113 protein-coding genes (2 of these 113 cut by a window edge) are annotated in these 110,741 nt (G+C 69.9%); 51 read left to right on the top strand and 62 right to left on the bottom strand.

The window, feature by feature from the left end; genetic code table 11:
* A protein-coding gene (locus ABOD76_RS06370) for a sugar-binding transcriptional regulator (protein WP_350243968.1) crosses the window boundary here: on the bottom strand, nt 1-786 show its 5' portion. 240 nt of this gene lie to the left of the window's left edge; 786 of the gene's 1,026 nt are visible here — the first part of the coding sequence; its start codon is at nt 784-786; the stop codon falls past the left edge of the window.
* Between the two features lie 190 nt (nt 787-976).
* Between ABOD76_RS06370 and glpK the strand changes: the two genes are divergently transcribed.
* Together glpK and ABOD76_RS06360 are read left to right on the top strand one after the other, a co-directional pair.
* Complete coding sequence (gene glpK / locus ABOD76_RS06365; protein WP_350243967.1) at nt 977-2,479, top strand: glycerol kinase GlpK; 1,503 nt, start codon at nt 977-979, stop codon at nt 2,477-2,479.
* 123 nt (nt 2,480-2,602) lie between these two features.
* Complete coding sequence (locus tag ABOD76_RS06360; RefSeq protein ID WP_350243966.1) at nt 2,603-4,156, top strand: glycerol-3-phosphate dehydrogenase/oxidase; 1,554 nt, start codon at nt 2,603-2,605, stop codon at nt 4,154-4,156.
* Nucleotides 4,157-4,163: 7 nt separating this feature from the next.
* Here ABOD76_RS06360 and ABOD76_RS06355 read toward each other — a convergent pair whose 3' ends face one another.
* Nucleotides 4,164-4,679: a chromate transporter gene (locus ABOD76_RS06355; RefSeq protein ID WP_350243965.1), complete on the bottom strand. Its 516-nt coding sequence runs from the start codon at nt 4,677-4,679 to the stop codon at nt 4,164-4,166.
* Nucleotides 4,676-5,239 carry a chromate transporter gene (locus ABOD76_RS06350; protein WP_350243964.1) on the bottom strand — a complete coding sequence of 188 codons (564 nt, stop codon included), beginning with the start codon at nt 5,237-5,239 and terminating at the stop codon, nt 4,676-4,678. The genes ABOD76_RS06355 and ABOD76_RS06350 overlap by 4 nt, the downstream gene beginning before the upstream one ends.
* 85 nt (nt 5,240-5,324) lie before the next feature.
* Between ABOD76_RS06350 and ABOD76_RS06345 the strand changes: the two genes are divergently transcribed.
* From ABOD76_RS06345 to ABOD76_RS06330, 4 genes are all read left to right on the top strand, one after another.
* Complete coding sequence (locus tag ABOD76_RS06345; RefSeq protein ID WP_350243963.1) at nt 5,325-5,756, top strand: secondary thiamine-phosphate synthase enzyme YjbQ; 432 nt, start codon at nt 5,325-5,327, stop codon at nt 5,754-5,756.
* 126 nt (nt 5,757-5,882) lie between these two features.
* Nucleotides 5,883-6,185 (top strand): 50S ribosomal protein L21, encoded by a 303-nt coding sequence (rplU, locus tag ABOD76_RS06340; protein WP_350243962.1) that lies wholly within the window; start codon nt 5,883-5,885, stop codon nt 6,183-6,185.
* 92 nt (nt 6,186-6,277) lie between these two features.
* On the top strand, nt 6,278-6,550 hold the full coding sequence (gene rpmA / locus ABOD76_RS06335) for a 50S ribosomal protein L27 (RefSeq protein WP_350243960.1): 273 nt from the start codon (nt 6,278-6,280) through the stop codon (nt 6,548-6,550).
* A gap of 101 nt (nt 6,551-6,651) precedes the next feature.
* The gene (locus tag ABOD76_RS06330) at nt 6,652-7,809 is read left to right on the top strand and encodes a WD40/YVTN/BNR-like repeat-containing protein (protein WP_350243959.1); all 1,158 of its coding nucleotides are present in this window, start codon (nt 6,652-6,654) and stop codon (nt 7,807-7,809) included.
* On the opposite strand, the gene hisA is transcribed toward ABOD76_RS06330, so the two are convergent.
* Nucleotides 7,806-8,507 (bottom strand): 1-(5-phosphoribosyl)-5-[(5-phosphoribosylamino)methylideneamino]imidazole-4-carboxamide isomerase, encoded by a 702-nt coding sequence (gene hisA / locus ABOD76_RS06325; RefSeq protein ID WP_350243958.1) that lies wholly within the window; start codon nt 8,505-8,507, stop codon nt 7,806-7,808. The two genes, ABOD76_RS06330 and hisA, sit on opposite strands and share 4 nt — an antisense overlap.
* A gap of 65 nt (nt 8,508-8,572) precedes the next feature.
* On the opposite strand from hisA, the gene ABOD76_RS06320 reads away from it, so the two are divergent.
* Nucleotides 8,573-9,700, top strand: a complete 1,128-nt coding sequence (locus ABOD76_RS06320; protein ID WP_350243957.1) for a glycosyltransferase — start codon at nt 8,573-8,575, stop codon at nt 9,698-9,700.
* Nucleotides 9,701-9,712: 12 nt separating this feature from the next.
* Here the strand turns inward: ABOD76_RS06320 and ABOD76_RS06315 are convergent, their stop codons facing one another.
* The 7 genes from ABOD76_RS06315 to ABOD76_RS06285 all read right to left on the bottom strand — a co-directional run bounded on the left by ABOD76_RS06315 (nt 9,713) and on the right by ABOD76_RS06285 (nt 15,827).
* Nucleotides 9,713-10,141 carry a hypothetical protein gene (locus tag ABOD76_RS06315; protein WP_350243956.1) on the bottom strand — a complete coding sequence of 143 codons (429 nt, stop codon included), beginning with the start codon at nt 10,139-10,141 and terminating at the stop codon, nt 9,713-9,715.
* Nucleotides 10,142-10,245: 104 nt separating this feature from the next.
* Nucleotides 10,246-10,704, bottom strand: coding sequence for a single-stranded DNA-binding protein (locus tag ABOD76_RS06310; protein WP_350243955.1), 459 nt, complete (start codon nt 10,702-10,704; stop codon nt 10,246-10,248).
* Nucleotides 10,705-10,787: 83 nt separating this feature from the next.
* Nucleotides 10,788-11,252 carry a PaaI family thioesterase gene (locus tag ABOD76_RS06305; RefSeq protein ID WP_350243954.1) on the bottom strand — a complete coding sequence of 155 codons (465 nt, stop codon included), beginning with the start codon at nt 11,250-11,252 and terminating at the stop codon, nt 10,788-10,790.
* A gap of 25 nt (nt 11,253-11,277) precedes the next feature.
* Nucleotides 11,278-12,249: a polysaccharide pyruvyl transferase CsaB gene (gene csaB, locus ABOD76_RS06300; RefSeq protein WP_350243953.1), complete on the bottom strand. Its 972-nt coding sequence runs from the start codon at nt 12,247-12,249 to the stop codon at nt 11,278-11,280.
* Nucleotides 12,246-14,126, bottom strand: a complete 1,881-nt coding sequence (locus ABOD76_RS06295; RefSeq protein ID WP_350243952.1) for a DUF5693 family protein — start codon at nt 14,124-14,126, stop codon at nt 12,246-12,248. The genes csaB and ABOD76_RS06295 overlap by 4 nt, the downstream gene beginning before the upstream one ends.
* A gap of 52 nt (nt 14,127-14,178) precedes the next feature.
* A complete protein-coding gene (gene udk, locus ABOD76_RS06290) occupies nt 14,179-14,790 on the bottom strand; it encodes a uridine kinase (RefSeq protein WP_350243951.1) in 612 nt (203 codons plus the stop codon).
* On the bottom strand, nt 14,787-15,827 hold the full coding sequence (locus ABOD76_RS06285) for a Glu/Leu/Phe/Val dehydrogenase family protein (RefSeq protein WP_350243950.1): 1,041 nt from the start codon (nt 15,825-15,827) through the stop codon (nt 14,787-14,789). The genes udk and ABOD76_RS06285 overlap by 4 nt, the downstream gene beginning before the upstream one ends.
* 253 nt (nt 15,828-16,080) lie before the next feature.
* Here ABOD76_RS06285 and ABOD76_RS06280 point away from each other — a divergent pair, with 253 nt between their 5' ends.
* A complete protein-coding gene (locus ABOD76_RS06280; RefSeq protein ID WP_350243949.1) occupies nt 16,081-17,475 on the top strand; it encodes an E3 binding domain-containing protein in 1,395 nt (464 codons plus the stop codon).
* Between the two features lie 60 nt (nt 17,476-17,535).
* On the opposite strand, the gene xseA is transcribed toward ABOD76_RS06280, so the two are convergent.
* The gene (xseA, locus tag ABOD76_RS06275; RefSeq protein WP_350243948.1) at nt 17,536-18,726 is read right to left on the bottom strand and encodes an exodeoxyribonuclease VII large subunit; all 1,191 of its coding nucleotides are present in this window, start codon (nt 18,724-18,726) and stop codon (nt 17,536-17,538) included.
* A gap of 34 nt (nt 18,727-18,760) precedes the next feature.
* The gene (locus ABOD76_RS06270; protein ID WP_350243947.1) at nt 18,761-19,234 is read right to left on the bottom strand and encodes a hypothetical protein; all 474 of its coding nucleotides are present in this window, start codon (nt 19,232-19,234) and stop codon (nt 18,761-18,763) included.
* 184 nt (nt 19,235-19,418) lie between these two features.
* Between ABOD76_RS06270 and metK the strand changes: the two genes are divergently transcribed.
* Nucleotides 19,419-20,636: a methionine adenosyltransferase gene (gene metK / locus ABOD76_RS06265; RefSeq protein ID WP_350243946.1), complete on the top strand. Its 1,218-nt coding sequence runs from the start codon at nt 19,419-19,421 to the stop codon at nt 20,634-20,636.
* Between the two features lie 60 nt (nt 20,637-20,696).
* Here the strand turns inward: metK and ABOD76_RS06260 are convergent, their stop codons facing one another.
* On the bottom strand, nt 20,697-21,149 hold the full coding sequence (locus tag ABOD76_RS06260) for a hypothetical protein (RefSeq protein ID WP_350243945.1): 453 nt from the start codon (nt 21,147-21,149) through the stop codon (nt 20,697-20,699).
* Between the two features lie 116 nt (nt 21,150-21,265).
* Between ABOD76_RS06260 and galE the strand changes: the two genes are divergently transcribed.
* Complete coding sequence (galE, locus tag ABOD76_RS06255) at nt 21,266-22,267, top strand: UDP-glucose 4-epimerase GalE (protein WP_350243944.1); 1,002 nt, start codon at nt 21,266-21,268, stop codon at nt 22,265-22,267.
* Nucleotides 22,267-23,232 carry a lipocalin family protein gene (locus ABOD76_RS06250; RefSeq protein ID WP_350243943.1) on the top strand — a complete coding sequence of 322 codons (966 nt, stop codon included), beginning with the start codon at nt 22,267-22,269 and terminating at the stop codon, nt 23,230-23,232. Before galE ends, ABOD76_RS06250 begins: the two co-directional genes overlap by 1 nt.
* An 85-nt stretch (nt 23,233-23,317) precedes the next feature.
* Here ABOD76_RS06250 and ABOD76_RS06245 read toward each other — a convergent pair whose 3' ends face one another.
* The 11 genes from ABOD76_RS06245 to ABOD76_RS06195 form a co-directional block, all read right to left on the bottom strand.
* Nucleotides 23,318-23,767, bottom strand: a complete 450-nt coding sequence (locus tag ABOD76_RS06245) for a MaoC family dehydratase (RefSeq protein ID WP_350243942.1) — start codon at nt 23,765-23,767, stop codon at nt 23,318-23,320.
* Nucleotides 23,754-24,206: a PaaI family thioesterase gene (locus tag ABOD76_RS06240; protein WP_350243941.1), complete on the bottom strand. Its 453-nt coding sequence runs from the start codon at nt 24,204-24,206 to the stop codon at nt 23,754-23,756. Before ABOD76_RS06240 ends, ABOD76_RS06245 begins: the two co-directional genes overlap by 14 nt.
* Nucleotides 24,203-24,979 (bottom strand): SDR family oxidoreductase, encoded by a 777-nt coding sequence (locus ABOD76_RS06235; protein ID WP_350243940.1) that lies wholly within the window; start codon nt 24,977-24,979, stop codon nt 24,203-24,205. Before ABOD76_RS06235 ends, ABOD76_RS06240 begins: the two co-directional genes overlap by 4 nt.
* 15 nt (nt 24,980-24,994) lie before the next feature.
* Complete coding sequence (locus ABOD76_RS06230) at nt 24,995-25,420, bottom strand: DUF6636 domain-containing protein (protein ID WP_350243939.1); 426 nt, start codon at nt 25,418-25,420, stop codon at nt 24,995-24,997.
* The gene (locus tag ABOD76_RS06225; protein WP_350243938.1) at nt 25,417-26,235 is read right to left on the bottom strand and encodes an alpha/beta hydrolase; all 819 of its coding nucleotides are present in this window, start codon (nt 26,233-26,235) and stop codon (nt 25,417-25,419) included. The genes ABOD76_RS06230 and ABOD76_RS06225 overlap by 4 nt, the downstream gene beginning before the upstream one ends.
* Nucleotides 26,235-28,031, bottom strand: coding sequence for an acyl-CoA dehydrogenase (locus ABOD76_RS06220; protein WP_350243937.1), 1,797 nt, complete (start codon nt 28,029-28,031; stop codon nt 26,235-26,237). Before ABOD76_RS06220 ends, ABOD76_RS06225 begins: the two co-directional genes overlap by 1 nt.
* A 1-nt stretch (nt 28,032) precedes the next feature.
* On the bottom strand, nt 28,033-28,962 hold the full coding sequence (locus ABOD76_RS06215) for an alpha/beta hydrolase (protein WP_350243936.1): 930 nt from the start codon (nt 28,960-28,962) through the stop codon (nt 28,033-28,035).
* A 46-nt stretch (nt 28,963-29,008) separates the two neighbouring features.
* On the bottom strand, nt 29,009-29,359 hold the full coding sequence (locus tag ABOD76_RS06210) for a VOC family protein (protein ID WP_350243935.1): 351 nt from the start codon (nt 29,357-29,359) through the stop codon (nt 29,009-29,011).
* Entirely contained in the window at nt 29,360-30,541 is a 1,182-nt protein-coding gene (locus tag ABOD76_RS06205; RefSeq protein WP_350243934.1) for an acetyl-CoA C-acyltransferase, read from the bottom strand.
* A 193-nt stretch (nt 30,542-30,734) separates the two neighbouring features.
* The gene (locus tag ABOD76_RS06200) at nt 30,735-31,184 is read right to left on the bottom strand and encodes a GNAT family N-acetyltransferase (protein ID WP_350243933.1); all 450 of its coding nucleotides are present in this window, start codon (nt 31,182-31,184) and stop codon (nt 30,735-30,737) included.
* A gap of 31 nt (nt 31,185-31,215) precedes the next feature.
* Nucleotides 31,216-33,294 carry a 3-hydroxyacyl-CoA dehydrogenase NAD-binding domain-containing protein gene (locus tag ABOD76_RS06195; protein WP_350243932.1) on the bottom strand — a complete coding sequence of 693 codons (2,079 nt, stop codon included), beginning with the start codon at nt 33,292-33,294 and terminating at the stop codon, nt 31,216-31,218.
* 146 nt (nt 33,295-33,440) lie between these two features.
* Here ABOD76_RS06195 and ABOD76_RS06190 point away from each other — a divergent pair, with 146 nt between their 5' ends.
* The 8 genes from ABOD76_RS06190 to ABOD76_RS06155 all read left to right on the top strand — a co-directional run bounded on the left by ABOD76_RS06190 (nt 33,441) and on the right by ABOD76_RS06155 (nt 41,493).
* Entirely contained in the window at nt 33,441-34,427 is a 987-nt protein-coding gene (locus ABOD76_RS06190; RefSeq protein ID WP_350243931.1) for an NADPH:quinone oxidoreductase family protein, read from the top strand.
* 76 nt (nt 34,428-34,503) lie between these two features.
* Nucleotides 34,504-34,872, top strand: coding sequence for a DoxX family membrane protein (locus ABOD76_RS06185; RefSeq protein WP_350243930.1), 369 nt, complete (start codon nt 34,504-34,506; stop codon nt 34,870-34,872).
* Nucleotides 34,873-34,986: 114 nt separating this feature from the next.
* A complete protein-coding gene (locus ABOD76_RS06180; protein ID WP_350243929.1) occupies nt 34,987-36,234 on the top strand; it encodes an acyl-CoA dehydrogenase in 1,248 nt (415 codons plus the stop codon).
* Entirely contained in the window at nt 36,224-37,030 is an 807-nt protein-coding gene (locus tag ABOD76_RS06175) for an SDR family oxidoreductase (protein WP_350243927.1), read from the top strand. The genes ABOD76_RS06180 and ABOD76_RS06175 overlap by 11 nt, the downstream gene beginning before the upstream one ends.
* Complete coding sequence (locus ABOD76_RS06170; RefSeq protein WP_350243926.1) at nt 37,023-38,090, top strand: phosphotransferase family protein; 1,068 nt, start codon at nt 37,023-37,025, stop codon at nt 38,088-38,090. Before ABOD76_RS06175 ends, ABOD76_RS06170 begins: the two co-directional genes overlap by 8 nt.
* Entirely contained in the window at nt 38,087-38,791 is a 705-nt protein-coding gene (locus ABOD76_RS06165) for a histidine phosphatase family protein (RefSeq protein ID WP_350243925.1), read from the top strand. The genes ABOD76_RS06170 and ABOD76_RS06165 overlap by 4 nt, the downstream gene beginning before the upstream one ends.
* Nucleotides 38,792-38,840: 49 nt before the next feature.
* On the top strand, nt 38,841-39,398 hold the full coding sequence (locus ABOD76_RS06160) for a hypothetical protein (RefSeq protein WP_350243924.1): 558 nt from the start codon (nt 38,841-38,843) through the stop codon (nt 39,396-39,398).
* Nucleotide 39,399: 1 nt separating this feature from the next.
* Nucleotides 39,400-41,493, top strand: a complete 2,094-nt coding sequence (locus ABOD76_RS06155) for a molybdopterin-dependent oxidoreductase (protein ID WP_350243923.1) — start codon at nt 39,400-39,402, stop codon at nt 41,491-41,493.
* Between the two features lie 51 nt (nt 41,494-41,544).
* On the opposite strand, the gene dnaJ is transcribed toward ABOD76_RS06155, so the two are convergent.
* Nucleotides 41,545-42,660: a molecular chaperone DnaJ gene (dnaJ, locus tag ABOD76_RS06150; RefSeq protein ID WP_350243922.1), complete on the bottom strand. Its 1,116-nt coding sequence runs from the start codon at nt 42,658-42,660 to the stop codon at nt 41,545-41,547.
* Between the two features lie 194 nt (nt 42,661-42,854).
* Between dnaJ and ABOD76_RS06145 the strand changes: the two genes are divergently transcribed.
* Nucleotides 42,855-43,823, top strand: a complete 969-nt coding sequence (locus ABOD76_RS06145) for a transglutaminase family protein (protein WP_350243921.1) — start codon at nt 42,855-42,857, stop codon at nt 43,821-43,823.
* 256 nt (nt 43,824-44,079) lie between these two features.
* On the opposite strand, the gene ABOD76_RS06140 is transcribed toward ABOD76_RS06145, so the two are convergent.
* From ABOD76_RS06140 to ABOD76_RS06125, 4 genes are all read right to left on the bottom strand, one after another.
* Nucleotides 44,080-45,261, bottom strand: coding sequence for a cysteine desulfurase-like protein (locus ABOD76_RS06140; RefSeq protein ID WP_350243920.1), 1,182 nt, complete (start codon nt 45,259-45,261; stop codon nt 44,080-44,082).
* A 37-nt stretch (nt 45,262-45,298) separates the two neighbouring features.
* On the bottom strand, nt 45,299-47,497 hold the full coding sequence (locus ABOD76_RS06135) for an APC family permease (RefSeq protein ID WP_350243919.1): 2,199 nt from the start codon (nt 47,495-47,497) through the stop codon (nt 45,299-45,301).
* A gap of 160 nt (nt 47,498-47,657) precedes the next feature.
* The gene (locus ABOD76_RS06130) at nt 47,658-48,227 is read right to left on the bottom strand and encodes a hypothetical protein (RefSeq protein WP_350243918.1); all 570 of its coding nucleotides are present in this window, start codon (nt 48,225-48,227) and stop codon (nt 47,658-47,660) included.
* Nucleotides 48,228-48,343: 116 nt separating this feature from the next.
* Nucleotides 48,344-49,912 carry a B12-binding domain-containing radical SAM protein gene (locus ABOD76_RS06125; protein ID WP_350243917.1) on the bottom strand — a complete coding sequence of 523 codons (1,569 nt, stop codon included), beginning with the start codon at nt 49,910-49,912 and terminating at the stop codon, nt 48,344-48,346.
* A gap of 155 nt (nt 49,913-50,067) precedes the next feature.
* On the opposite strand from ABOD76_RS06125, the gene ABOD76_RS06120 reads away from it, so the two are divergent.
* A complete protein-coding gene (locus tag ABOD76_RS06120) occupies nt 50,068-50,391 on the top strand; it encodes a hypothetical protein (protein ID WP_350243916.1) in 324 nt (107 codons plus the stop codon).
* Between the two features lie 16 nt (nt 50,392-50,407).
* On the opposite strand, the gene ABOD76_RS06115 is transcribed toward ABOD76_RS06120, so the two are convergent.
* The 5 genes from ABOD76_RS06115 to ABOD76_RS06095 all read right to left on the bottom strand — a co-directional run bounded on the left by ABOD76_RS06115 (nt 50,408) and on the right by ABOD76_RS06095 (nt 54,455).
* On the bottom strand, nt 50,408-50,623 hold the full coding sequence (locus ABOD76_RS06115; RefSeq protein WP_350243915.1) for a hypothetical protein: 216 nt from the start codon (nt 50,621-50,623) through the stop codon (nt 50,408-50,410).
* A 17-nt stretch (nt 50,624-50,640) separates the two neighbouring features.
* On the bottom strand, nt 50,641-51,870 hold the full coding sequence (locus tag ABOD76_RS06110) for a low temperature requirement protein A (protein WP_350243914.1): 1,230 nt from the start codon (nt 51,868-51,870) through the stop codon (nt 50,641-50,643).
* Nucleotides 51,871-51,875: 5 nt separating this feature from the next.
* Complete coding sequence (gene ruvA / locus ABOD76_RS06105; RefSeq protein ID WP_350243913.1) at nt 51,876-52,472, bottom strand: Holliday junction branch migration protein RuvA; 597 nt, start codon at nt 52,470-52,472, stop codon at nt 51,876-51,878.
* Nucleotides 52,473-52,612: 140 nt separating this feature from the next.
* Complete coding sequence (locus tag ABOD76_RS06100) at nt 52,613-53,128, bottom strand: DinB family protein (RefSeq protein ID WP_350243912.1); 516 nt, start codon at nt 53,126-53,128, stop codon at nt 52,613-52,615.
* A 106-nt stretch (nt 53,129-53,234) separates the two neighbouring features.
* Nucleotides 53,235-54,455 (bottom strand): 2,3-bisphosphoglycerate-independent phosphoglycerate mutase, encoded by a 1,221-nt coding sequence (locus ABOD76_RS06095; RefSeq protein WP_350243911.1) that lies wholly within the window; start codon nt 54,453-54,455, stop codon nt 53,235-53,237.
* 74 nt (nt 54,456-54,529) lie between these two features.
* On the opposite strand from ABOD76_RS06095, the gene ABOD76_RS06090 reads away from it, so the two are divergent.
* A complete protein-coding gene (locus tag ABOD76_RS06090; RefSeq protein WP_350243910.1) occupies nt 54,530-55,126 on the top strand; it encodes a class I SAM-dependent methyltransferase in 597 nt (198 codons plus the stop codon).
* On the opposite strand, the gene trmH is transcribed toward ABOD76_RS06090, so the two are convergent.
* The 3 genes from trmH to fumC all read right to left on the bottom strand — a co-directional run bounded on the left by trmH (nt 55,101) and on the right by fumC (nt 57,782).
* Nucleotides 55,101-55,778, bottom strand: coding sequence for a tRNA (guanosine(18)-2'-O)-methyltransferase TrmH (trmH, locus tag ABOD76_RS06085; RefSeq protein WP_350243909.1), 678 nt, complete (start codon nt 55,776-55,778; stop codon nt 55,101-55,103). The two genes, ABOD76_RS06090 and trmH, sit on opposite strands and share 26 nt — an antisense overlap.
* A 190-nt stretch (nt 55,779-55,968) precedes the next feature.
* Nucleotides 55,969-56,304: a DNA-binding protein gene (locus ABOD76_RS06080; RefSeq protein ID WP_350243908.1), complete on the bottom strand. Its 336-nt coding sequence runs from the start codon at nt 56,302-56,304 to the stop codon at nt 55,969-55,971.
* 83 nt (nt 56,305-56,387) lie between these two features.
* A complete protein-coding gene (gene fumC, locus ABOD76_RS06075) occupies nt 56,388-57,782 on the bottom strand; it encodes a class II fumarate hydratase (RefSeq protein ID WP_350243907.1) in 1,395 nt (464 codons plus the stop codon).
* Nucleotides 57,783-57,912: 130 nt separating this feature from the next.
* Here fumC and ABOD76_RS06070 point away from each other — a divergent pair, with 130 nt between their 5' ends.
* Nucleotides 57,913-58,791: a helix-turn-helix domain-containing protein gene (locus ABOD76_RS06070; RefSeq protein WP_350243906.1), complete on the top strand. Its 879-nt coding sequence runs from the start codon at nt 57,913-57,915 to the stop codon at nt 58,789-58,791.
* Nucleotides 58,792-58,833: 42 nt separating this feature from the next.
* Nucleotides 58,834-60,069: an MFS transporter gene (locus ABOD76_RS06065; RefSeq protein ID WP_350243905.1), complete on the top strand. Its 1,236-nt coding sequence runs from the start codon at nt 58,834-58,836 to the stop codon at nt 60,067-60,069.
* A gap of 51 nt (nt 60,070-60,120) precedes the next feature.
* On the opposite strand, the gene ABOD76_RS06060 is transcribed toward ABOD76_RS06065, so the two are convergent.
* Nucleotides 60,121-61,383, bottom strand: a complete 1,263-nt coding sequence (locus ABOD76_RS06060; RefSeq protein WP_350243904.1) for an MFS transporter — start codon at nt 61,381-61,383, stop codon at nt 60,121-60,123.
* A gap of 62 nt (nt 61,384-61,445) precedes the next feature.
* On the opposite strand from ABOD76_RS06060, the gene ABOD76_RS06055 reads away from it, so the two are divergent.
* Nucleotides 61,446-62,075, top strand: coding sequence for a winged helix-turn-helix domain-containing protein (locus tag ABOD76_RS06055; protein WP_350243903.1), 630 nt, complete (start codon nt 61,446-61,448; stop codon nt 62,073-62,075).
* A 122-nt stretch (nt 62,076-62,197) separates the two neighbouring features.
* Entirely contained in the window at nt 62,198-63,208 is a 1,011-nt protein-coding gene (locus ABOD76_RS06050) for a YpdA family putative bacillithiol disulfide reductase (RefSeq protein WP_350243902.1), read from the top strand.
* 99 nt (nt 63,209-63,307) lie between these two features.
* Here ABOD76_RS06050 and ABOD76_RS06045 read toward each other — a convergent pair whose 3' ends face one another.
* Entirely contained in the window at nt 63,308-64,234 is a 927-nt protein-coding gene (locus ABOD76_RS06045; protein WP_350243901.1) for a pseudouridine-5'-phosphate glycosidase, read from the bottom strand.
* Nucleotides 64,235-64,300: 66 nt separating this feature from the next.
* Complete coding sequence (locus ABOD76_RS06040) at nt 64,301-65,203, bottom strand: carbohydrate kinase family protein (protein ID WP_350243900.1); 903 nt, start codon at nt 65,201-65,203, stop codon at nt 64,301-64,303.
* A gap of 255 nt (nt 65,204-65,458) precedes the next feature.
* Here ABOD76_RS06040 and ABOD76_RS06035 point away from each other — a divergent pair, with 255 nt between their 5' ends.
* Entirely contained in the window at nt 65,459-65,671 is a 213-nt protein-coding gene (locus ABOD76_RS06035; protein WP_350243899.1) for a hypothetical protein, read from the top strand.
* Here the strand turns inward: ABOD76_RS06035 and ABOD76_RS06030 are convergent.
* Nucleotides 65,658-66,839 carry a vWA domain-containing protein gene (locus ABOD76_RS06030; protein WP_350243898.1) on the bottom strand — a complete coding sequence of 394 codons (1,182 nt, stop codon included), beginning with the start codon at nt 66,837-66,839 and terminating at the stop codon, nt 65,658-65,660. The genes ABOD76_RS06035 and ABOD76_RS06030 overlap by 14 nt on opposite strands.
* A 185-nt stretch (nt 66,840-67,024) precedes the next feature.
* On the opposite strand from ABOD76_RS06030, the gene ABOD76_RS06025 reads away from it, so the two are divergent.
* Genes ABOD76_RS06025 through kynU form a run of 7 tightly spaced genes read left to right on the top strand, consistent with a single transcriptional unit; the run spans nt 67,025 to nt 75,160 of the window.
* Nucleotides 67,025-68,125 (top strand): ABC transporter substrate-binding protein, encoded by a 1,101-nt coding sequence (locus ABOD76_RS06025; RefSeq protein ID WP_350243897.1) that lies wholly within the window; start codon nt 67,025-67,027, stop codon nt 68,123-68,125.
* 3 nt (nt 68,126-68,128) lie between these two features.
* A complete protein-coding gene (locus ABOD76_RS06020; RefSeq protein WP_350243896.1) occupies nt 68,129-69,862 on the top strand; it encodes an ABC transporter permease in 1,734 nt (577 codons plus the stop codon).
* Between the two features lie 25 nt (nt 69,863-69,887).
* Nucleotides 69,888-70,994 carry an ABC transporter ATP-binding protein gene (locus ABOD76_RS06015; protein WP_350243895.1) on the top strand — a complete coding sequence of 369 codons (1,107 nt, stop codon included), beginning with the start codon at nt 69,888-69,890 and terminating at the stop codon, nt 70,992-70,994.
* A 53-nt stretch (nt 70,995-71,047) separates the two neighbouring features.
* Nucleotides 71,048-72,628, top strand: a complete 1,581-nt coding sequence (locus ABOD76_RS06010) for a sensor histidine kinase (RefSeq protein WP_350243894.1) — start codon at nt 71,048-71,050, stop codon at nt 72,626-72,628.
* Nucleotides 72,625-73,323, top strand: coding sequence for a response regulator (locus ABOD76_RS06005; RefSeq protein ID WP_350243893.1), 699 nt, complete (start codon nt 72,625-72,627; stop codon nt 73,321-73,323). Before ABOD76_RS06010 ends, ABOD76_RS06005 begins: the two co-directional genes overlap by 4 nt.
* 32 nt (nt 73,324-73,355) lie before the next feature.
* On the top strand, nt 73,356-73,979 hold the full coding sequence (locus ABOD76_RS06000; protein WP_350243892.1) for a cyclase family protein: 624 nt from the start codon (nt 73,356-73,358) through the stop codon (nt 73,977-73,979).
* Nucleotides 73,976-75,160, top strand: coding sequence for a kynureninase (gene kynU, locus ABOD76_RS05995; protein WP_350243891.1), 1,185 nt, complete (start codon nt 73,976-73,978; stop codon nt 75,158-75,160). Before ABOD76_RS06000 ends, kynU begins: the two co-directional genes overlap by 4 nt.
* Nucleotides 75,161-75,164: 4 nt before the next feature.
* Here kynU and ABOD76_RS05990 read toward each other — a convergent pair whose 3' ends face one another.
* The 3 genes from ABOD76_RS05990 to ABOD76_RS05980 form a co-directional block, all read right to left on the bottom strand.
* Complete coding sequence (locus tag ABOD76_RS05990; RefSeq protein ID WP_350243890.1) at nt 75,165-75,656, bottom strand: acyl-CoA thioesterase; 492 nt, start codon at nt 75,654-75,656, stop codon at nt 75,165-75,167.
* 81 nt (nt 75,657-75,737) lie between these two features.
* Nucleotides 75,738-76,025, bottom strand: coding sequence for a 4a-hydroxytetrahydrobiopterin dehydratase (locus tag ABOD76_RS05985; protein WP_350243889.1), 288 nt, complete (start codon nt 76,023-76,025; stop codon nt 75,738-75,740).
* A complete protein-coding gene (locus ABOD76_RS05980; protein WP_350243888.1) occupies nt 76,022-76,471 on the bottom strand; it encodes a hypothetical protein in 450 nt (149 codons plus the stop codon). Before ABOD76_RS05980 ends, ABOD76_RS05985 begins: the two co-directional genes overlap by 4 nt.
* Nucleotides 76,472-76,538: 67 nt before the next feature.
* Here ABOD76_RS05980 and gltX point away from each other — a divergent pair, with 67 nt between their 5' ends.
* The gene (gene gltX, locus ABOD76_RS05975) at nt 76,539-78,002 is read left to right on the top strand and encodes a glutamate--tRNA ligase (protein ID WP_350243887.1); all 1,464 of its coding nucleotides are present in this window, start codon (nt 76,539-76,541) and stop codon (nt 78,000-78,002) included.
* 10 nt (nt 78,003-78,012) lie between these two features.
* Here the strand turns inward: gltX and ABOD76_RS05970 are convergent, their stop codons facing one another.
* Nucleotides 78,013-78,756 (bottom strand): META domain-containing protein, encoded by a 744-nt coding sequence (locus ABOD76_RS05970; RefSeq protein ID WP_350243886.1) that lies wholly within the window; start codon nt 78,754-78,756, stop codon nt 78,013-78,015.
* A gap of 78 nt (nt 78,757-78,834) precedes the next feature.
* On the opposite strand from ABOD76_RS05970, the gene ftsY reads away from it, so the two are divergent.
* A complete protein-coding gene (gene ftsY, locus ABOD76_RS05965; protein ID WP_350243885.1) occupies nt 78,835-79,809 on the top strand; it encodes a signal recognition particle-docking protein FtsY in 975 nt (324 codons plus the stop codon).
* 56 nt (nt 79,810-79,865) lie between these two features.
* Entirely contained in the window at nt 79,866-80,063 is a 198-nt protein-coding gene (locus ABOD76_RS05960; protein WP_350243884.1) for a hypothetical protein, read from the top strand.
* Nucleotides 80,064-80,126: 63 nt separating this feature from the next.
* On the opposite strand, the gene ABOD76_RS05955 is transcribed toward ABOD76_RS05960, so the two are convergent.
* From ABOD76_RS05955 to ABOD76_RS05935, 5 genes are all read right to left on the bottom strand, one after another.
* Complete coding sequence (locus ABOD76_RS05955; RefSeq protein ID WP_350243883.1) at nt 80,127-80,696, bottom strand: DUF2726 domain-containing protein; 570 nt, start codon at nt 80,694-80,696, stop codon at nt 80,127-80,129.
* Between the two features lie 121 nt (nt 80,697-80,817).
* On the bottom strand, nt 80,818-81,108 hold the full coding sequence (locus ABOD76_RS05950) for a hypothetical protein (protein ID WP_350243882.1): 291 nt from the start codon (nt 81,106-81,108) through the stop codon (nt 80,818-80,820).
* Nucleotides 81,105-81,335, bottom strand: a complete 231-nt coding sequence (locus tag ABOD76_RS05945; protein WP_350243881.1) for a hypothetical protein — start codon at nt 81,333-81,335, stop codon at nt 81,105-81,107. Before ABOD76_RS05945 ends, ABOD76_RS05950 begins: the two co-directional genes overlap by 4 nt.
* A gap of 171 nt (nt 81,336-81,506) precedes the next feature.
* Nucleotides 81,507-81,722 (bottom strand): hypothetical protein, encoded by a 216-nt coding sequence (locus ABOD76_RS05940; protein ID WP_350243880.1) that lies wholly within the window; start codon nt 81,720-81,722, stop codon nt 81,507-81,509.
* A gap of 206 nt (nt 81,723-81,928) precedes the next feature.
* Nucleotides 81,929-82,135, bottom strand: coding sequence for a hypothetical protein (locus ABOD76_RS05935; RefSeq protein ID WP_350243879.1), 207 nt, complete (start codon nt 82,133-82,135; stop codon nt 81,929-81,931).
* Nucleotides 82,136-82,399: 264 nt separating this feature from the next.
* Between ABOD76_RS05935 and ABOD76_RS05930 the strand changes: the two genes are divergently transcribed.
* The 5 genes from ABOD76_RS05930 to ABOD76_RS05910 all read left to right on the top strand — a co-directional run bounded on the left by ABOD76_RS05930 (nt 82,400) and on the right by ABOD76_RS05910 (nt 88,622).
* Nucleotides 82,400-83,392 carry a hypothetical protein gene (locus ABOD76_RS05930; protein WP_350243878.1) on the top strand — a complete coding sequence of 331 codons (993 nt, stop codon included), beginning with the start codon at nt 82,400-82,402 and terminating at the stop codon, nt 83,390-83,392.
* A 1-nt stretch (nt 83,393) separates the two neighbouring features.
* Entirely contained in the window at nt 83,394-84,599 is a 1,206-nt protein-coding gene (locus tag ABOD76_RS05925) for an FTR1 family iron permease (protein WP_350243877.1), read from the top strand.
* Nucleotides 84,596-86,665 carry a hydantoinase/oxoprolinase family protein gene (locus ABOD76_RS05920; protein WP_350243876.1) on the top strand — a complete coding sequence of 690 codons (2,070 nt, stop codon included), beginning with the start codon at nt 84,596-84,598 and terminating at the stop codon, nt 86,663-86,665. Before ABOD76_RS05925 ends, ABOD76_RS05920 begins: the two co-directional genes overlap by 4 nt.
* The gene (locus ABOD76_RS05915) at nt 86,666-87,106 is read left to right on the top strand and encodes a hypothetical protein (RefSeq protein ID WP_350243875.1); all 441 of its coding nucleotides are present in this window, start codon (nt 86,666-86,668) and stop codon (nt 87,104-87,106) included. It begins immediately after the preceding gene.
* Nucleotides 87,107-87,308: 202 nt separating this feature from the next.
* Nucleotides 87,309-88,622 carry a glycosyltransferase gene (locus tag ABOD76_RS05910; protein WP_350243874.1) on the top strand — a complete coding sequence of 438 codons (1,314 nt, stop codon included), beginning with the start codon at nt 87,309-87,311 and terminating at the stop codon, nt 88,620-88,622.
* Between the two features lie 52 nt (nt 88,623-88,674).
* Here the strand turns inward: ABOD76_RS05910 and ABOD76_RS05905 are convergent, their stop codons facing one another.
* Complete coding sequence (locus ABOD76_RS05905; protein WP_350243873.1) at nt 88,675-90,213, bottom strand: sensor domain-containing diguanylate cyclase; 1,539 nt, start codon at nt 90,211-90,213, stop codon at nt 88,675-88,677.
* A 336-nt stretch (nt 90,214-90,549) separates the two neighbouring features.
* On the opposite strand from ABOD76_RS05905, the gene ABOD76_RS05900 reads away from it, so the two are divergent.
* Nucleotides 90,550-91,377: a DUF72 domain-containing protein gene (locus ABOD76_RS05900; protein ID WP_350243872.1), complete on the top strand. Its 828-nt coding sequence runs from the start codon at nt 90,550-90,552 to the stop codon at nt 91,375-91,377.
* Between the two features lie 49 nt (nt 91,378-91,426).
* Here ABOD76_RS05900 and ABOD76_RS05895 read toward each other — a convergent pair whose 3' ends face one another.
* A complete protein-coding gene (locus ABOD76_RS05895) occupies nt 91,427-91,858 on the bottom strand; it encodes a response regulator (RefSeq protein WP_350243871.1) in 432 nt (143 codons plus the stop codon).
* A gap of 170 nt (nt 91,859-92,028) precedes the next feature.
* On the opposite strand from ABOD76_RS05895, the gene hisF reads away from it, so the two are divergent.
* Genes hisF through ABOD76_RS05880 form a run of 3 tightly spaced genes read left to right on the top strand, consistent with a single transcriptional unit; the run spans nt 92,029 to nt 93,985 of the window.
* Entirely contained in the window at nt 92,029-92,808 is a 780-nt protein-coding gene (gene hisF, locus ABOD76_RS05890; RefSeq protein WP_350243870.1) for an imidazole glycerol phosphate synthase subunit HisF, read from the top strand.
* Nucleotides 92,805-93,470: a bifunctional phosphoribosyl-AMP cyclohydrolase/phosphoribosyl-ATP diphosphatase HisIE gene (gene hisIE, locus ABOD76_RS05885; RefSeq protein ID WP_350243869.1), complete on the top strand. Its 666-nt coding sequence runs from the start codon at nt 92,805-92,807 to the stop codon at nt 93,468-93,470. Before hisF ends, hisIE begins: the two co-directional genes overlap by 4 nt.
* A 5-nt stretch (nt 93,471-93,475) precedes the next feature.
* Entirely contained in the window at nt 93,476-93,985 is a 510-nt protein-coding gene (locus ABOD76_RS05880) for a kinase (protein WP_350243868.1), read from the top strand.
* 28 nt (nt 93,986-94,013) lie between these two features.
* Here the strand turns inward: ABOD76_RS05880 and ABOD76_RS05875 are convergent, their stop codons facing one another.
* The gene (locus ABOD76_RS05875; protein WP_350243867.1) at nt 94,014-94,457 is read right to left on the bottom strand and encodes a hypothetical protein; all 444 of its coding nucleotides are present in this window, start codon (nt 94,455-94,457) and stop codon (nt 94,014-94,016) included.
* Nucleotides 94,450-96,081, bottom strand: coding sequence for a phosphoglucomutase (alpha-D-glucose-1,6-bisphosphate-dependent) (pgm, locus tag ABOD76_RS05870; RefSeq protein ID WP_350243866.1), 1,632 nt, complete (start codon nt 96,079-96,081; stop codon nt 94,450-94,452). Before pgm ends, ABOD76_RS05875 begins: the two co-directional genes overlap by 8 nt.
* A gap of 331 nt (nt 96,082-96,412) precedes the next feature.
* Here pgm and glpX point away from each other — a divergent pair, with 331 nt between their 5' ends.
* Nucleotides 96,413-97,405: a class II fructose-bisphosphatase gene (gene glpX / locus ABOD76_RS05865; protein ID WP_350243865.1), complete on the top strand. Its 993-nt coding sequence runs from the start codon at nt 96,413-96,415 to the stop codon at nt 97,403-97,405.
* Between the two features lie 503 nt (nt 97,406-97,908).
* The gene (locus tag ABOD76_RS05860; protein ID WP_350243864.1) at nt 97,909-98,880 is read left to right on the top strand and encodes an aldo/keto reductase; all 972 of its coding nucleotides are present in this window, start codon (nt 97,909-97,911) and stop codon (nt 98,878-98,880) included.
* Nucleotide 98,881: 1 nt separating this feature from the next.
* On the opposite strand, the gene ABOD76_RS05855 is transcribed toward ABOD76_RS05860, so the two are convergent.
* Entirely contained in the window at nt 98,882-99,592 is a 711-nt protein-coding gene (locus ABOD76_RS05855) for a HepT-like ribonuclease domain-containing protein (RefSeq protein WP_350243863.1), read from the bottom strand.
* A gap of 84 nt (nt 99,593-99,676) precedes the next feature.
* On the opposite strand from ABOD76_RS05855, the gene ABOD76_RS05850 reads away from it, so the two are divergent.
* The 3 genes from ABOD76_RS05850 to ABOD76_RS05840 are packed head-to-tail and all read left to right on the top strand — an operon-like array spanning nt 99,677 to nt 101,347.
* Nucleotides 99,677-100,153, top strand: coding sequence for a hypothetical protein (locus tag ABOD76_RS05850; protein WP_350243862.1), 477 nt, complete (start codon nt 99,677-99,679; stop codon nt 100,151-100,153).
* A 22-nt stretch (nt 100,154-100,175) separates the two neighbouring features.
* On the top strand, nt 100,176-100,565 hold the full coding sequence (locus ABOD76_RS05845) for a 4'-phosphopantetheinyl transferase superfamily protein (protein ID WP_350243861.1): 390 nt from the start codon (nt 100,176-100,178) through the stop codon (nt 100,563-100,565).
* Complete coding sequence (locus ABOD76_RS05840) at nt 100,556-101,347, top strand: Cof-type HAD-IIB family hydrolase (protein ID WP_350243860.1); 792 nt, start codon at nt 100,556-100,558, stop codon at nt 101,345-101,347. The genes ABOD76_RS05845 and ABOD76_RS05840 overlap by 10 nt, the downstream gene beginning before the upstream one ends.
* On the opposite strand, the gene ABOD76_RS05835 is transcribed toward ABOD76_RS05840, so the two are convergent.
* From ABOD76_RS05835 to speA, 6 genes are all read right to left on the bottom strand, one after another.
* Complete coding sequence (locus tag ABOD76_RS05835) at nt 101,340-102,371, bottom strand: branched-chain amino acid aminotransferase (RefSeq protein WP_350243859.1); 1,032 nt, start codon at nt 102,369-102,371, stop codon at nt 101,340-101,342. The two genes, ABOD76_RS05840 and ABOD76_RS05835, sit on opposite strands and share 8 nt — an antisense overlap.
* Before the next feature lie 103 nt (nt 102,372-102,474).
* Complete coding sequence (locus ABOD76_RS05830) at nt 102,475-102,849, bottom strand: hypothetical protein (RefSeq protein ID WP_350243858.1); 375 nt, start codon at nt 102,847-102,849, stop codon at nt 102,475-102,477.
* Nucleotides 102,850-102,902: 53 nt separating this feature from the next.
* Nucleotides 102,903-104,126 (bottom strand): class I SAM-dependent RNA methyltransferase, encoded by a 1,224-nt coding sequence (locus ABOD76_RS05825; protein ID WP_350245227.1) that lies wholly within the window; start codon nt 104,124-104,126, stop codon nt 102,903-102,905.
* A 90-nt stretch (nt 104,127-104,216) separates the two neighbouring features.
* Nucleotides 104,217-105,815, bottom strand: coding sequence for a phosphoenolpyruvate carboxykinase (ATP) (gene pckA, locus ABOD76_RS05820; protein WP_350243856.1), 1,599 nt, complete (start codon nt 105,813-105,815; stop codon nt 104,217-104,219).
* A gap of 174 nt (nt 105,816-105,989) precedes the next feature.
* Complete coding sequence (locus ABOD76_RS05815) at nt 105,990-108,932, bottom strand: hypothetical protein (RefSeq protein WP_350243855.1); 2,943 nt, start codon at nt 108,930-108,932, stop codon at nt 105,990-105,992.
* 113 nt (nt 108,933-109,045) lie between these two features.
* A protein-coding gene (gene speA / locus ABOD76_RS05810) for a biosynthetic arginine decarboxylase (protein ID WP_350243854.1) crosses the window boundary here: on the bottom strand, nt 109,046-110,741 show its 3' portion. The gene runs 215 nt beyond the window's last position; 1,696 of the gene's 1,911 nt are visible here — the last part of the coding sequence; its start codon lies off the right edge, out of view; it ends in the stop codon at nt 109,046-109,048.

The raw sequence follows: 110,741 nt of genomic DNA, 5'->3' as shown, positions 1-110,741 counted from the left end.
GTTCAGGGCGATGCCGTCGAAGCTGCCGTCGCGGCGATAGAACACCGTGGCAATGTCGCCCACCGCGCCCTCCTGCTGCATGGTTTCCAGATCGTGCGCGTCCAGGTAGCCGGCGGCGTACACGTGGCTGGGCGTCTGGGCGGTGTGGCTGCCGATGCTGTAGAGCAGCGCGTCGGCGCGCGCCTGCAGGTCCAGCACGTGCTGCACGCTGCGCTCGCGCCACATCGCCTGCTTGGTGGCCGGGTCGTCGAAAAAGGTCGGCACCGGAAACAGCTGCGCCCGCGCCCCATAGTTGCGGGCAAATCGCAGGATGGTGTCTGACACAAAGCCGCTCATGAAGTCTGCGGCGTTGGCGCTGCCGTTCAGCTGCACGAACGTCAGGTCCGGAATGGTCTTGGGCGTCAGGACGCGGCTCACCGCGTCCAGGGTGTTGCCCCAGGCCAGGCCCACCACCATGCCCGGCTGCAGCAGGCTGCTCAGCACGCTGGCGGCGGCCACCGCCACCCGCTCGGTCCACAGCGCCTCGCCGCTGCCGCCCGGCACGCCCACCACCAGCACCTTCAGGAACGGGTAACGCGCGTGCAGCTGGGCCTCCAGTGTCTGCGGCTGCTCGGCCGGGTCGTGAATCTGGATCTCCACCAGACCGCTGCGCCGGGCAAACCCCAGCAGCCGGGACACCTTGGGCCGCGACAGCCCCAGCTCGCGGGCGATGGCATCGGTGGTGAGACCCTGGTGGTAGTACAGGCGGGCGACCTGCACCGCCTGAGCCGCTGTGTCCTGACTCATGAACATCCAGTCTACGCCGGGCCGCTCCCCCACCGGCCCGGTCTGCCACAGTGGACAATCGTTCGCGTCGCCTTGACAGATGTTCAGTGGAGATGTGAAAGTGGACCGAGACAGGGCAATGCACAGGGCGGGTCAGCTGCCGGGCCAGTGAGGACGGGCCGGTCGTCACGCGCCGCGAGAAGGAGCATCCATGACGCAGGGTCGCCAATACATCCTCGCGCTCGACCAGGGCACCACCAGCAGCCGCGCCATCGTGTTCGACCACGACGGCAACATCCGGGCCGCCGCACAGAAGGAGTTTCGCCAAATCTATCCGCAGCCGGGGCACGTGGAGCACGACGCGAACGAGATCTGGAGCACTCAGAGCGGCGTGATGCAGGAGGCGCTCAGCAGCGCGGGCCTGCGGGCCAGCGACATCGCGGCCATCGGGATTACCAACCAGCGCGAGACGGTGGTCGTCTGGGACCGCCAGACCGGCCAGCCGATCCACAATGCCATCGTGTGGCAGGACCGCCGCACGGCCGCCTTCTGTGACCAGCTGCGAGAACAGGGCCACGCCGAGCTGGTGCAGGCCCGGACCGGGCTGCTGCTGGACGCCTACTTCAGCGGCACCAAGGTGCGCTGGCTGCTCGACAACGTGGAGGGCGCCCGCGAGCGGGCCGTTCGGGGTGAGCTGGCCTTCGGGACCATCGACAGCTGGCTGATCTACAAGCTGACCGCCGGGCAGCTGCACGTCACCGACGTGACCAACGCCAGCCGCACGCTGCTCTACAACATCCACACCGGGGAGTGGGACGACGAACTGCTCTCGCTGCTGGACGTGCCGCGCGCGCTGCTGCCGGAGGTGCGCAGCAGCAGCGAGGTGTACGGCCAGACCGCCGCCGGCCTGCTGGGCGCCCAGGTCCGGATCGCGGGCATCGCCGGAGACCAGCAGGCGGCCACCTTCGGGCAGGTGTGTCTGGAGGTGGGCATGGCCAAGAACACCTACGGCACCGGCTGCTTCATGCTGCTGCAGACCGGCACCGAGGCGGTGCCGAGCCACCACCGGCTGCTGACCACCGTGGCGTGGCGGCTGGGGGAGCAGCCCACCCACTACGCCCTGGAAGGCGGGGTGTTCGTGGCGGGCGCGGTGGTGCAGTGGCTGCGTGACGGTCTGGGCATCATCCGCAGCAGCGGTGACGTGGAACAGCTGGCCGCGCAGGTGCAGAGCAGCGAGGGCGTCTATCTGGTGCCGGCCTTCGTGGGGCTGGGCGCGCCGTACTGGGACAGCTACGCGCGCGGCACCATCGTGGGCATCACGCGCGGCACCACCAGCGCCCACATCGCGCGCGCCGCGCTGGAGAGCATCGCCTTCCAGAGCGCCGAGCTGCTCACGGCCATGCAGCAGGACTCGGGCGCGTCGCTGCAGCAGCTGCGGGTGGACGGCGGCGCCAGCACCAATGACGCGCTGATGCAGTTCCAGGCCGACATTCTGGGGCTGCCGGTGGTGCGCCCCGACGTCACCGAGACAACCGCGCTGGGCGCCGCCTATCTGGCCGGGCTGGCGGTGGGGTACTGGGAGAGCGAGCAGGAAATCGCCGCGCAGTGGCAGGTGGACCGCCACTTCGAGCCGCAGATGAGCAGTGACGAGCGGCAGGCCCGCATGCACCGCTGGAAACGGGCGGTGGAACGCAGCATGGCCTGGGAGAGCTGAAGAGCGCCAGCTCAGGCGGGCCGGATGGCAATCCGGAGAACACATGAACAGATGTTCTTATGGAATGATCAGGTGTTCAGACGGCAGCGTCCGTCGTCAGGGTTCAGGAGAGGACACAGCGGCATGACCGATACACGGCACGACATTCTGGAACACATCACGCGGACGCCCGAATGGGACGTGCTGGTGATCGGCGGCGGGGCCAGCGGGCTGGGCACCGCCGTGGAGGCGGCCAGCCGCGGCTACCGGACGCTGCTGCTGGAGGCCCACGACTACGCCAAGGGCACCAGCAGCCGCGCCACCAAGCTGGTGCACGGCGGCGTGCGCTACCTCGCTCAGGGCAACATCTCGCTGGTGCGCGAGGCGCTGCACGAGCGCGGGCTGCTCAAGCGCAACGCCCCCCATCTAGTGCATGACCTGGGGTTCGTGATTGCGGGCTACACCTGGTGGTCGGCGCCGTTCTACGGCATCGGCCTCAAGCTGTATGACCTGCTGGCGGGCCGGCTCAACCTGCAGGCCAGCCGCTACGTCAGTGCCGCAGAGGCGCTGCAGCACACCCCGACGCTCAAGCGCGAGGGTCTGCGCGGCGGCATCCTGTACTACGACGGTCAGTTCGACGATTCCCGGCTGGCCATCACGCTGCTGCGCACCCTGGAAGATCACGGCGGGGTGGCGCTCAACCACGCGCCGGTGACGGGGCTGCTCAAGGAAGGGGGCCGGGTGGTGGGGGCCACCCTGCGCGACGCCGAGAGTGGTCAGGCCCTGACGGTACGGGCCAGGAGCGTGGTGAACGCCACCGGCGTCTTCGTGGATGAGATCCGGCGCATGGACACCCCCGACGCCCGCCCGATGCTCAGCCCCAGCCAGGGGGTGCATCTGGTGGTGGACCGGCGCTTCCTGCCGGGCGACAGCGCCATCATGATTCCGCACACCGACGACGGCCGGGTGCTGTTTCTGGTGCCGTGGCACGACCACGTCATCATCGGCACCACCGACACGCCGGTCCCGGAAACCAGCCTGGAGCCGCGCGCGCTGCCGGAGGAGGTGCAGTTCATTCTGGACACCGCCGCGCAATATCTGGAGACCGCCCCCACCCGCGCCGACGTGCGCAGCGTGTACGTGGGCCTCCGCCCGCTGGTCAAGAACGAGAACACCGACGGGGCCGGGTCCACCGCTGCTCTATCGCGCGACCACGTGATCCGGGTGGCCGACTCGGGGCTGATCACGCTGACCGGCGGCAAGTGGACCACCTACCGCCGCATGGGCGAGGACACGGTGGACCGGGCCGCGCGGCTGGCCGGGCTGCCGGAGCGCCTGAGCCTGACGCCGGGGCTGCACCTGCACGGCTGGAGCCAGGAGCCGCAGGCGGACCACTGGCTGGTGTACGGCAGCGACGCCGCCCACATCCAGGCGCTCCCCGGCGCGGACACGCCGCTGCACCCCGCGCTGCCCTACACCGAGGCCGAGGTCCGCTGGGGTGCCCGCACGGAGCAGGCCCGCACCGTGGAGGACGTGCTGAGCCGCCGCACCCGCGCGCTGCTGCTGAATGCGAAGGCCAGCGCCGAGGCCGCGCCCCGGGTGGCGGCGCTGCTGGCCGAGGAACTGGGCCGGGACGAGGCGTGGCAGGCCGCGCAGGTGGCCGAGTACCGGGCGCTGGCGCAGGGCTACCAGCTGTAACTGTAACTCAGGCGGGTGGCCGGGCCAGCAGCAGGCCGGCCGCCACGCCGCCCACCACCACCCACACTGGCGGAACCCGCCGGGTCATCACCAGACCGAAGGCCACCACGGCGATGCCAGCGGTGCCCCAGGTGGTGACGCTGCCGCGCGCCAGGGTCAACAGCCCGGCCAGCAGGAGCCCGGCCCCCACCGGCAGCAGCGCCCGGTAGGCCCGCTGCAGCCAGCCGGTGCCACGCTGGGTCAGGCGGTACACGGCCAGCACCACGGCGGCCGGCGGCACAAAGAAGCCGACCAGGGCGGCCAGCGCGCCTGGAAAGCCGTCGGCGCCGTACCCGTACAGCAGGATGGCGAGCACGTTGGGGCCGGGCAGCAGCTGCCCCAGGGCGTACCCCTGCACGAACTGCGCCTGACTGATCCAGTGATGCTGCTGCACCACGAGGCGTTCCATGCTGGCCAGATTCACCGAGCCGAACGACAGCAGGCCGAGCTGCAGAAAGGCCACCAGCACCTGCAGCGTGGTCATGGCCGGCCCGTGCGGCGGCCCTGCAGCACCATGCCGACCGGCAGCAGCACCAGCAGGGCGATCAGGGTGCCCTGTGGCAGCAGCAGCGTCAGCAGGGCCGTGAGCAGCGCCGTCACGGCGCTCAGGGCGTTGCCGAAGCTGAAGCGCAGAATGTTCAGGCCGGCGGCCACGCTGATGCCCAGGGCAGCGGCAGCGGCCCCCGAGAGGGCCTGTTCTGCCCGCGCCGACATGTGGAAGGCGCCGGAGAAGTACAGCGCCGAGAGCAGCAGCATCAAGGTGGTGCCGGGCAGCAGCAGGCCCGCCAGCGCCGCCGCGGCACCCGGCACCCCGGCCAGCCGGTACCCCAGCAGGGCCGACAGGTTGCCGTTGTTGGAGCCGGGCAGCGTCTGGGCGAAGGTGCTGTTGTCGGCGAACTCCTGGTCGCTGAGCCAGCCTTCCTGGCGCACCAGCCGCAGCAGGTGGGCGTTCAGGCCGCCACCGAACGCGCTCAGGCCCGCCTGGAGAAAGCGCACGAAGATCCTGCGCCGACGCGGTGGCTGCTGGAGGCAGGGAACAGGCATACCTGAGGATAAGTGGCCGCGCGGCCCCACTGTTGTTACTGTGGTGGTACACCTCGGGTAGGCGCTGGCCCGGTACCCTGGAGCCATGTGGCTGTCCCGTGACCTGACCCTGCGCCCGTACCCGCGCGGCTTTCACCTGATCACCCGCGAGGTGATGGCGGCGCTGCCGGAACTGAGCGGCGTGCAGGCCGGCCTGCTGCACCTGCATCTGCAGCACACCAGCGCCAGCCTGACCCTGAACGAGAACGCCTCGCCGGAGGTGCGCCGCGACTTCGAGCGGTACTTCAACCACGCCGTTCCGGACGGCTGGCCCGCCTTCGAGCACACCCTGGAAGGGCCCGACGACATGGCCGCCCACATCAAGGCCGCGCTGCTTGGGCCGTCGCTGACGCTGCCGGTGCGCAGCGGGCGGCTGCAGCTGGGCACCTGGCAGGGCATCTACCTGTGCGAACACCGCGACCAGGGCGGCGCGCGGGGGCTGGTGCTGACGCTGCACGGGGAGGAGCGGCGCGCTTGAGCCGCCTGCAGGGGCGTGCTACAATGCTGCGCTGATCCCCCGCTCACGGCGGGGTATTGTCACGCCTGTATCCGTTAGGTGTCCTGCAGGGCGCCCGGGCAGAGCGATCCTCAGGAGGAACGAACGATGTTTGCAGTCATTACCAGCGGTGGCAAGCAGTACCGCGTCCAGGAAGGCGACGTGATCCGCGTCGAAAAGCTCAAGGGCGAGGCCGGCGACGCGCTCAGCCTGACCCCCCTCTTCGTGGCCGGCGATCAGGTGCTGAGCGGCCAGGACGCCGCCCGCTTCACCGTGAGCGCCGAGGTCGTGGACCACGGCAAGCACAAGAAGATCTACATCCGCAAGTACAAGAGCGGCGTGCAGTACCGCAAGCGCACCGGCCACCGCCAGCAGTTCACCGCGCTGCGCATCACCGGTATCAAGGGCTGAATTCAGCCCCGAACATTGTTCGGCATGATGTGAGGGTCATCCTCACCCATGAACAAGAACCCCAGACCAAGTATTGACCGAGGTAGACTCTCATGGCACACAAAAAAGGCGTAGGCTCGTCCAAGAACGGACGCGACAGCAATCCGAAGTACCTGGGCGTCAAGAAGTTTGGCGGCGAGCGCGTGCTGGCCGGCAACATCCTGGTGCGTCAGCGCGGCACCAAGTTCCAGGCCGGCGCGAACGTGGGCATGGGCCGTGACCATACCCTCTTCGCCCTGGTGGACGGGCAGGTCGTGTTCGCCAACAAGGGCAGCAAGGGCCGTTTCATCAGCGTGCAGGTGCCGGTCGCGGCTGCCGCCGACTGAGTCCAGACGTTCAGGGAGGGGGTGGGCCGCGTGCCCACCCCCTCCTTCTGTTCAGATGCCTTGAGGCGGCCGGGACGCCCGCTTCACGGCCCGCAGGCACTATGGCAGCCATGTGGCACCTGCTGGCCCTGCTCCCACTCCTCAGTCTGGTGGCGCTGTCGCCGGTGTGGGCGCTGCGCACGTCGGCGTCGGTGGCCTTTCACAGCCTGCATCTGGTCAGCGCCCGGGACGCCTGGGGCTACAGCCAGGGCGGCGTGTACCGCACCCACGACGGCGGACGGCACTGGCAGAACCGGACGCCCGCCCTGACCAGCGGCGGACTCCTGGAGGGCGGCGCGCTGGATGCCCGGCATGCCTGGTTCACCGTCTCTCGGGCAGGTGAGGGTCCGAGGCTATACCGCACCCGTGACGGCGGCGTTCACTGGACCTGGACGCGGCTGTTTCGTCAGGGCAGTGCCCGCGTGGCCTTCCGTGACTCGCAGTATGGCACGGCGGTGGTGCAGCTGGACCGGGACCGGACCCACAGCGCCTTCGTGGTGCTGACCAGCCGCGACGCGGGCGCCCACTGGGGGCAGGTGAACAGCGCCCGGCCCGGTCATTTCCGGCAGGCACTGCTCCAGGGGGGTGACCTGCCGGACGTGAGCGGGCTGAACGACCTGCGGATTCAGCCGGGCGGCTTCGGGCTGGCGTGTGGCCTCTCCGGGCCGGACCAGCGGCCGTATGTCTGGCAGACCCGAGACGGGGGCCGGACCTTCCGTGATGTGGCTGGCCAGCTGCCGTATGCGCCGGCCGAACGGCGGCAGTTCAGCAGCACCCGGCTGGCCTGGAGTGCCGGGCCGCTGGCGGTGCTGCTCAGCGACGTGCAGGCGGGCGCGCCGAACGAGCGTCACGTGGCGCGGCTGTTCCGGACGGAGGACGCCGGGCGGCACTGGCACACGCCCGCTCCGCTGGCCCTGCCGGTTCACAGCGGCGCCGCGCTGCCGGCCTTCGCGGACGCGCGGCACGGCTGGGTGTGGGTGCGGGCGGTGCCGGATGACCAGGGCCAGCCGGGCGTCAGCCAGCTGTGGCGCACCGGCAATGGCGGCGAAAACTGGCGGCTGCTGACCCCGCCGTTTGCCGCCACCGCGGCGGAACTGACGGCCCTGAGCTTCGCGGACCCGCAGCACGGACTGGCCGCCCTGCGGCTGGGCGCGGGCGTGTCACAGCTGTGGCGTACCGACGACGCGGGCGAGCACTGGACGCAACTGGACGCGTCCTAGGGCAGCGGATACGGCAGGGTGCCCTCGTAGATGGCCCGGCCCACGATGGCCCCCTCGATGTTCAGCTGCTCCAGCAGCGTCACGTCCTGCAGATTCGCCACGCCGCCGCCCACGATCAGCGTGTTGGTCCACAGCCGCCGGACCTCGGCCATCAGCGCGGCGTCCAGCCCCTTGAGCGTGCCGTCGCGCGTCACGTCGGTGAAGATCAGCGTTTCCAGCCCCGCCAGCCCCAGCCGGCTGGTCAGCTCGGCCACCTGCAGGCCGCTGCCCTCGGCCCAGCCGGAGATGGCCACCTCCAGCCCCCGCGCGTCCACGCTCACCAGCACGCTCTCCGGGCCGTGCGCGTCGAGCAGCTGCGTCACCAGTTCCGGCGTGCGGACCGCCGCCGTGCCGATCACCACCCGCTGCACTCCGCTGGCCAGCAGCTGTTCCGCTCCCTCCCGGTCGCGAATGCCGCCGCCCACCTCCACCGGCACGTCCAGCTCACGCACGATCTCGGCGATCAGGTCGCGGTTCTGGCCGCGTCCGATGGCGGCGTCCAGGTCCACCAGATGCAGCAGCGGGGCACCCAGGCTCGCCCAGTGACGGGCAGCCTCCAGCGGCGACGCGAAGTAGACGGTCTCGCGGTCAGGGTCGCCCTCGTAGAGCCTCACGGCCCGGCCTCCCTGAATATCCACGCACGGAATGATCTGCGGCATGCCAGCGAGTCTAGCAGCGGCCCGCTCACGAACGGCCGGCCGGGCACGCTACACTGCGCCCTGACGTGCGTATCGGATTCGTGACGGCCACCTATCTGCCCTCCCGCAACGGGGTGGCGACCAGCACGGCCCTGTTCGCCCAGGGCCTGCGGGCGCTGGGGCACGAGGTCCGCATCTTCGCGCCGATGCACCCGGTGGGCAGCGCCGGCCCCGATGAGCAGGGCGTGTCGCGGCTGCCTAGCACCACCTGGGGCACCCCGCACGACTACCCGCTGCTGTTGTGGCCGGGGCCACGGGTGGTGGCCCGGCTGCCGCTCACTGACCTGGACATCGTGCACACCATGCACCCGTTCCTGGCGGGTCAGCTGGCGCGGGTCTGGAGCCGGCGGTTCCGGGCACCGCTGGTCTTCACCGCCCACACCCAGTACGAGCAGTACCTGCACTACGCGCGGGCGCACCACCGGGCCGGGCGCTCGCTGATGCGCTCCCACGTGGTGGCGTTTGCCCGCCTGACCGATCAGGTGCTGGTGCCGGGGCAGGCGATGGCCCAGATGCTGCGCCACTACGGCTATGCCGGTGACATCCAGACCCTGCCGAATCCGGTGGACCTGCAGGCGCACCAGGACCGCAACGGGGCGGCCGTGCGCGAGGCCCACGGCATTGCCCCGCACGCCCCGCTGGCCATCTCGCTGGGCCGGCTGGCCCCGGAGAAGAACCTGGAAACCCTGCTGCAGACCTACGCCCTGGCCCGGGAGCGGCAGCCGGACCTGCGGCTGCTGGTGGTGGGCGACGGTCCCTCGCGCCACGCCCTGATGCAGCAGGCCCCGGACGATGTGGTGTTCACCGGCGCGGTGCCGCACGCCCAGGTGCCGGAGTATCTGGCGGCCGCCGACGTGTTTCTCACCGCCAGCGAGAGCGAGGTGCTGCCGATGAGCATGATCGAGGCGCTGGCGTCCGGCGCGCCGCTGGTGGCCGCCCGCAGCCCGGCGGCGCTAGACCTGATCCGGGACGGCGTCAACGGCATGCTCTGCGAGCCTACGGCGGAGGCGCTGGCCACCGGCCTGGAGCGGGCCCTGGACCCGAAGCGGCTGCCGGACCTGCGCCACGCCGCGCGCGCCTCGGCGGAGGGCTACGAGGTGCAGGCGCGGGCCCGGCAGCTGGCCGGCATCTACGAACGGTTATTGGCGCGCTAAGCCGTCACCGCGTTAGTTGGGTGTGGTGACGGTCACGTCCGGCGACACCCTCAGCAGCTGCCGCCCCTGCGAGGTGTTCAGCAGCGCCACCACCTGCAGTTGGGCGCCGTTCGGGAACGCGGTTCGGTCGGCGCGGGTGCGGCTGACCCACTCCTGCATGGCCGCCTGTGGCCCCCGGTTCTGCTCCAGCACGAAGCGGCCCTGGCTCGCCTGAGTGCCGCGCACCAGATAGGCCGTGACCAGCTGCGTTCCGGCCGGCAGCGGCGCGCCGTCCAGCGTCTGCACCCGCACGCTCACGATGAACGGATTCGGGTTGCCCTGAGCGGTGCCGTACCATGCCGACGCCCGGGCTTCCAGCGGCTGCGCGTCCACCGTGATGCGGGTGGGCGCGGCCAGCAGGGTCTGGGCGCTCAGGTCGGCCGGCTGCAGGGGGGTGGGCAAAACGCCGCACCCGCTCAAGAGCAGGGCGGCGAACAGGAGAACTGGGGCAGATGCTCGCATGGCTGAAGCCTACAACGGAGACGCGAGGGTCTGCCCGTGCTTCCTCAGGCGCGGCTCTCGGCCTGCTTGGCCGGGTCCACGTAGCTGTCCATCACACGGCCGCCACCCCGGAAGCTGATGAGCGTCACGTACTGCACGCCGCCCTCCTCGCCCTCCTTGAGGTGAGGCGGATCGGTGGGCCGGGCGCCTCTGCTGTACTTGACGATCTTGGGCAGCTTGAGCTTCTTGGTGTCCACCTCGTCCAGCTCGCGGCGCTTGTAGCTCTGGCCGCGGTACATCACGGCCTGCTCGCCGTCGCTGGTGGTGTAGGCGCGCGCGCCGATCAGGGTCCAGTCGAACAGGTCGGCCATGCTCAGCGGCAGCTGCAGGCCGCCCGGCGGAATCTCGCCGCTGGTCCAGCCGCTCTTGCCGTAGCGGCGCAGGACGGTCAGCATGTCGCGTTCGTCGGGCACTTCGACGCTGAGACTGGTGCCGAGGGGGCCGGTGAGGTGCAGGGTGGGCATACTGTCTCCTTTGCGAGGAACGCTCGGCGTCCCTTATGCAAATAACATAACAGGGCCGGACGCCGGATGCAACGTCTTTCCGCTCAGCGGTTCACCACGTTGCAGGTGCAGCGGCCCACGCTGGTGACCTTGCCGTGCTCGTTGCGGATGGTCACGGTCCAGACCATCACGCTGCGGCCCCGGTAGGTCAGCTCGGCCTCGGCCTGCACCTCGCCGCTGACCGCGCCGCGCACGTGGGTGATGTTCAGGTCCACGCCCACCGCCACCTGCCGGCTCACGTCCAGGTTCAGCCACGAGCCGAGGCTGGCCAGGTCCTCCACCAGCGCGGCGCTGGCACCGCCATGCAGCCGCATGGCCGGCTGGCGGTTGCCCTCCACCGGCATGCGGGCCACCAGCCGCGCTGGGCTGGCTTCCAGCAGCCGGATGCCCAGCCGCTGCTGCAACTCGCCCACCTGCCCGTTCAGCTGCTCGGCCAGTTCGGTGGGGGAGAGGCGCTGCAACACGTCCGGCGTGAGGCGGTTCAGGGCCGGTTCGGGGTCGGTGGTCATGCGGCAGTGTAGAGCAGGGCGCGGTTCAGGCGTTGATGGCCCAGTCGAAGCTGTCGCGGGCTCGGGTCTTCATCGCCTGCACCTGCGCCCAGTCGGGGCTACGCGTCTTCATCACCAGGCCGCAGACCTGGGCCGCCTCGAAGTCGGTGCCCACGCTGGCCGCCCCGGCGTCGGCGCAGAAGCCCGCCACCTTCGGGTCGTAGCTGACTCCGGCAAACGGCACCCCGGCGGCCGCGGCCAGAATCACCGCGTGCAGCCGCACCCCCACCACGTACCCGGCCCCCGCGATCACGTCCAGCGCCCGCGCGGGGTCCGAGGTGCTGATCACCTCGTCGGCCCCCAGCCCCTGGGCCGCCTCGTCATCCACGTGCGGGTGAAAACTCAGCGCCACGGTGCGCCGGCCCTGCGTCCTCAGGTGATTGGCCAGTGCGGCCAGCCCGGCGTTGGCGTCGGTCACGTCGCCGCGCGGAGCCAGCACCACCGTCTCCGGCTGGCGCTGGACCGTGTCGGACGGCGTCAGCAGCAGCGCGGGGTCTCCGCCCAGTCGCGCCTCCACGCCCAGCCGCTTGAGGGTCTCCAGGCTGCCCCGGTCACGCACGATCACGCAGGCGCCCTGCAGGCCGCGCGCCACCCGCGCCCCGCCCTCCAGGCTCAGCGGCCCCACCGACTGGTTGAACACCACCACCCGGCGGCGCAGCAGCTGGGCCAGCCGGATCACGCCCAGGTAGTAGGTGAGGGTGCGGCTGCTGGTCTTGTCCTGCAGCAGGCCGCCGCCGCCGGACCACAGCTGCTGCGAGCTGAGGATGGCCCGCGGCAGCCCCAGCACGCTCATGCGGCCTTCGCTGCGCCCACCGTAGCGGGCGCGGGTCTGGGCCGGGGTGTTGCTGAGCAGCAGGGCCGTGTGTCCGCGCCGCTGCAGCTCCCGCGTGATGGCCAGCGCAATGGCCTCGTCGCCGGTGTTGTCGAAGCCGTAGTAGCCGCTGACCGCGATGTTCACGCCGTCTCCGGGGCCGAGGTGGCGGCGGTGGAGCGGGCCGGGCCGTAGGTGGCCCACAGCCGCAGCGCCAGCCGCACGGCCCACAGGGTAATGAAGCCCAGCACCAGACCCGCGCCCAGCCCGATCAGCGCGCGCTGGAAGCTGATCAGCAGCGGGGTGTGGAAGTGCGAGAAGGTGTTCAGGATGCTCGCCTGACCCACCACGCCGCCCAGCAGCAGCAGCAGCGTGAAGTAGCCGGGCAGGATGCCCGACAGGCCCAGCAGCAGCAGCGGGTGGCCGGCCAGCTCCTTGAAGCGCGGGCGGATGATGCTGTCCTGCAGGCTCTGGCGCACCTTGGCCTCGGCGTCGCTGACCCCGGCCCCGGTGGTGTTGCCGCGGCGCAGGAACACCAGCGCGAAGGCGGCCAGCCCCAGCAGCATCACGATGATGTCGCCCAGCTTGATCGGCGCGTTGTAGACGTTCTGGACGGTTTTGCGGATGTCCTGACGCGGCAGGAAGCTCAGCGCCACCAGCCCGATCGGGGCCAGCAGCGTCAGGCCCACGCCCCGGAACGGGTCCAGGCCCAGCATGCTGTCCCGGTTGGCGCCCAGCGCCGACACGAAGAACACGCCCACCAGACTGAAGCCGGTCGCCACGAACCAGTCCCAGATGCTGTGCCGTCGCAGCACAAGCCCCAGCGCCGGAAAGCTGATGGCCGCCACCAGCGCGAATCCCGGGAACGGCTGGAAGCCGTTCATGCCCAGCGCGAGCAGCAGCCCCAGCGCGGCCACGATCAGGCCCAGCCGGCTCAGCGGATAGCTCAGCCCGATCAGCGCCAGCGCGGCCAACGGCCCCACGATACACAGCCAGCGCAGCAGGCTGCTCGGCTCGAAGGCGGCGGCCACCGGCGTGCCCACCGTGATGCCCCACTTGTTCAGGCCGCTCTTGACCTCCTTGAGGAAGGTCTCGGTGTCGGCCTCGGTGCGGAAGGGGCGCATGTACAGCAGCTTGTGGCTGCGCTCGCGGGCCGCCAGCACGAACTTGCTGCTGGTCTCCTCGGGCGTCAGCAGGTCCTGCCACGCCGCGCTGATGGAGAACAGCCGCACCGCGGACCGGCCCTGGATCAGCTGTTCCATGCCCTTCTGCGGTGTGAACTCGATGATGGCCGGCACCCGCTTGCCCATCCGCTCGCGCACCTTCTCCAGCACGGCCGGATTGCGCGCCCCGATCACCTCCACGTCCGTGAAGGCGATGAACGGCACCTGCGGCCAGTCGAGGGCCGGCTCCTTCACCGCCTGGCTGTCCCACGGACGGTAGACCACCACGTAGCCCTGCTGCTGCAGCCGGTTGATCAGGGCCGTGTTGGGCCCGGCCGGCAGGAAGCCGGGGTCCGCGGCCCAGGCGTCCCAGCGCTGCCCGCCGATCACCACCGACTTCGGCCGGATGGTGTACTTCTTCTCCAGGGCCTCCAGCGCGCCCGGTTTGATGTCGCGGGTGTAGGTGAGCAGGGTATCAACGTTCGCGTCCGGGTAGCGGGCCGCCAGCTCAATGCCCGACATCAGGTAGATCTCCCCGCGCAGCACCCGGGAGGCGAGGGTGTCCTCGTAGAGCGCGACGCCGTTCACGCCCAGCGTGCGGTAATGCGCCAGCAGCTCCATCGGGGTCTGGCCGTTGAGGTTGGCCTGCTGCGTCAGGGTCGAGTAGTCCATCACCATCGCCACGGTGCGCTGCGCCGACTCGAAGCGGACGCGCTGCACCGCCAGAATCAGGGCTGGGATGAAGGACAGCAGCATCAGGCCCAGCAGCAGCGGGGTCAGCCGGTGGCGGGTCGGCATCGGGAGCAGCGGCGGGGTGGCGGGCGTCTTGGTGGTGCGGGGGGCAGGGGGTCTGTTGGTCACGGAAACTCCGGCTTCAGTATCGGGTGAGGCGGTTGAGGGCAGATGAACGCGCTCAGACGGTGCTGCGGATGCGGGCGGCCAGCATGTCGAGCGCCGGCTCGTTCAGGCCGCCGTGCGGAATGATCACGTCGGCGTAGCGTTTGGTGGGCTCCACGAACTGCAGGTGCATCGGACGCACGAACTCCAGGTACTGCGAAATGACGCTCTCGGGGGTGCGGCCCCGCTCCTGGGTGTCGCGCAGCAGCCGGCGGATAAAACGCACGTCCGGGTCGGCGTCCACAAAGACCTTCAGGTGCATCTGCTGCCGCAGCCGCTCCTCGTACAGCGCAAAGAAGCCCTCCAGCACCACCACCGGGGCCGGCAGCACCGCCAGCGTCTGGGCCGCGCGGGTGTGGTGGGTGAAGTCGTAGGTGGGCATCTCGATCGGCACGCCGGCCAGCAGCGCCTCCAGATGCTCGTTCAGCAGCGTCCAGTCGAAGGCCGCCGGATGGTCGTAGTTGGTTTTCAGCCGCGACTCGAAGGGAATGTCGCTCTGGTCGCGGTAGTAGTTGTCCTGCACCAGCACCGCCACGCCCTCGGCGCCCACCGTCTCGATGACGCGCCGGGTCACGGTGGTCTTGCCGCTCCCGCTGCCGCCGGCCACCCCGATCACGAAGGGCTTCATGCCTGCGACCGTCCCAGCGACCCGATCAGCTCAATGCGCCGCTCGGCCAGCTTGCGCGCGACCAGATGCAGCGGCTTGTTGTACTGCTGGGCCAGCGCGCTGATCTGCTGCACGTTGGCGTACACCCGCTCCGCCGCCTGGTCGCCGCTGAGGTTGCTGGCCGCCGCGATCAGGCCCGCCGCGTTGATGGCAAAGTCCGGAACGTAGGCGATGCCCGCCTCCTTGACCGCCTGCTCGCCGCGCCTGGACAGCGGGTGGTGCTCACTGCCGGCAATCAGCCGGCACTGCAGCCGCTGCACGTCGGTGCTGAGAATGCTGTGCCCGAACCCGCAGGGCGCCACGATGTCGCAGGCGGTGTCGAGCAGGTCGCTGGCCGCCACCACCGTCACCCGCTCGCCCAGCTCATCGGCCAGCCGCTCGGCCTTGGCCGGGTTGCGGTCGGCCACCGTCAGCCGCGCACCCTCGCGGTGCAGGTGCTCGCAGAGCGTGGCGCCCACCGAGCCCACGCCCAGCACCGCCACCCGCACCCCGCGCATGCTCTCGCTGCCCAGCACCGTGCGGGCCGCCGCCTTCAGGCCCCGGTAGACCCCGTAGGCGGTCACGGCCGGCGTGTCGGTGGTCATGCCCATGGTGGACTGGGTTTCCTGGGCGGCGAACGCGATGTCCTGGGCCGTCACGCCCACGTCCTCGGTCAGCACCACCCGCCCGCCCAGCGAGCGCACCTGCCGGCCCAAGGAGCGGAACAGCGCCTCGCGCAGGTGCGCCTCGTTGTTGCCGCTGGCTGGCCAGCTCAGCACGCACGCGCCGCCGCCGTAGTTCAGCCCCGCCAGCGCCGCTTTGAGCGTGATGCTCTCGCTGATGGCCAGCGCGTCGCGCAGGGCGCGCTCCTCCTCGTACGGCATCAGCCGGCAGCCGGCGATGGCCGGGCCCAGCACGGTGGAGTGCACCGCCACCACCGCCTTGAGGGTGCTGGGGGCGTGCTGCAGCAGGGTCAGCTGCTCATGGCCCCGGCTTTGCATTTCGTCAAAAATCAGCATGTGTTCAGGACTCTCCCGGTCCGGAGCCGGGCCGTGGACGGCGAGTCGGCGGGGTCAGGCCCGGCCCGCCGGCCGCCGCATACAGCGGGTCGGGGGCCTGGAGCCAGCGCGGCGTTCGTGGTCCGTCCAGGCCCGGCATCGTCGGCCCTACCCTATCATGCCCACACTACCCCCACCGAACCCCTCCACGGCACAAAGAACCTCACGGAATTCCGTGAGGAACCACTTAGAATGGTGCGCTGAGGTGGCACATATGGAGTTAATCTCGCCGTTGGCCAAAGTGTTGGCCGAAGCGAACGGTATCGATTGGCACACCATTCGCGGATCTGGCGATGGTGGCGCCGTGGTGGAACAGGACATCCTGAACTACCTGTCTCGCGTCATGAGTGGGGAAGAGGAGCCGCCGCCCGGTTCGGTGGACGAGCCGCCGCCCGGCTGGACCGGGGAGATGCCGGCCATGCCCAGCATGGACATGCTGAGCGCGGCCGGTGTCGAGAGCGACATCACCGAGTTCGTGAGCCAGCAGCGCGGAGCGCCGATGCAGGCTGCTGCCCCGGCCGTCCCCGCCCCCAGCTTCCCGGACCTGCAGGTGCCGGTGGCGGCTCAGGTCGAGCCGGAGCCGCAGGACGCGCCTGTCGAGCCGGACGAGGCGCTGGAGGCCGACAGCCTGGACTTCGAGCTGGATGACGATCAGCCGGAGCTGGCCGACCAGGAGGCCGACGCGCTGGTGGCTTCGGCCCCCGAGTTCAGCAGCTCGGTTGCGGAGGTGCAGCCGGAGGTCGTGCCGGCCGCCGCCGTGCACGCCGAGCCGGAGCAGCCCGCCGCCGAGGTGGAGATGCCGCCGGTCGCGGCCCTGGCCGAGGCACAGCCGGCCGCCGCTCCCGGATTTGGTCTGGGCGGCTTCCTATCGCGGCTGTACCGCCGCGACGCCGATGCCGCGCCGGAGCCGACCCCGGCTCCCGCCCCCACGCCCGCCCCGGTGGTCCCGGCCGTGAACCCGCCGCAGGAGGTCCAGCCGGCTGCCGTGGTCCCGGAGCCGGTCGTTCCCGAGGTGCAGGCCCCCGCTCCGGCCGCTGTGGTGGAGGAGCCGACCCCGGCCCCGCTGCCGGAGCCGGTCCAGGAGCCGGTGCACGTGGCCCCCGCCGCTGCGGCGCAGCCGGTCCCGGCCGTGGTTCCGGTGCCGCTGCCTGCCGCCTCCGCTCAGGCGGTCACACTGCGCCTGAACAGCGATGTGGGCTCGCTGGTGGCCGCCCAGGGCCAGATCGCTGCCGCGCTGGGTCAGGAGGTGCCGCTGCCGCTGCTGGTTGGCCGCGCCGCCGCCCGCTCGCTGGGCGTGCTGGGCCTGAGCCGCGCCGCGCTGGCGGACCATGCCGGTCAGCCGCAGGCCGCCGATCTGCAGGGCGACTTCCGCGCCTCGCTGGCCGATGTGACGCGCGCCGGTGGTCAGGCCGCCGAGCTGCTGGTGCTGGACGCCGGCAGCCTGGGCCTGGACGAACTGCACCTGGGCGGTCTGAGCCTAAGTGTGGGCCGCGTTCAGGACGGTCAGGTCGCCCTGAGCCTGCGCGGCGACGTGGAGCCACAGGTGGGCGCCCGCTTCCTGCACGAGGTCGCCGCACTGCTCGCCACCCCCATCACCCTGCTGTTCTGAACTGAAGCGCAGGGACTAAAGAGCAGGGCCGCCTCACCGGGCGGCCCTGCTCTTTTCATGTCAGGCGGGGGGGTCGGTCTGCTGGGCAGCCACCCGGCCGTCGGCAAATTCCAGCAGCAGCCGTTCGCCCCTGGGCAGCTGGGCTGCCCGGGTGATCACCTCGCCCCGCCCGTTCCGGACCAGCGCGTAGCCGCGCTCCAGAGTGCGGCGGGGGCTCAGGCCCAGCACCGCGCTCATGGTGGCGTCCAGGGCGGCGGCCTGGGTGTCCAGCCGCTGCCGGGCCGCCTGATGCAGCCGGCTGAAGCGCGCGGTGGCCGCGCTGTCTGCCGCCTGCATCGTGGCCCGGCCTGCGGCCTGGATGGTCCGCAGGTCCGCCTCGGCCTGCGCCGCTCCGGCCATCACGGTGCTGAGGATCAGTGCGGCGGCCTTGCTGGGCGTGTCGGTGCGGATGCAGGCCAGCTCGTCCAGGATGGTGTCGTCCTGGCGGTGGCCGATCCCGGTGATCACCGGCAACGGCAGGCGGGCCACCGCCCGGGCCAGCTCCAGATCGTTGAGCCACGCCAGATCGGCGCTGGCCCCGCCCCCCCGGATGATGCACACGGCGTCAAAGGGGTCGGCGGCGTGCAGCAGCTGCACCTCCGAAAGCGCGGTGAGCAGGCTGCGCGGGGCCTCGCGGCCCTGGAAGGTGGCGAACACGTAGCTGAAGTGCACCACTCCGGCCTGCATCAGCCGGTCGGCCTCGCGCTGGAAGTCACCCAGGCCGGCGGCGCGCAGCGGCGCCACCACCGCGACCCGTGTGTAATCGGTGGGCGCGGGCCGCCGGCGGTTGCGTTCCAGCAGCCCTTCCTGCTCCAGGGTGCGCCGGATCTGATCGAGCTTCAGGCTGGCGTCGCCCACCGTGTACTCCGGCGCGATGTCGAGGATATGCAGCGAGAAGCCGTACTGCGGATGAAACTCAGCTGTCACGTACAGCAGCACCTTCATGCCGGCCGTGAGGCGGCTGCCGGTGGCGCGGCGGAACTTGCCCTCCAGCGAAAAGCGTTCGCGCGCCCACAGGGTGGCGCGCGCTTTGGCCACCTCCTGGCCGTCCTCACCCTGCTGGGTTACGTCCAGGTACAGGTGGCGGCGGTCGGTGACACTGCTGAGTTCGCACCGCACCCACACGGCGCCGGGAATGCCGCGCTCCAGCACCTGCGACACGTAGAACAGCAGGTCCGCGAGTTCCAGAAACTGGGCGGGTGGACGGGTCATGGCCCGCAGCATACGGCTTGCGGGCCGGGGCCGCTCAGCTGTGGCTCAGGGTGCAGGCGTTGGCGTTGCCCAGCACGGCGTACAGGGCAGCGGTATTGCCATAGCGGCGGAACAGCGCGTCCACCTCGCTGGAGGTGCCGCTGATCAGGTAGGCGCCATAGGGGCCGCTGCTGCTGACGGTGCCGTTGTAGGTGATGCAGACGTACATCTTGCGGGTGAGCGGGTCCTGGTACCACGCGCTCAGGTACCCGTTCTCGTTCCACTCCACGAAGCCCTGGTCGGCGTCATAGGTGTAGAGGCCACTCTCGCTGCGGTCAGGGCTGACCTTGTCCAGCGTCAGCTTGTTGCTGAACTTGTCGCCCTGCGGGGTGGTGCCGGTCAGGGTCCACTGCTGTCCCGGCTGCACAGGGCCGCTGGGAGCGTTGACGTAGGTGGAGGCCGAGCCGGAGGTCATGGACGGGGCGCAGGCGGTGGTCAGGATCAGGGCCGACAGCAGAAGATACTTCATGGTGTTCTAATCTACATGACCGCTCTGGGCGGTCCGGCGAACTTGTGGTGCACCCCCCACACGGGGCCCCCGCCGGTGTTAGCCTGGGGTGCTGGCCGGCAGGTCCGGACGGCACGGTGAGGCCGCGAACACTCCTTCGCAGGTCTGTTCTGTGAAACGCCATCCTCACCGCAGAGAGGCAAAAATGCGCAAGTACTACACGTCAGAGTCGGTCAGTGAAGGGCACCCCGACAAGCTCGCGGACTTCATCTCGGACAGCATCCTGGATGAGTTTCTCAGGCAGGAGCCGGCCAGCCGGGTGGCGGTCGAGACGCTGGTGACCACCGGCATGGCCGTGGTGGCCGGCGAGGTCACAGCGACCCAGGCGCACGTGGACGTGCAGAAGGTGGTGCGCGACGCCGTCAAGACGGTCGGCTACACCCGCGCCCACTACGGCTTCGATGCTGAATACAGCGCCGTGCTGGTGGCCATCCACGAGCAGTCGCCGGACATTGCCGGCGGCGTAAACGCGTCTGAGGAATGGCGCGGCATGACCGAGGAGGAGCGCGCCCGTCCAGAGAATGCCCTGTCTCACATCGGGGCCGGCGACCAGGGCCTGATGTTCGGCTACGCCACCGATGAGACGCCGGAACTGATGCCGCTGCCCATCTCGCTGGCGCACCGGCTGACCCGCCGGCTGGCCGAACTGCGCAAGGCCGGCACGCTGTCCTACCTGCGCCCGGACGCCAAGGCCCAGGTGACGGTGGTGCGCGACGGTGAGATCGGGCACGAGCAGGACCTGTGGGTAGACACCGTCGTGATCTCCACCCAGCACGACGAGCAGGTGGACCAGACGCAGATCCGGGCCGACCTGGAGCGTCTGGTCGTGCGTGAGGTGGTGCCGGAGGGGCTGCTGCGTCCCGAGACGAAGCTCTACATCAACCCGAGCGGCAAGTTCGTGATCGGCGGTCCGCACGGCGATACCGGCCTGACCGGCCGCAAGATCATTGTGGACACCTACGGCGGTGCGGTCCCGCACGGCGGCGGCGCCTTCTCCGGCAAGGACCCCACCAAGGTGGACCGCTCGGCGGCCTACTACGCCCGTTACATCGCCAAGAACCTGGTGGCCGCCGGGCTGGCCCGCCGGGCGCTGGTGGAGGTGGCCTACGCCATCGGCCGCGCCAGCCCGGTGTCGCTGCGGGTGGAGAGTTACGGCACCGGTCGCCTCAGTGACGAGCAGCTGGCCGCCCTGGTGCAGCAGCACTTCGACGCCCGGCCGCAGGCGATCATTCAGCAGCTGGACCTGCTGCGGCCGATCTACGCCCAGACCGCCGCCTATGGACACTTCGGCCGGCCGGAGTTTCCCTGGGAGCAGACCGACCGGGTGGCGCAGCTGCAGGCCGCAACCCAGACGCCGGCCTGAGCTGCACACAAAGAAGGGCGCCCCGCAGCTTATGCGGGGCGCCCTTCTTCCATCGGTGGCTTATTGCTCCGGTGCGCTGCCGTCCGACACCACACCGATGCACAGCACGCTGCCGGCCGCGTCGGGGAAGAGATTGACGCGGTACTGGTATCCGGCCGCGTCGGGGTCGGCGTAGCTGCGGTTCAGGGACCCGCTGCCGGTCCAGCTGGTCAGGGCGGTGAACTGATGGTCGCTGGCGTACAGGTCCATCTGGGCCTGCAGCTCAGCCGGCGACTGGCTCAGGCGGTAGCTGTGGGTGCTCAGCACCTTCAGCTGCGGCGCGTCCTGTGCCTGCTTCGCGGCGGCAGCGTCGCAGACCGGCGTGCTCTGCTCGGTCAGGTTCATGGACGACGCGAGCGCGAACAGAAAGTAGGCGGCGTGTGCGTCCTGCGCCAGGGCGGGCGCCGCGCCGAGCATCAGGCCGGCGGCCACCGTGCAGGTGGCCCGGACCAGCCGTGGAGAGTGGAAACGCATGCGAAAGTCTAGCGCTGGGCGCGAGCGGCACATGCTGCCCGTGTGAAGTCCACCTTCACCGTCGTCCCATCTGGACGGCCCTGAAGCGTGGGCAGCGGACCTGTTACCCTGACCGTATGAAGATTCTGGTCACGGGTGGAGCAGGCTACATCGGGTCGCACACGGTGCGCGCCCTGCAGGCGGCGGGGCACGGCGTGGTGGTGTTCGACAACCTGTCGAGCGGCCACCGCGAGGCGCTGCCGGCAGAGGCGACGCTGGTTCAGGGCGACCTGACCGACCTGAGCAGCATTCAGGCGGCGCTGGAAGCGCACAAGCCGGACGCGGTGGTGCATTTCGCCGCGCTGATCGAGGTGGGCGAGAGCATGAGCCAGCCGGGCCGCTACTACCGCAACAACGTGGTGGGTAGCCTGAACCTGCTGACCGCCATGGCCAACACCCGCAAGATTCCGCTGGTGTTCAGCAGCACGGCGGCCGTGTACGGCGACGCCGAGGTGTCCCCGATCCCCGAGGACGCGCCCAAAGGCCCCACCAGCGTGTACGGCGAGACCAAGCTGATGACCGAGCAGATGATCGCGGCGTTCGAGCGGGCACACGGCATCCGCACCATCCGGCTGCGCTACTTCAACGTCTGCGGGGCGCAGCCGGACGGCAGCATCGGTGAGGACCACGTCAACAAGACGCACCTGATCGAACTGGCGCTGCTGACCGCGCTGGGCCAGCGCGAGAAGATGATGATCTTCGGCGACGACTACCCCACCCGCGACGGCACCTGCATCCGCGACTACATCCACGTGCTGGACCTGGCGCAGGCGCATGTGCTGGCGGTGGAGCGGCTGTTCGAGGGCGGCGAGAGCACCGTCTACAACGTGGGGCTGGGGCACGGCTTCACGGTGCGCGAGGTGCTGGACGCGGTGGACCGGGTGGTGGGCACGCCGCTGAAGCGCGAGCTGGCCCCGCGCCGCGCGGGCGATCCGCCGAGCCTGGTGGCCGACAGCCACCGCATTCAGCAGGACCTCGGCTGGGTGCCGCAGTACACCGACCTGGACCGCATCATCCAGACCGCCTGGGCCTGGCATCACAGCCACCCGCACGGCTTCGCCGAACAGGTCCGGAGCTGATGGTGCGCCGCCTGCTGCCGCTGCTGCTGGGGGCCGGCCTGCTGGCGTGCGCGCCGGTCCAGCAAGCCGGCCCAGTCGGCCCGCTCCCGGCGGTTCAGAGCAGCGCCGAGGCGGCGCGCGACCTGGGGCCGCACCGCGCAGGCACCGAGTGGTGGTACGTGTCCTCCAGCCTGCCAGACGCGGGGCTGGCCCTGCACTGGGCGCTGTTCAAGGTGGAGCTGCTGGGCCGCACCCTCTACGTCTCGCACACCGCCATCACCGACCTGAAGACCGGGCAGGTGCAGTTCGTGGAGACCAGTCAGCAGGCCGGGGCGTCGGCAGGGGGGGTGCCGCTGGTGGTCACCCAGGACGGGACCACGCTGCGTCAGACGGCGGACGGCTTCACGCTTCAGGGGCCGCAATTCCAGCTGAATTTAAGCCCGCAGGGGCCGTTCATCCGGCATCCGGACAGTGGCCTGCCTCAGTTCGGGGTGCTGGCCTATCAGTCGCTGCCGAACCTGGCGCTGAGCGGCACCGTGCGGGGCCAGCCCGTGCAGGGCCAGGCGTGGCTGGATCACCAGTGGGGCGGGCAGCAGCCGGGCCAGGGTGTCTACTGGGACTGGATGGGCCTGCATACCTCTGACGGCGGCAGCCTGATGCTCTACCGCCTGCGCGACGCGGCAGGACAGGTCCAGCAGCTGTATGGCACCCGCGTCCGGCCGAACGGTCAGCCGCAGGCCCTGAGCGGGCTGGAGATGACCCCCGGCCGGGTCTGGACCAGCGGCACCGGGCGCACCTACACGCTGGGCTGGCAGCTACGCGCCGAGGGCCTGGACCTGACCGTGGACGCCCCGCACGACGCCCAGGAACTGCAGAGCCGCACCACCCGGGTGAACTACTGGGAGGGTCCGGTGCAGGGCAGCGGCACCCTGGACGGCACAGCCGTGACGGTCAACGGCATGGGTGAATTCCTGAGCAGCCGCTAGGGCAGGGAAGGGAAGCCCCTCAGGCCGCGGACTCGTCCACTCGCCGGGCGGGACCTGCCCGGCGGCCCATACTTTTTGTTGCCCGTTACAGGTACACCCGCATCACGGTCTCGGCCGTCACAGCCGGGCGGTCCTGGCCCTCGATCTCGATGGTGTTCAGCACCGTGAGCTGCACGTAGCCGGCCCCCTGGTCCACCGCCTGCAGGACCGCCCGGTTGCGAATCCGGCTGCCGACCCGGACCGGCGTCACGAAGCGCACCCGGTTCAGGCCGTAGTTCACCACCATCCGCGCTCCACTCAGCTCCGGGCGCCCGCCCGCGTTGCCCAGCTCACCGGCCAGCAGCGACAGGGTCAGGAAGCCGTGGGCGATGGGGCCACCAAACGGGGTCTGGGCGGCGCGCTCCGGGTCCACATGAATGAACTGGTGGTCGCCGGTGGCGTCCGCGAAGGCGTTCACCCGCTTCTGCGTGATGGTGATCCACTCGGACAGCGCAATCTGCTGGCCGAGTTGGGCCTGAAGGTCAGACGGATGCATCGGGCTTTTCCTCTCCCACCGGTGCAATGGTGGCGAGCGCGGTAGCCACGTGGGTGTCGTGGCCGGCCGTGCTGGCGTACACGTCGGCGCGCACCACCACCTGCCGCCGTCCGGCCCGCAGCACCTCGCCGCGGGCCCACAGCCGCTCACCGCGCGCCGCCGTCAGAAAGTTCAGCTTGTACTCGGATGTCACCACGTCGCCCGCCACGCTGGCCGCCGCCCACGCGCTCACCGTGTCGGCGAGGTAGCCGAGCACTGCCCCGTGGGCCTGCCCATGATGCTGCGTCAGGTCCGGGCGCAGATCCAGCTCGATCTCGACGCGTCCCGGCTCGAAATGCCGCAGGCGGGTGCCCAGGCTGCGGGTGTAGGCGCTGCCGTCGATGCCACGCTGCTGGAGCAGCCGGGCGCCCGGCGAGTCCAGGCCGTTCCCGGCGCTCACACGCTGCTCGCGCCGCCGTCCACGGCGATGTTCTGGCCGGTCATGAAGGCGCTGGCGTCGCTGGAGAGCAGCAGCGCCAGCCCTTTCAGGTCCTCGTCGCTGCCCAGCCGGCCCAGCGGAGTGTGCTCCAGAATGCGTTGCTCGCCGTACGCCAGCGTGCCCTTCGTCATCTTGGTGGGGAAGTAGCCGGGGCAGATGCTGTTGACGGTGATGTTGTGCTGCGCCCACTCGCCGGCCAGCGAGCGGGTCAGGTTGACCACGCCGCCCTTGCTGGTGTTGTAGGCCAGGGTGGCGATCATCTTCGGGTCGTTGCCCTGCAGGCCCGCCACGCTGGCGATGTTGACGATGCGGCCGCTGCGGCGCGGAATCATGCAGAGTTTGCCCACGGCCTGCGTCACCAGGAACAGGCCGGTGAGGTTCAGGTTGATGACCTTGTTCCAGGCGTCCAGCGGATGCTCGGCGGTGGGGGCGCCCCAGGTGGTCCCGGCATTGTTGATCAGGATGTCGATCTGGCCGTGGTCCGCCAGGATCTGCTGTACCAGCGGCTCCACCGTGTCGAACTGGGTCAGGTCGTTCTGGTACACCGCCACGGCCACCCCCAGCCGTTCCAGATGCGCCCGGGCCTCGTCCAGCTCGTTCTGCTTGCGGGCCGTCAGGATCACCTTGGCTCCGTATTCGCCCAGCCCTTCGGCAATCTGCAGGCCCAGGCCGCGCGAGCCTCCGGTGATGAGGGCGACCCTGCCGGTGAGATCGAACAGTTGCTTGATGGACATGACTTCTCCTTGAGTTCAGAACAGGCGGTAACGGGCGCGGGACAGCTCGAACCCGTGCCCGTCAATGTTGATGCAGCGCACTCCGGCGGTGCTGGACTGGCAGGTCAGGCCGGCCCGCTGCCAGAAGCGCTGGTAGGCCAGCACCGGACGCTGCGGGTCCACCACGGTGTCGCCGTGGCAGCCGAGCAGCGGACGCCCGGTCACGTTCAGCGTCACCGAATCGCCGTAGTCGAGCGGGCAGCTGGCCGGGCGCGCCACCCGGAAGGTGGGGTTCAGCACGTCACAGCGGATGGACGCGGGGCCGCTGCTGTCGTCGTACATGCACTGCAACCGCCCCGAAGGCAGCGAGAAGCCGGCGGCCAGTGCAGACGCCGGGGCCGGCTGCGCCTGCGCCAGGGCCGGGCCGCCCAGCAGCGCCAGGAGCACCAGAACGGGCCTCATGCCGGCACCTTCAGGAAGCCGTGCAGGTCAGCCAGGAAGGCATCCGGCTGTTCCAGGTGCGGCATGTGGCCGGTGGCGGGGTAGACCTTCAGCTGAGCGCCCGGGATGCCCGAGGCCAGCCGTGACGCGTTGGACAGCGGAATCAGGTCGTCGTGATCGCCGTGCAGCACCAGGGTCGGGACCCGGATGGCCTGCAGCTGCGCCGTGGTGTCGTGGGCGCGGATGGCCCGGAACTGCCGTTTGAAGCTCTCCAGGCCCAAGGGGTGCTGCCGTCCCCGGGCCTCGGCCTGCGCCAGCGCCTCCGGGTGAGCGTCCGCGAAGCCGGGCGCGGTCATCAGGGCCAGCGCCTGCCGCGCCCGCTCGCCCGCTTCCAGCTCCGCCGGCAGGAACAGGGCCGCCCGGCCGCGCTCGGTGGCCGGTTCGCTGTCCGGGCCACCGGGCGTGGTCGCCACCAGCACCAGCCCCTCGACCAGCTCCGGGTGACGCAGCGCCAGATGCTGGGCCACCATGCCGCCCATGCTCAGGCCCACCACCCAGGCGGGAGCGGCTCCCAGCGCGCTCATGAAGGCGGCGGCCTCGTCCGCGAGGTCCGGCAGGGTGTAGGGCTCCTCGCTGGGCGACGAGTCTCCGGTGTCGCGGTAGTCGGGGCTCAGCACCCGGTACGACCGGCCGAGCGCCTGTGCCACCCCGTCCCAGCCGAGCCGCGAGCCGCCCAGCCACGGCAGCAGCAGCACGGTGGGGGCCGTGGATGGGCCGAACGCGCTGTAGGCTACCTGGCGGCCGCCAATCTGAACCGTCTGCACGGTGGGCGCCATCAGAACCACTCGCCCCGCATCTCGTGGGTGGTCGGGTCGGCGCTGGCCAGCAGGTCGGCGTGGGCGCGGACTTTGGGCAGCTCGTACACCGCGAAGAAGCGGGCGGCGTGCAGCTTGCCCTGGTAGAAGGCCACGTCGTCCCCGCGCGCAGCGGGCAGGGCGCGGGCGGCCACCATCGCCTGCCGCAGCCACATCCAGCCCACCACCGTGTGCCCCAGCATCTCCAGGGCGCTGTTGGCGTTGGCCAGGAACAGGTCCGGCCCCAGCTCGGCGGCGCGGCCCAGGATGGCCCGGAAGGCCGCCTGACACTGCGAGATGGCCGTCTGCAGGGCGGCGCGGATCTCGTCGAGCCGCTCCAGCCCCTCCGACGCCGCCAGATCGGCCTGCATCCGCTCCAGCAGCACCTGCAGGCCACGCCCTCCCGCCTGCGTCACCTTGCGGCCCAGCAGATCGTTGCCCTGGATGCCCTCGGTTCCCTCATGGATCGGGTTCAGGCGGTTGTCGCGATAGTACATCTCGATCGGGTAGTCGCGGGTGTAGCCGGCCCCGCCCAGCACCTGAATGGCGTCTGAGAGCGCTTCCTGGCTGTACTTGCTGGGCCAGCTCTTGACGATGGGCGTCAGCAGGTCCAGCAGCAGGGCGGTGTCGGCCCGGCCTTCTTCCGGACCGGTGGCGAGGTCGTCCACCAGGCTGGACGCGTACAGCCCCAGCGCGAGGCCGCCCTCCACGAAACTCTTCTGCCGCAGCAGCAGCCGCTTCACGTCGGCGTGTTCGATGATGCTGACCATCGGTCCGTTCGGGTCCTTGCTGCTGGCGTGGCGGCCCTGCCGGCGCTCGCGGGCGTACTCCAGGCTGGCCAGATACCCGGCGTACCCGAGCATCACGGCCCCCATCCCCACCCCGATGCGCGCCTCGTTCATCATGTGGAACATGGCGCTCAGGCCGCGCCCCGGCTCGCCGATCAGCTCCCCGATGGTCTCGCCGCCCTCGCCGAAGTTCAGCAGGGTGTTGGTGGTGCCGCGGTAGCCCATCTTGTGGTTCAGGCCGGCCAGCACCACATGGTTGCTCTCGCCCACGCTGCCGTCCGCGTTCACCCGGTAGCGCGGCACGATGAACAGAGAAATCCCCTTCACCCCGGCCGGCGCCCCTTTGATGCGGGCCAGCACCAGATGCACAATGTTCTCCGACAGCTCGTGCTCGCCGCCGGAAATCCACATCTTGGTGCCCTGGATGCTGTAGGTGCCGTCACCGCGCGGGGTGGCGGAGGTGGTGATGTCGGCCAGCCCGGACCCGGCATGTGGCTCGCTGAGCGCCATGGTGCCGAACCAGCGGCCCTCCAGCAGCGGCAGCATGTAGCGCTGCTGCTGCTCCGGCGTGGCGAACTGGCGCTGCAGGTTGGCGTTGCCGATGGTCAGGAACGGGTAGCCGCTGCTGCCCATGTTGGCCGCCTGGAAGTGCGCCTGCACCGCCTGCATCACCACCCAGGGCAGCTGCAGTCCGCCCAGTTCCTCGTCGTGATGGGCGCTGAAGAAGCCGGCGTCGCGGAAGGCGTTCATGGCCGCCTGCACGCTCGGCACCAGCCGCACCTTGCCGTCCACGATGTGCGGCTCGTTCAGGTCCGCCTCGCGGGTGTGGTTGGCGAAGTACCGGTCGGCCACCGTGTAGGCGAGGTTCAACACGTCGTCGTAGACCTCGCGGCTGTGCTCCGCGAAGCGCGGGCGCTCGGGCAGGCTGGCGGTGTCCAGCACCTCGTACAGCTGAAACTGCAGGTCGCGTCTGCTCAGGAAGGGGGCCATCTCAGCTCAGCTCACGCTTCAGCCACGCCGCACCCTGGTCCAGCAGCGAGGCGGCCGCAGGTGACAGCGCGGTCATGTTCACGAAGCCGTGGATCATGCCGGGGCCCGGCAGGTACTCGGCGCGGGTACCGGCCGCGTTCAGGGCGTCGGCGTAGGCCTTGCCCTCGTCGCGCAGCGGGTCGAACTCGGCGGTCATGACCAGCGCGGGCGGCAGGCCCCTCAGGTCGGCGTGCAGCGAGCTGACGTGCGGGTGCGCCGCGTGCTCCGGGTCGGTGAGGTACATCTGCCCGAAGAAGCGCATCCGCTCCTCGGTCAGGAAGTAGCCCTGGCCGTTCTCCTGGCGCGAGGGGTGGGCGGTGCCGGAGAAGTCGGTGGCCGGGTAGATCAGCAGCTGCGCCTTCAGCGCCGGGCCGTGCTCGTCACGGGCGCGCTGCGTCACGGCGATGCTCAGGCTGGCTCCTGCACTGTCGCCGGCCACCGCCAGCCGCGACGGGTCGGCGCCCAGTTCGCGGGCATGCTCGGCGGCCCACAGCAGCGCGGCGTAGGCGTCGTCCACCGGGGCGGGGAAGGGGTGTTCGGGGGCCAGCCGGTACTCCACGCTCAGCACCGCCGTCTCGGCTGCCGCGCACAGCTCGCGGCACACGCTGTCGTGCGTCTCGATGCTGTACGCCACGAAGCCGCCGCCGTGGTAGAAGACGGTCAGGGGCCAGCCGGACGCGGGGGCCTCGCCCGCCGGGGTGTACAGCCGGGCCGGCAGCTCGGAGGCGGGGCCGGGCAGGCTCAGGTCGCGCACCGCGCCGATGCTCACCGGGCGCCTCGGCAGCCGGGCCGAGTTGGCCAGCACCATCGCGCGCATCTCGTCCAGGCCGCTCGGCTGCGGCGCGGCGGCCATCTGCAGCAGCACTTCTTTAAAGACAGGGTCCAGGGGCATAGGGAAACCTCCACAAGAACGGGGGCAGGCCCGTAGGCCTGCCGGGTCAGGATTTGTCAATGACGCAGAACCGGTTGCCGTCCGGGTCGGCCAGCACCACGTAATCGGCTTCGGGACCATACCGCCAGTCCACTCGCTGGGCACCCAGCGCCAGCAGCCGCTCCACCTCGGCCGCCTGATCGTCGGCGTACAGGTCCAGGTGGTGGCGGGTGTGGGTGTGGACGCCGGACGTGACGAGCTTGAGCGCCAGCTGCGGCCCGGAGCCACTCCTGGGCACCAGGATGGCCCAGTCGTCGTTCGGGTCACGCAGCGGCGCGTAGTCCAGGGCCGCCGACCAGAAGCGGATGGCCGCCTGCATGTCCCGGACCCCCCACACCACCGAGCCGATCTTCAGCACCTACAGCACCTCGAACAGCCCCGCCGCCCCCATGCCGCCGCCCACACACATGGTGACCACCACGTACTTCACGCCGCGCCGCTTGCCTTCCAGCAGGGCGTGCCCAGTGAGGCGGGCGCCGCTCATGCCGTAGGGGTGGCCCACGCTGATGCTGCCGCCGTCCACGTTGTAGATCTCCGGGTCAATGCCCAGCCGGTCGCGGCAGTAGATGCCCTGCACGGCAAAGGCCTCGTTCAGCTCCCACAGGCCGATGTCGCCCACGCTCAGGCCGTGGCGCTTGAGCAGCTTCGGGACCGCGAACACCGGCCCGATGCCCATCTCGTCCGGCTCGCAGCCGGCAACGGCAAAGCCCTTGAAGATGCCGAGCGGCTGCAGACCACGTTCACGCGCCACGTCGTCACTCATCACCACCACGGCTGCCGCCCCGTCGCTCAGCTGCGAGGCGTTGCCGGCGGTGATGGTGCCGCCCTCGATGACCGGCTTGAGCTTGCTCAGGCCCTCCAGGGTGGTGTCCGGGCGATTGCCCTCGTCGAGCTTCAGCGTCACCTCGCGGTCGCTGATCTGGCCGGTGGCCTTGTCCTGCACCTTCATGGTGGCGGTGTACGGCACGATCTCGTGCTCGAACAGCCCGGCCTGCTGCGCGGCGGCCGTGCGCTGCTGGCTCATCAGGGCATACTCGTCCTGCGCTTCGCGGCCGATGTTGTAGCGCCGCGCCACCACTTCCGCCGTCTGGAGCATCGGCATGTAGATTTCCGGCTTGTGCTGCATCAGCCACTCGCCGCGCAGCCGGTACTGGTTGGCGTGCTCGTTCTGGGTGAGCGAGATGCTCTCCAGACCGCCCGCCACGATCACCTCACCCTCGCCGGCGCGCACGCTGTGGGCGGCCATGGCGATGGTCTGCAGGCCGCTGCTGCAGAAGCGGTTGACCGTCACGCCGGCCACCGTCACCGGGAAGCCGCTGCGCAGCGCGATCTGCCGGGCGATGTTGCTGCCGGTGGCGCCCTCCGGGTTGCCGGCCCCGAAGATGATGTCCTCGACCTCGGACGGGTCCACCCCGGCCCGCTGGACGGCGTGCATCACGGCATGGGCGCCCATGTCGGAGCCGTGGGTGTCGTTGAGGTAGCCGCGGTAGGCCTTGCCGATGGGGGTGCGGGCGGTGGAAACAATGACTGCTTCGGGCATAGGAAACTCCTTGGACACCTATTGTTTAAGAAGCTTGTTGAGGGTGACGAGCTGTGGCGGACGCCGCTGACCATTCAATTCCTGGAGGAGCGCTTCAGGTGGCTGCGCATAGACTTCGCCCCAGAACCGGTTTGTTTTTGTATTCCAGATGCGCCAGCCTCTGCCTGGGATGGCCTTGGCAACGTATCTGGATTTAGGTTTCCCCACGGGGCCCCTCCTCCAGCGCCATCACGAAGATCTGGCACCCGGCTTCCAGCCCTCCGGCGGAGGCGTAGAGGTGCCGGGCCACCGTGTTGTCGGCCTCGGTCAGCACCCAGGCGGCCACGCAGCCCAGGGTGCGGGCGTGCGCCAGCAACGCGTCCATCATGCCTCGGCCCAGACGCTGGCCCTGGTACGCCGGGCTCACCGCCACTTCATTGATGAACAGTTCCGGCGGCTTGTCCGGATACAGGTAATGGACCCCGCCGGCCATCCCCACCACCAGGTCACCGTCCAGCGCCACCGCCAGATGGTGCCGGGGGTCGGCGAAGAACTCGGCGGTGTAGGCGGGGTTGACCGGGCCATCGAACACCTCTGGCGCCACGTTCGAGAGCACCTGGGCTTCGGAGGAGGTCAGGACACGTACGGTCAGCGGCTGGGTCATGGGTTCACCTGTCTGGCAGCAGGGTTCGGCCTCAGCCTCTGGTCCGCTCGCGGTCGTAGCTGCTGAAGGTCTTGCCTTCCTCCGCCAGCCGCTTCAGCAGCGGTGCGGGCGTCTGGCCGTAGCGTTCCAGATCGGCCGCCACATTCTGCAGCCCCTGCTCGTCGGCGTACTGCATCGGGCCGCCCCGGTAGGCCGGGAAGCCGTAGCCGTACACATAGATCACGTCAATGTCACTGGCGCGCTGGGCGATGCCCTCGTCCAGAATCTGGGCGCCCTCGTTCACCAGGCTGTAGACCAGACGTTTGGTGGCCTCCTCCTGGGTCACCTCACGCGGGGTCAGGCCCTTTTCCTGGCGGTAGGTGCTCAGCAGCTCGTCGGTGCTGGCGGCCGGCACCGGCTTGCGGCCATCCGGGTAGTCGTAAATGCCCGCCTGCGTCTTCTGGCCCTTGCGCCCCTGCTCCACGATGCGGTCCAGCCAGCCGTCCGGCTTTGGAGCCCCCGCCACCTTCGCCTGATGCTGGCGGATCAGGTAGCCCACGTCCAGGCCGGCCATGTCGGACATCTCGAAGGGGCCCATCGGCAGACCCAGGGCGTGCATGGCGGCGTCGGCGTCCTGCGGGCGCGCGCCTTCCTCCACCAGTTTCCGGGCCTCGTCGCCGTAGCGGTGCACCATCCGGTTGCCCACGAACCCGTCGCAGACGCCCACCACCACGCCCACCTTCTTGATGCGCCGGGCCAGCGCCATGCTGGTGGCCAGCACCGTCTGGGACGTTTTGTCGGCCCGCACGATCTCCAGCAGCCGCATCACGTTGGCCGGGCTGAAGAAGTGCAGCCCGATCACGCTCTCCGGACGGCTGGTCACGCTGGCGATCTCATTCACGTCCAGGGTGCTGGTGTTGGTGGCCAGGATCGCCCCGGGCTTGGCGATGCCGTCCAGCCGCGTGAAGATGTCCTTCTTCACGTCCATGTTCTCGAAGACCGCCTCGATGATGATGTCGGCGTCCTTCAGGTCCTCCATGTTCAGGGTGGGGGTGAGCAGCGCCATGCGCCGCTCCACGTCTTCCATGGTCATGCGGCCCTTCTTCGCGGTGTTCTCGTAATTGCGCCGCACCACGCTCAGGCCCCGGTCCAGCGCCTCCTGGCTGGTCTCCACGATGGTGACGGGAATGCCCACGTTCAGGAAGTTCATGGCGATGCCGCCGCCCATGGTCCCGGCGCCGATGATGCCGGCCGTCCGGATCTCGGTCTGCGGGGTGTCCTTGCCGAGCCCGGGAATCTTGCCGGCCTCGCGCTCCGCGAAGAAGATGTGCCGCAGGCCGCGGCTCTGCGGGCTGTCCTTGGCCTGCATGAAGAGGCGCGCTTCGGCGTCCCAGCCCTGCTCGAACGGCTGCGTGGCGGCCATCTCGGCAAGGTCCACGATGAAGCCGGGGCTCAGCTGGCCCCGGTGGGTCTTCTGCAGCCCGGCCCGCGCCGCCGCGAACACCTCCGGGCTGCCGCCCTCGGCCTGCCGCTCCGACACGCGGGGCAGCGGACGGGCGTCCGCGTGTTCGCGGGCAAACTGCACCGCGCCCGTCAGCAGGTCGCCCTGCACCAGCTGATCCACCAGCCCCAACTGAGCAGCCTCGTCGGCCCGCACCGGGGTGCCGCTGAGCATCATCTCCAGCGCCCGCTGCACGCCCACCACGCGCGGCAGCCGCTGGGTGCCGCCCGCGCCCGGCAGCACGCCCAGCTTCACTTCCGGCAGGCCCAGCTGGGCGTCCGGCACCGCCACCCGGTAGCTGCAGGCCAGCGCCAGCTCCAGCCCGCCGCCCAGCGCGGTGCCGTGGATGGCCGCGACGGTCGGCTTCTCGAAGCGGTCCAGCCGGTCCACCGTGCCGCGCAGGTCGGGGGTCTGCTCGCGCGGCAGGTCGAAGGTGCGGATGTCGGCGCCGGCCACGAAGGTGCGCCCGCCGCCGATGATCACGACGGCGCGAATGCTGTCGTCCGACGCGGCGACGTCGAGGCCGGCGTGCAGGCCCTCCGGCACGCCCACCCCGAAGGCGTTCACCGGCGGGTTCTGGATGGTCAGGATCAGGACGTCGTCCTGTCGGCTCTGTTCAACGATGCTCATGGTTCTCCTTGCAGCGTGATCGCGCAGAAAACGGCCCCCCTGAGGGCCAGCGGTTTGGGGTGTACCGGGCCATGCTTCCACGAGTTCTTGGGCTGAGTCAAATAATTTATGGTCGGTGTGGACGCCCGGCCGCTACACTCTCATCCATGACAACCATGAAGGCCATCTGGGTGGAGCAGGTCGGCGAGCCGGACGTGATGCAGCTGCGTGACGTGCCCGTTCCGGAAGCGGGCGAGGGGCAGGTGCGCCTGAAGGTGGAGGCGGTGGGCATCAACTTCGCCGACGTGCTGGCGGTCAAGGGCCAGTACCTGACCCGCACCCAGACGCCGCTGACGCCCGGCATGGAATTCGCCGGCACAGTGGACCAGCTCGGCCCTGGCGTGAAGGGCCTGCAGGTGGGGCAGCGGGTCGCGGCGCTCGCCGGGCGCGGCGGCCTGGCCGAGTACGCGGTGGTGCCGGCCCAGACGGTGGTGCCGGTGCCGGATGGCCTGAGTGCCCCCGAGGCCGCCGCCTTCCCGGTCAGCTACTACACCGCGTACATCACGCTGGTGACGCTGGGCCACGCCCGCCCCGGCGAGACGGTGCTGGTGCAGGGCGCGGCGGGCGCGCTCGGCACCGCGCTGATCCAGCTGGCGCGCGCCATGGAGCTGAACGTGGTGGCGCTGGCCAGCAGCGAGGAGAAGCTGAGCCTGGCCCGTGAGCTGGGCGCCCAGACCACCCTGGTCTCGGAGCGCCCCGACATCGTGGAGGCGGTGCGCGAGGTCACCGGCGGCCAGGGCGTGAACCTGCTGGTGGAGATCACCGGCGGCGAGATGTTCGGGCGCAGCCTGCAGATGATGGCCAACCGGGGCCGCGTGATGGTGGTGGGCAGCGCCAGCGGCGAGCGCGCCACGGTGGACGCGGTCACGCTGATGAAGAAGAACCTGAGCGTGACCGGCGTGTGGCTGTCGAGCATGCTGGGCGAGCCGGGCGTGGTGCGCGAGGCGATGGCCGTGTTCGGGCCGCTGGTGCAGAGCGGTCGGCTGCGCCCGCAGGTGGGCCCCAGCTACCCGCTGGCGCAGTCGGCGCAGGCGTTCCGCGACATCCTGGCCCGCAAGACCACCGGCAAGGTCATCATCGAGCCGCAGGCGTAACCGTAGCCGGGAACCCCGACAAAGCGCTAAGGCTGTCCTGCTTTTATCCGGCCGGAGAATTTGCCAGCATGGCGGCATGAACATCCTCAAGTTCGCCGGTCGAGCGGCGCTGGCGGCCATCTTCGTGCAGAGTGGCCTGGAATCGGTGCAGCGTCCGGCGGGCCGCGCCCGGCTGGTGGAGCGGGCCGGGCTGCCGGAGCCGGAACTGCTGACCCGCATCAATGGTGGCCTGATGGCCGGGGCCGGGGCGATGCTGGCCGCCGGGCTGGCCCCGCGCAGCAGCGCGCTGACGCTGGCCGCGCTGCTGTTGCCCACCACCATCGTGGGCCACGCCTACTGGAACGCGCCGGCCGAGCAGCGCGAAGGCCAGCGCATCCACTTTCTGAAGAATCTGGCGATGCTGGGCGCCCTGCTGCTGGTGGTGGCCGACCGGGACGCCCGTTGATTTGACCGGGTACAAATTCAGGGCGTCGCGTCGTAAGATGGCGGCGTCTTTCCATCTGCCGTGGCCAGCCTGCTTGGGGCGGGCCAAGCGCGTCATTCCCGCAAGGAGTTCCGCATGACCCTATTCGAAGTGTCGCCCCGCACCCGCGAGCTGCAGACGCGCCTGGAGCGCTTCATGCAGCAGCATGTCTATCCCCAGGAGGCCGAGTTCCAGCGGCAGGTGAACGCGGGCAACCGCTGGGAGCATGTGCCGCTGATCGAGGAGCTCAAGACGCAGGCGCGCGCCGAGGGGCTGTGGAACCTGTTCCTGCCGCGCGAGTCGGACCCGGAGGGCCGCTTCGGGGCGGGGCTGAGCAACCTGGAGTACGCGCCGCTGTGCGAGACGATGGGCCGGGTGTGGTGGGCGCCGGAACTGTTCAACTGCAACGCCCCCGACACCGGCAACATGGAGGTGCTGGTGCGCTACGGTACCCCGGAGCAGCAGGCGCAGTGGCTGCAGCCGCTGCTAAACGGCGAAATCCGCAGCTGCTTTGCCATGACGGAGCCGGAGGTGGCCTCCTCGGACGCCACCAACATCCAGAGCAGCATCCGCCGCGATGGCGACGAGTACGTGATCAACGGGCGCAAGTGGTGGACCAGCGGCGCCGGCGACCCGCGCTGCAAGGTCGGCATCTTCATGGGCAAGACCGACCCGGATGGCCCGCGGCACCTGCAGCAGAGCATGATTCTGGTGCCGCTGGACGCGCCGGGCGTCACCATCGAGCGGATGCTGACCGTGTTCGGCTACGACGACGCGCCGCACGGCCACGCCGAGGTGACCTTCAATAACGTGCGGGTGCCGGCCAGCAGCATGCTGCTGGGCGAGGGGCGCGGCTTCGAGATCGCGCAGGGGCGGCTGGGGCCGGGGCGCATCCACCACTGCATGCGCCTGATCGGGCAGGCGGAGCGGGCGCTGGAGCTGATGATCCGGCGGGCCGGGTCGCGCACCGCCTTCGGCAAGCGGCTGATCGAGCAGGGCACCGTGCGCGAGATGATCGCGCAGAGCCGCATCGAGATCGATCAGGCGCGGCTGCTGACGCTGCAGGCAGCCCACATGATGGACACGGTGGGCAACAAGGCGGCCCGCAAGCAGATCGCGGCCATCAAGGTGGTGGCCCCCAACGTGGCGCTGGCCGTCATTGACCGGGCCATTCAGGTGCACGGCGGAGCCGGCGTCAGCCAGGACACCCCGCTGGCGAACATGTACGCCCAGGCCAGGACCCTGCGCCTCGCGGACGGGCCGGACGCGGTGCACCTGGAGACCGTCACGAAGGAGGAGCTGCGGCCCTACCGCCCGGCGAAGGAGGCGGTCAGTGCCGACTGAAGGGTTCACGCCGCAGGGCCGGGTGATTGTGGTGACGGGGGCCGCGTCCGGCATCGGGCTGGCGCTGGCCACCCGCTTCGCGCAGCTGGGCGGCCGGGTGGTGGCCGCCGACCTGAACGCCGAAATGGGTGCCCAGAAGGCCGCGGAGATCGGGGCGCGCTTCGTGCCGGTCAACGTGCTGAAGGAAGAGGACATCCAGCGGCTGATCGAGGACGTGGAGGCGCAGGAAGGCCCCATCGACCTGTTCTGCAGCAACGCGGGCATCGCGGTCGGCGAGGGGCCGGAGACGCCGGACCGCATCTGGCAGCGCATCCACGAGATCAACGTGATGAGCCACGTCTGGGCGGCCCGCCACCTGGTGCCCCGGATGCTGGAGCGCGGTGAGGGCTACCTGCTCAACACCGCCTCGGCCGCCGGCCTGCTGACTGAGCTGCACAGCGCCCCCTACGCCGTCACCAAGCACGCGGCCCTGGCGTTCGCCGAGTGGCTGGACATCACCTACCGCGACCGGGGCATCCGGGTCAGCTGCCTGTGCCCGGAGGGCGTCTGGACCCCGATGATCGAGAACGCGCCCTTCCTGCAGCAGACGGCCATCAGCACCGATCAGCTGGCCGACGCGGTGGTGGCGGCGCTCGCGGAGGAACGCTTCCTGATTACCACCCACCCCACCACCCTGAAGGGCTTTCAGTACAAGGCCGCCGACTACCAGGGCTGGCTGGGCATGATGCGCAAGATGCGGGTCAAGGCGATGGCCCTGCTGCAGGAGATGCACGAGAAGGGCGCCGGACGTGCCTGAGCTGCAGGCCGGCAGCGACACCGCCCCGGTGCGTCCCGGTGAGGAGCTGGACCTGGAGCGGCTGCGGGCGTACCTGAACGGCCGCCTGCCCGGCAGCGACAACCTGAGCCTGCGCCAGTTTCCCGGCGGGCACAGCAACCTGACGTATCTGCTGCAGGCGGGCGGTCAGGCCTACGTGCTGCGCCGCGCCCCGATGGGGCCGGTGGCGCCCAAAGCCCACGACATGGTGCGCGAGTACCACCTGCTGGAGCGCATCCATCCGGTATTTCCGGAAGCGCCGCGCCCGGTGCTGCTGTGCGAGGACCCAGGCGTGCTGGGGGTCCCGTTCTTTCTGATGGAACGGCGCGAGGGCGTGATCATCCGCACCCGCATGCCCCAGGAGTACGCCGGGGTGCCGGACGCCCCGCAGCGGGCTTCGCAGGCGCTGGTGGACACCCTGGCCCGCCTGCACGCCATTGACATTCAGGTCAGTGGGCTGGAGGGACTGGGCAAACCGGACGGCTTCAACCGCCGGCAGGTGGAGGGCTGGGCCGGGCGCTGGCAGCGGGCCGAAACGCACCCGGCCCCGGAGGCGGCGCGGGTGATCCAGTGGCTCACGGCCGAGGTGCCGCCCGAGTCGGCGCACACGCTGGTCCACAACGACTTCAAGCTGGACAACCTGATGCTGGACCGTGCAGACCCGGGCCGGGTGGTGGCGCTGCTCGACTGGGAGATGACGGCCATCGGCGACCCGCTGGTGGACCTGGGCCTGACGCTGTGCTACTGGACCCAGCGCGGCTTCCCGGACCATCAGCGCAGTCCCATCGGAGCGCCGGCCGCCGATCAGGGCTTCTATAGCCGCGAGCAGGTCCTGGAGCGCTACCGGCAGCAGTCGGGCCGCGACCTCTCCAACATCCGCTGGTACGAGGTGCTGGGCGTGTTCAAACTCGCGGTCATCCTGCAGCAGATCTACGCCCGCTACCACGCCGGCCAGACGCAGGACGAACGCTTCGCCCGGCTGGGCGAGCAGGCCCAGGCGCTGATGCGGGAAGCGTGGCGGCAGATCGAGGCCGGCGCGTGAGCACCCTGCTGCTGGTCCGGCACGGTCAGGCCACCCCCTTCGAGGCCGACACCGACCGGCTCTCGGCGCTGGGTGAGCAGCAGGCCGGGGCGGTCGGCCGCTTTCTGGCGGAGGCCAGAGTGCGGCCCACGCGGGTGCTGCACGGCCCGATGGTGCGCCAGCGGCGCAGCGCGGAACTGGCGGCCCAGGCGGCCGGGCAGGACTGGCCCGCCGCCAGCGAGGATGCCCGGCTGGCCGAGTACGACGGAGATGGCATCGTGCAGACGCTGGCCCCGCTGCTGGCGCGGCAGGACGAGCCGTTCGCGGCGCTGATGCAGGATTACCAGATCCGCCGCGACTCGCCGGACCGTAACCGCTACTTCCAGCGGATGCTGGAACACCTGACGGCCAGTTACCTGCGCGGTGAGGTGCAGCACGACTCGGTGGAGAGCTGGGCGCACTTCCGGGGGCGGGTGCGGGCGGCGGCGCGGGACATCCTGGAGGGGCCGGGTGGCAGCACGGTGCTGGTGTTCACCAGCGGCGGCGTGATCGGGCTGATCGTGGCCACCGTGCTGGACGCTCCGGACGCCGCCGCGCTGCAGCTGAACTGGCGGGTCCGCAACGCCAGCATCACCCGGCTCACCTACGGGGCGGGCCGAGTCAGCCTGGACAGCTTCAATGAGACCGCCCACCTGACGCCCGAACTCACCAGCTGGCGCTGAAGAGGAGGAACATGCGGTCTGCCTTCATGCGGCTCCTGCGGACCAGCCGGTGAGGGTCCAGATCGGCCGGTTCTCGGTCCAGCTGTGGCAGGGTGTCGTTCCGGCCCACCTGGATCAGCTGATGCAGCGGTCGGATCTGGCCGAGACCCACGGCCACCTGAACGGCCGACAGGACGAGGACGGGGCCCTGTTCTGCGCGGCGGTCACTCCGGACGGAGGCGGCTGGCCCGCACTCTTTGTGGCCCAGCGCTCCGCCCCGGACGTGCCGGGCTTCGACCCCGGTGTGCTGATCGTCCCGGAGACGGGTCTGGTGCTGATCGGGGCGGGAGAACGCCTGCTGGCGTACCGGCTGGACGACCCGCCGGTTCGGCTGTGGGAGGATCACACCGAGGTGGGGTTCTGGTGGTGGGACCGGCAGGGCGAGGTGGTGCTGATGGCTGCGGAACTGGAACTGGCGGCCTGGGACCTGAGCGGCCGGAAACGCTGGTCCATGTTCGTCGAGCCACCCTGGAGCTCTTCGGTGCAGAATGACCATATCCACCTGAACGTGATGAACCACCTGAGCCAGTTCTCTCTCGCCGCTGGCTCTGCCCCAAAGGAGCCCTGACATGACCCAGCCCACCGACGGCCCCCATTACCGCGCCTGCAACCTCTGTGAAGCCATCTGCGGCCTGGAGATCACGGTGCAGGGCGGCCGGGTCACCGACATCCGGGGGGACGCCCAGGACGTGCTGAGCCACGGCCACATCTGCCCCAAGGGGGCGGCGCTGGCCGATCTGGCCGCCGACCCGGACCGGCTGAAGCGTCCGCTGCGGCGGGTGGGGGAGGGGTGGCAGGAACTGGAGTGGGACGAGGCGCTGGATCTGGTGGCCGCCGAACTGCGGCGCGTCCAGGCCCAGTACGGCCCCGACGCGGTGGCCACCTACCAGGGCAACCCCAGCGTCCACAACAGCGGCACCCTGCTCAGCGCGGGCGGGCTGCTGCGTGCGCTGGGCAGCCGCAACCGCTACAGCGCCACCAGCATCGACCAGCTGCCGCACCACTACGCCGCCGCCGAGATGCTGGGCCATCCGTTGATGCTGCCGATCCCGGACATTGACCGCACCGAGTTCTTCCTGATGCTGGGGGCCAATCCACTGGCCAGCAACGGCAGCATCATGACCGCGCCGGGCATGCGCGGCCGGCTGAAGGCCATCACCGCCCGGGGCGGCCGGGTGGTGCTGCTGGACCCGCGCCGCACCGAGACGGCGGCCCTGGCCAGCGAGCATCACTTCATCCGGCCCGGCACCGACGCGCTGCTGCTGCTCTCGCTGCTGCAGGTGATCTTCGAGGAGGGCCTGGAGCGGCTGGAGTCACTGGCCAGCTTCACTGATGGCCTGGACGCCCTGAAGGCCGCAGCGGCCGCCTATCCGCCCGAGCGGGTGGCCGGGCGCACTGGGGTGGACGCGGCCACCATCCGGCGGCTGGCCCGCGAGTTCGCCGGCACGCCCCGCGCCGTGATCTACGGGCGCATCGGGCTGAGCATCCAGCGGTTCGGCGGGCTGTGCCAGTGGTTGCTGAACGCCCTGAACGCCGTGACCGGCCACCTGGACCGCGAGGGCGGCGCCATGTTCCCCCGGCCCGCCTTCGACCTGCTGCAGCGGGCGCAGCCGGGCCAGACGCACCACGGACGCTGGTCCAGCCGGGTGCGCGGCCTGCCGGAGTTCGACGGGGAGCTCCCGGTGGCGGCGCTGGCCGAGGAGATGCTGACGCCCGGCGAGGGGCAGGTGCGGGCGCTGGTGACGGTGGCGGGCAATCCGGTGCTCAGCACGCCCAACGGCGCTCAGCTGGACCGGGCGCTTGCGGGCCTGGACTTCATGGTCAGCATTGACCCCTGGCTCAATGAGACCACCCGGCACGCCGACGTGATCCTGCCGCCGGCCGTGGGCCTGGAGACGCAGCACTACGACGTGATCTTCCACCACTTCGCGGTGCGCAACACCGCCCGCATCAACGACCCGCTGCTGCCCATCGGGCCGGAGCAGCGCTACGACTGGCAGATCTTCGAGGGACTGCGCGAGCGGCTGAGCGGCGAGAAGGGCAAGGACCCGGCCGCCCGGCTGGACCTGGGGCTGCGTCACGGCCCCCGGAAGACCAGCCTGGAAGAGCTGCGTGCCCACCCGCACGGCGTGGATTACGGCCCGTTGCAGCCGTGCCTCCCGGAGCGCCTGCTGACCGCCGACGGCCGGCTGCAGCTGGCTCCAGTGGCGCTGCTGGCGGACGTGGCGCGCCTGGAAGCCAGCCTGCAGGAGCCGCTGCCGCCCCTGCTGCTGATCGGGCGGCGCGAGCTGCGCAGCAACAACAGCTGGATGCACAACGTGCCGCGTCTGATGCGCGGGCCGGAGCGCTGCACCTTGATGCTGACCCCGCAGGACGCCCAGCGCTTCGGCGTGACCGACGGGCAGCCGGTGGAGGTGCGCTCTCGGGTCGGGGCGGTCACGGTGCCGGTCCAGCTGACCGATGACCTGATGCCGGGGGTGGTGAGCCTGCCGCACGGCTACGGGCACGGCCGGGCCGGGGTGCGGCAGGGGGTGGCGCAGCAGCACGCTGGCGTCAGCCTCAATGACCTGACCGACCACGAGCAGCTCGATGAATTGACCGGCAACGCGGCGGTGGTGGGCGTGCCGGTGACGCTGCACCCGGTGGCGGTGGCGGCGGACTGACCAACAAGAGCGCGGGCGGGGCAACGTGTGCCCCGCCCGCTTTTCTGGCCGTTACTCGCCCCGGATGACCTTCCCGATGCGCTCGAAGAAGCCTTCCTTGTGCTCGTGCACGTCGTCCCCGATGTGGTGGGCGTAGCTGTGCAGCGCCTCGCGCGCCTCGGTGTTCAGTTGCCCCGGCTTCGGCACGTCGATCTCGTACACCACCACCAGGTCGCCGGTGCCGCTGGCCTGCAGGCGCGGCATGCCCAGCCCACGCAGGCGGCTCATCTCGCCGTGCTGGGTACCGGGCTTGACCTCCAGCTCCTGCGGGCCGTCCAGCGTCGGCACCGTGAGGCGCCCGCCCAGCACCATGCGCGGGTACGGCACGCGCGCCACATACACCAGATGCTCGCCCTCACGGCGCAGGTCCGGGTGCGGCTCCATCTCGATGTGCGCGTACAGGTCGCCGCTGCCGCCCGGCCCCTCGTTGCCCATGCCGGCCACCCGGATGCGGTAGCCCTCGTCAATGCCGCGCGGCAGCTTGATGGTGACGCTCTCGGCCTTGAGCGTGCGGCCGCGGCCCCGGCAGACGGTGCAGGGGTCCTCAATGATCACGCCCTCACCGCGGCAGGTCGGGCACGGCTGCTGGGTCATCACGTTGCCGAAGATGGTGCGGGCCTGCGCCTGCACCGCGCCCGCTCCACCACAGGTGGTGCAGGTCTTGGGCGGTCTGCCGCCCGGCTCGCTGCGGCTGCCGTGGCAGTGCTCGCACTCGGTCAGGCGGTCCACCTGCACCTGCACTTCCGCACCCTCGCGCGCCTGCTCCAGCGTGACCCGTAACTCGGTTTCCAAGTCGTCGCCGCGCGCCGGGCCGCGCCGGCCGCCGCGCCCGCCGAACATGCCACCCCCGAACAGCTGCTCGAAGATGTCCATCGGGTCGAAGCCCTGCCCGCCGAACGGATCGCCTGGCATGCCGCTCGACGGGGCCGAGCCGAAGCGGTCGTAGTGGGCGCGTTTGTCGCCGTCACTCAGCACCGCATACGCCTCATTGATCCGCGCAAACTGCTCGGCCGCCCCGGCCTCCTTGTTGCGGTCCGGGTGGTACTTCAGGGCCAGTTTGCGATACGCACTCTTGATCTCGTCGGCGCCCGCCGTCCGGGCCACGCCAAGCAATTCGTAGTAATCCATGTGACTCCAGATGGGGGGCAGATAGGGGACGCCGCTGCGCCGCCTCGCGCCCATATCCTAACATGACCACACTCAGGAAAAGTAGCGGAAGTGCGATAACCGCCCGTCCGGCGGCATGAGAACCTGAACGCTTGATGTAGGTTCCGGATGAACGCCCAGCGTTGCCCGGCCAGGCCGCCCCGTACCATGATGAGATGACGGACGGCGAGACGACCAGCCTGAGCCCACAGCCCCGCCGCCGCAATCCGGACGTTCTGAGGGTCCGGGCCGGCTTCGAGTTCGAGTTCGAGCTGAGCTACGCCACCCCGATGCTGTTTGTGGTGGAGCCGCGCGATCGCCCGGGCCAGCGCATCGTGGCGCAGCGCCGCGAGCTCAGCCCGGACCTGCCGCTGGCCCAGACCAGCAGCTACATGGACGCCTTCGGCAACGTGGTGTGGCGGGTGCTGGCACCGCCCGGCCGCCTGCGGATCACCCACGACCTGCTGGCCGACGTGCCCAGCCGCCGCGACCCGGTGTTGAGCGGTCTGCCCGGCACCCCTGTGGAGCGGCTGCCGGACGAGCTGCTGCAGTACCTGTTGCCCAGCCGCTATGTGGACTCGGACCTGCTGACCCCGGAGGCGTGGCAGCGCTTCGGGAGTGTGCCGGCCGGCTGGATGCAGGTGCAGGCGATCTGCGACCATCTGCACGGCACGCTGCGGTACGGCGCGGGCAGCACCAGCGCCACCACCGCCAGCCAGGCGTACCAGAGCGGCGTGGCCGTGTGCCGCGACTTTGCCCACCTGGGGGTGGCCTACTGCCGCGCCCTCAACATTCCGGCCCGCTATGTGTGCGGCTACCTGCCGGACGTCGGGGTGCCGCAGGACGGGCGGCCGATGGACTTCCACGCCTGGTTCGAGGCCTGGGTGGACGGGGCGTGGCGCACCTTCGATGCCCGCCACAACGTCCCCCGGGCCGGGCGGGTGCTGATCGCCACCGGCCGGGACGCCTCAGACACCGCCTTCAACACCGCCTTTGGCAATGCCCGGCTGGTGCACATGCGCGTCTGGGCCGACGAGGTGGACGGCGACGCGGTTCTTCCGGCGCAGGTGCCCACACCGGCGCAGGCGAACCACTCCACCGAGCTGGCCGGCACCGAGAGCCGCGAGGGCGAGATGCACGGCTGAAGCAGAACGAGGAGCGGAGGCCAGGGTGCGGCAGGAGGCAGCACTGCGCTGGTGAATTGGGCCGGAGCTAGGCAGGACCTCCAGGCCTCCGGCTCAGGAGGTCAGGCAGCCGGATGCCGTGCCCAGGGCGGGGGACACCCTGTCCGCGCCGACGCGCCGGTGCAGTCCCCAGCGGGTCCCCGCGCTCCAATCCGAGCCGCCTGAACGTCTTCCGCTGCAGCGGTAACGCTCCCGACTGCCCCCTATCCGCTGGTGCTCAGAGGGCGGCCAGCAGCCGCTCCACGTCGTCTGCGGAAGTGTAGTGGGCGAGGCTGGCGCGCACCAGCCCGTCCGGGTACAGGCCCAGCTTGCGGATCGGCATGACCGCGTAGAAGTGCCCGGCGGCCACGCTGACGCCGCGCTCCGAGAGCCGGTGGGCGGTCTGATCGGGCGTCTCGCCGTTGACCCGGAAGCCCACCGTCCCGACCCGCTGGTCCGCAGCCTGCGGGCCGTAGACCGTGACCTGCGGATGACGCTGCAGGCCCTGAAGCAGCTGCTCGGCCAGCGGCGCTTCCAGCGCGTGGATGCGGGCGTAGGCGGCCTGCAGGGCGGCGCGGTCCAGGGACTCGGCCCCGCCCAGTTCACGCAGGTAGTCCAGGGTGGCCAGCCAGCCGGCCTGCAGCTCGAACTGCGGGGTGCCATGTTCCAGCTTGGTGATGTCGTCGTCGGCCACGAACTCCAGCTTGGGGACCGGCAGGCCCGCCAGCAGCTCACCGCGCACGTACAGCGCGCCCAGGTGGGGGGCGAACACCTTGTAGGGGCTGAACATCAGGAAGTCCAGGCCCCAGGCCTGCACGTCCGGCAGCTCATGGGACGCCAGATGCACCGCGTCCACGATGGTCCAGGTGCCGTTCTGCCGCGCCAGTTGCGCCGCTTCCTGCAGCGGGGTCCGCACGCCCAGCGCGTTGGAGGCGGCCGTGAAGGCCAGCAGCCGGGTGCGCGGCGTGAGCAGCGGCTTCAGGTCGTCCGGGTGCAGCGTCAGGTCGTCGCGGGCGGGCCAGACCTTCACCGTCACGCCCACGCGCTCCAGCTCGCGCCAGGGGCTGGCGTCGGCCTCGTGGTCCAGTTCGGAGATGATCACCTCGTCGCCACTGCCCCACAGCCGGGCAAACGCCGCCGACAGCCGGAACGCCAGCGCAGTGGCGCTCTGCCCGATGGCCACTTCATGGGGCTGGGCATTGAGGAACAGCGCCGTGGCGGCGCGGGCCCGCTGCTTGAGGGCCAGCACCTCTGCGCCGCGCACGTGCCCGGCCATGCTGTTGATGCTGCCGTAGCGCGTGAGGTACTCCTGGATAGCCTGGATGCTGGTGGCCGGCATCAGGCCGCCGGCCGCGTTGTCCAGGTACACCAGATCGCCGTCGAGTTGGGGGAAGCGCGCGCGGATGGCAGAGAGGTCCATGCCGGTCAGCATAACGCCGCCGTCCGGCGAGAACGGATCAGCCGCCCACGTGCACGATGGGGCGACGGTCGCGGTTCGGTTCCGCCCGGCGCAGGATCTCGTGGGTCAGCGGCGGTACGTCGCCCTCACCTTCCAGCACAAAGCGCAGCGCCAGATGCAGCGGGCTGTCCTCGCTCCAGCGCATGTAGACCTGTGGCGGCGCGCCCTTGCCACGCAGGTGCAGCATCAACGCCGCAATGCTGTTCGGCACGCTGGAGCCGCGCGCCCGCAGGATGCTGTAGCGGCCCACCTGCACGCCCGTCACCTCCACCACGTCGCTGAAGTCGCTGGCGTCGTCCACCTCCACCTCCAGAAATACGAAATCCGCCTCGTCCGGCAGGTGGGCCATCTGGCGCGAGCGCAGTTCGATCTTGTGGTACTCCGCCTGACTGGCCGGCCCCGGACGGTGCGCGACCAGCCGCAGCGGGTGCACCGGAAAGCGCTTGAGCAGTTCCGTGGCCGACTCGTCCATCACCACATTGGTCACGCGCAGCTCGAATGAGCGCTGCAGCCGCGAGGTGATGCTGACCATCAGCACGGCGGCGATGAACAGCAGCGCGATGGTCAGGCCCTCCGGGTCGGTCAGCACCGTGACGGTGAGCGTGTAGATAAAAATCAGGCTGATGACCGTGAACATGACGCCCAGCCGTCTCTGCTGGTGGCGGAAGGCTGAGAGTGTGACGGCGACGGCGGCGCTGGTCATCAGGGCCAGCACGCCGGTGGCATACGCGCCGGCCTGGGCGTCCACGTTGGCACGGAAGGCCAGCGTGACCAGGATGGCAATGCTGATGAACACCAGCACCAGCGGGCGGTTGACGCGGGTCCACTCGGGGGCCATGCCGTAGCGCGGTAGGTAGCGCGGCACGATGTTCAGCAGCCCGGCCATGGCGCTGGCCCCCGCAAACCACAGGATCAGGATGGTGCTGAAGTCGTAGACGGTGCCGAACACCTCACCCAGCCGGCGGTGCGCCAGATAGGCCAGCGCGCGGCCGTTCGCGGCTCCGGCCGGCTTCGCGACCGTCACGGTGGGGTTGTCCAGCCCCGGCGTGACCGTCACCTGCAGGGCCACCGGCCCTCCGGCGGTCTGCGCCTGCACCGGAAAGCTGCCGCGCGCGCCGGCCGGCAGCGGCAGGTCCACGACCTGCTGGGGACTGGCGCTGTCGTCCAGGCCCACCACGACGCGCCCGGTGCCGGCGGCCAGGTCGCGGGCGCTGATGGTGCGGGTGGTGGTGGTGGCCGGCCAGAAGGCCGCCGCCGGAATCAGCAGGGTGGTGACCAGGCTGCTGGCCAGCAGGAAAACGCTCATGATCAGCGCGGCGGTGGTGAGCAGCCGCTTGCCGTTGCGAATCCGCCCGCGCGGCTGGGACTCCAGGTCGCCCAGGTCGCCCTGGATCAGCGGCATCACCACCACGCCGGTCTCGAAGCCGGAGAGGCCCAGCGCCAGCCGCGGAAACACCAGCAGCGCCGCCCCGATCAGCGCCAGCGGGCTGGTGTACAGCTGCCCCAGCCCACTGAACCAGTGCGGCACCACCTGCGGCTGGGCCAGCACCAGCAGCAGGCCCTTGATCACCACCACCGCGCTGAGGCCCAGGTACAGCAGCACAATGCCCACCGCGATGCCGATGGCCTCCTTGAAGCCCTTCAGGAACACCGCACCCAGCAGCAGGATCAGCACCAGGGTGGCCGGCAGCTGGGCGCCGCTCAGGAACGGCTTGACGAAGGGGTTCTCGGTGAGGTGTGCGGCGGCGTCGGCGGCCGAGAGGGTGATGGTAATGACAAAGCCGGTGGCCACGAAGCCGATCAGGGCCAGCACCAGCAGTTTGCTGGGCCAGAAGCTCAGCAACCGTTCCAGCATGCTGATGCTGCCGTCGCCGTGCGGGCTCTCCTCGGCCACCCGGCGGTACATCGGCAGCGCGCCGAACAGGGTGACCAGCACCAGCACCAGCGTGGCGAACGGCGACAGGGCGCCGGCCGCCAGCGCCGCGATGCCCGGCTGGTAGCCGAGGGTGCTGAAATAGTCCACGCCGGTCAGACACATCACCTTCCACCACGGGTGGGTGTGGCTCTGCGCCCGCGCCGCCCGCTCCTCCTCGTAGAAGCCCTGGTGCTCGGTGGTGCTTGATTGTTCTTCGAGCAGCCAGCGCCGGAGGGCGGCAAAGCGGGACGGCGGAGTCTGGCCGGCGGGGGAGGACGTCATTGTGCCGATCATATGCCTTGCTGGTCGGGGGTGGGAGGGCCGGCGGTCTTGTGATTTCGGGCGTACAGATCACACTTATTGGAAGAACTGAGACTGCCTTGTGGGGGCATTCAGCACTGTGGCCACCGCAGTGTCAGGGCCGGGTGGGCACAAGGATGGATCAGGGCGATACACCCCAGCTGAAGTGGACTTCAGCTGGGGATTTTTTTGCAAAATATCGCTGATAAATTCCTAATCCCTCTTCGCTAATACAGAAATACGAATACTGTGAGGTGGAACGTTCGATCCAAAGAAGTGCATCGAGATGGGCGAGCGTCTTCTTGAGCCGCTGTGCGACATGCGCTGAGCTGGTATTTGTTACTACTGTGCCTGCTAAGCTCTGATAGTCAAGGTAGCCTTGGACAGCTTCTTTCAGATCGAGCAGATTCAGGTCGGCATCGTTAAGCAGAATCACCCACTTGGGCTCTGGCCTCAACTCAAGCTGAGTGAACGCTTTTCCAATGAGGTTGGCGACACGGTTTGGCGAGTTTTCGGTGCGGACGGCGCTCAGTTCGACATGGCTGTGGTGGGTAATGTCCCATCCTGTTTCCTCAGAGGGAGGGTACCGCGTTATGGTTTTGAGTTCGGCGACAAAAACACAGCGTTCATCACTCCAGAACTCAAAATCTAGTAACTTGGAACTGGGATGCTCTCTAGCCTTCTTCAAGTCAATACCGAATTTTGCAGTCATGGACGTTTGAAGGATAGGCTCGTACTGCACCATATAGCTTTACCATGACATGCCCTCAAAGCAGCACGCCTGTCCGACGGTGATATCGGACAGGCGTGCGGACTGTACTTCCTGGTTTAGATCGCCAGGCCCTCGGCGTGGCTGCTGACCTGACGTCCGGCCAGTTCATCGTAGTGGCCGTGGACCACCTGACCGGCCGGCAGATCAATGCGGCTTTCATTGCTGGCGAAGGGGTCCACCCAGCCCACATCGTCCAGCGCCTTTTTCCAGGCACCGATGCTCTCGGAGCGGTAGATCTGATAGGCGGCCATGCCCACCTCCGGCCCGCCGCGCGCGATGACGCTCTCTACCCACGCCCACTTGGCCGACACGTTGCGCAACTCGGCGGTGGAGCGCAACTCCTTCTGGATGCGCTTCAGGCGCCCCTCGATCACCTTGATGCCGGCGAAGCTGTCCTGGAAGTGCGGAGTGTGGCGTTTGGGTACAAAGGGGCTGATGCCCAGCGCGATGCGGTTGATCTGCGCCAGCTCCTTGGTGAAGCTGATCAGCTCGGTGATGTCGTCGTCGTTCTCCGGCCCCAGCCCGATCATCATGTAGACCTTCAGGCCCGAGAAGCCCAGGTCGCGGCTGATCTGGGCGGTCTTGAGCAGGTCTTCGGTGGTGATGCCCTTCTTGAGCCACTGACGCAGCCGCTCGCTGGGCGCGTCGGAGGCGACCGTGAAGGTCCGCAGGCCGCCCGCCTTCAGGATGGCCGCCAGTTCCTCGTCCACCGTGTCGGCGCGGATGCTGCTGACGCCCAGCTTGATGCCCCGGTCGGTCAGGGCGCGGCCCACCATCTTGGTGTGCGGAAAGTCCGAGAGCGCCGCCCCCACCAGGCCCACCTTGGTGGCCCAGTCGGGAATCACGTCCAGCAGTTCCTGGCCCTGGTTGTTGCGGTTGGGGCCGTACATGGTGCGGGCCAGGCAGAAGGTGCAGGGGCGCGGGCACCCGCGCTGCGCTTCCACCAGGAACATGTTGCTCAGCTCGCTGTGCGGCGTCACGATCTGGCTGTAGGCGGGCAGCAGCTCCTTGGGCGCGGTGGCCCACTGCGGCTCGTGGCTGTGGCGCTGCGGCAGGAAGATGCCCGGCAGGCCGTCCACCAGGTCGTAGAAGTCCTCGCGGGACGAGGCGTCGCGCAGTGCGGCGGCGATCAGCGGCACCACCTGCTCACCGTCCCCGATCACGATCACGTCGGCAAACGGGGTCAGCGGGTAGGGGTTGCTGCTGGTCAGCGGCCCGCCGATCATGATGATCGGGTCCTCGTCGCTGCGCTGGTCACGCAACGGGTGCAGGCTGCACAGGTCCAGCATCCGGATGATGTTGGTCAGGTCCAGCTCGAAGCTGACGCTCAGCGCCAGCAGCTCACAGTCGCCGGCCGCCCGCCCGCTCTCGACGGTGGGCAGCGCCTCGCCGCGCTTGAGGTGCTGGGTCTCGAACAGCTCCGGGTCGTCCGGCAGGAAGGCCCGCTCACAAGCCACGCCCTCCACCTGATTGAACAGGCGGTAGATGACCTGATAGCCCAGGCTGGCCATGCCGACCGAGTAACGGTTGGGAAAGCCCAGCGTGACGCGGGCCGGAGCCTGCTTGAACAGGGTCCCGGTCTCGTCGTCCAGCAGCGGCTTGATGGTGCGTCTCCAGTAGCTCAAAGGTCCTCCGCCGTGCGTCCAGCGTGTGGCGTCACGGGCTCCAGTCCATTATCTTACCGGGTTTGCCCGGTCACTTTGGGGGAACGGTTACCCCCGGCAAGCATGAACATTGTTCGGGGTGGTGGGTCCGGGGCCTCCGGGAGAATGCTGACGGCATGACCCAGGCACTGGAGCCCTACCTCAAGGAAGCTGAGCAGGCCATCCGGGACTTCGAGTTTGCCCCCGGCCTCACCGTGACGGCCCGCCTGCACGACAACCCCGCCGCGCTGGGCCTGCTGGGCAGCGCCGACGGCCCGCGCGCCCTGGAATACCTCGCGTCCGGCGCGGACCTGCAGGCCGAGGGCAGCAGCTGGTTTCTGCGCCGGGCGCTGCGCAGCCTCAACGATCGCCAGAACGCCGGTCACCTGCCGCAGGTGGGCAGCCTGGACGACCCGGAGCGCGAGTACCTGCGCCCGCCGGACCGCTACGAACTCGGCTGAGCCGGGCCGCCTGCCTTCAGACGCCGCGCCGCCACGTGCTGGCCAGGAAGTACACCAGGCCGCCCAGCACCCCGGCCACCAGCATGAACTTCAGCAGGCCGCCCAGCACCCCGGCCGTGGCCACCACGAAGGCCCCCAGCCCGGTCAGCAGCTGACCCAGCAACCACACGCCTGCCAGCGCCAGGATGGCCAGCAACAGCACCCCCACCACCGCTGAAATCAGCCGTCCCATGCCGGCATCCTAGCGTTTCAGCCGGGCGGCAGCCCGGGGTCCAGCTGCTCTTCCAGTTCGGTCAGGTTCTGGCGCACCGGGTCGCGCCAGCTGGCCACCGCCACCGCCAGCGTGAGCCCCGTGACGCCCAGCATGTACGGCAGCGCGGGCAGATGCAGCGCCAGCAGTCCCAGCAGCAGCCCGGCCCCGACCAGCCGCGCCACGCTGCTGAGGCTGAAGTGCAGCGGTGTCCGGACCAGCCCCGGCTCGTGACGCAATGGCTGCGCGGCCAGCACCCGCACCAGCACCAGGCTCAGAAACACGCTGGCGAGCGAGCTGCTGATCACCACCTGGGCCTGCAGCGCCGAATACCGGTCCCCGCTGCGGATGTCCAGGCCCAGGCCCACCGCCAGCACCGTCAGGGCCAGGGTCAGTGGGAGGTGGGCATAGGTCCAGCTGAGCAGCGTGCTGCGGTGGCCGCGCTGCGCCGCCAGCCGGGCGGGCAGGCCGTTGGCCTCGTCGAAGTACATCCGCCACAGGGCGAGGGTGCATACCAAAGCCAGCAGCATCGGCAGCTGGTCGCTGAAGCGCAGCTGCTGGTGTCCGGCCGAGATCACCAGGTTGGTGATGGCCGAGCCGAGCGAGATGATGATCAGCGTGCCTACCCGCTCCGGATAGTGCTCCTGATGCGGCTGTTCGCGCTGATACCTGGACTCGACGTACAGGCTGACCACCAAGTCCAGCAGCAGCGCCCCGATCCACAGGCCCCACTGGGCCGCCCCGTGCAGCGGTGCCGAGAGCACCCACAGCAGCGTGCTGACCACAAAGCCACCGACCAGCCGGCGTTCGCCTTCGGGCATGCCGTTCTGCCGGCCGTGCCAGGCGTAGATCAGGATCAGGGCCACCCGTCCCGCCGCGTAGGCGGCGGCGAACAGCCAGCCCACATCCTTCAGGTCACCCTGGATGGCCAGCGCCAGCATGGCGGTGGCGACAATCTGCAGCAGGGTGCCCCAGCGGTACGGGCGGCCGACGTTGCCGTAGCGGGCCGCGAAACTGGTGTTGCCCAGCCAGGCCCACCACACCGCCACGAACATCAGCGCAAAGATGCCGAAGCCCGGCAATGACAGCTGCTTGCCGTAGCGCTGCGCCAGCTGATCGAAGGCCGTCACGAACAGCAGGTCGAAGAACAGTTCCAGCCAGCTGACCCGCTGGCTGGCCGCCTCCGGCCTGTGCTGTCCCGGCCGGACGTCCTGCTGCCCCCAGGTCACGCGCTCTACCGCAGTTTGCCCAGCCCACGCCGGATCAGGGCGTCGGCGCTGAGGCCTGCATCGGCGGCCAGCAGTTCGGCCACCACGGCCCGCACCTGCGCCTCACGGAAGCCCAGCGCCATCAGCGCCTCAGTGGCGTCGCGGCCCGCCGTGGACACCATCGCTGCCGCCGTGCCGGCGCCGGCCTGCGGCACCGCCAGATGCTCCGGCACCTTGCCCTGCAGTTCCAGCACCAGCCGCTCGGCCGTTTTCTTGCCGACCCCGCTCACGCTGGAGAGCAGCTTGCTGTCGCCCCCCACCAGTCCCGCCGCCAGCGCCGAGGGCGGCATGGCGGACAGGAGGGCCAGGGCCAGCTTGGGACCCACGCCGCTCACCCCGGTGAGCAGGTCGAACAGGCGCAGGCTGTCGCGGTCCACGAAGCCGAACAGCATCATGGCGTCCTCGCGCACCACCATACGGATATGCAGCTCGGCCTCGCTGCCGGGGGTCAGGCGGCCCAGGGTGCTGGCCGGACACATCACCTCGTAGCCCACCCCGCCGGCCAGAATGATGGCGCTGGTGCTCTGCACGTCCCGCACCGCGCCGGTTAGATAGGCAATCACGCAAGAAGTCTAGAGTACCGGCGGCCAGCGGAAGGTGGCATCGGCAGCGCTCTGCGGCAACAGAAAAGCGCCCACTCGGGGCGCTGATAGATTCAAGATAGCGTGATATGCAGCCGGTGTCAACGGCATGCAGCCGTGGCCTAGCCGAACGCCGGGCCGTAGCGCTCCTGCAGCCCCCGCAGATGGTGGCGCTCGTGGCCCAGCATGGCGTAGGCCAGGGCGCGCACCGTGAAGGCCGCTCCGCTGGCCATGCCGCGCCGCTCCCAGGCATCCGGGGCAAGCTGGCCCAGCATGCTGAGGTGGGCCGCTCTGGCTGCCCGGAAGCCCTCCACCAGCGCCGGATACGCCGGAAGGTCGAAGTCGGAGCTGGCCATCCACTGGTCCTGATCGAAGCCGGGCAGCGGGGCTGGGTCCTGGCGGGCGAACCACAGCGCCCGGAACCCGAAGACCCGTTCGGTGTCGGCCATGTGACCCACCACCTGTCGCACACTCCACTTGTCGGGCGCCGGGCGGTAGTCCGGGTTCTGCACCGCCCGCAGCAGCGCCTCCGTGTGTGCGGCCTGTTCCTGCAAGGCGGCCAGCACATCGGGTTCCGGAACCAGGTCGATGTAGGTCGCGGCGAAGGTGGAGTAGTCGGACACCTGGGGTCTGGGCATGACGGGACCTCCTGAGGGCAGGCGAAATGGAGTGCAGCGGCGTCTGGAGTCACTCAGGCCGGTGGTGGGTGGCTGGGCAGAGCGGCCTTCCCTCTGCCCCGCCGGGTCAGGCGCCGTACTTCTGCAGCTTCAGCGCGTTGGCCATCAGCAGCGGCATCAGGTCGGTGCCGCGCCGCAGACCCAGGCTGCCCTTCTGGGCCTCCTCCTCGGTGTAGCGCTGCGCGGCGTCCTTGCGGCCGTAATCGCTGCGGATCAGCAGCGGCACCGGGTGCCAGCTGTGGCTCTTGAGCTTGCTGGGCGTGCTGTGGTCGCCCACAATCGCGATCACGTCCGGCTTCAGCGCCAGCAGCTGCGGCAGCAGCTCATCGAACAGCTCGATCTTGTGCACCTTTTCGTGGAAGTCGCCGTCCTCGCCGGTGCTGTCGGTCTTCTTGACGTGGAAGTAGAAGAAGTCGTAGCGGTCCCAGGCCTGCTGCAGCGCGGCCACCTTGCCGGTGAGGGCGTCTTCCTCGCCCTCCACCTCCAGCACGTCCATGCCGACCAGCGAGGCCAGGCCCTTGTACATCGGGTAGCTGGCGATGCAGGCGGCCCGCAGGCCGTACACCTCGTCGAAGTTGGGGAAGTGCGGCACGTCGCTGTAGCCGCGGAACAGCACCCCGTTCACCTGCGGCTCGCCGGCCAGCGCCGCCTCCGCCCGCTGCACGAAGCCGTTCACCAGCTCGGCCGTCTTCTGGCTGGGGGCGTCGTGCGCCTCAGCGGTGAGCGGCGGCACGCCGGTGGCCTGCGGGTCCACGTCGCTGACGTTGGCGCCCAGCGGCACGCCGGGGTTGCGGAACACCACCACGAAGCGGTGTTCGCTCTCGGTGTAGACCTCCACCCGCACGCCGTCGATCTCGGAGATGGCCTCACGGAGCTTTCCCACGATCTCGGCATTCTTCTCGTCGCTGGGCCGCCCGGCCCGGCGGTCCTGAATCACGCGGCCCTCGCCCAGGGTGGCGAAGTTGCCGCGCACCGCCACGTCGCCGGCCCCCAGCTTCACGCCGATGCCCACCGCCGAAAGAGCCCCTCGCCCCACCACGTAACGCAGCGGGTCGTAGCCGAACAGCGAGAGGTGGCCGGGGCCGCTGCCCGGCGTGATGCCGGCGCCCACCAGTTCCACCTGCCCCAGCTGCGCCTGCTGGGCCAGGGCGTCCATGTTGGGGGTGGTGGCGGTGGCCAGCTCGGTGTCGCCGTTCAGCTCCAGCGGCAGGCCGCCCACGCCGTCCAGCACCACCATCAGGATCTTGCTCTCGGTCTTCTTTGCCAGCGCTCGGATGGTGTCTAACATACCGGTACTCTACCGGCTTCCTGCCGGCTGGCCGCCGGGCCGGTCTAAGGCGGTGGACGGGAGTAAGGTGGGCCATGACCGCCGAATCAGACCCCTGGGCCGCCCATGCCCGCCGCACCGTGGGCGGTCCGCGTCCGCTGCTGACCGAGGCGCTGGAGCTGCTCGGCCGGCCCCGGCGGCGGGTGGCCCTGGACCTGGGCTGCGGCGCCGGCAACGACACGCTGGCCCTGCTGGAACGCGGCTGGACTGTGACGGCGCTGGACGGCAGCGCCGGGGCCCTGGCGCTGGTTCAGGAGCGGGCCGGCGTACACCGGACCCGGCTGACCCCGCTGGAGGCCGGCTTCCATCAGGTGCCGCGTCGCCGCTACACGCTGGTGTACGCCAGCCTGAGCCTGCCCTTCACGCCGCCGGCCCGCTGGGACCGCACCTGGCGGGCCGTGCGGCGCGCGGTGGGGGTCCGCGGCTGGTTTGCCGCCACCCTCTTTGGCCCGCGCGACGGCTGGGCCGGCGAGCCGGACATGAGCTTCATCACGGCCCAGGCGCTGAGAGAACGCTTGGACGGTTTCGAGCCGGTGGTGCTGCGCGAGTGGGAGGGGGAGATCAGGCTGGCGGCGGGCGGCCTCCACCCCTCCCACACCCTGACGGTTATCGCCCGGCGGCTGAGCCGATGACCTGACCCTCGGCGTCGAGTTCCGGGTACGGCTCGCCCCGCTCCCGGTACAGCGGGGCGAGCTCCGGGTATGCCCACTCGAAGGCCAGCTGCCGCAGCCGCTCCGGGTCCAGCTGCGGCTGGTCGTACAGGCCGGCGGCCAGCCGCTGCCGCTGCGCCTCAAACAGGATGGTCGCGGCGGCCACCGAGACGTTCAGGCTCTGCACCATGCCGTACATCGGAATGATGATGTTCTGGTCGGCCGCGTCGGCCGCCTCGTCCGACACCCCGAACTTCTCGGCGCCCAGCAGCACGCAGGTGGGGCGGGTGTAGTCCGGCTCGCGGTAGTCCACGCTGCGCTGCGACAGGTGGGTGGCCAGCACCTGCACTCCCTGGGCCTGAAGGGCCCGCACCGCCGACACGGCGTCGTCGTGCGTCTGCACCGACACCCACTTGTCGGCGCTGGCGCTGGTGGCGCCGAAGGTGGGCAGCTGACCGCGGCCCTGGCCCAGCTTCGGCGGCACGGCGTGCGCGGTCAGCACGCCCACCGCGTCGCAGGTGCGCAGGATGGCGCTGAAGTTGTGCGGCTTGTTGACCTCGTCCATCAGGACGGTGAGGGTGGGCTGGCGCCTGGACAGCACCTTCAGAATCTTTGCGTAACGTTCCGGCGTCATGACAGACCAGGGTAGCGCAGCCGGGCGGGGCAGGGGTCAGCGGCAGGCGGGCCTCAGGGTCAGGCCGGCGCTGTGGAGTACAGGGCCTTCCCCTTCAGGCCGCGGCGCCCGAATTGCTCCGGGGATGAAAAAACCGCCCTCTTGGGGCGGTGATGAAAACACTCTAGCGTCTTATGCAGGCGGCGTCAAGCTATGCATCCGCCTCCTGTTTGTCCAGCCGTTCCACCAGGTTCTCGCTCCACTTCCGGCCTTCATCGCCGCCCCACAGCAGCCAGGCCACGTAGCCGGCCGACGGTTTGCCGCCGTCCTCTCCGGTCTGCTTCAGGTTGTCGTGGGCGTGGCGCGGAAAGTAGCGGGCCACGTGCCGCACCTCCTCGGCGCTCAGCGAGCCGCCGGCCGCCAGCTGCTCGGCCATGTGCTCGCCCACCTCGGTGCCGCCGAACCCATGCTGCTGGTGCAGGTCCAGACCCTTCTTCGCGTTGGCCTGGACCTGCTTGGGAATGCTCAGATCAATGTGGTGGCTCATGCCTCAGAGGTACACCGCGCGGCCCGGGGCATTCGGTGGGTCTTCCTGCAGTCGGGGTTCACCGACTGTTGAGACCCGGCCGCTCAGCTGTGCGTCATGTCGAGCGGTTTGACCCACTCGGCGAACTCTGCTTCGGTCACGTAGCCCAGGCCGAGCGCCGCCTCCTTCAGGCTGCTGCCCTCCTTGTGGGCCTTCTTGGCGATGGCGGCGGCCTTGTCGTAGCCGATGTGCTTGTTGAGCGCCGTCACCTGCATCAGGTTGATGCTGAGGTTGTGCTCAATGCGCTCCAGGTTCGGCTCGATGCCCACCGCGCAGTTGTCGTTGAAGGCGAGGCAGGCGTCCGAGATCAGCCGGATGCTCTCCAGCACCGCATGGACCATCACCGGCTTGAACACGTTCAGCTGGAAGTTGCCCTGCGACCCGGCGAACGCCACGGTGGCGTCGTTGCCGAAGACGCGGGTGGCCACCATCGTCAGCGCCTCGCTCTGGGTGGGGTTCACCTTGCCGGGCATGATGCTGCTGCCCGGCTCGTTCTCGGGAATGGTGATCTCCCCGATGCCGTTGCGCGGGCCAGAGGCCAGCCAGCGCACGTCGTTGGCCATCTTCATCAGCGCGCCCGAGAGGGTCCGCAGGGCGGCGCTGGTCTGCACCAGGGCGTCGTGGGCGCTGAGGGCCGCGAACTTGTTGGCGGCGCTGCGGAACGGCACGCCGGTCTCCTGCTCGAACTTCTTCGCGGCCAGGTCACCGAACTCCGGGTGCGCGTTCAGGCCGGTGCCCACGGCCGTGCCGCCGATGGCGAGGTCGTAGAGGCCCGCCTCGCTGTGCCGCACCTCCGCGAGCGCGTAGTCCAGCTGCGCCACCCAGCCGCCGATCTCCTGCCCCAGCGTGATGGGGGTGGCGTCCTGCAGGTGGGTGCGGCCCACCTTCACCAGGTCCTGGTACTGCTCGCTCTTGGCCTGCAGCGTGTCGCGCAGGGTGCCCACGCTGCCGTACAGCCGCTCTCTCAGCTCCAGCACCACGGCGATGTGCATGGCAGTGGGGAAGGTGTCGTTGCTGCTCTGGCCGCGATTCACGTGGTCGTTCGGGTGCACCGGGGCCTTGCTGCCCAGGGTGCCGCCGGCCATCTCGATGGCCCGGTTGCTGATCACCTCGTTGGCGTTCATGTTGCTCTGGGTGCCGCTGCCGGTCTGGAACACCACCAGCGGGAAGTGGTCGTCGAGCTGCCCGGCGATCACCTCGTCGGCCGCCCGCACGATCAGGTCGGCGATGTCCTGTGGCAGCTCGCCCAGCTCGGCGTTCGCCTGGGCGGCCCCCTTCTTCAGGATGCCCAGCGCCCGGATGACCGGGCGGCCCCACACGAAGGTGTCGCGGCCAATGGGGAAGTTCTGGATGCTGCGCTGGGTCTGGGCACCCCAGTAGCGGGTCTGGTCCACGTCCAGCTGGCCCATGGTGTCGGATTCGACGCGGGTGTTGGTCATGGCCCAAGTGTAGACCGGCCCGGGTGTTACGGCCCGGGTGGCAGCGCCCCGGCTGTCTTGAACTTTTGCGACATGCGGCCCTGTTCGTTTTGCCGATGCGCCGGGCGGGGCCATCTGGCAGAGTGGGGGCATGCCGTACCAGGAATTTCTGCCGGATGCCCGTCTGCGGAACCTGGTTCACATGTACTGGCAGGTCACCGAATACCACGAGGTGCATGAGCAGGAGCACCGCTTTCTGCCAGAACGCGCGGTCCGCCTGAACTTCTACGCCGGCGACTCCTGGTACGGGTCGGTGCAGCATCCCAGCCTGGAGCCGCTCCCCACGGCGGCCATCTTCGGCATGACCCTGGGGCCGCAGCGGGTGGTGTCGGTGGGCCTGATGCGGGTGCTGAGCGTGGAAGTGTATCCGTGGGGGGCCCGCCAGCTGTTCGGCTGGCGGCTCGGGCAGGATCTGGTGGACCTGAAGCTCACGCACCCGTGGCTGTGCCGGGCGGTGTGCGCCCTGCTGGCCATGAACGCCTGGGAGGAGGCGCGGCAGATGGTGGAGGACTGGCTGCTGTCGCTGCAGGCCGAACTCGGGCGCGAACCCGGGGTGGGCGTGCAGGCCGCCACCACGCTGTACACCTCGCTGGGACAGGCGCGCATCGGCACGCTGTCGGAGGAGCTCGGGCTCAGCCAGCGCCAGCTGGAACGGCAGTTTCTGCAGGAGGTGGGCCTCAACGCCAAGACGCTGGCGCGCCTGATCCGCTTCGAGGAGGCCCAGAACCGGCTGTGGCTGGACCCGCACCGGTCGCTGGCCGCCCTCGCCTACGAGGTGGGCTTCTCGGATCAGGCGCACCTGACACGCGAGTTTCAGGCGCTGGCCCAGGTCACCCCCAGCGCGTTTGCCCGCCATACCCTGCTGCGGCTGGAGCAGAACCGCCACAGTGAGCCCTCGCTGGTCCGGGTGGCGGCAGAAACGCCGCTGGTGCCCGGGCGCTGGTCGCCCGGGTCGCCGGACGTGTCGTGATTTTTCAAGACCCCTGGACCCGGCCCCCGGTACGCTGGCCCCATGACTGAGCCCACAAGCCCAACCGCCCCCCGGGTGCCGCTGCTGTTTCTGATGGTGACGGCCTTTCTCTTCTCCATTGGCTTCGCACTGGTGTTCCCGGTGCTGCCCTTCATCGTGGCGAAGTACGTGCCCGTCGTGTCGCAGCAGGCGGCCATGATCGGGATGCTCGGCGCCGTCTACGCGCTGTGTACCTTCCTCGGCTCGCCGGTTCTGGGCGCGCTGAGCGACGCCTATGGCCGTCGCCCGGTCATCATGCTCACCCTGCTGGGTTCCGCCCTCGGGTACGTCGCCTTCGGTGTGGGCGGCAGCCTGTTCATGCTGTTCCTGGGCCGCATCATTGACGGCCTGAGCTCCGGCGGCATGAGTGCGCTCTTCGGCTACGTGGCCGACACCACCCCCGAGGAGCAGCGCGGCAAGGTGTTCGGGCAGGTCGGGGCGGTGGTGGGCGCGGGCTTCATCATCGGGCCGGCCATCGGCGGGGCGCTGTCGCACATCAGCCTCAGCACGCCGGTGTTCGTGGCGGCGGGCGTGTGCCTGCTGAACATGCTGTGGGGCGCCTTCGTGCTGCCCGAGAGCCTGAGCGCGGACCGGCGCAGCCGGCACTTCGACGCCACGCATCTCAACCCGCTCACCCAGCTGCGCGGCGCCCTGGAGCTGCCGGTGGTGCGCCGGCTGGTGTTCACCAGCGTGCTGTTCATCCTGCCGTTCTCACTGATGCAGGTGGCGCTCACGCTGCTGGCCCGCGACACGCTGCACTGGGGGCCGGCGCAGGTCAGCACGGTGTTCATGGTGGTGGGCGTGTGCGACATCGTGGCGCAGGGCGTGCTGCTGCCGCTGCTGATCTCGCGGCTGGGCGAGCGCGGCGTGGCGCTGCTGGGGCTGGCGCTGGGGGTGGTGGGCATGGCCGGCATGGCGCTGCTGCCCGCCGTGCCGGTGGCCGCCCTGCTGTATCTGAGCGTGCTGGTGTTCGCCTCGGGCGAGGGCATCTTCAACGCCTCGCTGAGCGCCCTGCTCTCGAATGCTGCGCCGGAAGACGCCCAGGGCCGGGTGCAGGGTGGGGCCAGCGCCCTGAACTCGCTGGCGCAGGTGGTCGGGCCCATCGGAGGTGGGCAGCTGTACTCGCGGCTGGGGGTCGGGCCCACCTTCGGAATCGGGTCGGGCGTGGTGGCGCTGGCGCTGCTGCTGCTCGCCAGCACCGGGCGCCGGGCCGGAGGAACCGTCAAGCAGGCGGCGTAGGACACCCATCAACGAGACCCGCCGGCCTGCATGCAGGCCGGCGGGTCTCGTTTAGAGGGCCGGGGCGGTCGGGGGCTGCCGGTCGTCCGGCGTCTCCGGAACGCTCAGGTCCGGTGGTGTGCGCTCGGCCAGCGCCACCAGCACCCAGGCCGCCCCGCCCGCCAGCACCAGCAGCCCGGCCACCGTGAAGAAGCGGGACACCGGAAAGCGGTCCACCAGCGGGGCCACCAGCAGCAGCGTCAGCGGCATGCCCAGCGTGGCCACGGTGCCCAGCACGCTGAACACCCGTCCCAGGTAGCTGGGCGGCACCATCTGCTGCATCAGGGTACTCAGCGGCGTGTTGACCAGGGCCATGGCCAGGCCCACCAGCAGCGCCGCCCCCAGCAGCCCCACGTACACCGGCCAGGCGGCCATCAGCAGGTACGCCAGCGCCAGCAGGACCATGCCGGCGGCGGTGGTGCGTTTGACCGGCAGGCGGGCCCCCAGCGCCGTGATCAGCAGGCCGCCCAGCACCGCCCCGGCGCCCTCGATGGCCAGGAAGAGCCCGTAGCCGCCGGCCCCCGGCCCCAGCGTCTCCATCAGCTTCGGCGTGATGACCGTCACCGGCGCGATGGCCGCATTCACCACGAACCCGATGACCGGCACCAGACTCAGCACCTTCGAGCGCCTCATCAGCTGCAGGCCGGACTGCACGTCGGCCAGCACGCTGCCGCGTGGCCCGGTCGCCGGAGGCCGGTGGGGAAGCCGCACCAGCGTCAGCAGCGCCGCCATGATCAGGAAGCTCAGCCCGTCCAGCAGAATCGCCACCGGCGGCCCCACCCGCGCCACCAGCACCCCGCCGCCCAGCATGCCCAGCAGCCAGGCCCCCTGCGACACGCTGCCGTTCAGGCCGTTGGCGCGGGCCAGCTGTGCTTCCGGCACCAGCTGCGGAAAGGCCGCGCCGCTGGCCGGGCCAGCAAAAATACCCGCCAGCCCGCCGATCAGGGCCGCCCCGTTGACCAGCCACAGCGGCACCTCGCCCAGCCGCAGGGCCAGCAACGCCACCGTCAGCTGCAGCAGGCCGCGCAGCACGTCCGCCCCGATCAGCGGCACCTTGAGCGGGAGGCGGTCCACCAGCGCCCCCGCCAGCGGCATCAGCAGATTGGGCCCCACCCCGCACGCCAGGGTCAGGGCCATCTGTCCGGCGGAGCCGGTCTGATGCAGCACCAGAAAACTCAGCGCGATGGAGGCCAGCGCCGAGCCCAGCTGGGACTGGGCCGAGCCGATCAGCCAGATCAGCAGGTTGCGGTTGAGCAGCGGAGCAGCGGTGGTCATGGCCCCATGGTGAACCGCAGGCTACTCAAATCACGAGGCCTGAATTCAAGTAGCCTGAACGCATGACCCTGCTGCACCGTGTGGCCACCCCGGCGCAGGCCGCCCTGCTGCTGGACGTGCGGCTGCGGACCCTGATCACCCGGTTGATGGTCGGGGAATGCAGCGCCGCCGGGTTGAGCCGGGCGCTGCAGACCCGGCTGGGGCCGGTGCACTATCAGCTTCAGAAACTGGTTTGGGCCGGGGTGGCGGAGGTCAGCCGCACCGAGCCGCGCGCCGGGCGACCCGTCCGCTACTACCGGGTGCCGCCCAGGTGGTTCATTCCCTTCGAGGTGACCGGGGCCGAGACGCTCGAGCAGTTCGCCCAGGGGCAGGTCATGCCGCGCATGCAGCGCTTCGTGCAGCTGGGCCTGAAGCAGCTGTACGGCACCTTCAGGCTCTGGGGCTACTGGCTGGAGCATCACAACCAGACGAGCAGCCTGCACCTGGGCAACCCGGACCACACCGCCCTGCAGCTGTTCGCGGGCGACGAGCCGGTTCTGTTCAACGTCTGCGGGCTGCGGCTGAACCGGGAGCGGGCCAGCCTGCTGAAGCAGCGGCTGCTGGCCGTGCTGGAAGACGAGGCGTTTCAGGACATGCCGGGAGCAGACTCGTACAGCCTGGGCCTGCTGCTGGTCCAGGGTGAGGTGGACTAGGAACGGGCCACCGCTGCCTGAGAGGAACATTCATCCGGGCAGAGAGGCGGGGTCCACCCCTGCCGTCCCGCCTGGGTTCCTCTGCCTTCCCTTACGGTCTGCGGCCCGCAGGGTGCGGCACAATGGCCCTCATGATTGACGTGGCGATTGTGGGAGCAGGGCCGGTGGGACTGGCGGCGGCCATCGCGGCCAAGCGGGCGGGGCTGAGTTATGTGGTGCTGGAGAAGGGGTGCGTGGTGAACGCGATTTTCGATTACCCCACCTACATGACCTTCTTCACCACCGCGCCGGAGCTGGAAATCGGCAACCACCCGATGGTGACGGGGCACGACAAGCCGGACCGCAAGGACGCGCTGATGTACTACCGGCTGGTGGCGCAGCGCGAGCAGCTGAACATCCGCCAGTACACCGAGGTGACGCGCATCCACGCGGCCCCGGCTGGCTTCACCGTGGAGGTGGAGGCCAAGGACGGCCAGCAGGGTGTGGTGGAGGCGCGGCGGGTGCTGGTCGCCACCGGCTACTACGACAACCCGCTGCACCTGGGTATTCCCGGCGAGGACGGCGAGAACGTCTCGCACTACTACACCGAGGCGCACCCGTTCTTCGGGCTGAACGTGACGGTCATCGGGGCCGGCAACAGCGCCGCGGACGCCGCCCTGGACCTGTGGCGCAGCGGTGCCAACGTGACCATGGTGGTGCGCGCACCGGAACTCAAGAGCACCATCAAGTACTGGGTGCGGCCGGACCTGGAGAACCGCATCAAGGAGGGCAGCATCAGCGCCCTGTTCGAGTCGCAGGTGCTGGAGATCCACCCGGATCACGTGCTGGTGCAGGGACCGAGCGGCAGCACCACCCCGCTGCCCACCGACTTCACCTTCGCGCTGACCGGCTACCGGCCCAACCTGAGCTTCATGCAGGCGCTGGGCTTGGACACCCAGCCGGACGAGTGTCTGGTGCTGAGCGAGCACTACGAGAGCAGCGTGCCGGGCCTGTTCGTGGCCGGCAGCGCGGGCTTTGCCGGGCGCACCAATCAGGTGTTCATCGAGAACGGCCGCTTCCACGCCGACGTGGCAATGGCCGAGATCGTGCGGCAGCTGCAGGCGCAGGAGCAGCCGGTGGGCAGCACCGACTGAAGCGCCGGGAAATAAGAGGCGGGCGCATGGACCAGTTTCCATGCGCCCGCCTCTTGTTCTGGCTGAGCTACCCGGTGGGCTTTGCCGCCAGGCCGCGCCTCAGTTCATGCCCATGGCCATATAGGCTTCGGCCACCTGGGCCGCCACCGCCGCGTTGTGCTTGACCAGCGCGATGTTGGTGCTCAGGCTGCGGCCACCGGTGATTTCCACGATGCGTCCCAGCAGGTACGGCGTGGTGTGCTTGCCGGTGATCTCCAGCGCGTCCATGTCTGAGAGGGCCTGCTGGATGTGGGGGGTGATCTCGGCCGCCGGAATCTCGCTGGCTTCCGGCACCGGGTTGGCCAGCAGCACCCCGCCGCCCAGCCCCAGCTCCCACTTGGCACGCAGCACCCGCGCCGCCTGCTCCGGCGTGTCCACCGTCAGCGGCGAGGGGTGCCCGCTCTGGCGGCTGTAGAAGGCCGGAAATTCGTCCGCGCCCAGCGTGATGACCGGCACGCCCTGCGTCTCCAGATACTCCAGCGTCAGCGCGATGTCCAGAATGCTCTTGACCCCCGCGCTCACCACGCATACCTCACTTCGGCTCAGCTCGGTCAGGTCGGCGCTTACGTCCATGCTGCGCTCCGCGCCGCGGTGCACGCCACCGGTCCCGCCGGTGGCGAACACCCGGATGCCGGCCAGATGGGCGATCCGCATAGTGCTGGCGACGGTGGTGGCCCCGTGGCCGCCCAGCGCCACCGTGACCGGCAGGTCGCGGGTGCTGATCTTCTGCACGGCCTTGTCGGTGGCCAGCAGTTCCAGTTCGTCCGGCGAGAGACCCACCTTGATGCGGCCGTGCAGCACCGCAATGGTGGCGGGGGTCGCGCCGTGCTGCCGCACCAGCGCCTCCACCTCGCGGGCGGTCTGCACGTTCTGCGGATACGGCATGCCGTGGCTGATGATGGTACTTTCCAGCGCCACCACCGGGCGGCCCAGCTCCAGGGCGTCGCGCACTTCAGGGGTGTAGTCGAGCTGCGGGTTCAGGGGCATAGGTGTTCCTCCGGGCATGAGACGAGGGGTCAGGGGCGAACTCCACCCGGCCCGGCGCGCCGCAGGTCAGCGCACCACAGAGCCGAGGTCTGGCCGCACAGTGTACTCGCTTTCCACCGTCCGGGCGGCGCAGCGGTGGCCCAGGTGCAGCGCGTCCGGCAGCGCCAGCCCCCGCAGCAGGCCCGCGCAAAGGCCCGCCAGCAGCGCGTCGCCGGCGCCGGTCACGTCGCGCACCCGGGCCTCGGGGGCGCCGGTCTGCAGGGGGGCCGGCTGCCCGTGGACGTACAGCCGGCTGCCGGCCCGCCCCTGCGTGAGCAGCACGTGCTGCACCCCCTGCTCCAGCAGCTGCCGGGCCGCCCGGTCCGGGTCCGGCTCGCCGGTCAGCGCTTCCAGTTCGGCCCGGTCGGGCGTGATCAGGTACAGGCCCGAGAGCTGGCCACGCAGCGGGGCCGCCTTGGGCGCACTCACCGGGTCCAGGAGCGCCGGCACGCCCGCCTGCCGCGCCGCGTCCAGCAGCAGCAGCAGCGTGGCGGAGGGCAGGTTGGCGTCCAGCACCAGCAGGGCGGCCCCGGCCACCTGACTGCGCCACGACCCCACCCGCTCTGGCGTAAGCTGATCGGTGAGTTGCATGGCCGCCAGCCCGATCAGCAGCTCGCCGTGGTGGTCCAGCACCGCCGTGTAGGTACCGGTCGGGCCGGAGAGGCGCAGCACGCCGCTCACGTCCACCCCGGCCGCCCCGGTCTGCTGCAGCACCGCGTCGCCCAGCGGGTCGCGGCCCACCGCGCCCAGCAGCCGCACGGCCACGGCCAGCCGCGCCAGGTTCTCAGCGACGTTGCGGGCCACGCCGCCGGGCGTCATGCGGCTGTGGGCCGGGTTGCTGGTGTGCAGCTGCGGCGGGGCCAGCGTCTGACTCTTGAGGTCGGCGTTGATGCCGCCGATCACCAGCGCGGGGGAGGAGGGAGCGGGCACCCGGCCACTGTAGCGCTGCCCGGCGGCGCTACACTTTCAGCATGCTTCCCGAATCGGTGGCCCGCGAGATCATCAGCTCGCACCAGCAGCGTCCGCGCAACCGGGGTGAGCTGCCCGGCGCCCCCTTTGCCGCGCTGGACAACCCCAGCTGCGGCGATCAGGTGACGGTCTGGGCGCAGCGGGAGGGCGAACAGCTCGCCGCGGTGCACTTCGAGGGACGACGGCTGTGCCATCAGTCAGGCGTCGGCCAGCCTGATGACCCAGGCGCTGAGCGGCCGCACCGTGGCCGACGCGCAGGCGCTGGCGGCCCACTTCCGGGCCATGGTGATGGGGGAGGAGGCCCCCGACCCCGCGCTCGGTGACCTGCAGGCGCTGCAGGGCGTGAGCCGGCTGCACGCCCGGCGCAAGTGCGCGCTGCTCGCCTGGAACGCGCTGGAGCAGGCGCTGGCCGGCCCTACCCCCGGCTGAGCCGCCGCAGCTGCCCCGGCAGTGCCGCCAGGGCCGGCACCCCATCGGCCGCCGCGAACACGTCCACCAGCGGCAGCGCCGCCGCCATGCCGCGCGCCAACGGCTGGTAGCCGGGCAGGCCCGCCAGCGGGTTGAGCCACACCAGCAGGCCGCTGCGCCGCCGCAACTCACGCAGGGCGCGGGCCAGCACCTCCGGCTCGCCGGTGTCCAGGCCGTCACTCAGGATCAGCACCAGCGTGTCGGGGCTCAGGCGGGCCTGTTCGTCGTGCGCCAGCCGCAGCAGGCTCTCCCCGATGCGGGTGCCGCCGCCCCAGGCGTCGCCCAGCGGCGGCAGCTGCAGCTCCAGCCGCCGGCCGTGGGTGCGGGTGGCCAGCCGCAGCTGCGGGGTCAGGCGGGTCAGGCCAGTGCTGAAGGTGTACAGCTCCACCTGCTGGCTCCGCAGCTGCAGCGCGGCGGCGTAGCGCAGCAGCAGGCCGGTGTGGGCCGCCATGCTGCGGCTGCCGTCCAGCACCAGCAGGAAGCGCGGCCGGCGCCGGGGGTGACCCTGGTAGCGCACCTGTGCCGGGTCGCCGCTGGTGCGCAGCGCTGCGTGCAGGGTGCGCCGGAAGTCGAAGCGGGGGCCGCGCGGCATGGCCTTCCAGCGTCGGGCGTGCCCCAGCCGCACCTGCCGCACCAGGGCGCTGGCGGCGTGCAGCAGCGGGGTCAGGTCGTCGGCGTGGGCCTGCGGCGCCTCCCCCTGCCCGGCGTGCGGGCTCAGCTGCGAGCGTAGGCTGCGGGCCGTGTCCCCGGCGTCCTGCTCGTCGTCTCCGGCTGTTTCACCCAGCGGGTGCAGCTGGGGGGTCTCCAGGCCGTCGGCGTCCTCGGGCGGTGTGTCCGGCGCCGCGTCGGGCGAGGAGGCGGCCGGGGGGGAGGCGCCCGGCACCTCCTCGATGTCGTGCTGCAGGAAATGCTGGTCAAAGAGCGCGTCGAAGGTGGCGCGCTCGCTGTGGCGGGCCGTCAGGATCATCCGCAGGGCGTCGCGCTGGGTGAGCGGGTCCAGCAGCGTGAGCAGCCCCATCGCCTGCAGCGCGTCGGCGGTCTCGGCCGGCCCGACCGTCAGCCCGGCCTGCCGCAGCCGCCGGGTGAAGGCGGTGAGGCTGGCGCTCAGGGAGCCGCTGGAAGAGGGCATGGCCGCAGTGTAGAGCGTGCAGATCGGCCGGGGCGGAGTTGTGTTCACGGCCATGAACATCACACACGCAATGCACGCAAGTGCGGCGGGCCGCCCTGCCCCCCCTACGCTGAAGCCACCGAAAACACAGTTGCCAGCGCAGCGCCCCCGGCGGCTGCCTGGGCCCACTCCAGGAGGAAGACCCTATGCGTTCACTGCCCGTCCGACAGGTCCTGATGACCCTCAGCCTCGCCCTGCCCGCCCTTGCCAGCGCCCAGACGGTGCCGGGCGGCTACCCGGCCAGCTACGCCAGCATCATTGACGCCGCCAAGAAGGAAAAGAAGCTGACCATCTACTCGTCCACCGACCAGGCGAGCGCTCAGTTCCTGGTGGACGACTTCAAGAAGCTCTACCCCTTCGTCAACGTGGAGTACCAGGACATCGGCACGTCGCAGCTGTACAGCCGCTACATCAGCGAGGCGGCAGCCGGGTCGCCCAGCGCCGACCTGCTGTGGAGCAGCGCCATGGACCTGCAGGTCAGCCTGGCCAGCCAGGGCTACGCGCTGACCTATGCCAGCCCGGAACTCAAGAACTTCGGGCCGGAGAGCAACTACCAGAATCAGGCGTACGGCACCACCCTGGAGCCGGTCGCGCTGATCTACAACAAGCGGCTGGTCAAGGCCAGCGACCTGCCGGCCACCCACGCGGCCTTCGCCACGCTGCTGAACAGCGGCAAGCTGACCGGCAAGCTGGCCACCTGGGACCCGGAGAAGAGCGGCGTGGGCTTCACGCTCACCGAGTACGACAACCAGGTCACCAAGAACTTCGCGGGCGTGATGGCCGGGCTGGGCAAGAGCCAGGCGGGCCTGTACAGCAGTACCGGCGCCATGATCGAGAAGGTGGTGAGCGGTGAGGCCCTGTACGGCTACAACATCATCGGCAGCTACGCGCTGCTGCGCCAGCAGAAGGTGCCGGACCTGGGCATGCGCTTCTGGAAGGACGGCACCGTGGCCTTCCAGCGGGTCGCGTTCATCAGCAAGACGGCTTCCAGCCCCAACTCGGCCAAGCTGTTCCTGGACTACCTGCTGTCGCGCCGCGGCCAGCTGGTGATGGCCAACCAGTCGCTGATCTACGCGCTGCGCGGCGACGTGGCCGGCAAGGCCACCCGCGTCACGCTGACGAGCGCGGTGGGCGGGGCGGCCAACCTGAAGGTGATTCCGGTGAGCAAGGCGCTGCTGAGCAACCTGGACCAGGGCACCCGCGCCACCTTCCTGAACAGCTGGCGCAAGGCTGTGAAGGGCAACTAGGCCATGACCGCCGCGCCGACCCCCAGCGGGCGCGAGCGTGCCCAGCTCCCCGTCCGCACCGTGAAGGTGCCGGGCGGGGGCTGGTGGCTGCTGCTCGCCGCCGTGAGCCTCGCAGTGCTGTCGCCGCTGCTGCTGCTCGCCTACCAGAGCCTGCTCTCCAACCCCTTCTTCGCGCCGGTCAAGACTGCCGGCCTCCAGGCGTACCAGCAGGTGCTGACCGACGCCGCCTTCTGGCGGGCCTTCGGCAACAGCGCGGTGCTGGCCGCCGCCATGATCTTCATTGCGGTGCCGCTCGGGGCGCTGCTGGCCTTTCTGGTCACCAAGACCGACCTGCCGATGGGCCGGGCCTTCGAGGTGCTGCTGCTGACCCCCATCTTCGTATCGCCGATCGTGCTGGGCGTGGGCTTCATCGTAGCGCTGGGACCGAGCGGCTTCCTGAGCGCGTGGTACATGCAGACCTTCGGCGTGACCGGGGTGCCGTGGACCATTTACACGCTGCCGGCCATCGCCCTGATCGCGGGCCTTACTCACGTGCCGTACGTGTACCTGTACGTCAGCACCACCATGAAGAACCTGGACGCCAGCCTGGAGGAGGCGGCCCGGCTGAGCGGTGCGAACGTCTGGACCGTGATGATGCGCGTCACGCTGCCGCTGGTGCGCCCGGCCCTGGTGTACAGCGCCATGCTGATGCTGCTGCTCGGCTTCGAGATCTTCGGGCTGCCGCTGGTGCTGGGTGACGCGCGCGGCGTGGACGTGATCACCACCTACCTGTACCGCCTGACCGCCATCACCGGCGTGCCGGCCTATGGCCCGATGGCGGTGGTGGCCGTCACGCTGATCCTGCTGGCGCTGATCATCGTGTTTATGCAGCGCAGCCTGTCGCGCACCCGCGGCAGCTACGCCTCGCTCGGCAGCAAGGGCTACCGCAGCGAGCGGCTGCGGCTGGGCGCATGGCGCTGGCCGCTGACCGTGCTGACCGTGCTGTACCTGCTGTTCGCGGTGGTGGTGCCGATGAGCGGCGTGCTGCTGCGCAGCCTGGTGAGCAGCTGGGGACCCGGCGTGAACCTGCTGCATGCCCTGAGCCTGCAGAATTACCTCTCCGTCTTCCACACGCCGGACCTGAGCCGCGCCATCCTGAACACCGTGGTGCTGGCCTGCGTGGGCGGCGCGCTGGCCGTGGCGGTGTATCTGCTGGTGGCGCTGGCCATCCAGCGGGCGCCGCGCGGGGTGAGCCGCACCCTGGACTACGTGGCGGGCCTGCCGCGCGCCGTGCCGGGGCTGATCATGGGCCTGGCGATGCTGTGGCTGTTCCTGTTCGTGCCGTTCCTGAAGCCCATGCGCCCCACCCTGCTGAGCATCGCCATCGCGTACACGGTGGTGTGGATGCCGTACGGCGTGCGGCTGCTGAACGCCACCCTCTCGCAGGTGAGCCGTGACCTGGAGGAGGCCGCCCGCATCGGCGGCGCCAACGCCACCCAGGCGTTCCTGCGCGCCACCCTGCCGGTGCTGCGCCCGGGGCTGGTGGCCGCGTGGCTGCTGATCTTCATGCAGTTCGTGCGCGAGTACTCCACCGGCGTGTACCTGCTGACGCCCGGCACCGAGGTGCTGGGTGCCCAGATCGTGCAGCTGTGGGGCACCGGCGCGGTGGACGCCATCGCCGCGCTGTCCAGCGTCCAGATTCTGATCATCGTGGTGGTCTATGCCCTGGCCACCCGCATCGGTGTGCGGCCCGGCTGAGCCGCGCCCCACCCCGGAGGTACCTATGACCCTGACTGCTTCTGCCCAGACGCCCAGCATGCCCGTGGCCCGGCCGGTGGCCCTCGAAATTCAGAACCTGGGCAAGCGCCTGGGCGGCAACACCATCCTGGACGGCCTCAACCTGCAGGTGCACGAGGGCGAGATCGTGGCGCTGCTGGGCCCCAGCGGCAGCGGCAAGACCACCCTGCTGCGCTGCATCAGCGGCCTGGAGGCGCCGGACGCCGGCACGCTGACCATCGCCGGGCGCGAGATGTACAACGCCGGGCGCCGGCTGAACGTGCCGCCGGAGGGGCGCAACCTGGGGCTGGTGTTCCAGAGCTACGCGCTGTGGCCGCACCGCACCGTGGCCCAGAACGTGGCCTTCGGGCTGGAGCAGCGCCGCGTGCCGAAGGCCGAGCTGACCGAGCGGGTGCAGGCGGTGCTGGACCAGCTGGGGCTGGGCGCCCTGGCCGGCCGTTATCCGGGCCAGCTGTCCGGCGGGCAGCAGCAGCGGGTATCGCTGGCCCGCGCCTTCGTGACCGAGCCGAGCGTGCTGCTGCTGGACGAGCCGCTCAGCAACCTGGACGCCAAGCTGCGCGAGCACGCCCGGGTGTGGCTGCGCGAGGCGCTGAACGCCAGCGGCAAGACCGCCATCTTCGTGACGCATGACCAGTCCGAGGCGATGGCGGTGGCGGACCGGGTGGCGATCCTGCGCGGCGGCCGGCTGACCCAGTACGACGCGCCGGAGCAGGTCTACGCGCACCCGAACTCGCTGTTCGTGGCCGACTTCATCGGCAACCCCAACATCCTGGAGGCCAGCAACCCGCGCCCCGACGGCCACCTGACCCGGGTGGACGTGTACGGCACCTCGCTGGTGGGGGTGGGCGTCCCGGACCCGGAACTGAATGGACAGACGCGGGTGGTGCTGCGGCAGGAGGCGCTGCTGCCGGGGGCACCGGGCCAGCCGAACACCCTCTCGGCCCGGCGGGTGAGCAGCGTGTTCCTGGGGCCGGTCTGGGAGCACTGGGTGGAGATTCACGGCCAGCGGCTGCGCTTCCACACCCCGGGCCGCCTCACGGACGAGCAGGTGCACATCCACATCCCGGCCAACCAGCTGCTGATCTTCTACTGAGCGTGCCTGGACTCCTACCTGTGAGGGGGGCGAGCCTGCACACTGAAGGCAGGATGCGCCGCCCTCCCTACTCCCTGCGCCCCGGCATTGTGGGGCGGCTGGTGGTGCTGCACCTGCTGGTGCTGGTGTCGCTCACGCTGCTGCTGGGCGGCATCGAGGTGTTGTTCTTGCAGCGCAGCGTGCGCGACGAGCTGGGCCAGCGCGCGCTCGGCACCTCCCGGCTGGTGGCGTCCATGACGGAGGTGGTGCAGGCGGCCACGCGCGGGCAGCCGGACCCGGCCTTCAACCGCACCATCAACCGCCTGCGCCAGAACGTCGGCGCCGACTACATCGTGGTGGGCAACGTGCAGGGCGTGCGGCTGGCGCACCCCAATGCCCAGGCGATCGGCCGGCCGATGGAGGGCGGCGACAACGCCGGGCCGCTGGCAGGCCGCGAGATCGTCAGCACCGCGCGCGGCTCGCTGGGGCTGGCGGTGCGCGGCAAGGTGCCGGTGCGGGCGGCCAACGGGCGGGTGGTGGGGGTGGTCAGCACCGGGTACCTGATGCCGCGCATCGACCGGCTGGCGGCGCAGGTGGCCCGGGCGGTGCTGCCGTGGTTCCTGCTGGCGCTGCTGCTGGGGACGGTCGGCGCGGTGGTGATCGCCCGGCGCCTGAAACGCGAGATCCTGAACCTGGAGCCGGAACAGATCGCGGCGCTGGTACAGCAGCACGAGGGCGTGCTGTCGGCGCTGCGCGAGGCGGTGATCGCGGTGGACCGGCGCGGCCAGCTCACCCTGGGCAACCCGCGCGCGCTGGCCGCGCTGGACCTCAGCGAGTCGCAGGTGCCAATGCCGCTGGCCATCAGCTGGCCGGAGCTGCACGCAGCGCTGGGGGCGCTGCCGCCGGGCAGCGCGCCGGTCCGCGACCTGGACGTGCGGCTGCGCGGCGCCCCGGTGCTGGTGAATGTGGAGCGGCTGGCCGGGGGCGGGCTGGTGGCCAGCTTCCGCGACCGGGCCGAGCTGATGCGGCTGGCCGAGGAGCTGACCCACGTGCGCGGCTTCGTGGACGTGCTGCGCGCCCAGACCCACGAACATCAGAACCGGCTGCACACGCTCAGCGGGCTATTGCAGCTGGGCCGACCTCAGGACGCGCTGCAGCTGATCCGCCAGGAGGTGCAGCGCGACGCGGACCTGCGCGGCCTGCTGCGCGACGTGGCGGTGCCACGGCTGGCGGCCCTGTTGATCGGCAAGCGCGAACGCGCCGCCGAACTGGGCCTGGGCTTTCATCTGGAGCCGGGCGCCAACCTGGGTGCCCACTGGGACAGCAGCAGCGAGACGCTGGTGACGGGCGCCGGCAACCTGATCGAGAACGCCTTCGAGGCGCTGCGCGGGCAGGGGCAGGGCACCGTCACCGTCTCGATCGGGGAGGACCCGGAGGGCGTGCAGCTGGAAGTGATGGACGACGGGCCGGGGGTGCCGCCGGAGCTGACGCAGCGCATCCTGGAGCGCGGCTTCAGCACCCGGGGCGAGGGGCGCGGCTACGGGCTGGCGCTGGTGCTGGCGCGGGTGCAGGCGAGTGGCGGGCAGCTGCGGCACTTCCGGCGCGGACAGCAGACGGTGTTCCAGCTGAGCCTGCCGCTGCAGGAGCGCCGGTGAACCCCGGGGCCGGGCCGATCCGGGTGCTGCTGGTCGAGGATGACCTGTGGGTGGCGCGGGTCAACCGCGAGCTGGTGGACGCCTGGCCGGGCGCCGAGGTGGTGGGCACCGCGTCCACGCTGGCCGAGGGGGAGCGGCTGCTGGCCACGCTGAAACCGGAGCTGCTGCTGCTGGACGTGTACCTGCCGGACGGCAGCGGCCTGTCGCTGTTGCAGGCGGTCCGGGCGTCCGGGCAGGCCCTGGAGGTCATTCTGCTGACGGCGGCCGACGACGTGGTCACGGTGCAGCAGGCGCTCGCACTGGGGGCCAGCGACTACGTGATCAAGCCGTTCGAGCGCGAGCGGCTGTACGCCGCGCTGCAGCGGGTGCAGCTGCGCCGCCGGCCCCTGCCGGCCCACCTGACCCAGCGGCACCTGGACCGCTTTCTGGGCCTGGATACGGTGCAGAACCTCCCCAAAGGCATCGACGCCGAGACGCTGCAGCGGGTGCAGGGCCTGCTGGCGGCTCAGGGGCGCAGCCTGAGCGCCGAGGAGGTCGGGGCGCAGGTGGGCATCAGCCGGGTGACGGCCTGGCGGTACCTGGAGTATCTGGTCCAGGCGGGCCAGGCGGTGCTGGATTTCACCTACGGTCAGCCGGGCCGGCCCACCAAGCTGTACCGGTCGGCAAGGCAGGCGGACGGGCCGGAGCCGACCTGATGCTCCGGCGGCCGGTGGGGTAGCCTGGGGCCATGCAACCGATCGACATCTCGCGCGTGCTGAACGCCGGGCATCCCAACTGGCCCGGCGACGTCAGCTTCGTGGTGGAACCGGCCCTGCGCATCCGTCAGGGCGACTCGGTCAACACCGGGGTGCTGCGCACCTCCACCCACACCGGCACCCACGTGGACGCCCCCTGGCACTACGACGACGCGGGGGAGACGCTGGAGCAGGTGCCGCTGGACGTGTACATCGGTCCGGCGCTGGTGCTGGACGTGCGCGGCCATAGCCCGGTCCCGGCCTCGGTGCTGGACGGGCTGGAGCAGGTGCCGGAGCGGCTGCTGCTGTACACCGGACAGCCGGAACGCTGGACCCAGTTCCCCGAGGACTTCGCTGCTCTCTCGCCCGAGTTCGTGCGGGCGGCGGCTCAGCGCGGGGTGCGGCTGGTCGGCACCGATTCGCCCAGCGTGGACCCGCTGACCAGCAAGACCCTGGATGCCCACCACACCTTCGCGGAACTTGGCGTGTACATCCTGGAGGGCCTGAACCTCTCGGCGGCGGCGCCGGGCCACTACACTCTGGTGTGCCTGCCGCTGCCGCTGGGCGGGGTGGACGGAGCGCCGGCCCGCGCCGTGCTGATGGACGCCCGGCCGTGAGGCGCGAGGCGTTCGCGGTGCCGCCCGGCATCTACCTGGACGGCAACAGCCTGGGGCTCCAGCCACACGCCGCCCACGCGCGGGTGCAGCAGCGGCTGGCCGAGTGGGGGGAGCAGGCCGCGCTCGGCTGGGACGACTGGTTCGGGCTGGCCGAGCGGCTGTCGCCCGCCATCGCCCGGCTGGTGGGGGCGCACCCGGACGAGGTGATCGCCACCGGCAGCATCACCAGCAACCTGCACGCGCTGGTGGGCACCCTGTACCGCCCGGAAGGCCGGCGGCGGCACATCGTGGCCACGGCGCTGGACTTTCCCACCGACCTGTACGCGCTGGCCGCCTGGGCCGAGCGCGGGGGCGGCGAGCTGCGCCTGATTCCCAGCCGTGACGGCCACACCCTGCACGATGATGACCTGCAGGCGGCCTTCACGGATGAGGTGGCGCTGGTGCTGCTGCCCACCGTGCTGTACCGCAGCGGACAGCTGCTGGACGTGGCGGGCCTCACCGCCGCGGCGCAGCGGGCGGGCGCCCTGATCGGCTGGGACGCAGCCCACACCATCGGGGCGCTGCCGCACGCCTTCCACGAGCACGGCGCGGACTTCGCGGTGTGGTGCCACTACAAGTACGTGAACGCCGGTCCTGGCGCGCCGGGTGGCCTGTACCTGCACCGGCGGCACCACCACCTGACCCCGGCATTGCCCGGCTGGTGGGGCAACGACAAGGGCAGCCAGTTCGAGATGGCGCCCGGCTACCTCAAGGCATCCGGCGCGGCCGCCTACCAGATGGGCACCCCGCCGATCCTGAGTCTGGCGGCGCTGGAGGGGGCCCTGTCGGTGTTCGAGGACCTGGAGATGACGGCGGTGCGCGAGCGGAGCCTCCAGCTCACCGACCTCTTGATCCGGCTGGCCGATGAGCACCTGCCGGAGTTGCAGCTGGTGACCCCCCGCGAGCACGCCCGGCGCGGCGGCCACGTCTCGTTCGCGCACCCGGAGGCGCACGCCCTGTCGCTGGCGCTGCGGGCGCGTCAGATCGTGCCGGACTACCGGGAGCCGGACGTGCTGCGGCTGGCCCCGGTGGCGCTCTATACCCGCCCCGAGGAGCTGGAGACGCTGGTGCAGGTGCTGCGCGGGCTGCTGGACAGCGGCGGGCACCTGCAGCATCAGCGGGTGGCGGGGGCCGTCACCTGAGCCTTTAAAAGCCGAATTTGGACAGCAGCTCCGCGGTGGGGCGCTTGGGCCGGCCGCTGTCCGGGTCCACCCAGACCCACTCGGTTTGACCGTCCACCACCAGGTCGCCGGTATCGGCGTGGGTGATGCGGTTGGTGCGGATGGCCCGCAGCCCGGTGGCCCCGCTGATGCAGGTGTGGATATTGATGTCCTCGTCCAGCCGGGCCGGGCGATGGTAGTGGATGGTGTGCTTGCGCACCACCGCCACCGTGCCCAGCCGCACCATCTCCTCAAAGCCGGCGCCCACCGCCTCGGCGTGGGCGCGGGCCACATCCTCAATCCAGCGCAGGTACACCACGTTGTTGACGTGGCCCAGCTCGTCCAGCTCGGCTTCGCGCACGGTCAGGCTGATCTGGTATTCGTTCAGGACATCCGACGGGACCGGCTGCACCGGAACGCTCAGGGCGGGCCGCTGCACCGGGACCGGCGCGGGCTTCAGAAGGGGCTCGTTCGACACTGGGCCTACCCTAGCGTATCGCTCCACCGCTGCGCCCTGAGCGAGCGCTACAGGAATTGTCATCTGGCGCCCAGAGAAGCGTCAGAACAGTCCGTTGACCGCGCTGGCCTCCCGCAGGTCCAGGGCCGTGACGCCGCCCGCGTCGTGGGTGCTGTAGCGGACCTGCACCCGCCGGTAGCCGATCAGCAGGTCCGGGTGATGGTCGCTGGCCTCAGCCTGGGTCGCCACCCGCACGGCAAAGGCCACGCCGGCCTGATAGCTGGGAAACTGAAATTCCAGCGTCACGCTGCTGGTGTCGCCGCTCCAGCCGTCCGGCAGCTGGTCGGCCAGCTCTTCGGCGCTCAGGCGGGTCCGGGCGGCGCGGCTCACGGCTGCCTCAGCTGCAGCGTGCCGGAGCCGTCGTCCACCGGCTGCAGCTGCCGGGTGACGGGGTTGCACTGTTCATGCGTGACGTGGCCCGTGGCGCTGCGGCCATCCTGTTGAAAGGTCAGGCGGACGCTGTAGCGCTCGCTCAGGTCCGGGGTGCAGCGTCCGCCGCTGCCGCTGGCGGCCCACAACTGCACGGTGGCGGGGCTGCCGGGGGTGTTCAGGCCGTGCAGGGTCAGCACCTGTCCGGTGGCCAGGCTGCGGACCTGGGCCGACACCTGCTGGCCCTGACTCTGCAGCCGCACCTGCAGGGCCGCCTGCTCGCCGTCCGACGACACCACCTGCCCCAGGTACGTGCCGCTGATGTCCGGCGCTGCGGCCGGCACCCCGGTCCGGCCACACGCCGCCAGCAGCACGCCCAGCACCAGCACCGCCCGTTTCGCCGTCATCCTGAGTCCAGTGTACCAGCCGTCCAGGGGGCGAAGCGCCCCGGCCTGCTTTCGCTATCCTGAAACGATGACAGCTCCCGTGACCACCCGCATCGCGCCCAGCCCCACCGGCGACCCGCATGTCGGCACCGCCTATCAGGCGCTCTTCAACTACGTGTACGCCCGCCAGCACGCAGGAAAGTTCATCGTCCGGATCGAGGACACCGATCGCACCCGGTACAGCGCCGCGTCCGAGGACAAGATCCTGAACATGCTCGACTGGATTGGCCTGACGCCCGACGCCAGCCCGCGCCACGAGGACGACCGGGGGCCCTACACCCAGTCGCAGCGGGCGGGCCTCCATCAGCAGCTCGCCCAGCAGCTGCTGGATGAGGGCAAGGCCTACCGGGCCTTCGACACCAGCGAGGAGCTGGAGGCCCGGCGCAAGGCGGCCGAGGCGAGTGGCGAGAGCTACCGCGGCTACGACCGCCGCGACCGCGAGCTGAGCCGGGAGGAGAGCGACCGCCGTGCGGCGGCGGGCGAGCCGTTCGTGATCCGTCTGAAGGTGCCGCTGACCGGTGAGACGGTGGTGCGCGACCGGCTGCGCGGCGACGTGGTGTTCCAGAACAGCGAGCTGGACGACAAGGTGCTGCTCAAGGCCGACGGCTTCCCCACCTACCACCTGGCGGCCATGGCCGACGATCACCTGATGGGCGTGACCCACGTGATCCGCGCCGAGGAGTGGCTCACCAGCACGCCCATCCATATTCAGATCCTGCAGGCGTTCGGCTGGGAGCAGCCGGAGTGGATTCACACCCCCTGGCTGCTCGGTACCGGCGGCAAGAAGCTCAGCAAGCGTCGGGGCGACGCTTCGGCCGCCAGTTACATCGAGATGGGCGTGATCCGGGAGGCGCTGCTGAACTACCTGGGCATGATGGGCTGGACCATGCCGCCGGACCCCGAGACCGGCGAGCCGCGCGAGATCTTCAGCGTGCAGGACATGATCGAGCACTTTTCCTGGGACCGGGTGAGCCTGGGCGGCTCGGTCTTCGATCTGGAGAAGCTCAAGTGGCTGAACGGCAAGTACCTGCGCGAGGTGCTGACGCCCGAGCAGGTGCGCGAGCGGCTGTACAGCTACCTGTCGGAGCGCGGCTTCACCGCCCCCAACGACGACTACTTCGCCCAGGTGGTGGTGATGCTGACCCCGCGCATCGAACTGCTGGGTGAGTTTCTGGCCAAGACGCCCTACTTCTGGAGCGAGGACTATCCGGTCACCGACAAGGCCGCCACGCTCATCGCAGAAGGGCAGGACCTGCTGCGCGCCGCCCGCGAGCGGCTGGCCGGGCTCCCGGACTTCCGCCATGACACCACCGATGTGGCCCTCCGCGCGCTGGCCCAGGAGCTAGGCGTCAAGCCGGGCAAGCTGATGCAGCCGCTGCGGGCGGCGGTGGCCGGCACCAGCGAGAGCCCTGGCCTGTTCGAGCTGCTGGAGGCGCTGGGTCAGGCGCGGGTGCTCGACCGCCTCGACCGCGCCCTTCAGCCGGCCGGCTGAGCGGTGGAGTTCAGGGCGTGCCGCGCTGAAAGGTCAGCGGCACGCTTCCACCCTGGAGCGTCAGGGTCTGGCCCGCCGGGTCCAGCTGCACCTGCAGGCCCTGTTCCAGCAGCCGGGGCAGGGTGGACGCGGCCTGATCGCCCGGGCAGGCCCGCCGGGTGCTGGCCACCGGCCCGCTGAACTGCAGGGTGGCCCCGCTCAGGCGGGCCGGGCCGCTGAAGCTGTTGCACCCATCCGAGCCGCTCAGGCGGCCCTGGGTGAAGGTGAAGTACACCGGGGCCAGCCCGCTGCCCAGCAGGGTCCAGCGCGCGCCCTCCAGCGCCAGGCCCGGCCGCGCGCCCGCCTGGGCGAACACCAGCCGGTTGTCCCGGCCCGACAGGAGCGTCAGGGTGGCGCCGCCGCCGCTCAGCTGGTAGCGGCCGGTGAGGCCGAGCAGGTTCAGGACCTGATAATCCAGCCCGTCACGCGGGTCCAGGCAGGCGCGCCGGGTGGTGACCAGCCGGCCGAAGCGCAGCACCTCGGCGCGCGCCACATAGTCGGCGTGATAGAGCGTGCAGGTGGTGACGCCGCTGGCCGTCTGGCCGTCGAAGCGCAGGGTCAGGCGGGGGCCGCTCAGCGTGGTGGTGATGCCGCCCTCGGTCAGGCTCTGCAGCGTCCACACCACGCCCTGCGGCAGGGCCGGTCCGGCTGGGGCAGGCTGGGCGGCGGCCAGCGTCAGGCTCAGGGCACACAGCAGCAGGGCAGGGCGCATCATCTCTCCTTGTTGTACCGGGGGCAGGTGATGGCGAGATGATCTGCCTTCCTGCCGGGCCGCCCCCTGTATGCTCAGCGTATGTCATGGTTAGACCGCCTCAAAGAGGGGCTCAGCAAGACCCGCAAACAGCTGAACGACTCGGTGGGCCTGCTCGGCACCGACCTGAAGGACGTGTTCACCACCCGCCTGGAAACGATGGAGGACCTGGAGTACGCGCTGATCGCAGCCGACGTGGGCCGCGAGGCCACCGAGGAAATCCTGCAGGACATCCGCAACAGCAGCAAGCCCAACCTGCAGGAGGCGCTGATGGAAGCGATGACCCTGCAGCTGGAGCCGGACGCCCGCCGCGCGCAGTTCCGCAAGCTGGGCTTCACGCCGGACGCCCGGCGCGTCGGGGTAGAGCTGAAGGGCAAGGTCGTGATGGTGATTGGAGTGAACGGTGTCGGCAAGACCACCACCATCGCCAAACTGGGCCGATACTACGCCACCCGCGGCCAGCGCGTGATGTTCGCCGCTGGCGACACCTTCCGTGCAGCGGCGGGCGCGCAGCTGGGCGTGTGGGGCGAGCGCCTGGAGATCCCGGTGATCCAGGGGCCGGACGGCGGCGACCCGGCAGCGGTGGCCTTCGACGGCGCCACGGTGCGCCGGGCACGCGGGTTTGATCTGCTGTTCGTGGACACGGCGGGGCGGCTGCACAACAAGCACAACCTGATGGAGGAGCTCAAGAAGGTGCGCCGGGTCATCGACAAGGCCGACCCGGGCGAGCCGGCCGAGGTGTGGCTGGTGCTGGACGCCGTGACCGGCCAGAACGGGCTGCAGCAGGCCAAGAAGTTCAACGAGTCCATCCCGCTGACCGGCGTGGTGGTGACCAAGCTGGACGGCACGGCCAAGGGCGGCATCGTGGTGCCGATCGTGCGGGAGCTGGGCGTGCCGATCAAGTTCATCGGGGTGGGGGAGGGGCCGGACGACCTGCAGCCGTTCGACAGCCGCGAATTTGTGCAGGCGCTCTTCGACGTGACGGTGCCGCCCGAGGTGCAGGCCAGCCGCGACTGAGTGGCCTGGGCCACATCTGCAGCTGGCCTGAGCGCTGCCGTGTGTCAGGATGCAGTGTGGACGCGCATGATCAGGCCAACCTGGAACAGATCCGGGTGCTGCAGGAGGGACTGGCCCACCTGCAGCACCCGCATCCGGACGGAGAACCGGCGCCGGACAACGACGGTCTAGCGCCCGTCACCGACGCGGCCGAGATAGAAGAACAGAACCCCGCGATGGGGACGATGCAGAACAGGTTGGTCGCGGGGTACTGAAACTGTACCGAGTCCAGCCTTTCAGAACTCTGACCGGATTGTTTCTTAAGGCCCAATTGGCCGTTACGGTCCTGACAGTTCCCAGAGGTGCTGGCTGAGCGGTTCCCGCACGCTGTCGGCGTCGTCCAGCTCCTGCACGTCCAGCGTCAGCAGCGGCAGCCGCCCACAGGCGAAGGCCAGCTCGCGCACCGCGTCGCGCAGCATGCCGTGGCGCAGCTCGGAATCCTCCAGCTCAATGCCCAGCACCGGCCGCAGGTCGTCTCCCTCCACGATCAGGAAATCCACCCGCTTGTCGCGCAGGCGACCCAGGGTGCTGTACTGCTCGGTGCCCGCCGCCGTGATGGTAAACACATCGTTGAGCCGCACCCGTGGGAACACCTGATAGGCCGTGCCTTCCAGGGCCGCGCGCAGCACCCGGTAACAGTGCTGCTCGCTGCGGTTGAGCAGGTAGCGCCGGGCCATCACCGGCAGGCGGGTCGGCGCGCTGCTGGGCTGCACCACAGGGGGCGGCGTGACGGTGGTCCGGCCCGCCCGCAGGGACGGCACCAGACCTGCGCGCAGGGCACGCCACATCAGCATGCCCAGCGCACACAACACGGCACCCAGAATCAGAGAGCTCAGAACATCGCCCATGACGGCAATCATGGCACTGCAACCCCGGGCGGCGCCCACGGGAATTCATTCATCTGAAGGGGGGCGGTGGCCCGGGTGGTTGAGGTTGACGACGTTTCCCGCCTGCCCATGTGGCGAGTGGTCAGTGATGCGTTTGTGTTGGGTCAGACGTCTGGTTGGGTTTCAGGGCCGGACAGGCCGACAGCAGGCGATAATGTCGCCCGTCGGGCAGGGATTCGGCACGGACCACAAAGATCCAGAGGCCCACTTCGGTGTGGACACGCACCAGCGGCACCGGACGGGTGCTGCACACGTCACGCAGTATCTGCTGATCGGCCGCGCTCAGATCCGTCTCTCGCAACAGGATCAGGGCATATGGAGGTGCACAGTGCTCCAGGCTGACCTGAACCGACAGATGGGGCAGCTCGATCAATGGACGCCGCTGGTCTGCGCCGACGCGGGCATCAGTTCCACCCAGCGCCCCCGGGTATTGACGCCCGTCTTGACGATCACGAAATAACCCTCCTGATCCGCCAGCGTGACCTGCTGGCCGATGCCGGCGCCGGGCATGATCAAATTCGTGCGAATGGAAGCGCGCCACGTCGCGGTGGTGCCCTGCATGAGCGCAATTACCTCTAAGGTAGGGGCAGAATTTGTCATACCCCAGGCTAGGTGGCCGGCCGGGCGCCACCATGAGCCCCAGCCAATGGCTGGTTAAGACGTTCTCACAGTGGTACTTGCTTTTCGTGAAGACAGCTTCATGGGGGCTTCCCACAGGTGGGCTGAAGTGCGGCTAATTCGCTCTGGAGGCTCTTTGCTCACCGGATCAGCTCAGGGGTTAAAGGGATCGATAAGATCCTGGCCGCTCTTGGTCAGCCTATAGAGATAAGAAATGTCGGTCCAGGCCCACGGCAGCGGCCTGGGTTGAGCAGTCGCGCGTTCGATATATCCGCGCTCTTCCAGAGGAAGCAGCTGGCTCAGCGGGTAGGCCCGCTGCCGACCATCACGGAGGTGTTCGAGGATCTGGCGTTCAGCTCGGCTGACCATGCCCCATCATGGCGGATTCTGCAGGGCAAGACAGCAAAATCGCTGGATTGAAGGATTTCCTGTGGTGGGGTATTGAAGGTCAGAGGTCTGGTCTGTCGTGTTTGCTCTTGTGGAACGCAACTCCTTCGAATGAGCAACGAAACATACCTCAAATTTAAAAACAAATGGGCCTGAAGCATGCTTCAGGCCCGTCGGAACTGATTGTCTTAGCTGTTGGAGAGAGACGAATTCGCCTGGTTTTCGCGGTCTTCCGCAATCTTGCCCAGGATAAAGAACGTGGGTGCCCAGTGGCCGATGAAGTTGCCGTCATGTTGCTTATCGTCACCGCGGGAAGTCTTACCTTCGATGTAGTTCACAGCAGAAAAGATAATCGAGGCGAATCCGGCCAGGTACAGCAGGTTGGATGGTTTCATGGTTCCTCCTGCCCAACAGACTACGGGCGACCCGGCGCGAGATGTTATGCGTTCTTACTTGTGCTCGGGCTCATGGAGAATTGCTTATGACAATGCTTGATCCATGAGTTGAGGGCCAGAATCTGCTGAAGTGCTGCGCAGGACATGGCTAACCGGAGCCCTGGCTTCCTCACCCATCAAGAATACGGATGATCCGAGCCTGACGGCCTCCTAATCCTGAGTAAACCACTTGCCTTTGTAGGTTAGGTCGGCTATCTTCTTGGCGTGAACCGTCCTGCCCTCCTGACTCTTCTGTTGCTCAGCGGCGTCGCACACGCCGCTCCGGCCGATGCCGTGAAGTTCAGCGCCACCCTGGCGCAGATGCTCGGGCACTATGACGCCAGCGTGATGAGCCTTCAGGCGCGCAACCTGGACTCGGCCCGCAAGCACGCCACCCACCCGGCCAACGAACTGTATGACCTGATCAAGGCGGACCTGACCCCTGCGCTGCGGACGCAGTTCCAGGCTGATTACACCCGCCTCAACACGCTGCTGCATGCGGCGGTTCCCAACACGACCCAGTTCCAGTCGGCGCTCAAGACCTTCGAGGCCCACACTCAGCAGGCTCAGGCGCTGGTGCCGGCGGTCACGCGCACCGATCCGAAGTTCATCGCGCGGGTGATCAGCCGGGTCGCGGGCAGCGCCCAGAGCGAGTACGAGGAAGGTGTGGAGCAGGGCAAGGTCATCAACCTCAACGAGTACCAGGACGCCCAGACGTATCTGGCACGTGCCCAGCGCTGGCTGAGCAGCAACTCGGCCCGCCTGCCCGCCGATCAGGGTGGGCAGACCGCCACCGCGCTGCAGGCGGCCCGCGCCGTCATTCTGCGCAAGGGCGAGGCGAGTGCCCTGGCCACCCAGATCCGGCGGGCGCAGACCGAACTGGCGGAGATCAGCGGTGACGCGCTGCCGCAGGCCAGCACCGGCCCGCAGGCCGAATTCGATCAGATTGAGGCGCTGTTGCAGAAGGCCAAGGGACACTACGCCTCCGGCATGGCCGACGACGCGAACGAGGCCGTGATCAGCGCGTATCTGGACCACTACGAGCAGCTGGAAGCGCCGCTGGGCCGCAAGGATGCGGCGCTGGAAGGCCGGCTGGAGGTCACGCTGCGCGACACCCTGCGTGGGCTGATCCGCAGCAAGGTCAGCAGCTCGGCCTTCAACGCTGCCGTGGACGCCGCCCGCGCCGAGCTGGTCAAAGCCCGGGCGCTGCTCGACTGACATGCGCCGCCTGCCGCTGATCCTGACGCTGCTGGTGCTGACGCTGTTCGGGAGCGGCCACGCAGCACCGGCCCCAGTGGACGTGCCCGCTCAGCTGCGGACCGCCCAGGAGCTGGTCAGCACGTCGCTGCGGGAGTACGCGCGCGGCGACCGCGAGGCTGCCTTCCGCACCGCCCGCAGCGCCTACCTGGATCACTTCGAGTACGCTGAGCCGCCGCTGCGAGTGCTGAATCCGGACCTGATCCTGGAGATGGAGTACCGCTTCGCCGATCTGCGCAACGGCATGCAGGCCGGAGCGCCGCTCACCGACCTGCAGCGCATCGCCGGCGACATCGGGGGGAGCCTGCGGACCGCCGAGGCGATCGTCAGCGGTACCGGGGTGCTGGCGCCCGCCCTGGCGGCCACCGGCGGCTTCACCATCCTATTCCGTGAGGGGCTGGAGGCGGCGCTGCTGATCGCTGCGATCCTGGCCTACCTGGCGTCCAGCCGCAACGGTCGCCTGCGTGCGGGGGTGTGGTGGGGTGCCGCTGCGGCCGCGCTGGCCACCGCACTCACCTGGGTGGTGGCCACCTACCTGATCCGGCTGGCCCCAGTCTCGCAGGAACTGCTGAGCGCGGTCACCAGCCTGATTGCGGTGGCGGTGCTGTTCAGCCTGTCGTTCTGGCTGCTGCAGCAGGGTGACCGCAAGCGCAGCGCAGAATTCATGCGAGCGCGGCTGGGCCGGGCTGTGCAGAGCGGCAGCCTCACCGCCATCGGACTGGCCACCTTCACCAGCATCTACCGGGAAGGGCTGGAGACGGTGCTGTTCTATCAGGCGCTGGCGGTGGCCAGCGGCCCGGTGCTGAACTACATGTATTTGGGGCTGGGGGTGGCGGTGCTGGCCCTCTGTGCCGTCTTCGCCCTGCTGTTCCGCTTCGGGCGTCGCCTGCCGACGGCGCGGCTGTTTCCGCTGCTGGTGGGCGTCACGGCGGCGTTCGCGGTGGCCTTTATCGGCAACGGGGTGCGCGCCTTCCAGGAGGCCGGGTGGCTGCCGGTCACCAACCTCTACGGGGTGCTGCCGCCCATCAACCCCAACGTCAGCGCCCTGACCGGCCTGCACCCCACCGTGGAGACCCTGGTCGCGCAGCTGCTCCTGCTGCTGGTGTATCTGGCCGGCTGGCTGATGGTGCGGGCCCGCACCCGCCCGCATTCAGGGGTGCGGGCTTGACCGAACCGGTCCTGACGCGCATCGGTATCGACGTGGGCGGCACCTTCACCAAGGGGGTCGCCGTTGCGCCGTCGGGGGAACTGCTGGCAGTGGCGCACGTGCCCACCACCCACACTGCCGAGCGAGGCGTCGCCGAAGGGGTGCTACAGGCCCTGGAGGCGGTGCTGGGCGCGCTGCCCCCACACGCCACCGTCACGCTGGTGGCGCACAGCACCACCCAGGCGACCAATGCCCTGCTGGAGGGCGACGTGGCGCGGGTAGGGGTGCTGGCGCTGGCCGAGGCGCGGGACGAACGCCGGGTCCGGCCGCTCACCCGGCTGCCTGCCGCGCTGCCGGGCGAGTGGGCCTTCGTGGCCACCGACGCTCCGGACTTCGACGCCCGGGTGCTGGCCGCGCTGGAGGTGTTCACCCAGCGGGGCGTGCAGGCGCTGGCGGTGTCGCAGGCGTTTGGGGTGGACGACCCCACCTTCGAACGGCAGGCAGCCCGGCTGGCCCGCAGCCGGGGCTGGCCGGTCAGCCAGGGGAGTGACCTGAGCGGCGCGTACGGCCTGGAACTGCGGACGCTCAGCGCGGCCGTGAACGCCAGCATCCTCCCGACCATGCTCCGGACCGCCGCCCACGTGCGCGAGGCGGTGTCGGCCCGCCTGCCGGGGGTGCCGCTGCTGATCATCCGGGGTGACGGCGGCGCGGCCAGCCTGAAGGCCTTTGAGGAGATGCCGCTGCACACGGTGGTCAGCGGCCCGGCGGCCTCGCTCAGCGGGGCGCTGGTCACGCGCGGCATCATGGATGGGGTGTTCTTTGAGGTGGGCGGCACCAGCACCAATGTGGGCGCCATCCGGGACGGGCAGCCGGTGCTGAAGTACATGACGGTGCTGGACGTGCCCACCGGACTGCGGGCCGCCGACATCCGGATTGCCGGGGTGGCCGGCGGCAGCCTGGTGCGGGTGCAGGGCCGGCGCATTCAGGAGGTCGGCCCGCGCAGCGCCCACATTGCGGGTCTGCCGTATGCCAGTTTTGCCCCTCCCGGGCAGCTGCACGGGGCCCGCCTGATCGAGCTGCCGGCCCCGGCGGGGCAGAGCGGCGCGTATATCGCCCTGCAGACGCCGGACGGGGCGCGCTACGCGGTCACGCCGACCTGCGCGGCCGGGGCGCTCGGCGCGGTCCAGGCGGACGATCGGGCACAGCTGCAGCCGGACAGCGCCCGCCTCGCGATGCGGCTGCTGGGCGAGCGGCTCGGCGCCGACGCCGACCGGGCCGCGCAGGCGGTGCTGGAGGCCAGCGCCGAGAAGATCGTGCCGCTGGTGGCGGACCTGATGCGCGACCAGCAGCTGCGCGGCGCACCGCTGTACGGCGGCGGCGGCGCGGCGCGGGTGCTCGGGCCGGTGGTGGCCCGGCGGCTCGGCGTGCCGTTTCATGTGCTGGAGCACGCCGACATCATCAGCTCGATCGGGGCGGCCCGCGCCGTGATCCGAGTGGAGCGCGAACGGACCGTGACCCGTCAGGACCCCACCATCGCCGACCTGCTGGAGCGTGAGGTGGGCGACGAGGCCGTGCGGCTCGGCGCAGACCCGGCCACCGTGCGGGTGGACCTGAGCTTCGACGCGGAGGTGGGGCGGCTCAGGGCAGTGGCGGTGGGCGCCCACCCGCTGAGCGCGCAGACGCGCACCCTGGCCGAGGACGAGCTGCACCAGCAGGCCCGCGCCCTGCTGGGCGACGCCACCCGCCGGGTCTTCCAGGGCGGGCGGCACAGCCTGTACACCGCCCAGCTTCAGGTGCGTCACTTTCTGCGCCGCACCGTGCAGCATCCGGCCGTGGTGCTGGACGCGCGCGGCGTGCCGCTGCTCCGGCTGCACAGCGCCAGGGTGTTGCTGGGCTCACCGCAGGCGGTGCTGGAGCAGCTGGAGGCGGCCCTGGGCCCGGGACCCGCGCCGCACGTGGCCGCACTCACCCCCTCCCGGCTGCGCGATTACGCGCACCTGCACGACCGGCGGGTGCTGCTGGAGACGTTAAGAGAGAATGTCCGTCTGGAGCGCGAGATCGCGGTCCTGATCGATCAGGAGACCTGAATGCTATATGCCCGCCAACGCCGGACCCTGCCGCTCTGGGCGGCCCTGTTGCTGCCGCTGCTCACCCTGCTGCTGGGCTTCACGGCAGGCCGCCTGAGCGCCCCGAAGGCGACGCTCGCCGCAGCGCTGGCCCCGGCCAGCGCCCACCTGCTGGCCGCGTCGGGGGCGCTGGACATCGCCGGCCTGGAGGGCACCCGCGCGGCCCAGGGCAACGCCGAAAGCCGGGCCGCCAGCCTGCGGGCGGCCCAGACGGCCCGCACCGCCGTGCTGAACGACGCCAGCCTCCAGCAGCTCTACCCGGATCAGACGGCCACGTTCATCGCCCGTCTGGATGAGGTGGACCGTGCCGTGCAGGCCCGGCGCGACCCGGCCACCCCGCTCGCCGATGCGCGCGCCGCCCTGCGCACCCTGACCGAACGCCTCAGAGCGGCCTCCCGCTGAAAGGAGCCGCAGGGGTCGTACTCCACTGTGTCCGGCGAGGCCGCCTTCACCGTGGCTCCGCCCCGGCCTCACTTCAGCTGCAGACCGTCCGGGTGATCCGCCCGTCATGCCGGATTCTCAGATCGGTTCAGGATTGCCCCCTTTGCAGCGTGGACAGGCTGGTGCATAGTGGGAACGCGCGGCAAGCAGCGCGGAGCCAACCTTGACTGATGCCTTCCGGTTCTTCCTGACTCTCCTCGATCTGGCTGGTCTGATCCTGCTGGTCCTGTACTTCGTGCAGATGGGGCTCGCGGCGGTGTTGCCCGCCCGGCGCCTCCGTTTTCCTGCCCCGGCGGCCCTGAAGTTCACCTTCGTGATCCCGGCGCTGAACGAAGGCCTGGTGATCGGGGCGACGGTCGAGACCCTCCGCGCGCTCGCCCCCGAGGCTCAGGTGGTCGTGGTGGACGACGCCAGCGATGACGACACAGGCCGCGTGGTTCAGGCGCTGGCGGCGCAGGACAGCGGCGTTAGCCTGCTGCGCCGCACCCTGCCGCAGGCGCGGCAGGGCAAGGGACTGGCGCTGAACTGGGCGGTCCAGCAGCTGCTGAACCGGCTGCGGATAGACGGCGCGGACCTGACCCGCGAAATTTTCGTGATCGTGGATGCCGACGGCCGCATCACTCCGGAGCTGCTGGGCGAGGCGAGCTCGGCCTTCGCGGACGGGCGGGTGATGGGCGCGCAGGCGCGGGTGCGGATTCGTCCGTCGGTGCTGTCCCTGGCCCCCCGGACCCTCTCGGGCCGGATGCTGGAGCAGCAGCAGGACATGGAATTCTTCATCATCCGCCACCTGCAGCACCTGCGTCAGCGCTGGCACTCGGTGGGCCTGTTCGGCAACGGGCAGTTCATGCGCGCCTCGTATGTCCACGAGCAGTTCCGCCAGGGCCGGCTCGCCTGGCCCGACTGTCTGCTGGAGGACTTCGCCAGCGGCGTGGAAATGCGGCTGGCCGCGCCCGACCACCGGATGATCTTTCTGGACTCGGCCGTCACCCAGCAGGGCCTCCCGGACCTGCGGCGCTTCATCCGCCAGCGGGCCCGCTGGACCCAGGGCGCGATGCAGTGCCTGGGCTACCTGCCGCGGCTGTGGTCGGCGGGCATGCCGTGGCTGGCCCGGCTGGACCTGTCGTATTTCATCCTGGGGCCGTGGCTCAACGCAGTGATCGTGCTGTCCCTGCTGACGCAGCCGTTCCGCTGGGCCTTCGGCGCGCACGGCCTGATTCTGGACCCGCTGGTCAGTGCCCTGATCACAGGCGTGAACGTGGTGCTGCAGCTGCAATGGGTGGCGCGGTACCAGCGCGAGCACCGTCTGAACACCGGGCAGGTGCTCTTTACCCTGGTGAGCCTGCCGGTGTATGGCTTCGCGCTGCTGCTGAGCCTGCCTCTGGCGTACTGGAACCACTTTTCAGGTCGCCGGACCTGGGACAAGAGCAGCCGCCATGTGGAACCCGGCGAGGCCGTCCCGTCCATGAACGGCGATTAGGTGCAGGGGAAGAGAGGGGCCGGCGATCATACGCTGGCCCCTCTCTTTTCATTCACATGGTGGCTTCCAGCGCCTGCTCGCGGGCGGCTTTGCGGCGGCGCTTCGCCTGATACATCCGGGCGTCCGCCAGGGCCAGCAGCGCTGCTGCCGGCTGGCCTTCCGCCTTGGCCACCCCCACGCTCACGCCCACCCGCAGCACACTCACCTGCTGGGCCGCCAGAACAGCCGTCTCCACCACCTCCAGCACCTCATCTTCCGACCAGGGACCGGGCAGCAGCAGCGTGAACTCATCGCCGCCCACCCGGTAGATCCGGCCCTGGTCCAGCTCTCCGGACCGCAGCACGCTGGCAAACACCCGCAGGATTTTGTCGCCCTGCGCGTGGCCCTCCTGGTCGTTGACCGCTTTCATGCCGTCCAGGTCCAGCACCGCCAGGGTATAGGCGCGGCCCTCCGCGTCCCAGGCGGCCAGATCCTCGTCGAAGGCCCGGCGGTTCAGCACGCTGGTCAGGGCGTCCTGCCGCGCCTGATCCATGGCGACTTCCATCAGCGCTCGGCGGTCCAGCGCGCTGCGCACGCTGCGGCCGGCCGCCTCCAAGAGGGCCCGGTCACTGCTGCGCCAGCGCGGCACCGGATGGTCCTGAAGGCGCACGGCCATCAGCAGGAAGGTGGTGTCGCCACGGACGCCCAGTGGCAGCCAGGCCAGCTGGCGGACACCCGCGGCCACTGCCCAGGGCAGGGCACTCGGGTGGGCCAGGTAATCGTCCAGATAGCTCGGGGCTGTGGACGTCCGCAGGCTGTGGGTCACGCCGCCCGGCCACAGCGGCGTCTGACTCGACGCGTCCAGGTCAAGCACCGGTGCGCGCGGATGCGAGTAGCCGGCCTGAATCGAGAGTGTTTCTCCCTGGAAGGTGATCAGGCCGGTGTAGTCGGTGGCCATCGCCTCGCCCAGCAGGCTCGCGGACGCCAGCGTGACATCTTCCGGGCTTAGGTCCAGGTCGAACAGGCTGGTGATGCCGTCCAGCACCTGGGCGTGCGCCAGCGTGCGGCGCAACTCCTGGTTGATCTGCTCCTGCGCGCCCAGCTCACGCTGCAGATGCAGCGTGCTCACCCGCAGTTCCAGCTCGCTGACCACCAGATCGGCCAGATCCTGCAGCGCCTGCAGATCGGCGGCCGTGAGGATGTGCGGACCGCTGTCGGTGACGCAGAGGGTGCCTACGTGGTGGCCGCTGGGGGTGCGCAGCGGCGCGCCAGCATACATGTGGACATGCGGGTCACCCGTCACCATCGGATTGTGGGCGAAGCGCGGATCAGTGTGGGCGTTCTCGATGACCATTGGGCCGGACTGCAGAATGGTCCAGGCGCAGAATGAGTCGTGCCGCGGGGCCGTGGAACTGCCCAGTCCCACGGTCGACTTGCCCCACTGCCGGAACTGGTCCACGAAATTGATGGCGGCCACCGGCGCCCGCAGCAGGTGTGCGGCCAGCCGGGTGATCCGGTCGAACGCGACCTCGCCAGGGGTATCGAGAATCTCGTACCGGGCCAGGGCCATCAGGCGCGCCGCCTCGTCAGGCGGCATGGGGGCAGCAGTCACGCCTGCAGTGTAGGGAGGGGGGTCTGACGCTTTCAGCACATGCCCGAACATGAAGGCATGACCCTGCGCGCGGGCGGTGGCCGCTGTCTGGGTGCGGGGTGCGGACGGCAGCCTGGCCCTCATAGTCGGCGCGCCGGAGCGCTACTTTCCCTGCCGGAGTGCTCATCTCTGAGGGTGCGCCACGGCGGTGCAGGCCCCAGGGATGCAGTGTTCCAGGACCGGCACCAAAAAGGGGGGGGCGTGCTGCTGGACCCCGCTTCTGCCCAGGTTATCCACAGCCCTGTGGATAACTTAAGGCTCCGCATGGTCGTGACGTGCCCGGCGTACGCTGACCGAATGAAGGTCTACATCGGCACCGGTGGGTACTCCAACGACGACTGGCTGGGCCTACTGTACCCGGAAGGAACGCGGAAAACGGAGTACCTGGAGGTCTATGCTCAGGCCTTCGATGCGGCCGAGCTGAACAGCAGCTTCTATGGCATCCCTGGCCTGAAGGCCTTTGAGGGAATGGTGCGCAAGAGTGGCGGCCGGGTGCGCTTCAGCATCAAACTGCATCAGGTGTTCACCCATCAGCGGACGCCACAGGACAGCGACTTTGACCGCATGCTGCAGAGCCCGGAGCCGCTGCGGGAAGCGAACGTGATGGGACCCTATCTGGCCCAGTTCCCCTATTCATTTCACCGGACGGCCGAGAACCGCCGTTACCTGCAGATGCTGGCCGAACGGTTCGCCGGTCACGAGCTGGCGGTGGAACTGCGGCACGGCAGCTGGGACCAGCCGCAGGTCCGAGAAGGCATGGGTGAGTTCGGGCTGATCTGGGTCAGCCCGGACTATCCGCCGGTCGGTGGGATGCCGGAGCCGCAGCTGCACGTGACCGGCGAGGTGGCCTACCTGCGTCTGCACGGCCGCAACAAGGGCAGCTGGTGGGAAGGGCAGAGCGCCTCCGAGCGGCACGATTACCTGTACTCCCGCGCCGAAATGGATGAGTGGGCCGAGAAGATTGCGCTGGTCGCCGAGGACACCGAGGAGTTGTACATCTACTTCGAGAACACCACCCAGGGGCACGCCCTGAAGAACATTCCCATGCTCCGAGATGCGCTAGAAGCGCGGGGCGTTCCGGTGTGGCGTCCGGCCCCCGCCAGCCAGAGCGAGCGGCTGCTGTAGCAGAAGGCCCCACCTGAAAATCAGGTGGGGCCTCCTGCTGCGGTGCGGCTCAGGCCACGCGGGGGCCGGGGATCTCGTTCTTGCCGAGCCAGAAGGCCAGCGTATCGCGCAGGGTCTCGGTGAAGCTGGTGAAGTCCAGCGGCTTGACCACGTAACCGTTGGCCCCGCGGCGGTAGCAGGCCCGGATATCAGACACGTCGCGGCTGGTGGTGAGCATCACCACCGGAATGTCCTGCAGGGTCTCGTCCTGACGGATCGCTTCCAGCACCGCCAGACCGTCCATCTGCGGCATCTTGAGGTCCAGCAGCACCAGACTGAGCGGCTCAGCCGACTGCTGCCGCTGGGCGTGCAGATAGGCAAGGGCCTGGACTCCGCCCTGGGCAACAGTCACACACGGTGCCGCCTCGGCCTCTCCCAGCGCTTCCAGCGCCAGTTCCAGGTCGTTCAGATTGTCGTCTACCAGGAGCACCTGTTTATGCACTGCGTACCATCCCCTTTGTGGTGGTGGTTTATTCGAACCTTAAAGCGAGCTTAACACTTCCTTTGTGTGACGATTGAGAAAAGTGACCAATGCTTCGGTGGACTCGGTACAGGGATGGGGGTGTGCACCGGGTGGCGGTGTGGGAGCGGACGGGCCGGTAGACTGCGGCCATGTTGACCAAGCGCATTATTCCCTGCCTGGACGTGCAAAACGGACGGGTGGTCAAGAACGTCCGGTTCTTCGAAGACCACCGCGACGCCGGCGATCCGCTGACCCTGGCCCGCGCCTATGAGGAGCAGCAGGCGGACGAACTGGTGTTCTACGACATCACCGCCACTCATGAAGGCCGCAAGCTGATGCTGGACGTGGCGGCGCAGGTGGCCGAACAGGTGATGATGCCGCTGACGGTGGGCGGCGGCGTGAACAGCGTCGCAGACTTTCGTCAACTGCTGCTCAGCGGTGCCGACAAAATCAGCGTGAACAGCGCGGCGGTCCGCACCCCGCAGCTGATCCGGGAAGCCAGCGATCATTACGGTGCCCAGTGCGTGATGCTCAGCATCGACGCCAAGCGCCGGGCCGCCGGGGACGGCTGGAACGTGTACGTGGGCGGTGGACGCACCGACACCGGGCTGGACCTGCTGGCGTGGGCAGAGGAAGGACAGCGGCTGGGGGCCGGCGAGATCTGCCTGAACATTATGGACGCCGACGGGACGCGGGCCGGCTTTGACCTGGAGGCCACCCGTGCGGTGAGCCGCGCCGTGGACCTGCCGGTGATCGCCTCGGGCGGAGCGGGAAGCCTGGACGACTTCTATACGGTGCTGACCAGCGGCGAGGCCGACGCGGCGCTGGCCGCCAGCGTCTTTCACTTCGGCGAGCTGACCGTGGGGCAGGTCAAGGCCGACCTGAAGCGGCGCGGGCTGGGCGTGCGCCCGGAATGGAGTGACCGGTGAACGTGGACCTGGACGCCGTGAAGTTCGGCCCGGACGGGCTGGTGGCCGTCGTCACTCAGGACGTCCGCACCGGCGCGGTGCTGATGCAGGCCTATGCCAACCGGGAGGCGCTGGCACACACCATTCAGACCCGACAGGGCACGTATTTCAGCCGCTCGCGGGGAGAGCTGTGGATCAAGGGCCTGACCAGCGGCCACACCCAGCAGGTCGTGACCGTGCAGCTGGACTGCGACGGGGACAGCGTGCTGTACGTGGTGGAGCAGCAGGGGCCGGCCTGCCACACCGGGGAATACAGCTGCTTCCACCGCCCGCTGCTGGAGGCAGAGGAGGGGAGCGGTACACCCGCGCTGAGCTCCGTGCTGGACCGGGTGTACGCCACCATTACCGAGCGGCTGCAGACCTTGCCGGAGAACAGCTACGTGGCCCGCCTGCACGCGGGCGGGCTGGACCGGGTGCTGAAGAAGGTGGCCGAGGAGAGCGGTGAGGTGCTGCTGGCCGCCAAGAACCGCGACCGGGCCGAGCTCAGCACCGAGGTCGCGGACCTGCTGTTCCACACTCTCTTTGCGATGGCGGAGGTAGGGGTGACCCCGGCCGACGTGGCGGCCGTGCTGGAGGCGCGGGAAGGCCGGACCGGGCTGAAGGGCCCCAAAGAGGTGGGCTAAGCGGTGTGTCCGGTTCCCGGCTGATCGTATTGCGAGGCAACTCCGGGTCCGGCAAGAGTTCGGTGGCGCGGGCACTGCGGGCAGAGGTCGGGTATGGGCTCGCCTGGGTGGAGCAGGATTACCTGAGGCGCATTCTGCTGCGGGAACCGGACGTGGCAGGCGCCCTCAATATCCGGCTGATTGACCAGACGGTGCGGCTGGCGCTGGACGGCGGTTATCACGTTGTTCTGGAAGGCATCCTGGATGCCGGACGTTACCTTGACATGCTGTCGGCGCTGGTACAGACGTACCGCGACCGCGCCCACCTCTATTACTTCGACGTGTCCTTCGAGGAGACTGTACGTCGCCACGCTGGACGGCCACAGGCCGCCGAGTTCACCCCGGCGGAGATGCAGGGGTGGTATCGCCCCCTGGACCGGCTGCCGGGCCTGGCCGAGCAGATCATTCCGGCAACAAGCACCCTGGACCAGACGGTGCGGCGCATCCTGACCGAGACCGGCCTGAGCCCCGGCTGAACGGTCAGCGGGCCGGTCCTCTCCTGGTCTAGGGCTGCTCCTCCTGCACCTCCACCGACCCGGCTCCGGCAAACCGCACCGGCAGCCGCGCCACAATGGGGCGCAGCGGCTCCGGCAGTTCGTCCAGGTGCAGCGGCTGGACCGGCGCGGCCACCAGCCGGTAGGTTCCGGCCCGCCCATGCTCGTCCTGGCTGCTCTCCAGCGCGTCGAACACGTATAGGCCGCGCTTCTGGGGAGCGGCCAGCAGCGTGTCGAAGCTGCCGTCCGGGATGCTCAGCGGTTCTCTTTCGGGCAGTTCATCCAGGTACAGGTGCAGGGCGAACAGCATCTCCTCGCTGTGAAGCGCCTGCTCCGGCACCTTCCCGATGCCGCTGGCCAGCATCTGCGCGAGTTCGCCCGCCTCATCGCAGGCGAGCCAGTCGAACTCCATGCCCGGCAGTTCCGAGCGGTCCACCGGGGTATGCTCAGCCACCCAGCGCCCCCAGCACCACGTCCCGGGCCTCGCGCATCACTTCCTCCAGGTGCGCCTCGCCCTTCCAGCTCTCGGCATAGATTTTGTAGATGTCCTCGGTGCCGCTGGGCCGCGCCGCGAACCACGCCGATTCGGTCTGCACCTTCAGCCCGCCGATCGGCTCGTCGTTGCCGGGCGCGCGGGTCAGCCGGGCGGTGATCGGCTCACCGGCCAGCGTCTGGGCCTGCACCTGCTCTGGCGAGAGTTTGCTGAGTTTCGCCTTCTGCTCCGGGGTGGCCGGGGCGTCGGCGCGGTTGTAGGCGGTCTCCCCGAACTCGGCCTTCAGGGCGGCGTAGCGCTGGGCGGGCGTCTGACCGGTCACGGCCGTCATCTCGGCGGCCAGCAGCCCCAGGATCAGGCCGTCCTTGTCGGTGCTCCAGGCCGTGCCGTCCATCCGCAGGAAGCTGGCCCCGGCGCTTTCCTCGCCGCCGAAGCCCAGCGTGCCCTGCTGCAGTCCCTCCACGAAGTACTTGAAGCCCACCGGCACCTCCACCAGCCGCCGGCCCAGCCGGGCCGCCACCCTGTCGATCAGGCTGCTGCTCACCAGCGTCTTGCCCACCCCGGCGTCGGCGGGCCAGTCGGGCCGGTGCTGGTACAGGTAGTCGATGCACACTGCCAGATAGTGGTTGGGATTCATCAGGCCGTCCGGCGTCACGATGCCGTGGCGGTCGGCGTCCGGGTCGTTGCCGATCGCCACGTCGAAGTCGTCCTTGAGCCGCAGCAGGCCCGCCATCGCGTAGGGACTGCTGCAGTCCATCCGGATCTTGCCGTCCTTGTCCACGCTCATGAAGGCGAAGGCTGGGTCCACGCGCTCGTTCACGATGTTCAGCTGAAGCCCATGCACGTCGCGGATGCGTTCCCAGACCGGCAGCGACGAACCGCCCAGCGGGTCCACGCCGATGTTCACGCCCGCTGCACGGATGGCCTCAATGTTCACCACCTGCGGCAGCTGCTCCACGTAGGGGGTGATGAAGTCGAACTCCTCGGCGTGCTGCATCGCGTCGGCCACGCCCACCGTCTTCACGCCTTCCAGGCCTGCGCGCAGCAGCGCGTTGGCCCGGTCCTGAATGCCCCGGGTCACGTCGGTGTCGGCCGGGCCGCCCGACGGCGGGTTGTACTTGAAGCCGCCGTCGCGCGGGGGGTTGTGGCTGGGCGTGATCACGATGCCGTCGGCCAGCCCGGGCCCCTGGCGGTTGTACTCCAGGATCGCGTGGCTGACCAGCGGTGTGGGGGTGAATTCGCCATTCTTGCTACGCCGCACCTGCACCCCGTTGGCGGCCAGCACCCGCAACGCGGTCAGCAGCGCCGGGTCCGAGAGCGCGTGGGTGTCGGCCCCGATGTAGAGCGGTCCCTGAATCCCGGCCCCTGCGCGGTACTCGCACACCGCCTGGGTGATGGCCAGGATGTGCTGCTCGTTGAAGGTGCCGTCGTCGCTGCTGCCCCGGTGGCCGCTGGTGCCGAAGGCGACCTGCTGCAGCGGGTTGGCCGGGTCCGGCCGGATCTCGTAGTAGTGAGACAGCAGGCGGGGAATCTGCGTCAGGATACGCTGCGGAGCGGGCTTGCCGGCCAGTTCGGAGATCGCCATGCGGGTAGTTTACCCACAGCAGGTGGTCCGGGCAGGTGTCATCTTAATTTTATGCAAAGAGACAGGCAGCGCTTTTCGGTCGGCGGCGCCATATTCTGCGCGCCGGCTCTGCTAGCCTGCTCGGTATGCGGTTCCTGCGCGAATTCTTTTCTGACCTGTGGCGGCTGACCAAGCTGCTGGCGGCGGTGATCGCCATTCCGCTGCTGCTGTACCTGCTGCTGCTGTGGCTGGGCGTGTTCCGGTAGGCCCGCGCGGCGCGTCTGCCACGCAGGAACACATCTGGAACCGCTCCCAGCGCGCGCGTGTCCCCTGTGCGTGTTACGTTCAGGGTATGACCACACGGGCCCTGACCAACAACGATCTGGAACATGCGCTGGTGCTGGAAACCGCCCGCGTGACCGAGGCCGCCGCGCTGGCCGCAAGCCGACTGGTGGGCATGGGAGACAAGAACGCCGTGGACGCCGCCGGGACCGAGGCGATGCGGAGCGTGTTGAACAGCCTGGACATCCGGGGCACCGTGGTGATCGGTGAGGGCGAGATGGACGAGGCCCCGATGCTGTACATCGGAGAAACGCTGGGCCAGGGCCGGTACGAGGTGGACATTGCGGTGGATCCGGTGGAGGGCACGGTGGTCACGGCCAAGGGCCTGCCGAACGGGCTGGCGGTCATTGCCATCAGCGAGAAGGGCGGGCTGATGCACGCGCCGGACTGTTACATGGACAAGCTGGTGGTGCCGCCGCCCGCCGCCGGCCGGGTGCACCTGGACTGGCCGGTGGAGGCAAACCTGGCGGCCATCGCCCAGAGCCTGGATCGCAAGGTCGAGGACCTGCTGGTGGTGATTCTGGACCGGGAGCGGCACCAGGACCTGATCGCGCGGGTGCGCGGGGCCGGGGCGCGCGTCAAGCTGATCGGCGACGGCGACGTGGTGGCGAGCCTGGCGGTGGGGGTGCGCGGCACCGGGGTCCACGCCCTGATGGGGTCCGGGGGCGCACCGGAAGGGGTGCTGAGTGCGGCGGCCCTGAAGTGCCTGGGCGCGGAGATCCAGGGCCGGTTCATGGCAGAGGACGACGCCCAGCGGGCGCGCTTCGTGGAAATGGGCGTGGACGAGCACCGCGTCTACAAGACGAACGAACTGGCGCCGGGCCGGCAGATGGCCTTCGCCGCCACCGGCATCACCAACGGCGAGCTGCTGGAGGGCGTGCGGCGATTTGGCGGTGGGGCGCGAACCCACACGGTCGTGATGGGGTACGCCACCCGGGTGGTGCGCTTCCTGGACAGCGTGCATCTGGAAGAGGACGGCGCGCGGGTGGTGATCCGGGTCTAGCACGCAGTGGCAGGACTTGAAGGGCTCGGGGGAGGGCTCGGCAGGCCTGGCCAGACCGTGCGATCAGGATCAGCCCAACAGCCAGCGTCACGCTGACGGTGGGCAGGCCCAGCAGCGTCCACCACCTGGACCGGCTCCCTCTTGCGTGAGGTGCCTTGATCAGGACGGCGAGCAGAGACAGCAGCACGCCGAGGAAGTTGAACCCGACGCCGGCGCCCCGGCACTGGAGTGGTCAAGAAAAGGGTCCTGCGCATCAAGCCTGACCTGCAGGGCAAATAACAGAGAGGACAGCACGATCAGCCAGGCGGCACCAAGGAAGAGCGCGATCTCAACGATCAGCGCAGGATTCGCCTGTTGTCCTCTGAAATGAAGTTCAAAACAACAACAGACGGAACAGGTGGCCGATTGGGAACCATTCGGAGTCGACTCTAAGCCGCAGGGCGTGGCGGGCGTGCTTCAGCCCTGACTGGCGACAGATGCGCGGGTGTGATACCCCTCAGGGTATGCAGCTGCGCGATTTCGGCAGAACCGGCCTCCGGGTGACGCCCCTCGGCCTGGGGCTGGCGGCCCTGGGCCGGCCCGGCTACCTCAACCTGGGCCACGGTCAGGACTTCCAGGCGGGACGCACGCCCGACGACCTGCGGGCGCGCACCTTCGAGGTGCTGGACGCCGCCTGGGCCGGCGGCATTCGCTTTCTGGACGCGGCGCGGTCCTACGGGCAGGCCGAGGTCTTCCTGGGGGCGTGGCTGCGCGAGCGGCGGGTGCCCGCGCAGGCCGCGGTGCTGGAGAGCAAGTGGGGCTACACCTACACGGCCGGCTGGCAGGTGCAGGCCGAGCAGCACGAGGTCAAACAGCACAGCCTCGCCACGCTGGAGCGGCAGTGGCCCGAAACCGAGCAGGCGCTGGGCCGCCTGCCGGACGCGTACCTGATTCACTCGGCCACGCTGGAGAGCGGGGTGCTGCAGGACCGGCTGGTGCTGGAGCGGCTGGCCCGGCTGCGGGCTGGCGGCCTGCGGGTGGGCCTGTCGCTGAGCGGGCCGGGGCAGGCGGAGACGCTGCGACGAGCGCTGGAGCTGCGGGTGGAGGGGGAGCCGCTGTTTCAGGTGGTGCAGGCGACCTGGAACCTGCTGGAGCCGTCGGCGGGTGCGGCGCTGTCGGAGGCGCACGAGGCAGGCTGGGGCGTGGTGATCAAGGAGGCACTGGCCAACGGGCGGCTGACCGCGCGTGGCCCGCAGCTCCCCGCCGCACTGGCGGAGGCCTGCCGGGAGCTGGACAGCACGCCGGATGCCCTGGCGCTCGCTGCCGCCCTGCAGCAGCCGTTCGTCCACACCGTGCTGAGCGGCGCGGCCAGTGTGGAGCAGCTGGCCAGCAACCTGCGGGCGGTGGGGCTGGCCCGGCTGCCGGGTGGCCTGGAGACGCTGGCCGAACCTCCGGCCCACTACTGGCAGACGCGCGCGGGGCTGCCCTGGACCTGAGTCAGTCCTCGCCGGTCCGGGCCAGCAGCTGTTCCAGCCGTGGCCGCAGGGCGGGCAGGTCCACCGTGACCGTGTGCCACAGCAGCGCCAGATCGATGCCGAAGTAGTCGTGGGCGATCAGGTTGCGGATGCTGCGCAGGGCATTCCACGGCACTTCCGGGTGCTCGTCCTGCAGCCGCTGCGGCACGAACTTGCTGCCCTCGCCCAGCCGCAGCAGGTTCATCAGCACGGCGTCCTGCACCAGCGGGTCGGCGGCGAACTGCGCCTCGTCCAGCCCGCGCGTGGCGTGCCGGATGGCCGCGAGCGCGTTCAGCAGCGCCTGCACCCGCCAGCGCCAGCGCTTGTGCCCGTCCGGCCCGCCGGCGGGCCGCGCGCCCGGGTCCATCACGTCCAGCGCGTCGTGCAGGGCGGGCCGCCGCAGCGGTGGGTGGAGCGCCCCCTCGGTCACCACATCGGTGCGGCGGCCCAGCAGGTCCTCGAACAGCCACACTGCCTGCACCAGATCGAACAGGCCGCGCTCGCCCTGAAAGTCGATCAGCACGTCCACGTCCGAGTCCGGGTGGGCGTCGTCGCGCGCCACCGACCCGAACAGCCGCACCCTGGACACGTCCAGCTGCTGCCACAGGTGCCGGTGCTCGCGCAGGTGGGCGGCGATCTCCTGCAGGCGCGGGCGGCCCAGCAGCGGCGCCGCTTCAGATGAAGAATGATCCACCGAAGCAGCATAGCGGCCTGTCGGATGGCCCACATCCAGAACGGCCCCCGCGGCGTACAACTCAGGTGAGGACAGGAGGTTCGTATGCGCTCAGCCGTCCGACTGCTCGCCCTACTCATGCTCGCCGCCCCCCTGGCGTCCGCGCAGGTGCAGATCCCCGCCACCCCCCCGCCCAAGGCGGCGCCCGCCCCCGCCTCCGCCCCCGTCGCAGGCGAGATGGCCCTGGCGCGGGGCCGCCAGCTGGTGCAGTGGTTCTATGCTCAGCAGCTGGAGCCGGTGTGGGCCGCCTTCCTGCCCAGCGCCCGTCAGGACTTTGCCAACGATCTGGCCGCCTTTCAGAGCTACCGGGCGGCCGGCATCCAGAATTACGGCCGCGAGACTTCCCTGATTTCCGAACGCGTGCTGGAGGACAGCGGCGTGCAGTACTACCTGCGCACCGCCCGCTTCGAGCGCGGTCCGGACGTGGCCTGGACGCTGGTGTTCGGGCTGAACGCGCAGGGTCAGGTGGTGCAGTTCGGCATCCTGAACGCCGGGCCTGTGAGCGACGGGCCGTCCACCTAGGCCGGATATGCCACAGTAGGGCGTGATTATTGCCGTAGGCAACGACCTGATCGAGATCGCGCGGATCCGTGGCCTGATGCGGCGCGAGAAGCGGCGTTTCCACAAGCTGTTTGCGGAGGCTGAGCTGGAATACTGCGCCCGGCTGGTGGACCCGGCCCCCAGTTACGCCGCCCGGTTCGCCGCCAAGGAGGCCTTTCAGAAGGTCTGGCCGCGGCCACACGGCTGGCGCGACGTGTGGGTGGAGCGGCCCCGCACCCCGGACGGTCCCTTTCCATACGCGGCCCCGGTGCTGGGCTTCGCCGCACCCATCGCGGCCGAGATGCAGGCGCGCGGCTGGGTGGCGCACCTGTCGCTGACCCACACCAAGGAGCATGCGGCGGCCGTGGTGGTACTGGAGCAGCGGTGCGGCTGATCGCCACCGATCTGGACGGCACCCTGCTCGGCCCGGACGGGCAGGTCAGCCCGCGCAACCGCGCCGCGTTGCAGCAGGCGCAGCGGCGCGGCTGGCCGGCCGTGCTGGTGACAGGCCGCCCGTCGCGGATGGTGCTGCCGATGGCCCGGGACCTGCAGCTGGAGGGCTACGCCATCTGCAGCAACGGGGCCATGACCCTGGACCTGCACACCGGACAGCCGGTGGACACCCAGCCGATCCCGGAAGCGGTGCTGCACCGGCTGCTGCCGCAGCTGCGGGCCGCGCTGCCGGGCGTGGCGTTCGGGCTGGAGTGGGGTGACAACATGCTGCACGACGCCCTGTACCGCCCCGCCGAGGACGCGCCGGACGACGTGTTGACGGCCTACCTGCCCGGCGCCCCCCGCCGGCCGGGGCCGGTGCTGAAGCTGATGGTGCGCCACCCGGAGCTGGCCCCGGCGCTGCTGGCCGCCCGCATCACCGAGCTGGGTGGGGGAGAGGTCGGCGGCACCAGTTCCGGCGCCGCCTTCGCGGAGATTCATGTGGCGCACGTCAGCAAGGCGTACGCGCTGGAATGGCTGTGCGCGCGGCTGCAGGTGGCGCAGGCCGACACGGTGGTGTTCGGGGACGCGCCCAACGACCTGCCGATGCTCAGCTGGGCCGGGCATGCGGTGGCGATGGGCAACGCCGACGATGAGGTGAAGGCGCTGGCCGACGAGGTCACGCTCAGCAACGCCGAGGACGGCGTGGCGGTCGTGATCGAGCGGCTGCTCTCGATTACTTGACCTTGACGATCCAGCCGTCCGGCGCGGGCCGGTCGCCGAACTGGATGCCGATCAGCTCGTCGTAGAGCCGCCGGGTGACCGGCCCGACCGTGTCGCCGCTGGGGAACTGATGGAAGGTCTCCCCGTTCTGGATGCCCCCGATGGGCGTGATGACGGCCGCCGTGCCGCAGGCGCCCGCCTCGGTGAACTGATCTAGCTGGTCGATGTACACGTCGCCCTCCTCGACCTGCAGCCCCAGTCGGTCGCGGGCGATGTCCAGCAGCGAGTACTTGGTGATGCTCTCCAGGATCGAGGGCGACTTGGGCGTCACGAAGCGCCCGTCACGGGTGATGGCGAAGAAGTTGGCCGCGCCGACCTCCTCGATCTTGGTGTGCGTCTCAGGGTCCAGGTAGATGCAGTCGGCGAACGACCGCTGCTTGGCTTCCTGACCCGGCAGCAGGCTGGCCGCGTAATTGCCGCCCACCTTGGCGGCCCCGGTCCCGTTGGGCGCGGCGCGGTCGTACTGGGAGACGATGAAGTTGGAAGGCGCCAGGCCGCCCTTGAAGTAGGCGCCCACCGGCGTGCAGAACACCGAGAACAGGAACTCCGGGGCGCTGCGGACGCCGATGTTGTCGCCTACGCCGATCACGTAGGGCCGCAGGTACAGGGCGCCGCCGGTGCCGTACGGAGGGATGAACCGCTCGTTGGCCAGCACCACCTGCCGGCACGCCTCGATGAACATCTCGGTCGGCACCGCCGGCATCAGCAGCCGCGCGCAGCTGCGGTGCATCCGGGCGGCGTTCTGGTCCGGGCGGAACAGGTTGATGCTGCCGTCCTGACAGCGGTAGGCCTTGAGGCCCTCGAAGCACTGCTGGCCGTAATGCAGCGCGGTGGATCCCTCGCTGATGTGGACCTTGTTGTCCGCCGTCAGGGTGCCCTGGTCCCAGGCCCCGTCCTTCCAGTGCGCCACGTAGCGCAGGTCGGTGCGGATGTAACTGAAGCCCAGGTTCTTCCAGTCGATATCAACGGTTGCGGTGTTGGTCATATCAGGTGCTCCTTGAGGCGACCGGCCGCTCCGGAACTGGAGCAGGGGCCGGCCCGGTGTAGGAATCATAGAGCGGATGCCGGGCGCGTGTGCGCGGCGGGCCTCAGCGCTGCTCGGTGGCCAGCTCGCGGCCGTCGCTGCCGCTCACGCTGAAGCGGTAGGTGCCCGCCTGGAGCGTTTTCCACTGCACCTGAAAGTCGGCGCAGGCGTTGGGCAGCGTGACGGCCGGGGCCGCCGGGTAGCGCCCGTTGTCCTGGTTATAGGCCTCCAGCTCTCGGGCCAGTTCGCTGGCGCAGTACTGGGCCGCCGCGAGGGTGGTCACGCGCTGGGCGCTGCCGGGGGCCGCCGCCTGCTGCTGCAGCTGCCGCACCTGCGCTTCCAGCCGGGCCACCCGCTGCTCCAGCTGCTGTTCACGGGCGCTGGGGCGGTCGGTGCAGGCCGTCAGCAACAGGGGAAACAGCAGCAGGACGCGGCTCACAGCGTTCAGGCTAACAGAGCCGCATGTGGGCGCGCCGTTGAGCCGTCGTTTACTCAGCGGTCCAGGACGCTGACCACTTCCACGTGGCTGGTCTGCGGGTAGAAGTCGTGCGGCGTCACCTCGCCCAGGGTCCAGCCGCGCCGGGTCAGGTCGCCCACGTCGCGCGCCCAGGTGGCCGGGTCGCAGCTCACGTACACCAGCCGGTGAGCCGGGCTCGCCTGAATGGCGTCCCGGGCCTCCTCGTCCAGGCCCGCGCGCGGCGGGTCCACCACGATCACGTCCGGGTCGCTGAGGCTGGACGCGTCGCCCAGCCGGAAGGTCAGGTTGGTCTGCCCGGCGCGGCGCACGTCCTGGCGCCCACGGGCCAGCGCGATCTTGTCGGTGTCCATCACCACCACCCGGTGGAAGTTGGGCGCGAGGTGCCGCCCGATGGCCCCGCTGCCGCCGTACAGGTCCAGCGCCAGGTGGCCGCGCCCGGCCAGTTTCGCGGCGCGGATGTAGGCCAGGCCGGCGGCCTCCGGGTTCACCTGCGCGAAGCCCGACGCGCTGACCCGGCTGGTGATCTGCCCGAACTGCTCTTCGATCTCGCTCTCACCCGCGATCAGCCGCACGCCCGCGCTGAAGCGCCGCCCGGCCGGGGCCGCCAGCGTCACACCCGCCACGCCGCAGTCCATCAGCTCGTCGCTGGCCCTCAGGAAATCGCGCGGCTCGCCCACCCCGATCAATGTGGCCACCACCTCGCCGGTCAGCCGGCTGGCCCGCAGACTCAGCTCGCTGGCCGGACCCAGCCGCGACACGTCGGCCTGCCGCACCACCCGCGCAATCTGCTCCATCACCAGCGGGTCCTGCTCCACCGCCTGCGCCCGGTGCCCGCGGCGCTCGCGGTAGCCCAGGCCCTGGGCGGTGATCAGGTACTGGGCGGTGTTGCGGTAGGCCCACTGGTGGGGGCTCGGCACCGCCGGATTCACCGGATGGTCCAGCTTGGCGATGCGGCTGAGCGCCTCCTCCACGAAGCCACGCTTGTAACGCAGCTGGGCGGCGTAGCTGGCGTGCGCCAGATCGGTGGTGGGCAGTTCCGGCGCCTCCACCCGGTCGGGGCTGGGCTTCAGGACCTCCCGGGTGACGCCCTGCCACACGCCACGCCCCTCGCGCACCTCGGCCCGCACTTCCTCGCCGGGCAGCGCGCCGCGCACCAGCACCACCCCCGCATCGGTGCGGCTGAGGCCCAGGCCGCCCGTGACGAGCTTTTCGATGGTGAGGGTCTGGATGGTAGGCATCGGCATAACCTGAGCAGCTTACCAGAAGCGGCCAACCTCAACCGGATGGCCCGTGCCATTGACACGGGCCATCCGGTGAGAGCGTCTGGGTTACTCCGCGTGCTGCGGCATGCAGCCGGTCACGCCCGCGTCCACCCCGTCCGCGAAGCGCTCGAAGTTCTGGCGGAACATGGCGGCCAGCTGCCGGGCGGCGGCGTCATAGGCGGAGCCATCGGCCCAGCTGTCGCGGGGGTTGAGCAGTTCGGCCGGCACACCCGGCACCTCGCTCGGAATCACCAGCCCGAAGAACGGCTCACGCTGGTACTCCACCGTGTCCAGGGCGCCGTCCAGCGCCGCGCTGATCAGGGCGCGGGTGTGCCGGATGCTGATGCGGTGGCCCTGGCCGTACTTCCCGCCGGTCCAGCCGGTGTTCACCAGCCACACCCGGGTGCCGTGCGCCTCCACCCGCTGGGCCAGCAGCCGGGCGTACTCGCCGGGGTGACGCGGCATGAACGGCGCCCCGAAACAGGTGCTGAAGGTGGGCTGCGGCTCCACCACGCCCTGCTCGGTGCCGGGAATCTTGGCGGTGAAGCCGGACAGGAAGTAATACATCATCTGCTCGCGGCTCAGCCGGGCGATAGGCGGCAGCACCCCATACGCGTCGGCGGTCAGGAAGATGATGTTCTGCGGGTGCCCGCCGCGTCCGCTCGCCTCAATGTTATCGATGAAGTCGATCGGGTAGGCGCTGCGGGTGTTGTCGGTCAGGTGGCCGTCGTCCAGGTCTGGGGTGCGGTCCGGGCGCAGCACCACGTTCTCCAGCACCGTGCCGAACATGCGGGTGGTGCGTTCGATGGCCGGCTCGGCCTCCGGGTTCAGCCCGATCACCTTGGCGTAGCAGCCGCCCTCGAAGTTGAACACACCTTCGTCGCTCCAGCCGTGCTCGTCGTCGCCGATCAGCCGGCGCTGCGGGTCGGCGCTCAGGGTGGTCTTGCCGGTGCCGGACAGCCCGAAGAACAGCGCCACGTCGCCCTGCTCCCCGATGTTGGCGCTGCAGTGCATCGGCATCACGCCGCGCTCCGGCAGCAGGTAGTTCAGCACCCCGAAGATGCCCTTCTTGTTCTCGCCCGCGTACTTGGTGCCGCCCACCAGAATCATGCGGCGGGTGAAGTCCACCACGATGAAGGTCTCGCTGCGCACCCCGTCGCGGGCCGGGTCCGCCTTGAAGCTCGGCAGGTTCAGCACCGTGAACTCGGCCGTGTGTGAGGCCAGCTGTTCCGGGGTGGGCCGCACGAACATGTTGTGCACGAACAGCGAGTGGTACGCCATCTCGGTCACGAGCCGCACCGGCAGCTGGTAGCTGGGGTCGGTGCCGGCGTACAGGTCCTGCACGAACACTTCCTGCCCTTCCATCCAGCTGAGCATCCGCTGCAGCAGGTTGTCGAAGACCTGCGGGGTGGTGGGGGTGTTGAAGCCGCCCCAGTGCACGCCGCCCTCAGTCAGCGCGTCCTGCACGATGAAGCGGTCCTTGGGGCTGCGGCCGGTGTGCGGGGCGGTGTACACCGTCAGCGGCCCGTCCTGGGCCAGCACGCCCTCGCCGCGCCGCAGCGCGGCCTCGTAGAGTTCCGGGACCGTGAGGTTGAAGCGGATGGTGGCGCCGCGCTGTTGCAGCGCGTGGAGGTCAAGGCTGGTCCTGACGGCGGTCTCGGTCATGTGTTCCCCCTGAAGCGGCCCCGGCTGGAGGTCAGCGTGGCCGGCCATGTGACGCCAGCGTACGTGGACCGGGCTGACCTCAGAAAGCCAGTTCAGTGAACTGTTCCTAAACTCCGCAGCGCCAGATGTACACAGGCACGCTGTGTCGTTTTCAGCAGGTACACCGCTGCGGGCTCAGCTGTACTGGCTCGACACCGCGTCCCGGGGCTGCAGCAGCCCCAGGCCCTGAGGGAGCACCAGCCGCAGCACATCGGCCTCCAGCGCACTGCCGGCGAACACCCGCAGGGCGCTGCGGCTGAGCCCGGCGTGAAACGCGTGATAGCGCGGCTCGTCCAGGCCCTGCGCCAGCGTCTGGAAGGCCAGCTGCGGATCGCGGGGGGCCAGCGCCTCGGCCTCCAGCCCGATCAGCCACGCGGCGTAGCCAGGGTCGTTCAGGGTGTGCTCGCCGGCCAGCCGCGCCGCGTGACGGGCGTAGGCATTGGCCAGATTGACCTCGATCAGGGCCTGGTCGTGTTGCCCGGCCCGCAGCCGCGCCTCGGTCAGGAATGAGTGCGCCTGCATCCGGTGATACGGATGGCGGGCCACCTGCACGCCGTCCATCGCGTGCTGGATGGCCGCCTGCGGGTCTGGGGTGGCCAGCGCCAGCGCCAGATGCACGTCCACCCGCAGCGCGCCCTCGCCGGTCATCTCCCGCAGCACCGTGTCAAGCAGCTGCCGGGCGTACTGCAGGTCCGCATTGTCGGTGGAGGCCCCGGTCAGCGGCGGCAGGTAGGCGCAGCCGAGCCCCCGGCACAGGTAGGCCAGCGCCACCCGGTATTCCAGCCGGTGCCGGCGGTAGGCGGCCTCCAGCGGACGCTGCGCCTCGGCCTCACGGAAGCGCTGCCAGGCCCAGTTGCCTAGCCAGAGCGCCCGGTCGAACTCGCCGCGCGCCGCATGTAGCAGCGACAGCTCCGAGTACACCCGCGCCCGGCTGAACGCGTCGGGCGCTTCCGCCTCCGCCTGGGCGAACACCTGTTGGGCGGCGCTCAGCTCGCCCAGCCGCCTTAGCACCGTGCCGAGCCGGCCCCGGCTGTGGCTCAGCTCCTCCAGGGTGGCGCCGTGGGTGGCCAGCCCCTGGGTGGCGCGTTCCAGGTGCCCCAGTGCTCGCGGAAACTGCCCCAGCCGGCTCCACAGGTCGCCCAGCTGCGCGTGGGCGCGGTCGTGCTGCAGCGGCAGCGCCCGCTGGTCCTCGGCCACCCGGGTCAGCGCCTGCACTGCCTCGCTCCACTGGCCCTGGTCCTTGGCGATCATGCCCTGCCAGGTCAGCACCTTGGCGGCCAGCGGGCCGCTGGCCTCGTCGGCCCACTGCTGGGCGCGCTGCACCTGCGCGGCCGCCTCGGCGGCGTCGCCGGCCCAGCGGGCGAACGCCGCCTCGATCAACGCCAGGTCCACCCCGGTGCCCGGCTCCAGCTGCGCCTGGGCCACGTCCAGGCTGGCCAGCTGCTGGCGCGCCTCGTCGTAGCGCGCCGCGTCAATCAACCCTTCGGCGCGTTTCAGGTCGGCCCAGACCTGCAGCGGGACCGCCGCGCTGCGTTCCAGGCAGCTCAGGGCGCTGTGCATGTGCGGATGGGTGTAGTGGCCCAGCTCGGCGTAGTGCTCCACCACGGCACGCGCCAGCTGCTCGCGCACCTCCGTGGGCAACACGTCCGGACCGGCCGACTCCAGCGTCTGCCAGGCGCGTTCGGCGCGGGCGCCGCTGGCGGTCTGCAGCACCAGCGGCCAGCAGCAGCCGCGCAGCGCGTGGTGCAGGGCGCGGGCCGGGTCGCCCAGCGACAGGGCCAGCTCGGCGGCCTGACGGTGGCGCTGCTCCAGCCGTTCGGCCAGGCCTGCCGGATGCTGCTGCACCAGCCGCTCGATCAGCTCCAGGTTGGTGGGGCGCACCGACCCCGAGGTGGCCGGTTCCAGAAAGGCGCGTTCCAGGTCACGGCGCTGCTCCAGCGGCTGCGGGCGCTCCGGGTCCAGCAGCTGTTCCAGGAAGGCGACCTGCACCTGCGGCGTCTCGCTGGAAAACGCCACCGACAGTGTCTCCAGGAACGTGCGCAGCGACTCGTCGGGCAGGGGCGGCAGCGGCTCGTCGTGCTGGCCCTGCGAACCGACCCCGGCCAGCAGCGTCAGCAGCCCCAGGTTGTCGTAGCTGCGCCCGGCCCGCCGCACGATGCGCTCCACCTCGGCCGGCGGCAGGTCCGGCAGCTTGACCCGCACGAAGCGGCGCATGTCCTCCAGCGACGGGGGCTGCAGCACGATCAGCTCACCGTAGCCGTCGAGCCGCTGCGGCAGACCGTCCGGCTCGCTGAGCGCCACCAGCACCGCCACCGGCGAGTGCGCCAGCGGGGCCAGCACGTGATGCCACACCCAGCTGGTCGCGGAGGCAGTCTGGCCGTCCGGCAGCCGCAGGGGGAGGCCGTTCAGCTGCGCGTGGCTGTCCACCCGCACCAGCAGCACCGCACCGGGCCGGTCCAGCCGGGCCACCAGCGCCCGCGACAGCTGCTGCTGAATGGCGCCCAGCACTGCGTAGGGAGCGCCCGCCTGCAGCCGGGACAGCAGCTCGGTGGTCAGCTGCGCCGGCAGGTCCAGCTGGGCTGCCAGCCGGCGCAGCTCCGGCGCCAGATCGTCATCAAAGCGCAGCAGCAGCGCGTCCGGCAGCGCCCGGCTCAGCTGGTCCACCAGCAGCGTCTTGCCGGTGCCGGGCCCGGCCACGAACACGGTGCGGGGCGGCGGCGCGCCCTGGGTCTGGCTGCGCTGCACACCCTGCAAAAATCGGCGGTAGATCAGCCGCTTGTCCCGGTCCAGCACGTGATCGCCCGGGTCCGGCAGCGCGGCGGTGGGCGGCTGGGGCCACGGCAGCTCCAGGTTCAGCCGCCCGCTCAGCCCCTGCAACACACTGAGCAGCATCCTCTTGTCGGCGGCGGTGCCCACGTCGCGGTACAGGATGTTGCGGACGGTGGAGGGCCGGCCGCCCTGCGCCTGCACCGTCTCTTCCAGCCAGCGCAGGCTGCCCATCTGCCCGCGCGCGTCACGTTGGCCCACCAGCGCGGCCCTCAGCTGCGCCAGCGGAGCCAGCCAGGCGGTTTCTGCCATGCCGTCAGTGTAGCGCCGGGCCGTGTACCTGACGTGATGAGAGTCGGGTACACGGCCCAGCGGCAACAGACAGGGCGGGTCAGCAGCGCTGACCCGCCCCCCTCACTTTGCTCTCAGGCTTCCTCGTACTCCAGGTAGGTGTAGCCGAGCAGCTCCTCGTCGTAGTCCTCCAGCAGCTCTCGCTCCTGCTCGTCGGTCAGGATGCCGGCCTCCAGGGCACGGTCGGTCTGCTCCTCGATGCTGTCGCGCAGCATGCCCTCCTCGTACCCCATGCTCTCGATCATGCGCCGCGCCTTCTGGCCGCGTACGAACAGGTCGATGTGGTACTTGCCGCCGGGCCGCACCGTCACATGTGCCTCGTTGACCTTGCCGAACAGGTTGTGGGCGCTGCCCAGCACGTCCTGATAGGCACCCATCAGGTAGATGCCCAGGTAGTACGGCTTGCCGTTCGGCTCGTGCAGCGGCAGGGTGGCCTTCACGTCGCGCAGATCGATGAACTTCTCGATCTTGCCATCGCTGTCGCAGGTGATGTCCACCAGCGTGCCCTGGCGGGTCGGCTGCTCGGTGAGCCGCGAGATGGGCGTGATGGGAAACAGCGCCTGGATGGCCCAGTTGTCCGGCAGACTCTGGAACAGCGAGAAGTTGCAGATGAACTTGTCGGCCAGCACCTTCTGCAGGTCCTCCAGCTCGTCCGGCACGTACTTCTCTCCGGCGATCAGCCGGCTGATTTTGCGCAGGATGGCGTTGAACAGCGCCTCGCCCCGGGCCCGGTCCTCCAGCGTCACGTACCCCAGGTCGAAGAGGTTGTGCAGGGTGCCCTTGTCGCCCACCGCGTCGTTGTACATCTCGCGGTAGTTGCGCCCGGAGATGTTCTCCAGGATCTCCTCCAGGTCCTTGACCACCTGATGCGCCTCGCCCTTGCTGGCCGGAATTTCCTGCAGGTCGCGGGTGGGGCCGGTCACGTCGATCACCGGCACGATCAGCACCGCGTGGTGCGCGGTCAGCGCCCGCCCCGACTCCGAGACGATGGTGGGTTCCGGCACCTGCCGCGCCTTGCAGACCTCCTGCACGGTGTACACCACGTCGGCGGCGTACTCCTTGAGGGTGTAGTTCATGCTGGCGTAGAAGGTGGTCTTGGAGCCGTCGTAGTCCACGCCCAGGCCGCCGCCCACGTTCAGGTACTTCAGCGGCACCCCCTGGGCGATCAGGCCGGCGTAGGTCTGGGTGGCCTCGCGCACCGCCACCTTGATGCGCCGGATGTCGGTGATCTGCGAGCCGATGTGGGTGTGCAGCATCACCAGACTGTCCAGCATGCCCTCGTCGCGCAGCCGCTCCACCACCCGCAGCAGCTCATAGGCGTTCAGCCCGAACTTGGCCTGATCGCCGCCCGACTCCTCCCACTGCCCCGAGCCGCGCGCGTGCAGCTTGAAGCGCACCCCGATGGCGGGCCGGACCCCCAGCGCGCGCGCCTGCTTCAGCACCCGGTCCAGCTCGCTGTACTTTTCCAGCGTGATGACCACGTTCTTGCCGAGCGTGCGGCCCCACAGGGCCAGCTTGATGAAGCCGTCGTCCTTGAAGCCGTTGCAACACAGCAGCGCGTCCGGATGCATCCGCTGCGCCAGGCACAGCGCCAGCTCGGCCTTGCTGCCCGCCTCCAGGCCGTGCGCGTAGTCGTAGCCGGCCGCCGCAATGCCCTCCACCACGGCGCGGCGCTGGTTGACCTTGATGGGGAAGACCCCCTGATAGGAGCCGTTGTAGCCGTATTCCAGCGTGGCGTTCTGGAACGCCTCGTTGAGCTGCTTGACGCGG

The sequence above is a fragment of the Deinococcus sonorensis KR-87 genome (assembly GCF_040256395.1).
GTDB lineage: Bacteria > Deinococcota > Deinococci > Deinococcales > Deinococcaceae > Deinococcus > Deinococcus sonorensis.
The sequence above is the reverse complement of the archived record's forward strand: the minus strand, read 5'-3'. Positions and strand labels throughout refer to the sequence as shown.

Coding starts and splice junctions, on each gene's coding strand:
- glpK (WP_350243967.1), top strand. CDS start 977: ATGACGCAGGGTCGCCAATACATCCTCGCGCTCGACCAGGGCACCACC.
- ABOD76_RS06360 (WP_350243966.1), top strand. CDS start 2,603: ATGACCGATACACGGCACGACATTCTGGAACACATCACGCGGACGCCC.
- ABOD76_RS06355 (WP_350243965.1), bottom strand. CDS start 4,679: ATGACCACGCTGCAGGTGCTGGTGGCCTTTCTGCAGCTCGGCCTGCTG.
- ABOD76_RS06350 (WP_350243964.1), bottom strand. CDS start 5,239: ATGCCTGTTCCCTGCCTCCAGCAGCCACCGCGTCGGCGCAGGATCTTC.
- ABOD76_RS06345 (WP_350243963.1), top strand. CDS start 5,325: ATGTGGCTGTCCCGTGACCTGACCCTGCGCCCGTACCCGCGCGGCTTT.
- rplU (WP_350243962.1), top strand. CDS start 5,883: ATGTTTGCAGTCATTACCAGCGGTGGCAAGCAGTACCGCGTCCAGGAA.
- rpmA (WP_350243960.1), top strand. CDS start 6,278: ATGGCACACAAAAAAGGCGTAGGCTCGTCCAAGAACGGACGCGACAGC.
- ABOD76_RS06330 (WP_350243959.1), top strand. CDS start 6,652: ATGGCAGCCATGTGGCACCTGCTGGCCCTGCTCCCACTCCTCAGTCTG.
- hisA (WP_350243958.1), bottom strand. CDS start 8,507: ATGCCGCAGATCATTCCGTGCGTGGATATTCAGGGAGGCCGGGCCGTG.
- ABOD76_RS06310 (WP_350243955.1), bottom strand. CDS start 10,704: ATGCCCACCCTGCACCTCACCGGCCCCCTCGGCACCAGTCTCAGCGTC.
- ABOD76_RS06305 (WP_350243954.1), bottom strand. CDS start 11,252: ATGACCACCGACCCCGAACCGGCCCTGAACCGCCTCACGCCGGACGTG.
- udk (WP_350243951.1), bottom strand. CDS start 14,790: ATGAAGCCCTTCGTGATCGGGGTGGCCGGCGGCAGCGGGAGCGGCAAG.
- ABOD76_RS06285 (WP_350243950.1), bottom strand. CDS start 15,827: ATGCTGATTTTTGACGAAATGCAAAGCCGGGGCCATGAGCAGCTGACC.
- ABOD76_RS06280 (WP_350243949.1), top strand. CDS start 16,081: ATGGAGTTAATCTCGCCGTTGGCCAAAGTGTTGGCCGAAGCGAACGGT.
- xseA (WP_350243948.1), bottom strand. CDS start 18,726: ATGACCCGTCCACCCGCCCAGTTTCTGGAACTCGCGGACCTGCTGTTC.
- ABOD76_RS06270 (WP_350243947.1), bottom strand. CDS start 19,234: ATGAAGTATCTTCTGCTGTCGGCCCTGATCCTGACCACCGCCTGCGCC.
- metK (WP_350243946.1), top strand. CDS start 19,419: ATGCGCAAGTACTACACGTCAGAGTCGGTCAGTGAAGGGCACCCCGAC.
- ABOD76_RS06260 (WP_350243945.1), bottom strand. CDS start 21,149: ATGCGTTTCCACTCTCCACGGCTGGTCCGGGCCACCTGCACGGTGGCC.
- galE (WP_350243944.1), top strand. CDS start 21,266: ATGAAGATTCTGGTCACGGGTGGAGCAGGCTACATCGGGTCGCACACG.
- ABOD76_RS06250 (WP_350243943.1), top strand. CDS start 22,267: ATGGTGCGCCGCCTGCTGCCGCTGCTGCTGGGGGCCGGCCTGCTGGCG.
- ABOD76_RS06245 (WP_350243942.1), bottom strand. CDS start 23,767: ATGCATCCGTCTGACCTTCAGGCCCAACTCGGCCAGCAGATTGCGCTG.
- ABOD76_RS06235 (WP_350243940.1), bottom strand. CDS start 24,979: ATGTCCATCAAGCAACTGTTCGATCTCACCGGCAGGGTCGCCCTCATC.
- ABOD76_RS06230 (WP_350243939.1), bottom strand. CDS start 25,420: ATGAGGCCCGTTCTGGTGCTCCTGGCGCTGCTGGGCGGCCCGGCCCTG.
- ABOD76_RS06225 (WP_350243938.1), bottom strand. CDS start 26,235: ATGGCGCCCACCGTGCAGACGGTTCAGATTGGCGGCCGCCAGGTAGCC.
- ABOD76_RS06220 (WP_350243937.1), bottom strand. CDS start 28,031: ATGGCCCCCTTCCTGAGCAGACGCGACCTGCAGTTTCAGCTGTACGAG.
- ABOD76_RS06215 (WP_350243936.1), bottom strand. CDS start 28,962: ATGCCCCTGGACCCTGTCTTTAAAGAAGTGCTGCTGCAGATGGCCGCC.
- ABOD76_RS06205 (WP_350243934.1), bottom strand. CDS start 30,541: ATGCCCGAAGCAGTCATTGTTTCCACCGCCCGCACCCCCATCGGCAAG.
- ABOD76_RS06200 (WP_350243933.1), bottom strand. CDS start 31,184: ATGACCCAGCCGCTGACCGTACGTGTCCTGACCTCCTCCGAAGCCCAG.
- ABOD76_RS06195 (WP_350243932.1), bottom strand. CDS start 33,294: ATGAGCATCGTTGAACAGAGCCGACAGGACGACGTCCTGATCCTGACC.
- ABOD76_RS06190 (WP_350243931.1), top strand. CDS start 33,441: ATGACAACCATGAAGGCCATCTGGGTGGAGCAGGTCGGCGAGCCGGAC.
- ABOD76_RS06185 (WP_350243930.1), top strand. CDS start 34,504: ATGAACATCCTCAAGTTCGCCGGTCGAGCGGCGCTGGCGGCCATCTTC.
- ABOD76_RS06180 (WP_350243929.1), top strand. CDS start 34,987: ATGACCCTATTCGAAGTGTCGCCCCGCACCCGCGAGCTGCAGACGCGC.
- ABOD76_RS06155 (WP_350243923.1), top strand. CDS start 39,400: ATGACCCAGCCCACCGACGGCCCCCATTACCGCGCCTGCAACCTCTGT.
- dnaJ (WP_350243922.1), bottom strand. CDS start 42,660: ATGGATTACTACGAATTGCTTGGCGTGGCCCGGACGGCGGGCGCCGAC.
- ABOD76_RS06145 (WP_350243921.1), top strand. CDS start 42,855: ATGACGGACGGCGAGACGACCAGCCTGAGCCCACAGCCCCGCCGCCGC.
- ABOD76_RS06140 (WP_350243920.1), bottom strand. CDS start 45,261: ATGGACCTCTCTGCCATCCGCGCGCGCTTCCCCCAACTCGACGGCGAT.
- ABOD76_RS06135 (WP_350243919.1), bottom strand. CDS start 47,497: ATGACGTCCTCCCCCGCCGGCCAGACTCCGCCGTCCCGCTTTGCCGCC.
- ABOD76_RS06130 (WP_350243918.1), bottom strand. CDS start 48,227: ATGACTGCAAAATTCGGTATTGACTTGAAGAAGGCTAGAGAGCATCCC.
- ABOD76_RS06120 (WP_350243916.1), top strand. CDS start 50,068: ATGACCCAGGCACTGGAGCCCTACCTCAAGGAAGCTGAGCAGGCCATC.
- ABOD76_RS06115 (WP_350243915.1), bottom strand. CDS start 50,623: ATGGGACGGCTGATTTCAGCGGTGGTGGGGGTGCTGTTGCTGGCCATC.
- ABOD76_RS06100 (WP_350243912.1), bottom strand. CDS start 53,128: ATGCCCAGACCCCAGGTGTCCGACTACTCCACCTTCGCCGCGACCTAC.
- ABOD76_RS06095 (WP_350243911.1), bottom strand. CDS start 54,455: ATGTTAGACACCATCCGAGCGCTGGCAAAGAAGACCGAGAGCAAGATC.
- ABOD76_RS06090 (WP_350243910.1), top strand. CDS start 54,530: ATGACCGCCGAATCAGACCCCTGGGCCGCCCATGCCCGCCGCACCGTG.
- trmH (WP_350243909.1), bottom strand. CDS start 55,778: ATGACGCCGGAACGTTACGCAAAGATTCTGAAGGTGCTGTCCAGGCGC.
- ABOD76_RS06080 (WP_350243908.1), bottom strand. CDS start 56,304: ATGAGCCACCACATTGATCTGAGCATTCCCAAGCAGGTCCAGGCCAAC.
- fumC (WP_350243907.1), bottom strand. CDS start 57,782: ATGACCAACACCCGCGTCGAATCCGACACCATGGGCCAGCTGGACGTG.
- ABOD76_RS06070 (WP_350243906.1), top strand. CDS start 57,913: ATGCCGTACCAGGAATTTCTGCCGGATGCCCGTCTGCGGAACCTGGTT.
- ABOD76_RS06065 (WP_350243905.1), top strand. CDS start 58,834: ATGACTGAGCCCACAAGCCCAACCGCCCCCCGGGTGCCGCTGCTGTTT.
- ABOD76_RS06060 (WP_350243904.1), bottom strand. CDS start 61,383: ATGACCACCGCTGCTCCGCTGCTCAACCGCAACCTGCTGATCTGGCTG.
- ABOD76_RS06055 (WP_350243903.1), top strand. CDS start 61,446: ATGACCCTGCTGCACCGTGTGGCCACCCCGGCGCAGGCCGCCCTGCTG.
- ABOD76_RS06050 (WP_350243902.1), top strand. CDS start 62,198: ATGGCCCTCATGATTGACGTGGCGATTGTGGGAGCAGGGCCGGTGGGA.
- ABOD76_RS06045 (WP_350243901.1), bottom strand. CDS start 64,234: ATGCCCCTGAACCCGCAGCTCGACTACACCCCTGAAGTGCGCGACGCC.
- ABOD76_RS06035 (WP_350243899.1), top strand. CDS start 65,459: ATGACCCAGGCGCTGAGCGGCCGCACCGTGGCCGACGCGCAGGCGCTG.
- ABOD76_RS06030 (WP_350243898.1), bottom strand. CDS start 66,839: ATGCCCTCTTCCAGCGGCTCCCTGAGCGCCAGCCTCACCGCCTTCACC.
- ABOD76_RS06025 (WP_350243897.1), top strand. CDS start 67,025: ATGCGTTCACTGCCCGTCCGACAGGTCCTGATGACCCTCAGCCTCGCC.
- ABOD76_RS06020 (WP_350243896.1), top strand. CDS start 68,129: ATGACCGCCGCGCCGACCCCCAGCGGGCGCGAGCGTGCCCAGCTCCCC.
- ABOD76_RS06015 (WP_350243895.1), top strand. CDS start 69,888: ATGACCCTGACTGCTTCTGCCCAGACGCCCAGCATGCCCGTGGCCCGG.
- ABOD76_RS06010 (WP_350243894.1), top strand. CDS start 71,048: ATGCGCCGCCCTCCCTACTCCCTGCGCCCCGGCATTGTGGGGCGGCTG.
- ABOD76_RS06000 (WP_350243892.1), top strand. CDS start 73,356: ATGCAACCGATCGACATCTCGCGCGTGCTGAACGCCGGGCATCCCAAC.
- ABOD76_RS05980 (WP_350243888.1), bottom strand. CDS start 76,471: ATGACGGCGAAACGGGCGGTGCTGGTGCTGGGCGTGCTGCTGGCGGCG.
- gltX (WP_350243887.1), top strand. CDS start 76,539: ATGACAGCTCCCGTGACCACCCGCATCGCGCCCAGCCCCACCGGCGAC.
- ABOD76_RS05970 (WP_350243886.1), bottom strand. CDS start 78,756: ATGATGCGCCCTGCCCTGCTGCTGTGTGCCCTGAGCCTGACGCTGGCC.
- ftsY (WP_350243885.1), top strand. CDS start 78,835: ATGTCATGGTTAGACCGCCTCAAAGAGGGGCTCAGCAAGACCCGCAAA.
- ABOD76_RS05955 (WP_350243883.1), bottom strand. CDS start 80,696: ATGGGCGATGTTCTGAGCTCTCTGATTCTGGGTGCCGTGTTGTGTGCG.
- ABOD76_RS05945 (WP_350243881.1), bottom strand. CDS start 81,335: ATGACAAATTCTGCCCCTACCTTAGAGGTAATTGCGCTCATGCAGGGC.
- ABOD76_RS05940 (WP_350243880.1), bottom strand. CDS start 81,722: ATGGTCAGCCGAGCTGAACGCCAGATCCTCGAACACCTCCGTGATGGT.
- ABOD76_RS05935 (WP_350243879.1), bottom strand. CDS start 82,135: ATGAAACCATCCAACCTGCTGTACCTGGCCGGATTCGCCTCGATTATC.
- ABOD76_RS05925 (WP_350243877.1), top strand. CDS start 83,394: ATGCGCCGCCTGCCGCTGATCCTGACGCTGCTGGTGCTGACGCTGTTC.
- ABOD76_RS05915 (WP_350243875.1), top strand. CDS start 86,666: ATGCTATATGCCCGCCAACGCCGGACCCTGCCGCTCTGGGCGGCCCTG.
- ABOD76_RS05900 (WP_350243872.1), top strand. CDS start 90,550: ATGAAGGTCTACATCGGCACCGGTGGGTACTCCAACGACGACTGGCTG.
- hisF (WP_350243870.1), top strand. CDS start 92,029: ATGTTGACCAAGCGCATTATTCCCTGCCTGGACGTGCAAAACGGACGG.
- pgm (WP_350243866.1), bottom strand. CDS start 96,081: ATGGCGATCTCCGAACTGGCCGGCAAGCCCGCTCCGCAGCGTATCCTG.
- glpX (WP_350243865.1), top strand. CDS start 96,413: ATGACCACACGGGCCCTGACCAACAACGATCTGGAACATGCGCTGGTG.
- ABOD76_RS05860 (WP_350243864.1), top strand. CDS start 97,909: ATGCAGCTGCGCGATTTCGGCAGAACCGGCCTCCGGGTGACGCCCCTC.
- ABOD76_RS05850 (WP_350243862.1), top strand. CDS start 99,677: ATGCGCTCAGCCGTCCGACTGCTCGCCCTACTCATGCTCGCCGCCCCC.
- ABOD76_RS05835 (WP_350243859.1), bottom strand. CDS start 102,371: ATGACCAACACCGCAACCGTTGATATCGACTGGAAGAACCTGGGCTTC.
- ABOD76_RS05825 (WP_350245227.1), bottom strand. CDS start 104,126: ATGCCTACCATCCAGACCCTCACCATCGAAAAGCTCGTCACGGGCGGC.
- pckA (WP_350243856.1), bottom strand. CDS start 105,815: ATGACCGAGACCGCCGTCAGGACCAGCCTTGACCTCCACGCGCTGCAA.
- ABOD76_RS05815 (WP_350243855.1), bottom strand. CDS start 108,932: ATGGCAGAAACCGCCTGGCTGGCTCCGCTGGCGCAGCTGAGGGCCGCG.